This window comes from Pseudomonas sp. G11, assembly GCF_029457515.1.
GTDB lineage: Bacteria > Pseudomonadota > Gammaproteobacteria > Pseudomonadales > Pseudomonadaceae > Aquipseudomonas > Aquipseudomonas gorinensis.
In genome coordinates, this window is record NZ_CP120377.1 from 4,799,070 (window position 1) to 4,912,974 (window position 113,905).

Genomic DNA, 113,905 nt, shown 5'->3' on the forward strand with positions numbered 1-113,905 from the left:
GTCCTGTTCAAAAGCACGGTAATTTAGTCGCCCGCACAGTTCAACGCTGAACCCTACATCTGGAGCCTTCCGTGGATAAACGCAACTGGATTGAGCTGTCCCAGGATGCCGATACCGGGATTGAATCGATTCGTGCCCATTTTCAGGGGCATGCCTACGATCCGCACTGGCATGACAGTTTTCTGGTGGGTGTCACCGAACAAGGGGTGCAGCAGTTCAATTGCCGACGCGTGCGCCATCTTAGTACGCCGGGCAAGGTATTCATGCTGGAGCCGGGGGAAATCCACGATGGGCATGCGCCGACCGAGGAAGGGTTTACCTATTCCATGCTCTACCTTGATCCGCACTGGCTTGAACGGGAGTTGCATGGGTTGTTCGAGCACGCGCCGGCCAACAGTCAACCGGGCTTTGCCGACACCCTGAGCCAGGAGCCGGGCTTGGCCACTGCCGTTTATCACGCCTTCCACGTGCTCCATGAGGGTGACTTGCGCATCGTGCGCCAGAGCGCCATCGATACCTTGTTGGGATCGCTCACTTGCCACCTTGATTGGCGCAAGCGGCGGGCCTTCGATCCGCGTCTGCCGTTGGTGGCCCAGGTCGCGCGTGACTATCTGCATGCCCATGTCTACGAGGACATTGGGCTGGATGATCTGGCTCAAGCCTGTGGGGTTGATCGCTTTCGCCTGACGCGGGCCTTCAAGGCAGCCTTTGGGCTGGCGCCTCATGCTTATCTGATCCAGCTGCGTCTGGCCAAGGCGCGGCAGCTGCTGGCGCGGGGCGAGTCGCCGGCGCAGGTGGCCAGTGCGCTCGGATTCTCCGATCAAAGCCATATGGGGCGCTGGTTCCGCCGTGCCTACCAGCTCACGCCAGCGGACTACCGTAAGCGCTGCTCAAACCTTCCAGACTGAATCCAGCCGACCCGCGACCATGGGCTCCTATCTGATCAAGGAGTCCATGCCATGTCTTTTCCGCTGTTCTTTTCTGCGTCTTCGATGCGTCCTCAGGGAGCCTGAGCCATGGAGTCGCTGCTGCCTTTCCTGCTGTTTGCGTTCGTGGCCTCGATCACCCCGGGGCCAACCAATATTCTGGTGCTGAGCCACAGTTCGCGGTGGGGGCTGGGCGCTACGCTGCCGATCATTTTTGGCGCATGCGTGGCGGCGGCGCTGATTGTGTTTGCAGTCGGGCTTGGCGTGGGCGAGACGCTGCTGCGGTTTCCCCGCGTGCAACAGACGATGGCCTGGGCCGGGGTGCTCTGGTTGAGTTGGCTGGCCTGGCAGATCTTTCAAAGCGCGCCGCCGTCCCTGAACCCGCCCCCGCGCGACGAGGGCCTCAGCGTGTTCGGTGCCGCCACCCTGCAATTGCTCAACCCCAAAGTCTGGATGATGGCGGTGGCGGTGACGAGCGTGTTTGCCGGTGGCGGCGACAAGACCATGCGGCTGGTGGTGTTGTCGCTGGTGTTTCTGTCGGTATCCTTGCCGTGCATGACCCTGTGGGCATTGCTCGGCGTAGGCAGTGCTCGGTTTTTTGGTTCACCACAGGCGTTCAAACGCGTGAACTATGCACTGGCTTTTTTGCTGCTGGTGTCGGCCTGGTTGACGGTGCTGGTGTAGGTCCAGAAATGGGGACGGATCTGTTTTCTCTCCTTGGCTGCCTTCTCGGGAGTGGCCGAACAATCATCGCCTGGCAACCCTCCTGAAGGTACAAAACGTTTGGAGCGGATAGAGAAAGCGCTGTATTGACAGAATGCCCACACAGCCAGATATTTGATGACTTTTGAGCACCAATAAATCATGAGTTTCGACGGTCGCATGCTCGCTAACATCAGTGTTCTGGCTGCCATCGTGCATAGCGGCAGCTTTGCGCGGGCTGCCGAAGCTTTAGGCATGTCGCCCTCAGGGGTCAGCCGTGCGGTGACTCGCCTGGAATCGAGTATTGGCATTCGCTTGTTTGACCGGACGACGCGCTCAGTCACCCTGACAGATGAAGGTCGGCAGCTCTACGCGCAAATCAGCCCCCTGCTGGCTGGCATTGGTGATGCCGTCACGCTCGCGACCGGCGCATCCACGGCGGTGCAAGGGCGTTTGCGGGTCAATGTCGATGCATTCTTTGCAGGCCGAATGCTCGCGCCTCACATCGACAAGTTTTTGCAGCGCCATCCTAACCTTGAACTCGAACTCACCGTCCGCGATCAGCTCGGCGACCTGGTCGCCGAAGGTTTCGATATCGCGGTGCGGTTCGGTCAGCCACCTTCATCATCGTTGGTGGCCCGCAGGCTGCTCGACACGCGAACGGTCACCGTGGCCTCCCCTGACTACCTCAAGCGACGTGGCCGCCCAAATACACCTGGCGATCTGGCAGGACACTCATGTATCCAGATGAAAAGCGCCATGACGGGCCTGCCATTGGATTGGGAGTATGGGTCTGCGGGCGAGAAGATCACCCTGCGTACCAGCGGCCGCTTGCTGGTGAATGAGTCCAGCACACTTATCGCGGCCTGCGTTGGCGGTGCAGGCGTGGCGCGGGTCAAGGCCAGTGGGGTCAAAGACCTGCTGGCCGACAACAGCCTGGTTGAGATACTTCAAGATTGGCAGGGGGAGAGCTTTCACCTGTACGCGCTCTACCCCTCTCGCCACCTGCCTCCTGCAAAGGTCAGCGCATTCATCGATTTCGTGACAGAGGTATTGGATCTGTCCGAACCTGCGGCGCACAGCTATCGGGCTCGTTCTACAGCCCGAGTCAAGGCGGTTACAGACGTCGGTTGAGAATACGACGGCGAGCCCGCCAATTCATGACTTAAGGTCATCACTCAGTTGACTCGATGGCTATTCTGTCATCATGCAGGCTTCGATAATCTGCCCCCGTCAGATCGCTACTGCACATGGATGTACGTAGATGCAGTGGCGCATCCCCTTCGGACTCATTGATGGCAGGTCAATCATGTACGCAATCACTGGAATCACCGGCAAGGTCGGCGGCGCACTTGCCCGTGCTCTGCTGGAAAACAAGCAACCCGTTCGCGCCGTGATGCGCGACGCTCACAAAGCTGAATCGTGGGAAGCGTTCGGTTGCGAGATCGCCATTGCAGAAATGGACGACGCCGCCGCACTGACGCGGGCATTTGAAGGCGCCCAAGGTGTGTTCATCCTGCCACCGTCGGATTTTGATCCCGAACCGCACTTCCCCGAGGCCAAAGCGGTGATTGCGGCAGTGAGCGAGGCCATCGCAACGGCACAGCCACAGCGAGTCGTCTGTCTTTCGACCATCGGTGCCCAAGCCGTGAACACCAACCTGCTAACCCAACGCACGCTCATGGAACAAGCCCTTAGCAAGCTTGATGTTCCCGTGACGTTCCTGCGCCCTGGTTGGTTCATGGAGAATGCCTTGTGGGACGTGGCCACGGCACGAGATGAGGGGGTGATCCACAGCTTCCTGCAACCACTCGATAAAACAGTGCCCATGATCGCAACAGCGGACGTCGGCCGGACGGCCGCTGCACTCATCCAGCAATCCTGGCACGGCCAGCGCATTGTCGAACTGGAGGGGCAGCACGTGAGCCCTGAAGACATTGCCGCTACATTCAGCCTGATACTGGGCCGTTCTGTTCAAGCTCAGGCTGTGCCGAGAGAGACTTGGGACAACCTCTTTCGCGCACAAGGGATGCAGCACCCGCTGGCTCGAATCCGCATGCTCGATGGTTTCAATGAGGGGTGGATCTCGTTTGAGGGCGGCAATATCGAACGAATTCAGGGCACTGTTTCGCTAGTTGCCGTGTTGACCCAGCTGGTGAACCTTGGCACTTGACCGTGACACTTATCTGATATGGCGTGGCTTACGACCTCCTGGCATCAGGTGCTTTAAGGTCGAACAACAGCTCATGGGTTGCGCGATCAAAATGCTCGATAAGGAAATCCAGCAATACACGCACGCGGGGAACCCGGTAACGACTGCCGTGCAATAACGCGTAGACGCCGGCCTCTCGGACACAAAAGTCAGGCAACAGGACTTTCAGTCGTCCCGCACGGATATCGGCTGCGGCATCCCAAATGGTCTTACGTGCGATGCCATGCCCGGCCAATGCCCATGCGCGCGCGAGTGCGCCATCATTTGTTTCCCATGCCTGGCTCATGGGTACGGTGTGGTTCCATTCTTGCCCGTCCACCACAAAGTGAAAGGTGTTCAATGGGCCTGCGGAAGTCACCAGCACGATGAACTTGTGGTCAACCAAGTCAGCAGGGGTCTGGGGTTCACCGTAGCGCGCCAGATAGTCAGGCGAAGCGCACAGTACTCGCCAGTTGGGCGCCAACTGCCTGGCGATCATCGAGCTTTCATGGGGCTGTCCAAACCGGATTGCCAGATCGACATCGTCCTGCACCAGGTTCGACACCGAATCCGACAACGTCAGCGCGATGTACAGTTCTGGGTGCAATGAACTGAATGCCTCAAGCCAGTCATTCAAAAGATTGCGGCCAAAATCGGCAGACGCGGATATCCGTACCTTGCCACGCACCTCTGTTTGACTGGCTTGAAGCCCCGCTTCCGCTTCATCGATAGCCCGCAATGCAACCCAGCACTGTTGCAAATAAAACCGACCTTCTTCCGTGAGGCGCAACTGACGCGTTGTGCGATCAAACAACTTGGTGCGCAGCGCCGCCTCAAGCTTGATAAGACGCGCGCTGGCCGCGGCTGGCGACAGCGCCAGCTTGCGTCCTGCGGCAGACAAGCTGCCGAGTGCCGCCGCCTCGACAAACAAACGCATATCACCCAATCGGTCAGTGGCCATATTCAATTCAAATTTGATAGTTCATCAAATGGTAGGCCAATTATCAAATCAGTGGCAATTCATCACACTCATGCCTCCCCTCCCGTTGAGCACAGGTCATGACTGGCAAATCACACTTTGAAAATGGCTCTTTCACGACTTCAGGTAATACCGAATACCTCACTACCGGGCGTCTCCCACTGGGGGCCCTGTTGGCGCTGACAATGGGTAGCTTTATCGCCACCGCCAACGAAACGGTACCAGCAGGACTGTTGCCGCAAATCGCCGAGGCATTTGGTGTGTCGCAAGCGTGGGCCGGTCAGATGGTGACACTCTGTGCACTGGGCTCAGGGTTGGCGGCTATTCCCTTGACGCTCGCGTTGCAGGGTTGGCGTCGGCGCTGGGTGCTATTACTGGCCGTCGGGGTGTTTTGCGCCTGTAATGCGGTGACCGCCCTGTCGCCCTGGTTTTCATTGACGCTGGCTGCTCGCTTCATGGTGGGTATTGCAACCGGTCTGGCCTGGAGCCTGCTGGCCGGCTACGCCAGACGGTTGGTTATCCCACAACTGCACGGTCGCGCTATGGCGCTGGCCATGCTCGGCATCCCTTTGGCTCTTGCCCTGGGCGTACCGCTGGGTGCCTGGCTCGGCAAACTGCTGGGATGGCGTTGCGTATTCGGCACGCTCTCAGGACTCAGCCTTTTGCTGATGGCCTGGATATATCTGAAAGTGCCTGATTATCCCGGACAACGCTCCGATCAACGCCTGCCGCTACGCAAGGTCTTGCAAACCCCGGGCGTGCGGCCCGTGCTGGCGGTGGTCATGCTCTGGATCCTGGCCCATTACACCCTCTATACCTATATTGCTGCGTTCCTGGCTTCTGTTGGATTGGCCGATCAGGTAGATCGAGGCCTCCTTTTATTCGGTATGGCGGCCTTGTTCGGTCTATGGATGATCGGCACGCTGATTGATGGCAGGCTTCGGAGCCTGGTATTGCTCAGCCTGACAGCATTCACCCTGGTTGCGTTTACCCTTGGGTTGGGTGGCCTGCCCGCGAGTGCGATCTATATCAGCATCGTCTTATGGGGGATGAGCTTCGGTGGTGCGCCAACCTTATTGCAAACTGCCTTGGCCGATGTTGCCGGTGACGGCGCGGATATTGCGCAATCAATGCTGGTCACCGTCTTTAACCTGGCGTTTGCAGGCAGTGGTGTGATCGGCGGCGTTCTCTTGGAAACCTGGGGAGCAAGCGCTATTCCCTGGGTAACGTTGGCGTTGCTGCTGCCGGGGCTGCTGATTGTCTCGATAGCCAAGAGGCATGCTTTCAGGCGTTAACCATTGCTGAAGCGTTGAGGATTTACCCAGGTAGGCAGAGATGGCCATTGAGGTTTCATTTGATTTGGCCTCGATGCTCACCTTGGTTTGAGGGCGATCCCTTCAATGAACTCCCGCGCTTACCCTCGTGATGACTGCACGTGAACGGTTTCTGCCGATTAAGGCGGTTAACCATGGGTCGATTTCTGCACGCTGTGAAAGGCTGCCTTCCGGCCAAGAGCTGCCACTCAGCTCGCCGTTCAGACCGTTCTACACGTTAACCAGGCCCCCCAGAACAGACTGCTGAAAAAACGGGTAGCGTCCCCAAAACCTGCATCATGCAAAAGCTTCTGAACAGCCGCCTCAGAATGTGGAGGGTCAGCGCCTTGGAGAATTTTCCCAAGTTTGACTTTCACTTCATCCGGACTGGCTCCGTGCTGCCGCCAACGTTGCCCCCAGGCGGCGAGGAGCAACGGCTGGCTGGCATAGGCATATTGATTGCCGGCGACAATCAGCGGAGCCCCCGGTTTCAGACGAGCCCGAATGGATCGCAGAATGTCTCCCTTGGCATCATCCCCATCGAGATGATGGAGTACACCGATCAACGTGGCTGCGTCGTAGGACTCATCTGCGACCAAGTCTTCAACGTGCCCAAGGTGCACGTCCGTTCTTTCAAGCATGTTGTTGACGGCTAACTGCTGTTTCGCGGTTTCCAGCATCGATTCAGATGGATCAACGGCGGTGAAGCGCCAGCCTGGCTCAAGCCTGGCCATCGCGATGATCTCCTGCGCCGTACCGCCAGCGCCGACTACCAGTATTTTTGCCGAGCGCCTATTTCCAAGGCTTGCCGCGAGCATGCACGCCACCAGGTCCTGACAGGCGTCATAACCTGCCAGCGCGATACGGCTCTGTCGTCCGTATTCACTAGCCCGAACATGATCAAACTTTTCAACTGAGTTAATGGGTGATTTCAAGGCGGTTCTCCCTGTCCTTGAATCAACTTAGGTCATAAAGAACGATAATAAAAATTCATTAATTTTATGAGCTACATTCCCACAAGGAATGCCAGCGCGCTCAGGTATCGTCCAAGCGGCGGTCAGCCAAGGGGCGGAGCAGTCGTTCGCGACAGGTAACAATCGGCCAAAAGCGGTCATCACGGCCCTACAAAAACTGGAACGACTCGCTGCACCGAACACTGTTCTTAGAAATAGAGAAATTCGAGAGCGGAGAATGGGGCGTGCAGCGGGTGATCCTCGCCCGGAATTTGCCGGGAACTCTGCGCAATCGGGAGCTGGCGCAGCCAGCCAGGGAGATTGCCATCGAAACCGGCCTGGAGCACCGCCCGAAGTCGGATGGGCTGCGCGTGGCCGGCATCTACTGGCGTCGCGTCATGCTCGGCCAGTAGGCGTGGGGTTCTCGCTGGTGTGGTGGAAGCCGGCGATCGGGCAACGGTTAGGGCAGCAGCTCGCCGAGACGGTGCGCGGCAGCAGAGTTTCATCGAAAATCGGACGCCAGCGGGGACCATCAGTGAGATGGCTTTCCATCCTTTGAGAGCAGTTCTCTTGCCATTTCGATTGCCTGCTCACGTGAAGCAGCAAGAAGCAGAGGGTAACCCCAGAACTTGGCAAAAACGACCGCAAATGCCTTGTAACCAAGACGTTTTGCGGAGTGGGTTTCAACCAGGATCATTGCCAGAACCAACTTTCGCAATTCAACCTTGTGCTTTTTCATCCAGAGCGCGGTGCGCTTCTTTTCTTCCGGCGAGTGCTCATGGTCTTCTGCAGGTACGGTATCGGTCAAAAGTACGAAGGGTTCCCCGCGCTGCAAATTGGCCTCGAATTCGTCGAAGTCCTTCTGGTGATCATGTCCGGGTTCTTGCGTAAGGTTCATCCAGACCAATGGGAAGTCAGAACTATTCATCGACATGGCCGTTTCCTTTGCTTTTGATGCAACGCCAGGTGGCCGCAATGGCGAATACACCGGGTAACGTAATGAAGAACGCTGCCGAAAAGGCAACGTGCCAACCGTCGCGCAACCCGTCGGAGATTCCCCCGAGGGTATTCAGGACGACAAGCAGACTGCCGAGGACCAGGGCAACCCCCTGAGCCTTACGCGTTCCGATCAGTGCGAGAAGCACCGTCACGATCCAAGACCCATAGAATGCCGAAAACATCCAAAGCACATCGGGCTCAAAAGTAATCGCCGGTGTCGCTCCGTGCGCTCTCACAAAGTCGTTTACGTAGAAAAATAACTGGAAGGTGACAAAAAGTACGGCACCAGCGGCTGTCGTCAACCAGAACAAGGCCACTTTATTTGGGTTGTTGGCCGGGTCTTGGGCGGGTTGTAGAGTAGATTGAAGGGACATAGGAGCTCTCTCGATAATCAATGGCTGTTGTATGTCTGGGGATTTCTAACGGCTGAAACGTTTGCCTGCGGTAAATCAGTACCTATAGTCCAGCGTCACCATCAAGTTGCGCGGTGCGCCGTAACCTACGGTGTCAAAATCGCCCTTCTGCAACGCGTACTTCTTATCGAACACGTTGTTGACGTTGACTGCCGCGGTGATCTTCTTCGTGATGGCGTAGCGCCCTAAAAGTGATACCAGGGCATATGAACCCTGTTCCCCGCCCAGCGAACTGGTGCCGGTGTTGGGTGCCTGGTAGAAGCGGCTTTGCCATTTGACGCCTGCGCCTAGCGTCAACTTGCTCCACCCTCCGGGCAATTGGTAGGTGCTGAAGAGCTGGGCCGTGGTGCGCGGTATTTGTGAATTCAAGCGGACGCCATTGCCATCTTGCGCAGTGAAATGGGCGATACCCGCATAGATGTTCCAACCACGCGCCAGCTCGCCCTGCAAGTCCAACTCGATCCCGCGCGACTTCGTCCCATCCGCGCCTATGTAGGCTTGCGCACCACCTGGTGTATAGGTACCTGCGACCATCTGTGCAGCGTTATCCAGCTCGGTATGGAACAAGGCTACCGACGCATTCAGACGCCCGTCCATGTAGGCGCCTTTAAGGCCGATTTCCTTGGTTTTTCCCTTTGACGGGGTGAGCACGTTGCCCTTGCTGTCGCGATAGTCGGTTTGCGGATTGAATATGCCCGTGTAGCTCACGTAGGCTGAATAGGTCTTGTCGATGTCGTAGATCAAGCCGGCATACGCGGTGAATTCACTGCTCTTCTTGTAGTGCAACGACGAGCCACCGACGACATCGTCGATTTCGTAGTTGCTGAAGCGGCCGCCGACAATGAGTTTCAGAGGCTCGGCCAGCGAGAACCGGGCTGCGCTATAGACACCACTCTGCTTGATTCGAGTGCGGGTCGGTATCGAAGGCATGGCATCGAAGTTGGGGCGGGGATAGGCTGGGCTCAGTTCATAGACATTGACCGGCGTAAAGCCTGGATAAAACGGAGCGATATCCTCCTGGCTGGCGGTGCGGCGCGAACTCGTCGCCCCCACCACCAGGTCATGCTGACGGCCAAGCAGTTCGAAGGGGCCGCTCGCCATCACGTCGAAGGTGTTTTGACGGCTGCGACCTTCGGACGCCAGTGCCACCGGAAGAGCCCCGTTGGGAAAGGTGCCCAGTCCCGTGGCGCGATCGGGGCGGCCGACCAGGCCGAGCAGTTCGGCATCGAATTCCGTGCGGTATTGATTAGCGACGGCCCGGAGATTCCAGCCGTTGTCAAAGCGGTGCTCGATCTCGGCAAACGCCGTCTTAAGGGTGTTGTCCCAATGGCTCCAGTTCTGCGCGTAGTTTTTGGAGCGTGAATACTCCGCCTGCGTGCCGTCGCTGAACCATAGCGGTAAACCACCCCAGGTCGAGCCCTTCGGCGTGATGTCCTGGTAGTCATAGCCCAGGCTCACCGTCGTGTCGGGTGTCAGATCTGCCTCGATGATGCCGTAGAACGCCTTCCTCTGTGGCTTGTACCCATCGATGTACGAGTTTCCTTCCTGGGACGTCCCGACCATGCGGGCGCGGATACGGCCATCCTCGGTCAACGGAGTCGATACGTCGGCCATTTCCCGGTGGGTATCCCAGCTCCCCGCTCCGAGCGAGGCGGACGCCGAGAATTCACGGGTCGGTCGTTTGCGCACCAGGTTGATGGCGGCCGAGGGATTGCCGGTGCCGGTCAGCAATCCGGAGCCGCCCCGCACTACCTCGATACGATCATAGAACGCGGTATCGATAGAACCGATGCCGCTTCCATTGACGATGTTGCCGAGGATGGTGGGTATGCCGTCGTACTGGACGTTGTTGATCAAGAAACCACGCGAGTAGAAACTCGTCCGCTCGCTGTCGGACTGGTATGAAGAGACGCCCGTGGTGTTCTCCAACACGCCCTGAACCGAATTCAATTGCTGGTCGTCCATGCGCTGGCGGGTGATCACCGTCACCGACTGCGGTGTTTCCCGCAGCGACAGCGGCAGGTGCGTCGCCGCCGACGTCTGGCCCGTGGTGTAGGAGCCAGTACCTTCGGTGGTCGCCGTATCCATGGGGCCCGTTATGGTGATGGCCGGCAAGGCTATCTCTTCTTGAGACGTCCCCCCTGCCCGGGTTTGAATCTGCCGTGGCTCGGCGGCAAATGCGCCCTGCGCGCTAATGAGAACTGCCGCCGCAACTGCCGAGCCCAGCACGGTGCAGGGCGCGCTCCTGATTGCGCCCTTGTACGAACCATCCAGATGAGGATGGCCAGCGGGCTCTGCGCGCCTATCAATTGGCCAACGGGACTTCCCAACAGTTGCAATGATGAACATCAACAATACTCATTTGTATTTAGATGTTTCATTTAACAATAGGCACAGAGGGGAGTGATGGCGAAACCAGGCCAGATTGTTATTCAGTTAGGCCAAGCGTGATTTCATTTTGGCGTGCGGATGGTTTTCATTGAAGACCGGGGGTTGCGTGAGCACCTACAGTCGCTGGCATCCGAGGAGGGTTTTGTTCTCGACGAGGAGTTAGCTTTCACCATCACCACGACGTTGCAAAATGTCGGCAACTCCGCAAGGAAGGACCATCGGCGACGGAAGGCGGCCGGTGGTCCCGAGTCAAGAGTCTGATGCATCAGGGAGAGATTTCATTGGGGAGCATGATGCCGGGCACGGAAGCGAGCTCTGCGCCGCCGATGCGATCCGATAGGTATCGTGCCGGAGGTTTGCCCACGGCCTTGCGGAACATGGTTACGAACCCGCTGGCGTTTTCGTACCCCAGCTCTATTGCCACCGTTTGCACGCTTTCACCCTTGGTCAAACGTTGAAGCGCAAGGATCACATGCAGTTGCCGACGCCAGCGCCCAAAGCTCATTCCAATTTCATGCAGCAAAAGACGGCTCATGCTTCGCTCGCTCATACCAATTCGAGTAGCCCAGTCGGCCTTCGACGTCTTGTCCGTGGGGTCGGCCAGCATCATTTCCACGAGGCGGCGTAATCGGGAATCACGCGGCATGGGCAGATGCAAGTCTTCCACGGGGGCCGCCACCAACTCATCGAGCAATGCGGCAATTAACCGGTCTTCTCGCCCCCCCTGCGCATATAACTCAGGAAAACCGGCCACCTTCAGTAGCAACTCACGTAGCAATGGCGATACCGAAATCGTGCAACAGGTTTTCGGAAGGTCCGGTGCTGCGTCTGGCTCAACGAACAGGCAATAGCATTCCGTTTCACCCGCCCCCCGCGCCGCGTGAGGCAAGTCTCCCGGTATCCATATGGCGCACTGCGGCGGCACGATCCAGACACCGTCTTCAATTTCGCAGTTGAGGATGCCGCGTAGGGAATAGATCAGCTGCGCCTTGCGGTGCTGATGCCTCGCATTTTCCCAGTCCTTTGTTACCGATGTGGCACTCAAGGCCACGACGGGGCGCGAAATGCTGTCGACGTCCCAAGGCACAGTTAGATCGGTGATCGCAATGCTAGACATGTTGTCTTGTAGAGCCCTAATGGAAGATGTGGATTTGGCCTAAACGGAAAATACTATGACCAACTTGCTCAATCACATCTAGCATTTCTTCCGCTTGGGGGCTTGGCTCCTCTTGGAATATGTTCGCGGGGCCTGAAAGAGTTTCAGCGACAGTGACGGTCTATTGAAGGTGCTTAACCCGTTGCTGCTTTGTCAGTGGGTTGATTTGAGGTTTTTTGCTTGAGGCAGGCGCGCCTATCCTGTGGCGGGTGGCCCTTGAGGTGTATGTTTGGCCATGTGGTCTTCACGATTGAACGAATAAAACAGCCTATCCTGCCCACTCCATAACTCTCCCATCATGCTGCGTACTCTCCCGCTGGCCGATGGGCAGATTTTGTCTCAGACCAATCAGGAGAGCTACTTTTGCAAAAGGACAGTTCAACCTCGGCCTGATGTAAAAAGCAATTCGCCGAGAGAAGTTTCGTGTGCCTTGATTCCCGAATGTGGATGAAGAAGACTCCATCCATTATCTGATGGTCGAACCAACGACCGAAGTTGTCGAAGTGGGATTACGTTTGAGCATGGGGCCGACGATGCAGGGAAAAACGTTCGAAATAGTGCGAATAGATCAAATCCACGAAATTGTTTCGCCAACCGTAGAGTCACTTTTACAGCCGTTAGGGTTCGAAGTTCAGGGCCCGCTGTCCTGGCTGCGTAGCGTCAATGCTCCCATTCGCCAACTCTTTCGCCTTGAGCAGCGCAAAGGCGGCGCGCTGGCGCCGTCATGGGCTCTGTCACTGGACTTCGTTCCCCATCTTTCCGGCAATGAAATCAAATGGCACAGGACGTCAAAATCAGCACGACCTGATCTGACTTTCGATGTGCGAGATCGAGCGTTTGATATCTCATACAGCTACGGACTTGATGTCATAGCAACCAGCGCTCCCAATATCCTCCGGGCTGCCATTCCAAAAGCTGAATCGTTTTGGAACGAGGCTCGTTCGATAGCCGACCTGCCTGGTGCTTTCGAGCGGGTCAAGCAGCATTTGTCGACGGGTGGCCTGGGTTTCTACAACTACATACAACATCCTCTTGCATACGCGTTTGTATTGGCCATGAACGGCAAGCCCGACACTGCCGAAGAAGAGTTTCAACGCTATTCACAGCGTCTTTCAGAGGCGGCTCGAAAAAAACTCCGCAAGCTATTCATTGATGCAGGCGGTCACCTTGGCTAAGCGAGTACGACTTTTTCAACAGCATCGGCCAAAAGCAGTCGGTCGAGGAGGATACAGAAAAGCCAGTTGCTCAAGCGTGTCGTTCGCCAGCGTGGACCCGCTTAGGCGCTGCGAGCCTAGCTAAAATATGCCCGCCGGCCGAAAACTGCGAAAGGTCGACGAACGTGTCTACAACTGTTCGCAGGCCCATTTTTAACAACTCGAGAGTTGAACCGTTAACGGGTTTGAATCTTTCATATAAGCCCCCTCTTTAGCGCTTGAGTCGTAAAGATATCGACAGACGCGCCGATACTTCAAAAGGACTCTCGGTCACTGCACACTGTTTTGGCGATGAGCAAGGAACACAACACATGTCTATTCGTCAGAACGCACTCAAAGCATCAGACGTGACCCTTTGCGGTATGGTGCTCCTGGCTGGGGTGGCCATTACGTTCTTGGTGCTGATACTGTTCTTAGGATCAGAGCAGCGTACAGTTAGCGTCGCTTTTCAACTTGAAATCGACGAAAGATTCAGTCGACTGCAGCGACGCTTTAATACTCAGGAATTGAAACTGGACGTGGTGAGGCGCTTCTTTGTCAACGCCGACGATGTCACTGAAAAGGAATTTATTGGGTTCGTTACGCCTCTCGTTGGAGAGGACGAAGCCTATAGCTGGGTACCCCGGATTCTTGAGAAGGATCTCCAGGCGTTTCGCGCTAAAGCGCTTCTCAACGGCACCAGTGACTTTTCATATCATGAAATCAATCCCGTCACCGGCGAAAGAGTCCCCCTCACCCGTCGGCCGGAACACTGGATATTGCTCTATTTATTGAAGCGCGATGACGTAACGATCATACCTGGCATGGACGTCATGAGTCGTCCGGGGCGCCAGGCCTTGATGAGCAAGGCACGAGAAACACGTCAAATAGTGGTGTCGGAACCGTTGAAAATGACCAATGGACAGGCGGGAATTTTCTTTGTCGCACCTGTATTCCAGGGGTCCTCTGAGGTTCCATTGAACGATGATGATTTGCAGGGTTTCGTGGTCTCCACCGTACGCCTGGCTTCTTTGATGGAACAAGGGATTCCGTTGCCAAGTCTGCAACGACTGAACGTGACGCTTTCATTAATCGACCCGCAGCATCAAGGGGAAATCATCTATCAGAGTGAGGTCACCGCTGCCCCTTCAGCGCTTTATGCGCAGCGGCTGCTGAAAGTTGCCGACCAAAATTACTTAGTCCAGTTCAGACCCAGCTCAACCTTTCTAGTCGCCAACAGCTACACACTGTCTATCAGCCTGTTTTTTGTGTTCGGAATGGGGTTGACGCTGCTATTGACCTTGATGGTGTACTTACTGATTACGCAGCGCGCCCGTGCGCTCTCGCTGGTTGATGAGCGCACGCGCGACTTGCATTTATTGAACATTACCGATCACCTGACCGGTGTCTACAACCGCCGACACTTCGAAGAGTTGATGGAGCGCCTGCTCGTCGAGGCTATCGCGCAACACCGTCCTCTGTCGCTGATCACGTTTGACGTCGATCACTTCAAACAAATTAACGACCGCTGGGGCCATCAGTGTGGTGATAACGTTCTGAAGTCGTTATGCACACAAATATGTTCAGCTACGCGCAAAACCGATCTGCTGTGCAGAACTGGCGGAGAAGAATTTGCTCTGATTTGCCCGGATACTGAGCTGAACGATACAAGGCTGCTCGCAGAAAAGCTTCGCACCCTGATAAGTACCGTGCCATTTGAAGATATTGGACAGGTGACTTGTAGCTTCGGTGTTGCAACATGGATTCCATTAGAATCGTTTGACTCCTTCATTCGGCGGGCCGATACCGCGATGTACAGTGCTAAATCAAATGGTAGAGATCAAGTCCAACTTGCAGATATGAATTAGATGGGCTACCCGGATGTCACTGCGCAAAAGCCGAAACTCAGCAGAAAAGGAACGGTGTTGTTTGGTCATCTGACACCTCGATCTGGCGAGCATTTTCGCCTAAATGGGTGTCCGGTTTTATTAGACCACTACCGTCGACGGGCGGCCTGGGTTTCTACAATTACATACAACATCCTCTTGCATACGCGTTTGTATTGGCCATGAACGGCAAGCCCGACACAGCCGAAGAAGAGTTTCAACGCTATTCACAGCGTCCTTCAGAGGCGGCTCGAAAAAAACTCCGCAAGCTATTCATTGATGCAGGCGGTCACCTTGGCTAAGCGAGTACAACTTTTTCAACAGCATCAGCGGACATTCGTCTTCAGCATCTCGACGCCAGAATTAAAATGTTTGCCCGAGCCAAGTGCGACTTCCTCAGGAGTCATAAACCTATACCGCGTGACGCGATCCTTTCGACTATCTACACTGCCGCAGACATCAAAACCTTTGGCGCGACCGGGGCGGCACGCATGGACCTTCAACATCGCAACAACGTAAAAGTAATGGGCGATGGTCCTTCAACGCTGATCTTTTCCCATGGTTTCGGCTGCGATCAGTCCATGTGGCGTTATCTCGCCGAAGGTTTCACCGATCGCTTTACAGTTGTCCTGTATGACCTCGTCGGAGCGGGTGAGTCGGACCTCGAAGCCTATGATCGGGAAAAGTACAACTCACTGGCCGGGTACGCCCGGGACCTGAATGAAATCATCGACCATTACGCCCGTGGGCCGGTGATCGTTGTCGGCCATTCCGTCAGCAGCATGATCGGTACCCTGGCTGACCGCCAAGCGCCCGGAAGCATTGCTGCCCATATAAGGATCGGCCCTTCACCCTGCTATATCGACACCGACGACTATGTCGGTGGTTTCAAGCTGGAGGACATCCACTCGCTGCTCGACATACTCGACAGCAACTACCTTGGCTGGTCCAGCACCATGGCCCCGGTGATCATGGGCACACCAGGGCAACCGGCACTGAGCGAAGAGCTGATGAACAGTTTTTGCCGCACCGAGCCCGATATCGCCAAGCAATTTGCACGAGTGACGTTCATGTCCGACAACCGCCAGGACATCGTCGGGCTGGCGACACCCACGCTGATCCTGCAATCCACCGACGACCTGATCGCCCCCCTCGCCGTGGGTGACTACCTGCACGCTGTGCTGCCCAACAGTACGCTCTGCCTGGTGGCCAACGTCGGCCATTGCCCACACATGAGCTCGCCCAGTGCATGCTCCGAAGCTATGGAGAACTTCCTGTCACCCTGGATAGGCGAACATGTCAACTGACCAGCCGTTGCTACCCGATAATCAGATGCTGTTCGATGAAGCCCCCTGCGGGTTGGTGGTAACGAAGGAAGACGGCACGATTCTTCGCAGCAACCAGACGTTTAGCCATTCGATCGGCCTGGACGCCCAGGCACTCATCGGGCGGCGTTTTCAGGACCTGCTGACCATGGGCGGGCGCATCTTCCATCAAACGCATTGGTCGCCGCTGATGCAGATGCAAGGATCCGTCGCCGAAGTAAAACTCGATCTGGTTCACCATGACAAACACATCGTGACCATGTTGCTCAACGGCGTCCGACGCGAGCACGCCAGCGGTGCGTTTTATGAGCTGGCGCTCTTTGGCACCAAAGATCGCGACAAGTACGAGCGCGAGTTGCTCAACGCACGAAAAGTCGCCGAAGACCTGCTGCGCGAAAAAACCGCCGCCGAATCGGCCCTCAGGCAGGCCCAAGCCGAGCTTAAAAGCGCCTATGAAGAGGCACAGCTTCGCGCCTCGTTCGCCGAACAAATGGTGGCCATCGTCAGTCACGATCTGAAAAATCCGCTGACGGCTATCAAAATGGCCTCTGGCATCCTTGCCCGAGAAGAACGCACCACTCGAGAAAGCAAAATGCTGGGCCACATCAGCCAGTCGGTAAACCGTGCCGAACGCATGATTGCCGACCTGCTGGACCTGGCATTGGCCAGGGTTGGGCAAGGCATCACGCTTAGCCCTTCAACCGTGGATTTGCACGCCTTCGTTGGCGCCAGCGTCGATGAATTACGTATGACATTCCCCGAAGCCACGTTGGTGCATCAGACTGTGGGGACAGGCAACGCCTGTCTGGATGCGGACCGGGTGCAGCAAATCATTGGCAATCTGGTGGCTAACAGCGTGGCTTATGGTGATTTACAACAGCCGATCACGATCACTTCACGCGTTGAACAGGATCACGCCGTTGTATCGGTAAAAAACCAGGGGCCGGTTATTCCCGACTCGTTGATGGACGTTTTGTTTGAGCCAATGATTCGGGGTGCAAAGACCGACACCGATTCGCGCAGCGTGGGGCTTGGACTCTTTATCGTTCGAGAGATCGTCAGGGCGCATAACGGTGTCGTATCGGTGAATTCAACGCCAGAGAGTGGCACCACCTTTACCGCGACATTTCCGATGGTTTGATACAGCTCATCCGCCTCAATTTCTTCTCGTATCGCCGTTACCTTTAACGGGTGGTTTTCTGCACGTAGCGACGGGCAGAAAACGGCCGATTCTGTTGAAAAAGTCGGATTTTCAGTTCGCCTGAACTCAGGCACGGCTCCCCCCGGAGAACCTACTCACCACATTGAGTGGTTTCTCGGCCCTTCGTTGACCTTTGCTGCTCTGTTATTGGGTTAATTTGAGGTTTTTTGCTTCGTGCAGGCGCACCTATCCCGTGGCAGGTGGCCCTTGAGATGTGAGTTTGGCCAGTCGACGCAGGTTCTGTACCGCAGCCGCCAGCGTGAACTCATCGGTCGCGCCACTCATGCCACGTAGCCGCAAGCGATCCAATTTCAGGATGCGCTTGAGGTGGGCAAACAACATTTCGACCTTTTTACGTTCGTGGCGAGAGCGCTGATACGCCGGCGTTGCTGCAATGCGCCGAGCCACATCACGAGCGGCTTCATGGACGCTGCGAGCGATCTTGCGGAACGCCGTGTTCGGGCAGCACTTGGCTTTCATCGGACAGGAAACGCAGTCGGTCTGCCGGGATCGGAAGATGATGGTGTTGGCTTTGGTGACGTGCGAACGCTCATTCTTGAAGGCACGCCATTCGCTGCGCAAGGCATTGCCGGCTGGGCAGCGGTATTCCTCAGTCTCCTCATTCCAGTGGAAATCGTTGCTCGATAAACTGTCGTTCTTGCGCTCGGTTTTGTCCCATACCGGCACATGCGGCTCTATGTCTTTTTCCTCCACCATCCAGGCCAGCATCGGCGCGGTTCCGTAAGCGGTGTCGCCAATAAGGCGTTCCGGCTTGATGTCGAACTGCGCCTCGACCCGGTCGATCATGATCTTGGTGCTCTCGACCTCGGCCGTGCGATGAGCCGGTGTGGGTTCCACATCCACGATGACACCGTGCTCGGTATCGATCAGATAATTCGTGGAGTAAGCGTAGAACGCTGGGCCACCTGGAGCTGCGGTCCAGCGGGCTTGAGGATCAGTCAGCGATAGGCGCTTCGGTAGCGTTTCGGCCAGAGCCTCTTCATCGAGTGCCTCAAGATACTCACGCACGGCGCGGGTGCTCAGGGCCGGATCGCTCCAGTTGACCTGTTCATCGCCCGGTACACCGCGCTGCCGGCTGGCATCCGCTTTGATAATGCTGGCGTCCACGGCAAAGCCTTCGCCTTTGACCAACCCTGCATCCATGCAGCGACGCAGTACTTCATTGAACAACCAGCGGAACAGATCACTGTCCCGAAAACGGCCGTGTCGATTTTTGGAAAACGTCGAGTGATTGGGTACTTCATCTTCAAGGCTCAACCGGCAGAACCAGCGATACGCCAGGTTCAAATGGGCCTCTTCGCACAACCGCCGCTCGGAGCGGATGCCATAGCAGTAGCCCACGACCAGCATGCGGATCATCAGTTCAGGATCAATTGAAGGGCGCCCAATCGGGCTATAGAAATCAGCGAGGTAATGGCGCAGGTCGCTCAGATCGAGACACCGATCAATGCTGCGCAGAAGGTGATTGGCTGGGATGTGATCTTCAAGGTTGAAGGAGTAAAACAGTCGCTCCTGCCCACTCGATAACTGTCCCATCATGCTGTGTGATCCCCCTCCGGCCAATGAAGAGATTTTGCCGGAGGTCGGCCAGGGGAGCTACTTTTTCAACAGAATCGGCCAGAAGCTGCCACTCAAAGCGACTCGATAACTCCCACCCAAGCGTGCATCATCATGCTCACCACGATCCCGCCCTGGCAGCGAAGCCGTAGGTGCAGAACCTGCCCGCTCACAAAAACAAGCATTTTGAAATGGAAGTCATCTCATGTTCGAACGTAACAAACTGGTTCCGGAGTTAATGGTCACCAACCTGGATAGCAGCCTGGCTTTTTGGGTTTCTCTTCTGGGGTTCAAAGTAGCTTATCAACGTTCGGATGACGGATTTGCGTACCTTGATTTGAATGGTGCTCAAGTAATGCTTGAGCAGATTGATCCGGACGCGGGTCAATGGCTGACTGCGCCATTGACCAAACCGTTTGGAAGAGGCATCAACCTACAGATTGATGTTGAGGCTGTCGCACCCATCATCCAAAAACTTGTTCAGGCTGGATTTCCACTCTATCGAGAATGCAAAGACACCTGGTATCGGGCTGACAAAATAGAAGTAGGTCAGCGCGAATTCATCGTCCAGGATCCCGATGGTTATCTCGTAAGGTTGGTAGAGCGGTTGGGTGAGAGACCGGCTTGCTCAATCTGAACCTAAGCCAAGCCGACCGTCAGCTTTGGGTCTTTTTCAGCCGGTCGCGACAGGCAAAAATCGGCCAGGAGCAGACATTCGAGACAGGCTAGCTATGGGCTATTTTCGGAGTTTGTTGATGGGGCTGGGGGGCTCCCTTGTCTCATTCTCCAAGGTCCCTCTCTAGGAGCCCTCCAACGCCAGTCGTCGCTTCGGCGTAGCTAGGCTGGCTGATAACGCCCTTTTTTCAGCGCAAAAGGGCCAGCGTGAAAGTGGCTGCACAAACAGCGGCCATCCTATACCAGGCCCGGTCGGCTTATTGCCCAGCCTGGCTGACAGGGGTAACGCTGCGGGTGTGATAATCGCCCGACGAGTCCTGGATGCAGTAATTCGGGGACATCGGTTTTTCCTCGCCGGCTTTCAACTCAACCACCTCATTGCGGCACGTTGTCTGGAATGTTTGCGACTGGAATGCCTGCCGGACTTCATAGTCGGCGCCTGCGCGTGGCACGAAACTGACGGGTGCTGATGAGCAACTGGACCCGGATGTGACGAACGCCACAAACACGATCAGCGGCTGCCCGGCCGGGACCACACGTTCATCGAAGTACCTGCGCGTCTCATCGATCTTCGCGCTGACCGGGGAGGCCGGCATGCCGATGACATTGTTCTGGTAGTCGGAAGGCCACATGCCGAAGATATCCATGCTCTGACCGCTGGGCTCGATACGCGAAGGATTCCATCCTTGCGGCCGCTCGCGGGCGGCCAGCGCTTTTCTGTAAGTGTCGTTGAAATACTGTTCGCAACTTTGGCCGGATACGAAACCTGCGTATGCCCCTTGCCCGCTGATCAGGCGGATGCGCGCCGTACTGGCGGGGTCGTACTTGGCCATCTCGGCCGGGTTCTGGACATCGGTTTTCTTGAAGGTGCAGCCGCCGACAGCCAACGGCACGATGAGCAACAGCCCCAGGCGTGCGATGACAGTGCCCAAGCCGGTATGAATTGATGAGCGCTTGCTGGCGTCCTGCTTCATTATTTTCTCCCTGTTAGTGGCGCAACCTTGGTGATGGCGGGGTTTGGGCAGGCGTTTGCTTTCAAAGTTCGCGGGTTCGCATTGGATTGGGGCAAAGAAAGCATGGCGGCGGCCCTCTCTCTCCCGAAGTGTCGCGCGTACAGTCTACCCTGTTATGCTGATTCAGCAATCCGGCGTATAGATAAGATGCTATACGGCATTAAGTGACAGGAATGTCGGCTAATTGATAGTTAGGGAAAACTGAGTATGCGTCGCTTAATAGCCAATGGGTTTGTGTTTTTCAGCACTGCGATACTCTGTTCCGGCTGCACATCTTATTCGTCCCAGCCGACAATCAACGAACCCGCTGAACCCGAAACACAAGGCGGTTGCAGAAGCTGAGTGCAACACGGTTATTGATTTGAAGCTGGAGCATGATGCCGCATAGCCATGGCTTCCTGCATCACCTCGCCCATGACTTCGATCGGGCACTTGAAATCGAAGCGTTTACGGGGGCGCATATTCAGCTCCAAGGCGATGGCATTCAATTGCTCTTGACTGTGTACCGACAAGTCAGTCCCCTTGGGCAGGTACTGGCGGATCAGGCCGTTGATGTTTTCGTTGCTACCGCGCTGCCAGGGGCTGTGCGGGTCGCAGAAGTAAATAGCGACCCCTGTCTGCTGGGTGATTTCAGCATGCCGCGCCATCTCCCGGCCCTGGTCGTAGGTCATGCTCTTGCGCATCGCCAGCGGCATGCTGTTGAGCGCTGCACTGAAGCCCTCCATCGCCGAGGTCGCCGTTGCGTCGTTCATCTTCATCAGCATCAGGTAGCCACTGGTGCGCTCCACCAACGTGCCTACCGACGAGGCGTTGGCCTTACCCTTGATCAGGTCGCCCTCCCAATGCCCCGGCATCAGCCGGTCTTCGATCTCTGGCGGGCGAACATGAATGCTGACCATCTCAGGGATCTGGCCGCGCCGATCCACGCCACCAGAGCGCGGCCGGCGCGTCGTCTTGCCTTGGCGCAGGCAGACGATCAGCTCCTTGCGCAACTCGCCGACCGGCAAGGCATAGATCGCGTTATAGATCGTCTCACGACAGACGTAGGCATCTCTGAGGTTGGGTATGGTCATGCTGCGCAGCTTGCCGGCAATCTGCTCGGGAGACAAACGCTTACGCAGCATGTGGGCCACCAGTTCGAAGCGCTCGCTGCCCGGCACAAGCTTGCGCTTGGGGCGACAAACCTGGCGCCGAATGTTCATCTGTTGCTGGGCGCAGCGGGCCGAGTAAGCACCACTACTGCCTCGATTGCGCTTCAGCTCTCGGCTGATGGTCGAGGGCGACCTGTCAATCAGGCGAGCAATGCCGCGCAGGCTGAAGCCTTGAGCTTGACTGAGTTGAATGATGGCGCGCTCTTCGACGCTGAGTTCGGAATAGGACATAGGGGCAGCACCGTACCGGAAAGGTCAGGTGTTGCACTCAGTTTTCGCGGCCGCCCAAGAAATCATCTCCAGCTTCAGTTACGCAATAAACTCCCCATGGAAAGACAGTCGCTTCGGCAAGGACGCATACTCAGCGACACTCAAAGTTATTCCCGATGCACAGGATACGGGCCCCAGCCTTGCCGCCCCGACCCTGCCGGAATTAGAAATAAAGATCTCGGAGTTCTCATCTGGCGGCGCTTGCGGACAAGATTACTTGGCGGGCCTGAGTCTGGGTTTGATCCCCAGTTGGTGTACGCGGACAAACCTTTTCAAGTTCAATTTTATATTGAATAAGGATCAGCGCTTTTGCAGGCAGAAAACCTACTCGATAAACGCCACGTCGTTTTCACATCTCACGATGATTCCGTTTGCACTATTCAATACGGACAATCAGCCATTGACGCTCTATCAGGCGGCGCTTAAAGATTTTCTTCGGATAGGTCAATGTGCGACGCGTTGAGATGCATGTTAACAGGCTTTGTTTTGCGGCTACGAGGGACTCATTCCAGGCGTTGGGACGTTCAAAATTTATCTCTGGTGAGCGGCAGCGTTTGGCCGATCTCTGCCTGTCGCAAGGGCCGTAATAGAGAGCGGGTGCCCAGACATTCAAACCATACGAGTAGATAATCGACTGCTACTTCAGCCATTTCCAGTGCGTATGAACAACGAATCTTCCCAACGCGAATCTACCGGCAGTGCAGCATATAACCTTGCGCAGGCCCACGGTGCCCGGCCCATGTCCGTTGATGGTTATCATCAAACGGTAGAACTGTGCGGTCGCGTCGCCTGCGGCTGGCTGTTCCGCTACAGGATCATTTGCAGCCTGGACATCCCAGCGCATGACCAAGAGTCATTCGCTGGCGCTGTAGGTTGCTTGGTTGCTGACGACGGAGAGATATGTGATCTCTCAGGTCCGATGTTCATGGACATGCTTCATATGCTGGCATAGCTCGCGGAACCACCTTGACCGAACTCTGACGTTCACTATGTATGGGTGGGAGTCGACCCAGAGCTGCCGGTGGCGACAGGCAGTCATCGGCCGATTCTGTTGAAAAAGTCGGCTTTTTCAGAACACAGCAGGATGGGCCCGTGAAAGCGCCTCTTCAGCACGTTTCTACGTGAAATCTCAGCCTGAAAGCTCTGCGGACATTCAAGATTTCAAACTCCGACGCGTACTTTGATGCCTCAAAAACTGCCGCCGACTTTTTCAACAGAATCGGCCAAAAGCAGTCACTCCGAATGCCTACGAAGTCAGGGGCGATTCAGGTGCCGCCGAAACATAAAAACTGTATGCCCGATAGTCACATCCCCCATGGAACCTTCCCAAAAAATGATGTCAATTTGATAGCTCGTTACAACAACAAGATCATCTTGGATCAGTCAGCGTCAGGCTATTTCCTGACACCTTATGGAGAGAGTGATGAGAGCTATCATTGCGATGTTATTGATGTTGAGTACCTACGCCCATGCTGGTTGCGGCAACATCAATGACAGCGATCAACGCGCTTATTGCGAAGCCAGAACCAATGGCCAAAGCTGCGGCAATATTCGCGACAACGACCTTCGGGCCAGTTGCTCGGCGGAAATGAACGGTCAAAGCTGCGGCAACATCCGTGACAGCGATCTACGCGCTTATTGCGAGGCCAAAACCAATGGCCAAAGCTGCGGCAATATTCGCGACAACGACCTTCGGGCCAGTTGCTCGGCGGAAATGAACGGTCAAAGCTGCGGCAACATCCGTGATAGCGATCAACGCGCTTATTGCGAGGCCAAAACCAATGGCCAAAGCTGCGGCAACATTAAAGACAGCAACTTGCGTAACGAGTGTGATGCCATAAAGCGTTGATCTCCGAGTCACGCGGGACCAGCCGCTCTTCATCGACGCTGGACCCGCGCACTTGAACTCGTTAGTTGTTAAAGCGCCTGACGATTTCTTATCCTCGTGGCCACCTCTGCCCAATCGATACCGAAGTTCAGATGTACCTCACCACCTGTACGCCTTGGGTCCAGGTTGTGTGAAAACGGGCTGGATGCAGTTAACTGAACGCTATGCAAACAGATTCCATCTCTACCAACGCATTTTCACAAGCACCTACGAGATCTCGCACGCAGTAAAGTCTCCATCCCTTACCCGATCCCCACTTGGCAGCGACTGTTTCAAGCAGAAACTCTTCCTCCTGCGTTGGCCGAGCCCAATCATCGTGCCCGATCTCAGCGATCAGTTGCGCTTGGTAGCCCCGTAAAAATGGAAGCAAGCTTTTCGCTTGTTCGACATCTATGAGGACAAAGTCTGCTGTATCGAGTTGCTGTTTAACATTCTCGACCAGTTCGTAAGCCTGCAATGGGAGTGCATCTAACACTGCCTCCAAGGCTGATCCCGATTTGTCGGCACTTTGGAACGTACCGCAAATGATGTTCCCTCCCGCCATATCCTTTTCCCTGTCGTGACTTCGAAGCCTAGATTAGGCATCTCGCGATAAAGTTTCTATCGTCAATGCCTTTGGCCGAAAGCGTTTCCGGAGGATAAAAATTGGGGTCACACCACGATTTTTAAGTGTATGTAAGTGTGGTCTGCCCCCTGATTCACTGAGGGGACGGGACGTTTCAATCTTTTCTTACCTGTTTGAGCCAGTTCCAGAAAGGGTCACTGGATTCATGCGCGTCCATGCTTGTTGTGCTTGGGATGAGATCTGATGCGCGTGCTGGGACGCTGAGGCCAAGCGTGTGTTCCACGTAGTCACGCAATGCCTTGGGTGGTGCTGGGTAGTCATCATCTGTGTATTGCTGCTCCCGCAGCTCGGCGGGCGTTCTCGTAAACTCCTCTGGCCAGCAGTGCTCGTTGTAACCGATAGCCAGTAAGCGAATCAGGTCTTCCGTACCATTGGTCAAGACGCAGAGCATGTCTGATCCCGAGCCCGAGCCAAGATGGACGATTCGCTGCTGATCGTGGTCGTCCAGCCACAACCCTGCCCACGATCCATCGCCCCCCGTCCTGAGGAATATTGAGAGCCGCTCGTTTACTCTGGGATCTTCGCAGGCCGTCCATCGAGCAGTATCGGCAGAGTCCGGAACGTGAAAGGCGGTGATAGCGCTGTTGTTGTATTCAGGTTCGGGATGCAAGGTCATGTAGCGGCCCCCGGTCCTATAGTGACGGACGCAGCCGAGTGCTTCCAGAAACTCCATGGTCTGTCGCAATACCGGAGGTACCGGATTCCTTGCCGGGAAGGCGGCTACCAATTCGTCGATGAAGTTCATGTCTTTCCTAATCATTGTCTTTAACGAGCATCGTAAATGAAGCAGGATTGGCTCACGTTTCGTAAGCAATGACGTAGCGGTTACCGCAGCGCTTGATATGAGCAAAGCCAAGCGAGCCCAAGTGCATGCCAGCAACCATCAAGTTGTCTGAACTGGCAACATCCAGCACTCTCGTTCGCGTGGCCGCCGATAGCAGCGGGTCCTGGTCGAATGCAATCGTGACATCGGGGCGGGCAATCTGAATCTGAGGAAAGTGAACGATATCGCCCCACACCAGCAGGTTCCCCACCCCCGACTCGAAGCAGTATCCGCAGTGCCCGACGGTATGCCCAGGCAACGGCATCGCGCTGATGCCTGGCAATACGTCATTGACGGTGAACGGGCGCAGATTTTTCCGGTACCGCTCGAACACCCTTCGTGCAAACAGGAAGTTACCACGGGCGCGTTCACTGGCCTGGCCAAGATGGCCATCGTCCTCCCAGAACATTAGCTCTCGCTCGTGCACAACCAACTCAGCATTGACGAACGCCATCTCTCCCACTGCGTTCAACAAGCCACCGATGTGGTCGGGGTGCGCGTGGGTCAGCAGAATCGTGTCTATTTCGCCGGGCTTCACGCCAGCCACTGCAAGATTGGCCAGTAACTCGCCGCCCCATTGTTTGAAGCCTCCGGCCCCGGCGTCGATCAGAATCGTACGACCACGCCCACGCACCAGATAACAATTGATATGGATTGAGGCTGGATTGCTGATCCCGGCGGCTAACTGAAGCCGGGCCGCTTCCGTAGGTGTGATGTTGGCTAGAAAATCCAGGCTGGCACCCAGGTAGCCGTCGCTGATGGCTGTGATTGAATAATCGCCAATTTGCTGGCTGGGGAGTCTCCCACGAGGTAGGTCCACGTGACTCATGGCTGTAACTGCGCAGTTATTGCACGATAGACATTCAGTCCCGGCAGATCGATGGCCCTGGCCTGAGCGCAATCCAGTTTGGCCAGCCAGCGGTGTGCAGGGGTACCGTCCAAAGCAACGGCGTGTAGCGCTATAGGTGTAAGGCCTGACTCAATCAATACTTGAGGACCTTGTTCACTGACCAACAGGAATTCGTCCGCGCCCACGGCAACTGCCCGGTCCAGGCCGGCGTAGAGGTTGCGCCTCCAATCAGTGATGTGCGACTGCCAACGGGAAAAGTTGCCGCCCCCTTTTTGGCGGTACTCATCGCTCTGCAATACGGCCAGCGTGTCGACTGAATGCAGGGCCAAGTAGGCCGGACAATCGCCGCTCAAGGCTTTGAATCGCTGTGAGGAGCTAAAACCACTCACCGAGATCAACGCGGGCAGTTTTTCCAGGCTGTAAAACGCATTCCACTCGGCTTCGCTGGCGGGATCGGCGTAGTTGCATTCGACTGTGTAAATCATCATGGCACTTCATTGATTGATGTTTCATCATGCTAGCGGCACGCCAATCAGCCATAAAACGACTTTTCGGCACCCATCAGTGACTAAACATCAAGGTCGGTGCTTTGACTTGAACCAGGAAAGCCCATGCGTCGAAAGCTCCCGAGTAACGCTGCCTTGATAGCCTTTGAAACAGCAGCTCGCCATGGCAGTTTTGCCCGTGCCGCAAACGAGTTGGCCCTGACCGAAGGTGCCATCAGTCGGCAGATAGGCCGCCTGGAAGCCTTTCTCGGCGTCACCCTATTCGAGCGCGTTGGCAACCGCGTACGGCTCTTACCTAATGGTGAGCGCTACGCTGCCCAAGTGCGCGAACTCCTCGACCGACTCGACAGGGACAGCCAGTACTTGATGGGACAGCCCAGCGACGGCGCAAGCCTTGATATCGCCGTCAGCCCAACGTTTGCCCTGCGCTGGCTAATTCCCAGGCTGTCTGGCTTTTGCGCGCAACACCCGAATATCTGCGTGCACCTGTCGGAACGCATGGAGCCATTCGTACTTGCCGGGAGTGGCTTTGATGCCGCCATCCATTTTGAGCATCCAGCCTGGACAGGCATGCACACGCATCGCCTGTTGAACGAAGTATTAATTCCGGTTTGTCACCCTGCTCTCCTGAATCCCGGTGAGCAGGCAACGGCTCTGGATTCACTGCCGCGATTACACCGACGACAGAACCCGGATGCGTGGCAGCGCTATGCCCAGGAAACCGGGATTGTCCTGAGCAACCCAGCGATGGGCGCGCGCTACGATTTGCACGCGATGTTGATCGAGGCTGCACTGGCGGGACTCGGCGTGGCACTCGTACCGCGCCTGTACGTGGAAGCAGAGTTGGCGCAAGGCCGGCTGGTTGCACCATGGCCCCAGGAGAAGAACATCGCCAAGACGTTTTGCCTCGTGTTACCCGACCCCCTTGAGCTAAGCCGCGCTCCCATCCAGGCCTTTGCGCATTGGCTGTTGGAGCAAGCGCAGGTGAAATAGAGGCATACACATATCGAGTTCGAAAGCGGTCTTGTCTGGCGACTGCGCTTGCTTGCCGATCCGGTCGCCAAGGTGACGATTACCAATCGATAACTTTCGCAAGCAAGCGCAAGGCCTTACCAGTTGTAGCTCAACGACCCGGTCACATTTCGGCGATACCCGTATTTGCAGCTGTCGCCGGTGTAGCCACACTGAGAAACATAGGTTTCGTCGGTCAGGTTGGACGCATTGAGTGCGAGCTTCGCCCCTGCATAGGATGAAGACAGCTTGCCCAGATCGTAGCTTAGGCTGGCGTCAAACAGCGTGTAGTGAGGAATGCCTTCGCTGTTTTGCGAGTCGATATAGCTGGGGCCGACATAGCGTACCCCTCCTCCTATCGCCAAGCCCGATAGCGCACCACTCTGAACGGTGTATTGCGACCACAGCGAGGCCAGTTGTTCAGGGGTATTGCCAGGTTGATTGCCTTTTTCATCGGCCGTATTGCTGCGGGTAATTTCAAGGTGTGAATAGCTGTAGTTGGCCATCAACTCCAGAGCATCGGACAACTGCGCCTTGCTTTCCAGTTCGATACCACGCGACTGGATTTCTCCGGTCGCCACCGAGAAACGATTGTTGGCGGGATCGGCAGTCAGCACGTTTTGCCGCGTCAGGTCGAACAGCGAGACGGTCACATAGCTGTCACTCCCCTTGGGCTGGAATTTGATCCCGACTTCGTACTGGCGACCGGTTTCGGGTTCGAAGGCACTGCCGTCACGCGCCACCGCCGTGATGTTAGGGAAAAACGACTCGGAATAGCTCGCATAGGGCGCCACGCCGTTGTCTGCCAGGTACATCACCCCGGTCCGCCACGTGAAGGCGTGATCGCGCTGCTTGAGGTCTGCCGCCGTATCGGTGGCGTAATGGATCGTTTTCGAGCGTGCCCAGTCTTGACGACCACCGAGATTGAAGACCCAGTGGTCGTCAAATTTGAGCTGTTCCGAGAGATACACACCCACCTGGTCAAGCTGGCGACGCTGGTTGATGTCGTAGAAGGCGTCCAGGTCGCTGTAGTCCTGGTGATAGACCGGCGCATAGATATCCAGTGGATCAACCACGTTGCCGCCCCCCAACTGGTTGGTGCTGGCGTGCTGCAAATCGATCCCGACCAAGGTTGTATGTTCGAAACGGCCGACGTTCCACTGGGCTTGGAAGTGGTTATCGAGCAGCGCATTCTTCACCTCTTCGTGGCCCAGATAACCGAAGCGGCCCACTGTGCGCTGGTCGTCATCCAGGCCATATTGGTAAATCGTGCGCTGTTCCTGATAGGAACGGCTGTAACGGGCGTTTTGGCGGAATGTCCAGATATCATTGAGGTGATGCTCAAACTGATACCCCAGTGACCACTGTTCTACGTCATATTTGTCGAAGTCAGGGTCGCCGACAAAACGATCCGTGGCGATCCGTCCGTAACGCGAGCTGTCGAGGGTGCCTACCCGTGGCAAGGCGTAGTAGCCCAACACATTGCGGTCTTTTTGAAATGACGCCAGAACCGTCAGCGAGGTGTCTTCCGAGGGCCGCCAACTGATTGCCGGGGCGATGAATTGACGGTCATCACGGGCGTAGTCGATTTGCGTACCGCTCTCTCGCCACAGCCCGGTGAGGCGATAACTCAAGACGCCATCATCGCTAAGCGGCCCGCCGAAGTCCGCCGCCAATTGCTTGCGATCAAAACTGCCTGCCTGCACCACCAGTTCATGAAGCGGCTCATCGGTGGGACGCTTGCTGATCACGTTGACCATGCCGCCCGGTGAGCTTTGACCGTAGAGCACCGACGATGGCCCGCGCAGGACTTCCACTCGCTCCAGTCCATAGACTTCACCCACGGCACGGCTCTGGTTGGCAAAGCTGTACTGGCGCAGGCCATCACGATAGATACCCCCGCCAGTCGTCGCGTCAAAGCCACGAATACTGATCGTGTCGCGCCGGGTATCGACGCCGTTGGCTTCACCATTGACCCCCGCCGTGTAGCGCAGCACCTGCCCGATGCTTTGTGGCTGCTGAGCATCGATCTGCTTACGGGTGACCACACTGATCGATTGAGGCGTTTCCATGATCGACGTATCGGTCTTGTTGGCACTCATGGTTCGGCTGGCGACCAGGCCATCGTTGCGGCCCAGCGAGGTGTCGTACGCAGTGCCACTGATTGCGGTCGGCGCCAACTCCAGCACGTCGCTGCTGCTCGGTACCAGCAGCAGGCTACCGTCATCCTGGCGCTGATAGGTCAGCCCCGAGCCGAGCAAGAGCTGCGTCAAGCCGGCCTCAGTACTGAAATCGCCTTGCAGCCCCTGGGTATTCTTACCAGCCGTCAGCGTTGAGCTGCCCGCCATGGTGATCCCCGCCTGTGCGCCAAACCGTGACAGCGCGGCATCCAGGGGGCCTGCGTCGATGCTGTAATGCTGCGAACTACCGGCGGCAAAGACAGGAAGGCTGCAAAGCGGTTGCACGCTGAGCAACAACAGTCCAAGCGTACGGGCACGCAGGGCGCGGGAAGGTGAAGTCATACGGGGCTCCTAAGGGGTTAAGACCCACCTCTGGCGGGTGGGTGATCCCTATAGGCCAAGCGAGTTTGAAAAAACTATCGCGCAGCGGAAAAAATAATTCAGGCGGGTACGATCGAAACCCAATACCGGGTCATGCGCTCGATACGCACCGGCAGCGTGCGAGCGACCAGCGTCAATGCTGCATCGGTGTCATCCAGCGAAAAACTGCCGGTGAGGCGTAACCCTGACACCTGCTCATGGCAACGTAAAACACCGGGACGGTAACGCGAGAGTTCCGCCACCAGGGCATCCAGGCGCAGGCGATCCGCCGGCAGCACTCCGCGCAACCAAGCCTGGGAGACCAGTAGATCGGCGCGGTTTGGCACGCCAATCCCGAAGCGGTCCACGCGTGCCTGCCATCCAGCCTCGAACGAGGATGGCGCTTGTTGGCCTCGTGAGTGCACCTGCACCTGGCCTTCCAGTACCGTCACCTGCGTGCCCTGCCGATCATGGCGCACCTGCAAATACGCGTCGCGACTCTGCAGGATCGCGTCCGGTGTGATCAGTTGCAGCGAGCGCGACTCTGCCCGAACACGCAAGGCCAACTCACCCTCGATCATCTGGATGCGCCGCACTTGGTCAGTAAAATCCAGGTTCACGGCGCTGGCCGTGTTCAGCCACAGCGAGCTGCCATCAACCAGGGTCCACTGGTGACGCTCGCCCGTTCCTGTGCGGTAGTTCGCCAGTGCAGCGCGCACCGGCGTGGAGCCCGCGCCTTGCCAGGCAACCCCGCCAACCGCACCCAGGATCAACAGGCGCTTGAGTACCTGCCGACGTTTCTGCATGTCCGGCCCGGCCGATTCCAGTGCCCTACGCGCGGTGGCATCGCGCAAAAGATGTGCGCCAGGCTGCTGCAACAACGGCAAGCTGGCGACACGTTGCCAGGCATGTTCATGCTCATCGCTCGCCTCGCGCCAACACCGCAATGCCTCCAGATCAGGCGCATTCATCAGCCCGGACTGCATCCTGACAAGCCAATCAATGGCGGTATCGCGCACCTGCGGACTAATGTCGGACCTCATTCGAAACGGCTCGCATAGCAAACGCTGAAGGCTTTTCCCATGGCCCTTTGCACTTGAGCCACGGTCAGCCCCAACTGCGCAGCGATCTGTGGATACGTCAGGCCGTCGAGCTGAGACATGAAGAAAACCTGTCGTATGCGCGCAGGCAGGCCAATCAGCAACGAGTCGAGTTGCAACAAGGTTTCGATCACCAGATAGCGGGCTTCGGGTGACGATTCCACCCCTTCGGGTCGAGCAGCCAACGCTTCAAGATAAGCCCGCTCAATCTCCTGGCGGCGCCAGCGATTGATCAGCAGTCCATTGGCAATTGCTGCGAGAAACGCCATGGGCTGGCGCAACTCGCGCACCTGCTGAGGCGCGCGCAGCACGCGGATGAACGTGTCGTGGGCCAGGTCCTCGGCATCGGCACTCTGCCCCAATCGCCGGTTCAGCCAGCCCTGCAGCCAGCCGTGATGATTCTCGTACAACTGTTCGACGGACGATATTGGGCTGGCATCCTGCATGTGCGGCTCGCGAGGCGTGAATGATAACGCTTCTCATCTTATTGGTCCGGCGGAGGGTTGTACAGCGTTTACACATGTTTCGCGGTGGAATTCTCCGCCAATCAAACTACGACCCAGTGACCTTGCGGTGCGTGTGGGCAGGAAATTCCGTGTCGTTTCGCTGACTCCCCAGCCTCAACACCACCGCGGGCGGCTCGAAACTGTCCAGTTCGAATTGATCAACCGGGGCCCCGCCTCAGTTGTCCGAATTTGATTATATCTTGGCAGCATACTCAATATCGGCAAGCCCCAGCAGTCCCTACCATCCTCATCAAGGCCATTGCCGACGGCGAGACTCAACCGATCATGCGGCGCTGGCTGGACGGGAAACGCGGATATCCGCACCCGTTTCAGTTCAAACAACCAGGGTGAGATGAAATGAAGCAACTTCTTATTTGGGCGCTTTTCGGCACGATCGTGTCGACTCCACTGGCCGCGCAGGCATCGGATGGGGCAGATGCGCTGGTGCGCTGGCATGAGCAATTCAAGCAAGAGCAAAAAAAGCTCACTGAGCGCCAGGAGTGATCATGGCTCCGGTTCCAAGCCGGCAGTTCTCAGCCATCCGGCTTGATCTATGTGCCGGGAGCTGTCGTTCAGGCGGCAACTATATGGCCATGGCCGGCACCGCGCACGTCGGTGAGTCCGCTGGTCTATACACTTGAGCAAGTACGGCTAGGCGCAGGCATGTGGGTATAGTCGATCCTATCGTCCAGCGCACATCCCGGAGTTTCCAACCCGTGTCTGACTTGCCAGGCAACGCCGCCTACACAAAACGCTTCGACGCCGTACTCGCCTATATCGACGCGAATCTTGAAGGCGACTTGTCGGTGAAGACGCTGAGCCAAGTGGCGTATTTTTCGGCGTTTCACTTCCATCGGCAGTTCACCGCGTTTGTGGGCATGCCTGTTGCGCGCTATGTGCAGCTGATGCGTCTACGACGCGCGGCGCATGACTTGTCTTCCCGCGCTGACTATTCGGTGCTGGAGGCCGCATCGGGGGCGGGCTTTGAAAGCCCAGAAGCCTTTTCCAGGGCGTTCAGGCGAGCGTTCGGCATGGCGCCGAGCGCATTCAGAAAGCGGCCGAATTGGCAGGTCTGGCGTGGGGTGTTCAGCGTCCCTCATTTTTCCAGGAGCATCATCATGCAGGTACGAATAGTTGAGTTTCATTCCGTCAGGGTTGCTGCATTAGAGCACCTCGGCGACCCAGAGCGCGTGGATGAAAGCGTGCAGTCATTCATCGCCTGGCGCATGCAGAGCGGGCAATCGCCGGTAGCTTCCAGTCGCAGCTTCGGTATTCCTTTCGGCAATCCTGATACCACCCCGGCCGATGAGTTCCGGTTTGCCATTTGCGGCGAGATCCACGCGCCGCTGGCAGCAAATGCGTTCGGCGTCACTGAACGCGTCATCCCGGGTGGCCGCTGTGTGGTGGTGCGTCATGTGGGTTCGCCGGATCACATCGCAGAGTCGATCTATCCGATCTATCGTGACTGGCTCCCTGGCAGCGGCGAAGAGCTTCGAGACCAGCCGTTGTTTTTCGAGTACCTGAGCATCTTCCCCGAAACACCGCAGGATCAATGGCAGACCGATATTTATGTGCCATTGCAATAGCAGCGCTTTACCGCCGGTAGAGTGAAGAATGCCCATCCAAGGCCGCGATGGCGGTGTTATTGGTGCACCGCTATGATGTGGCCTTTCGCTAAACGCCTCAGGAAAGACCATGCCCGCCCTCACCTTCCGCAACGCCCTGCCCGCCGACGCCGCCCGTTGCTTTGATATCGAAATCAGCGCCTATGAGGGCGACGAAGCCGCGACGCTGGAGAAGATCGCCACGCGTATTGCGCAATACCCGCAAGGTTTTTTGATCCTGGAGGCCGCTGGCGAGGTGGTGGGTTTTATCAATTGTGGCTGCGCCCATCAGGTGGTGATGTCGGACGAGGCGTTCAAGGAGCTGGTGGGCCATTCGCCCGAAGCGCCGAATGTGGTGATCATGTCGGTGGTGGTCGACCCGGCGCATCAGGGCAAGGGCTATTCCACGCTGCTGATGACCGAATTTGTGCAACGTATGCGGGCCATGGGCAAGCAGACCATTCACCTGATGTGCAAGGAGCGCCATGTGTCGTTGTACACGCGCATGGGCTACCGCTATGTGCAACCTTCGCCCTCGGATCACGGCGGGATGGCGTGGCATGAGATGGTGATGGCTTTTTAATGGAGCCCCGTGAAACCAATCCCGTTTGCAGCCTCCAGCCAGGCACCACGAGTTGACTCGGAATGCCTTGATGTCCAGGACTCGGATTAGCAGCCGGGTGTTTCTGTCTAAAGCGCTGTGATCGTCAGGGCTTTACCGAACAACCGGTTCTCATGGGTTTCGCCCTGGAAGGTATACGTCGGCGAACCGAGCAGCTCGTACCCGCGCCGAGGGTAGACCCCCAGCGCCCGCTCATTACCCACCCACACCGTCGCCCACACTAACGTCGCGCCCCCCAGCCGCCCAAGGCTGGGTAGTAAGGTTTTTACGGGTTAGAGATTAACGTCCCCGTACCGGCAGGCGGGTAGATGATTTCCTGGGTATCCAGGTTCCGGATGCTGGAATAGGTGTGGTACTGGGTACTGTAGTTGGGCCCGACCCCCTGGGTGCTTGCACTCAGGCGGTAGGTCACCACATAACGCTGCCCGGCCTTGAACTCCACGTCGTCGGCGCCTTCATTACAGAACGCACCGCCAGTGCCCAGGGCATTCATCGACACGTTGCACCAGCGCAGCGAATGTTTGCCAGGGCTGAGCTTCAGCGCCTGTTCGCCGGTCACGTTGAGGATCGAGTGACGGCCAGCGCCGGGCAAGGGCACACCATCGACTTCGAACGCCAAGGCCAGGCGGTGAAATGGCACGCCCAGTTCACGTTCGCGCCAGGTATCGAAGTACACCAGCGCGGGGTTGGGGGCGCCGTTGGACAGGTCGACGGGGTGGAGTTTTTCCGGGGCCCAGTCGCCCTGGTAGTTTTTGTAGTGGTAGTCGGAGCAGGCGCCGAGCAGTGGCAAGGTCAATACGGCGGCAAGTTTCAGCAGTTTCATCGGGTAACGGTCCTTGTGGGCGATGAGATCCTATCGACAGCACTTTTGTTTTCTTGAATAACCATCGCGCCCAAACACTGACAACCATGGCGGTGCCTCGCCGGGCTGTGTAATCATCGCCTCTCGATCTCTCGAGGGATGGAGCCACCGCCATGTCGCTGAACACCACCACCCACCCGGCGCAAGCACCGCGCTTCTGGCGTGACGAGCGTCTGCCGTTCATCGAAGCGCGGACCATTGCCGACGGGCGCAAGGTCACCTACACCCGCCACTCCCACGAGCATTTTTCCATCGGTGCGATCACCACCGGGCGCAGCTATTACCACTATGGCGCGCAGACCTTCCAGATCAGCGCCGGCACCGTGGTATTGATGAACCCCGGCGATGTGCACGCGTGCAACCCGATCCATGACCAGCCCTGGTCGTATCACATGCTCTACCTCGACACCCCGTGGCTGACCGACCTGCAATACCAACTGGGGTTCAGTACCGACCAGGGGTATCGCCCGTTCAGTGCGCCGCACACCCGCGACCCGGTGCTGTACAAGGGCCTGATCGAGCTGTACCAGGTGCTGCTGGATGAGCAGGCCGAATTGCTGCACAAACAGAGCGTGCTGGTGAGTTACTTCACGGAAGTGCAACAGCGCCTGAACCCTTCGCCGGCCCCCGTGCGGGAGGTCAACCACAAGCTGGAGCGTGCCGCCGAGTACATCCGCACGCACTGCACCGAGGCCTTGAAACTGGAAGACATCTGCCTGGCCGCCGAGCTGTCGCCGTCTTATCTGATCCGCGCGTTCAAGCAGTATTACGGGCTGACGCCCCATGCCTTCCTGGTGAACCGGCGCATCCAGTTTGCCCGTACCCAATTGCGCAAGGGTGAGTTGATCGCCGATGTGGCCTTGGCTGCCGGCTTTGCCGACCAGGCGCATTTCCAGCGCACCTTCAAACAGCATTTCGCGGCCACGCCCGGGCAGTACCGCGACTTGCTCAAGCCATCAGCAAATAACCCACACTGGCCACCAGCAACGCGGCCATTGAGCGGTTGAACAGGCGCACGCCGTGCGGGTTGCCGAGGTAGCGGCGCAAGAACGTACCGGCATAGGCCCAGCACGCTACCGACAGGTAGCAGATCACCAGGTAGAGCCCGGCAAACAACCACACTTGCCGGGCGTCGCCATCGGCGACAAACAAGCCCATCCCCGCCACGCAGGCCAGCCAGGCTTTCGGGTTGAGCCACTGCATGATCGCGCCATAGAGCATTGAGGGCGCAGTGGCCGAGCCGTCGGCGTCCAGCCGGCCATCGTCCACCGCCAGCTTCCACGCCATGTACAACAGGAAGGCCACCCCGCCCCACTGGATCAACTGAGTCAGGATCGGCCAGCGCACCAGGACTTCATGCAGCCCCAGGCCGATCAGCACCAGTAGCAACGTAAAACCTGTGGCGGCGCCGAACACGTGTTTCTGGCTGGCGGCAAACCCGAAGCGCGCGCCTGAACTGAGCGCAACCACATTGACCGGGCCCGGGGTGATGGAGGTAGCCAGAGCGAAGGCCGCCATGGAAATGATCAAGCTCATTGCAGTTCCTTTTTGTCATGCCAAGCGAAGATGACTTCACGGTAAAGGGCCAGGCCAACGCGGTATTGAACAAAATGACCCTGGCGCCTCAAATGCACCCCGGTTGGGCTTCCTTGACGGTAAATAGACCCTGTACCCTGTCGCCGCGCCCCCACTGTGCGCCGACCGATCCCAGCCACGTCAGGATGCCAATGCCAAACCCGATTCCTCGCCGGCGCGATGCCGCCGTCACCCGCGACGCCATTTTGCTGTCTGCGCGCAAGGTGTTCGCCCGCTCGGGCTATGACGCCGCTACCGTGCACGACATCGCCGTCGGCGCGGGCCTGACCACGGCGCTGGTCGACCGCTACTTCAGTTCCAAGGAGCAGTTGTTCGCCGACGTTATCGCCGACACCCTGGCCCGCCCGCTTATTCCCGCCGACGGCCATCTGCGTGCGGACAACCTCGGGCGCACCCTGGCGACGGCACTGGTGAGCATCAGCGACGACAGCAGCGCGTCGCTGGAAGGTTGGCTGCTCCTGCTGCATTCGGCGTCGAGCCCACGCGTAGCGGCGATTGGCCGCGCGCAGCTGGAAAACAGTCAACAGCCGAGCATGGCCGCGACGCTCAAGGGCGCGCACGCGCAAGAACGCGCGGCGCTGGCGATGGCGCTGGTGGCGGGCTTTCAGGTGATGCGCCAGCAACTGGCGTTGTCGGCACTGGTCAAGGCTGACCCGCAGGTGTTGATTGACTTGCTGACACCGCTCTTTCAGCAGTTGGTAGGCGCACCCTCGACGTGACGGACCTGCGGCCATTCAACTGGAGTGAGCATGGGGACCGGGCTGCACACTGGCTTACTCGCCGGTCATGCGCGCCAGGCTGTTGCTCAAATGCAGCAGCATCGCCGCGCGTGCCGCGTCAGGGTCCTGGCGGCGGATGGCGTTGAGGATCGCCTCATGTTCCAGGTTGGCCAACTGCCCCAGCTTCATCAAGTCCGCATCGCCGCGCTCCTGGGCATTGATGCGCGCACGCGGAATCACTGAATTGCCCAGGTGCTGGATCACGTCGGTGAAGTACGTGTTGCCGGTGGCCTGGGCGATCAATTGGTGAAAACGCACATCGGGCTCGACGCTGCTGCTGTCCTGGTTGCCGAGTGAGTCCTGGTAATCGTCGAGGGCCTGGCGCATCTGCTGCAATTGCGCGTCGCTGCGGCGCAAGGCGGCCAGGGCGGCGGCCTGGGTTTCCAGGCCCATGCGCAATTCGAGGATGCCGCGCACGCTGACGGCGGTGTCATGGGTCAGGTGCAGGCCCTGGCGCTCGTCGCGCGCCAGCACAAATGTGCCCACGCCATGCCGGGTTTCCACCAGCCCGGCCGCCTGCAGTTTCGACAATGCCTCGCGCACGACCGTGCGGCTGACGCCGTACTCGCCGACGATGGCGGATTCGGAGGGCAACCTCTCGCCCGGCAGCATTTGGCCAAGGAGGATGCGCTGGGTCAGCGCGGTGACGATGTCATGGGCCAGGCCCTGGGAGCGCTTGCGAGGGGGGTTGTTGAGCATCGATCATTCCATGCATGGGACTCGGCCAATACTAACACCCTCGATCGCCACCAACTTGTATGACAACAAACAAACTTATCCTTTGCGATGCTGCGTTTTTTTACCGGACCGACTTACCTGCGGGGAAAGTCCCGCAGCGCATACCTCCCGCAATATCGATGTTATTCGAGGGAAACCGGCTTCCACACAGCGTGCAGACAGCTGAAATTTACGTTGCCACACTGAAAATTCAAGTTGTATGATGTCTATCAAGTTGTCAGACCTCTCCGACAACCCCTGAACCCATCCCCGCACAACAATAATCAGTGGGAGTTCTACCTCGTGACCCCTTCCAGCCCTGCGACAGCTGCGCCTGCCCTCGACCCCGTCCTGGCCCGCGCGATCAAGAAAGTGAAGAGCCATGTGCTCCCACTGTTCGTGATCATGTTCATCGTCAACTACATCGATCGCGTCAATATCGGCTTCGTGCGCACCCACATGGAACACGACCTGGGCATCGGCGCGGCCGCCTATGGTTTCGGTGCCGGCTTGTTCTTTATCGGCTATGCCTTGTTCGAAGTCCCCTCCAACCTGCTGCTGCAAAAAGTCGGCGCGCGTATCTGGCTGACCCGCATCATGTTCACCTGGGGCATCACCGCAACCCTGATGGCCTTTATCCAGAACGAAACCCACTTCTACATCCTGCGTTTTCTGCTGGGGGTGGCCGAGGCCGGGTTCTTTCCGGGAGTGATCTACTACTTCACCCGCTGGTTGCCTGGGGTGGAGCGCGGCAAGGCGATTGCGATCTTCCTCAGCGGCTCGGCCCTGGCTTCGCTGATCTCCGGCCCGCTGTCCGGGGTGCTGCTGCAAATCACCGGGCTGGGCCTGCATGGCTGGCAATGGATGTACATCATCGAAGGCATGGCCTCGGTGCTGCTGTGCTTTTTCGTGTGGTTCTGGCTCGACTCCAAGCCCCACGACGCCAAGTGGCTCAGCCGTGAGGAACAGGACGCACTGGTGGGCGAAATCGAGCGCGAACAACGCGAGCGTGACGCCGCCACCACGGTCAAGCCGAGCCTGGGCAAGCTGCTCAAGGACCGCCAGATCATGCTGTTCTGCGCGCTGTATTTCTGCATCCAGCTGACCATCTACGCCGCCACCTTCTGGCTGCCGAGCATCATCAAGAAAATGGGCGACCTGAGTGATATCCAGGTGGGCTTCTACAACTCCATCCCCTGGCTGATCTCGATCATCGCCATGTACTCATTCGCGGCGCTGGCCGGCAAGTACAAGCACCAGCAGGCGTGGGTGGCCACGGCGCTGTTGATTGCAGCGGCGGGCATGTTTTTCTCCACCACCGGCGGACCGATCTTTGCGTTTGTCGCCATCTGTTTTGCGGCGATTGGCTTCAAGTCGGCGTCGTCACTGTTCTGGCCGATCCCCCAGGGTTACCTGGATGCACGCATCGCGGCGGCAGTGATTGCGTTGATCAACTCGATTGGCAACCTTGGCGGGTTTGTCGCGCCCACGACCTTCGGTTTCCTGGAACAGACCACCGGGTCGATCCAGGGCGGTTTATATGGGCTGGCCGGCACCTCGATCCTCGCCGCGATCCTGGTGTTTTTCGCCAAGACCCTACCCGCCGCCCACACCCCCAGCGTGCCGCACCCTGCCCCCGTCTTGAGCAAATAAGGAAGCGTTTTCATGAACACAGAACATCAGCACCACGCCCGCCACGCTCCGGTCGTCACCCACCTGGACGTGATCCCGGTGGCCGGCCATGACAGCATGCTGCTCAACCTCAGCGGCGCCCATGGGCCGTTTTTCACGCGCAACATCGTGATCCTCAAGGACAGCGCCGGGCATATCGGCGTGGGCGAAGTACCGGGGGGCGAACGCATCCGCGAAACCCTGGAAGACGCGCGCAGCCTGGTGATCGGCAAGCCGATCGGCCAGTACCAGGCCATCCTCAATGCCATGCGCCGCACCTTTGCCGCCCGCGACAGCGGTGGGCGCGGCCTGCAAACCTTTGACCTGCGCATCACCATCCATGCCGTCACCGCCATGGAAGCCGCACTGCTCGACCTGCTCGGCCAGTTCCTCGAAGTGCCGGTAGCGGCGTTGCTGGGCGAAGGCCAGCAACGCGATGCAGTGAAGATGCTCGGCTACCTGTTCTACATCGGCGACCGCCACCAGACCGACCTGGCCTACCGCAGCGAAGCCGACGCGGACGACTGGTTCCGCCTGCGTCACGAACCGGCCATGACCCCGGATGCCATCGTGCGCCTGGCCGAAGCCGCCCAGGCCCAGTACGGCTTCAACGACTTCAAGCTCAAGGGCGGCGTGCTGCGTGGCGCCGAAGAAATCGAAGCGGTCACCGCGCTGGCCGAGCGCTTCCCCGACGCACGCATCACCCTCGACCCGAATGGCGCCTGGTCCCTCAAGGAAGCCATCGCCCTGTGCCGCGACCAGCATCACGTGCTGGCCTATGCCGAAGACCCCTGCGGCGCGGAAAACGGCTACTCGGGGCGCGAAGTCATGGCCGAATTCCGCCGCGCCACCGGCCTGCCGACCGCCACCAATATGATCGCCACCGACTGGCGCGAGATGGGCCACGCGATCCAGCTGCAATCGGTGGACATCCCCCTCGCCGACCCGCACTTCTGGACGATGCAAGGCTCGGTGCGCGTGGCGCAGATGTGCCATGAATGGGGCCTGACCTGGGGCTCGCACTCCAACAATCACTTCGATATTTCCCTGGCGATGTTCACCCAGGTGGCCGCCGCCGCACCGGGCGATATCACCGCGATCGACACCCACTGGATCTGGCAGGACGGCCAACGACTGACCAAGGCGCCGCTACAGATTGTCGACGGCCATATCCAGGTGCCCGCCAAGCCGGGCCTGGGGGTGGAGATCGACATGGACGCCGTGGCCCACGCCCACGAACGCTACAAGGGCATGGGCCTGGGCGCGCGCAATGACAGCGTCGCCATGCAGTTCCTGATTCCCGGCTGGAGCTTCGATAACAAACGCCCCTGCCTGGTGCGCTGAGCCGATGCCCGCGAAAAGTGACAGCCCGAGTGGCGTCAACCGTTGATCAACGAGAAGTGCGCGCCCACCCCGGCGCGCACGCCCTCGGCCACCGCCAACGCCACGGAACCGGCGGCCAGTGACGCATCGCCACAGGCAAACACGCCGGCCACGGAGGTCTGGCGGGTTTCGTCAGTGTGCAGGTAAGGACCGGTGGGGCCGTCGACGCGCCCGCAGCCCAGTTGTTCGGCCAACGGGCTGAGCCGGGTCCGCGACATTGTGAACACCCCATCCAACTGCACGATTCGGCCGTCAGCCAGTTCCAGGTCGGCACGCTCACCGCTGATGCGCGTCACGGCTGCGCTTTCCACGCTGACACCGCGCCGGTCCAACTGCGCCTGTTGCTCGGCATTCGGTGTGAACACGCCATTGGTGAACAAGGTGGTGCTGCCCCAGTCCGGCAACATCAGGGCATGGTGCATCGCCAGCGGCGAGGTGGCCAACACGCCGATGCGCCCTTGGCCCAGCTCATAGCCATGGCAATAAGGGCAATGGAACACCCGCTTGCCCCAGCGCTCCTGCAAGCCGTCAATGCCGGGCAATTCATCCACCACCCCGGTGGCCAGGATCAGCCGCTTGGCCTGGAACTGCCCATTGCATTGGGTGCGCACGCTGAAACCGCCCTGCTCCGCCCCCGCCTGGACCACGCTGTCCTGCACCCAGGTGACCGTCGGGTACTCCATCAACTGGCTGCGACCTTCGGCGGCGATAATCCCGGGCGCCTGGCCGTCCTGGCCGAGAAAGCCGTGGGAGGTCGCCGCAAACCGATTGCGCCGCAGCCCCGCATCAATCACCAGCACCTTGCGCCGCGCCCGCGCCAGTTGCAGGCCCGCTGACAGGCCGGCGTAGCTGCCGCCCACGATAATGACGTCGTGCATCATGGAAGTGACCCCGTGTTGGCGCGCGCGGTGGTCCGTGCGCTTTCACGACACACCATAAGTTACGTAAAAATACCGCGTCAAGTGTCTCGCAACTTTTTAGGTTACGAACGATACTCCCGACCGAATCGACTTGAGGGTTTTTGATGAGAAATGACACCCGCCTCTCGCGCATGCTGCATGTGCTGATCCATATGGGCCGCCATGAAGCGCGCGCCACCTCGGAGACCATCGCGCAGATGCTCGGCACCAACCCGGTGGTGGTGCGACGCACGCTGGGGCTGCTCAAGGAAAAGGGCTATGTGCGTTCGGAAAAAGGCCATCAGGGTGGCTGGACCCTGGGCAAGCCCTTGAGTGAAATCACCTTGCTGGATATTCACAACGCGCTGGGCACGCCGTCGATCTTTGCCATCGGCCTATCCACCGATCACCCGCAATGCCTGGTGGAGCAGGCGGTAAACGCGGCGCTGACCGACGCGTTCGACCAGGCCCAGGCCTTGTTGCTGGCGCGCTTGGGCGATGTGACATTGGCGCAACTGGCAGATGACTTTGACGAGCGCTACCGCATCGCCATGGCGCCCTGATCGCGTTATAACCCGCGCTTGCGCAACCACTGCAGGAACCCCTTCTTCGCCGGCACCACCGGCGACTCCTGGGTCATGACCTGCGCAGCATGGATGCGGAAATCCAGCAGTGCTTTCATCGCTTCGCCGATGTCATGCCGCGCATCCAGGCACGGCTTGAGGTATTCCTTTTCGATACGGTACAGGGTGCAGAAGGTCTTGGCGGAGAAGTCCGCCGGGGTGGCCTCGTCGGACAAGATCCCGGCTTCGCCAATCACTTCCCCCGGCCCCATGCGCCCGGCCTCGAACTTGTGCCCGCCCTTGACCAGCATCACCGAGACCACGCCGGATTCCACGATAAACAAATGGTCGCTGACCTCCCCCGCCGGCAGGATCATTTCACCGGCACGGTAGCTGTGCAGGGTCATGTTCTGGCTGAAGGTGTCTTTCTCTTCCTGGCGCAACGTGGAGAAAATCGACGAGCGTTCCAGCAACGCCCGCGCACCGGACACCGCCGGCGGCGCGCTGCTTTCAGTGGCGGACAACAGCCCCACGCCCGCCGCCTGCAAATGCCGGAATGCCAGGTCATACAGCTGGTTGCGCACCTCGCGCTTGAGCGGCATGGCCGGCACGAACCCGCTGATTTCGTACTCCACGCCCCCACTGGCCGAGGTCTTGAACGCCACGCTCGGCGCGGGCTTGGCCAGCAGCGGCCGGCAACCTTGCATCGCGCGCTCCAGCGCCTCGATCACCGTTTGCGGGCGCGCATGGGGGCTGACTTGCAGGCATACCGACAAGCCGAACATATCCGCCGGGCGCGAAAAGTTGATGATCTTGGCCTTGGCCGCCAGGGAGTTGGGAATCACCGCCATGCTGCCCTGGGAGGTTTGCAGCCGCGTGGCGCGCCAATCGATGTCAGTGACACGGCCTTCGGTGCCGTCGATGGAGATCCAGTCATCCAGCTGGTAGGGCTTGGTGGTATTGAGCACGATCCCGGAAAACACATCACTCAAGGTGCTTTGCAAGGCCAGGCCGACAATGATCGCCACCGCGCCGGAAGTCGCCAGCACGCCCTTGACCGGGAGGTCGAGCACATAGGCCATGGCGGCGATGATCGCGATCAAGAAGATCACCGCGCCCATCAAGTCCTGCAACAACCGCCCGGTATGCCCGACGCGCTGCATCATCAAGGTGCCGAGCAACACCGTGAGGGTCCGCGCGGCGAACAGCCACCAGCCGATCTGCAACGCGGTGGCCGCCAGGTGCAAGGCCGTGTTGTCGGCATAAGGCGCCAACTGCATGGGGTTCATGCCGTCGTTGAACAGCACGGCGCTGAATACCGCGAAGATCACCAGCCGCGCCGCCAGCTTCCAGTTGGCCAGGTTGGCGGAAATCAGGCGCCATACGGCGATGTCGATAAAGATCAGCGCCAGCGCGCATAACATCGGGTGATCAGCGATAAATGAGGGCATCCAGGCGACTCCAGGGTGAATGACGGGAAGATCGCATGAAATGGGGATGCGGGGTATAGCGCAGAACAAAATGTGGGGGCGAGCACGCTCGCTCCCACATCAGGTTTGGCGTCACCTTTCAGTGCTACATCCGCCCGAACTTGCCCGATTGGAAATCGGCAAACGCCTGGTGAATCTCCTGCTCGGTGTTCATCACAAAGGGACCATGCCCAACGATCGGCTCGTCGATGGGTTCGCCACTGAGCAGCAGCACCTTGGCGTCGTCATTGGCCTCCAGAGTCAGTTGGGTACCGTCACGCTCGAACACTGCCAATTGCCCCTGGCGCGCAAGCTCTTGGCCATTGACCAGCACCGTACCGCGCAGGATCACCAGGGCGGTATTGCGTCCGGCATGCAGGTCCAGGCTGACCGCCTTGCCAGCATGCAGGCGCAGGTCCCACACATCGATGGGCGTGAAAGTGCGCGCCGGGCCTTGGGTGCCCGCGAACTCACCGGCGATCAGGCGCAATTGCCCGGCCTGGTTGGCCAACGGCAACAGCGGAATATCACCGTCGAGAATCGTCTGGTAGCCGGCGTCGGCCATCTTGTCCTTGGCTGGCAGGTTGACCCACAGTTGCACCATCTCCAGTGCCCCGCCGCTGCGGGCGAAGGCTTCAGAGTGGAATTCCTCGTGGAGGATGCCCTTGGCGGCGGTCATCCATTGCACGTCGCCCGGGCCGATCTTGCCGCCGGCACCGGTGGAATCACGGTGTTCGACTTCGCCGTCATACACGATGGTCACGGTTTCAAAACCGCGATGCGGGTGTTGGCCGACGCCGCGACGTTGCTCAGTGGGGGTGAAATCGGCCGGGCCGGCGTGGTCCAGTAACAGGAATGGGCTGATGTGTTTGCCCAGGGTGTCGTAGGAAAACAACGTGCGCACCGGAAAGCCATCGCCGACCCAATGGGTGCGGGGGCTGGTATAGATGCCGATCAGTTTCTTCATGGTGGTCCTCCAAAGTGCCTACACCATAAGTCGGCATAAGCTGGAGTACTAGCCGGTGAAAGCAGCTTGGTTCGTTCTACGTATAGGACAATCCGCTGACCCGGCGCTCACGTGCCAATGGGGAAGCCCTATACGCCGCCAACACCTGGCACGCTTGGCCCCGCCCAATCGGCGCGCTACTGCCGTCACGTAAATAGCTCAACGACAAGCCGCCAAACCCCATCCCCCTCTTAGCCAACCGTTGGCATTGTCACGCTCATCACCACAATCCGCCGCGTGATATTGCGCAGGGCTCAGGTGAAACCGACGGTCTGCATCGCGCGTCGGGAAGGCGCCGGGGCATCCGACAGGGAAATAGTCCGAGGGCTGGTCATCCCTGGCCTATGTGCTGATTGGCGGAGTCCTGGTGGGCACCGTGTTGACCCTGTTGTTTTTGCCGGCGCTGTGCAGCCTGGTGCTGGGGCGGGAGAAGCAGATAAGTGTCGAAACCTCCCACTTGACGGCCGGATAGCCTTCCGGGACACCGCTCTCCAAGGCTATACCGCCCCCCTGTGGCGAGCGAGCTTGCTCGCGTTGGGCCGCGAAGCGGCCCCAGTCCAGGCGATGGGGATGTTCAGGTCAATCGCGTTGTTTGCTTCAGGGCTGCTGCGCAGCCCAACGCAAGCAAGCTCACTCGCCACAAAGGGAGATGCGATCATCGGCTAAGAGGGGCTCACCCACACTGAACGGATGAGCGCCTATCCCGGTCAGCGCTTTGAAAGCTCCATGATCATCCGGCTCAGCAAGTAGACCCGCGGCGCGACACTTTCCACTTCCGCATATTCTTCAGGCGTATGAATGTTGCCGCCGACAATCCCAAAGCCATCCAACGTCGGTGTCCCGACCCCGGCCGACAAACTCGCATCCGCCGCGCCACCACTGCCTTCAATCGTCAACTGTTTGCCCAATTCCGCATAAATGCCTTGGGCAATCGCCACCAACTTGTCTGACTCCGGTGTCTGCGGCATCGGTGGCAAGCCGCGTTGCAAACTGGTCTTCACTTGCGTCTCGGGAATCAACTTGTTGGCCGATACCCGCGCCAGATCTTTTTCGATCCGATCGAACTCTTCGGGTAACGCCGCACGCACGTCGGCCTTGGCGATGGCTTGATCGGGGATGACATTAGTGCGATCCCCGGCCTTGATCACAGTGAAGTTGATGGTGGTTTTCTTCTCTTCATCCCCCAGCTTGCCCAGTTGCAGGATCTGGTGCGCGGCTTCCATGGCGGCGTTGCGCCCCAGTTCCGGAGCGACGCCGGCGTGGGCGGCCTTGCCTTTGACTTCGACCACCGCGGTGGCGCTGCCTTTGCGCCATACCACCAGGCCGTCCGCCGGCCGGCCGGGCTCCAGGTTCAGGGTGACGTCGTGGGCCTTGGCGGTATTGCGGATCAGCTCGGAGGCGGCGTCGGAGCCGGTTTCTTCGCTGGCGTCGAGCAGGAAGGTGATTTGCGCATAGTCCTTGAAGCCTTGGTTTTTCAGGACCTTGAGTGCGTAGATACCGGCGACGATGCCGCCCTTGTCATCCATCACGCCGGGGCCATAAGCGCGGCCGTCCTTGATGTGGAACGGGCGCTCGGCAGCGGAGCCTTCCTTGAATACGGTGTCCATGTGGGCCATCAGCAGGATCCTGGCCTTGCCGGTGCCCTTGAGGGTGGCAATCACATGGCTGCTGTTGGCGGCCGCATCCGGCACGCGCTCGATACTGAAGCCCAACTGCTGGAGTTCATCGACGGCAATGTCACTGACCTGGGTCAGGCCCGGCCCGTAGCCGGAGCCCGAGTCGATATTCACCAGGCGCTCGAGCAGTTTCAGGGCGTCGGCCTTGTACTGTTCGGCGTCTGCCTGGATCTGTTTATGGGGTTCGGCGCTGTAGGCCGGGAGCGTGAAGGACAAGGCCAGGGTCGCGGCCAGAAGGGTACGGGGGAAGGTAAAAAGCATGCAACGGTCCTTGTTTTTATAGGGAGATCACGCCACACCCTACCCCACTAGACCGACCGCAACCAAGCCCCCTGCACCGCACTGACGCAGTTGCGCCCGCTGCTCTTGGCTTCGTACAACGCCAGGTCAGCGTCATTGAGCCAACTGGTGGAGTCGGCATGCGTGAGTTGATAAGGGGCCAGGCCGATGCTCAAGCTGGCGCGCAAGGTCGGGTCCTGGGCGTAGGCCAGCGCGTTGAAGCGATCACGCAGGGCGTCCATCACTTCGGTGGCACGGTTGAGCGGCATGCCCGGCAGAATCACGCAGAACTCATCACCGCCGTAGCGCCCGGCCAGGTCGGCGACACGCAGGTTCTGGCGCAGCACCTTGCTGAGCTGGCGCAGGACGATATCGCCAGTGACATGGCCGTAGGTGTCGTTGATCACCTTGAAATGATCGATGTCGATCAACGCAATGGCCGCGCCCTGCTGCTCGCGCCGGCAGCGCTGAAACTCGATTTCCAGATGGTCCTTCCAGGCGCCGTGGTTGAGCAGGCCAGACAGGCTGTCGGTGCGGCTCAGGGCCAGCAGTTCGCGCTTATGCCGTGCAAGGTTCAAGGCCTGGCGGTAGCAGACCCAGCCCAGGGCCAGCGGGTAAAGCATGAGGATCGGCAGGCACGCATAGAGCTGTGCCGGCGTGGTCAAGGCAATGAACGCGGGCGTGAATATCAGCAGTGATACGCCAACCCCCAGCCCCTGTGCCACCCAGCCCATCAGCATGAAACGCGGGCCGCCGATGGCGACGTTGTTCATGGTCATCATCGACAGGGTGGTGACGCTGGGCAGCGGGTTGAAGTGCATGGCACCAACCCAGAAGCCGCCGCAAAAGGAGTCGAACAGAAGGTTGCGGCGTTCACTGCGCAGGGCCTGGGGCGCGCGCAATGTAGACTGAAAGGCCAGGTGCGGCCATACGAAGGCGTTGAGGATCATCCAGACCCACACCCATAGGGGCGGGTTCACTGGATACATGCCAAACGCCACGCACACAAAGCCGAGCGTCAGCCCCAGGGTGCGGGATTTATACAAGCGTGTAGCGAGCGGAAATCCCTTTCCTCCGGCGGCCGGCATGCTCTGATGATCCTATATGAATGCCTGGAGTCTATCAGGGCGGCGGCAATACGCCACTACCGCTTATAAGCTTACAGCCCTTCCGGGGAAAAACCCCGCGCCAGCATCAACGCCACCCCCAGCAACAGCGCGGCCGTGACCCGTTGTAACAGCACCCGCCGCCGGGGGTTTTCCAGCACGTGCCGGATACGCTGGCCGAAATAGCAGTACAGGCAACCGCTGGCACATTGCAGCAGCAGGAAGGTCAGCCCGAGGATGGCGATGTCCGTCGTCGAGCGGTGCCCCCCTGCCCCGGCGAATTGTGGGAACACGGCGCTGAACATAATGAGGGTCTTGGGGTTGGAAAACCCCGTCAGCAAGCCCTTGCCGAACAGGCCGCGCGCGCCCTCGACACTGCCGGCGGTGTCGATTGGCAGGCCGCTGCTGGTCCACTGCTTGTAGGCCAGGTAGAGGATATAGGCCACACCGACAATCTGGATGCCCTGGGTAATCGCCAGGTTGCCCTTGATCAGTTCGGAAAACCCCACGGCAAAGATCAGGATCGAGATCAGGTACGACACGCTGGCACCGACCTGCGCCGGGATCGAATTGCGCAACCCGCCCTTCAAGCCCAGGCTCAGCAGCAACAGGGTCATGGGGCCTGGGCTGAACGTCAGGGTGGTGCAAAACAGCAGAAAGTAGAGAAACGAAGATAGCGTCAATGCGCTCGTCATGGCCCTGGCTCCTGGGATCAGACAGCCGCAGATGGGCCGGATGCCGCGCAGTCTAGGACAGCGGCATTGCGCAAGGCAGGTAAAGTAATGCCTAATTCGCCCAAACTTCACCGGTAAAATGACCGGCAAAGACAAGGAAGCCTTATGTTGGTAACCCCCATCGCTTTTGTCGACGGCACCCCCAAGGTGCAGCAGATTGTCGACGCGTTCAGCCAGTCCATCGAGCAAGGCGAATGGGCACCCGGCAGCAAATTGCCGTCGGTACGTGAGTTGACCGAGACCCTGGGCGTCAGCAAATTCACCCTCAACGAAGCGCTGGATCGCCTGCGCGGGCGCAACCTGCTGACGTCCAGCCAAGGCCGCGGTTTCTTCGTGGCGATGGACACCGCCCGCCCCGCCTCGGCGGCCTGGGTCGACCTGCTGCCCCAGGACCTGCTCAGTGTGTTGCGACGGCCCTTGGTCAGCGCCGGCAGCGACCTGCGCCCCGGCAGCGGCCACTTACCGGAAAGCTGGCTGGACAGCGAGGCGATTCGCCAGGCGATGCGCAGCGTCGTACGTGCGCCATCGCTGCGTATCGCCGGGCTGGGCACGCCGGCCGGGCTGTTGCCGTTGCGCCAGGCGCTGCAACATAAGCTGCACGGCGAGGGCTTGTCGGTACCGGTGGAGCAAATCATCACCACCCCCAACACCGTGCAAGGCCTGGACATGCTGATGCGCCTGCTCGCGCGCCCCGGCGACACGGTGCTGCTGGACGCACCGTGCTACTTCAACTTCCACGCCAACCTGGCCCTGCACGGGGTCAAGGTGTTGACGATCCAACGTCGTCCCGACGGTTTCGACTTCGCCGCCCTCGAACAGCTGCTGGCCGAGCACCGCCCCAGCCTGTACCTGACCACCAGCGTGCTGCACAACCCCACCGGGCATTCCTTCAGCCCTGGCCAGGCGTTTCGCCTGCTGCAACTGACCCAGCGCTACCACTGCCATATCATCGAGGATGACCTCTACGGCGACCTTCACCCCAACCCGCCGCCCCGCCTGGCCGCCCTCGCCGGGCTCGACCAGGTCACCTACCTGTCAGGCTTCTCCAAGATCCTCAGCGCCAACACCCGCGTCAGCTACGTGGTGGCGGCGCCACAATTGGCGGCGAACCTGACCCACATGAAGTTGATGAGCGGCGGCGTGACCTCCGAGCTGTTCGAGCAGATCGTCTACCGCATGCTCAGCGAAGGCAGCTACGCCAAACATCGCAAGCGCATGGTGCAGCGCCTGACGGAGGCCGGTGGGCGGGTGGAGCAATGGCTCAAGCGGTGTGGCTGTGAACTGCCGATGGGGTATGAAGGCGGGATGTTCATCTGGGCGCGCCTGCCCGCCGGTGTGGACGGCGAGCGCTTGGCCCAGGTCGCATTGAAGCAAGGCATGGTGCTGGCGCCCGGCGCACTATTCGGCTACGACCCGGCCCATCGCGACTCGATGCGCTTCAATGTCGCCCACAGTGACGAAGCGCAGGTGCGGCAGCTGTTCGAGGCGCTGCTGCTCAAGGCGTGACGCGCCCCAACCGTGCCAGGTGCAGCCGGATGCAACGCCCTGGCTTCCTCCAACAGCGTCTGGATCACCTGCTCCTGCTCGTCATAACGGCCCTCTCCCCAATGGCTGTAGCGCCTTTTGCCGGTGGCGTCGAAGAAGTAATGGGCCGGCCAGGCCTGGTTGTCGAACGCCTGCCAGATCCTGAAGTCGTTATCGATAGCCACCGGGTACCCGATCCCCAGTTTCGTCACCTGCTGACGCACGTTATCCAGCACTTTTTCGTGGTCGTACTCGGGGGTGTGCACGCCGATCACCACCAGGCCGTCCTTGGCGTACTTGTTCGCCCACTGGTTCACGTACGGCAAGCTGCGCTGGCAGTTGATGCAGTCGTAGGTCCAGAAATCCACCAACACCACTTTGCCCTTCAGCGCGGCCGCATCAAGCGGCGCTGAGTTGAGCCAGGCCACGGCACCGTCCAGGGACGGCATGGTCGGGTTGGACTGGCTGAAAGGCTCGGCGTCGACGGCTTTGGGCAGCAAGTAACATAAGGCAGCGGCCAGGGCCAGGCTCGCGAATAAACAGCAGATGGTCCGGGTCTTCATCACAGCGTCCTCGGCAGGTGTTCGATGACGTCCATTGAGCCTGCGCAAGGTATCCGGATTGTGTCGAAAAAAGCCCGCAGTATCGGTATTTTAGCCTCACCGTGTATCTGCTTATCGCCAGATACACTGGCATACAAAGGGCACAAGGCAAGGCACCGGGCAGTGACTAGACTGCGCAGCAATAATGACTGCTTGAGGAAAACTGCATGGACCACGTCGATCACATCCTGATCGTGGATGACGACCGGGAGATCCGCGAACTGCTCGGTCATTACCTGAAGAAAAACGGCATGCGCACCAGCGTGGTCGGCGACGGTCGCCAGATGCGCAGCTTCCTCGACACCACCCCGGTGGACCTGATCGTGCTGGATATCATGATGCCCGGCGACGATGGCTTGCAGCTGTGCCGGGAACTGCGGGTCGGCAAGCACAAGGGCACGCCGGTGCTGATGCTCACCGCGCGCAACGATGAAACCGACCGCATCATCGGCCTGGAAATGGGCGCGGATGATTACCTGGTCAAACCCTTCGCCGCACGCGAGCTGCTGGCCCGGATCAACGCGGTGCTGCGCCGCACGCGCATGCTGCCGCCGAACCTGGTGGTCAGCGAAACCGGGCGCCTGATCCGTTTCGGGCGCTGGCGCCTGGACACCACCGCGCGCCATCTGCTCGATACCGACGACACCCAGGTGGCCCTGAGCGGCGCGGAATATCGCCTGCTGCGCGTGTTCCTGGATCACCCGCAACGGGTACTCAGCCGCGACCAGTTGCTCAACCTGACCCAGGGTCGCGACGCGGACCTATACGACCGCTCCATCGACCTGCTGGTCAGCCGCCTGCGCCAGCGCCTGCTGGATGATGCCCGCGAACCGGCCTATATCAAGACCGTGCGCAGCGAGGGTTATGTATTCTCCCTGCCGGTGGAAATCCTCGGGGCCGGACAATGAAGTGGCGCCTCGGCTGGCCACGCACGCTGGCGTCGCAGTTGTCGCTGATCTTTCTGGTCAGCCTGGTGTGTGCCCATGGCCTGTCCTTCAGTGCGCAGTTCTACGAGCGCTATATCAGCGCGCGCACCACGATGCTGGATAACCTGGAAAACGATGTGGCCACCTCGGTGGCAATCCTCGACCGCCTGCCCGCCAATGAGCGCGCCAGCTGGCTGCCGCGCCTGGACCGGCAGAACTATCGCTACCTGCTCAATGCCGGCGAAAGCGGCGAGCCGATGAACAGTGATGACATACCAATGGCGGCCGCGTCGATCAGGCATGCCCTGGGCGAGCATTACCCCCTGACCTTTCGCACGATCCCCGGCCTACAGAAACACTTTCAGGCGCACCTGACGCTGGCTGATGGCAACCCGATCACCCTCGACGTACGCCCCGCCGCCCCGCCCGTTGCACACTGGTTGCCGGTGGTGCTGGTCCTGCAACTGGCGCTGCTGCTCGGCTGTACCTGGGCGGCCGTGCGCCTGGCCATCCGCCCGCTGACCCGTCTGGCCCGCGCCGTGGAAACCCTCGACCCGAACGCCCACCCGACGCCCCTGGACGAAACCGGCCCCACCGAAGTCGCCCACGCCGCGGTCGCGTTCAATGCCATGCAGCAACGCATTGCCGAGTACCTCAAGGAACGCATGCAGATCCTTGCGGCGATTTCCCACGACCTGCAAACCCCCATCACCCGCATGAAACTGCGCGCCGAACTCATGGAAGACTCCACCGACCGCGACAAACTGTGGAGCGACCTCGGCGAAATGGAGCATCTGGTGCGCGAAGGCGTGGCCTACGCGCGCAGCGTGCACGGCGCCAGCGAGGCCAGTGCACGTATCAACCTCGACGCATTCCTCGACAGCCTGGTGTTTGACTATCAGGACATGAACAAGCGCGTCAGCCTGTCTGGCAGAAGCGCTCGGGTCTTCGACACCCGCCCCCACGCACTGCGCCGCGTGCTGGTCAACCTGGTGGACAACGCGCTGAAATTTGCCGGCAGCGCCGAGCTGGAAGTGGGCGCTACGGCGACGGGCGAACTGTCGATCAAGGTGCTGGACCGCGGCCCCGGGATTGCCGAGGGTGAACTGACGCAAGTGCTGCAGCCGTTTTACCGGGTGGAAAACTCACGCAATCGTGGCACCGGCGGCACGGGGCTGGGGTTGGCAATTGCGCAACAACTGGTGGTGGCGATTGGCGGGACGCTGACCTTGAGCAATCGTCTGGGCGGCGGGTTGTGTGCCGAGATTCGCCTGGGTCGGCCAGTCAGTCGGCCGCGCAAAGACTTATAGTGCGAAGGGGCTTGGTCGACACCTCACGATCCTCCACATATGACAAATACTAAACTGCCATCACGGACAAAGACCGCTTCACCTAAATTACTTATCACGCATTAAAAAACTGCACTAGCATATGTCTACAGCTGCACAAATACCCTCGCAACACCCCCCGCTCACCGCGTTCACTCCTATAGAATAAACGGACGAATGTTAAAATTTGTCACGTTTTGCCGTAATCAATTCGATTAGTATCTAAACGCTAGCAGCGATTGAACTGTCGGCCTTGCATGCCGGAAAAGGGAGTAGGTGATGCATTTTTCCAACGTCCTCGCTATTGCACGGACTCCGTCTAAAACCGAGGATTTTAGAGCGCTTATAGTTCGCACTGTACCGAATGATTTAAAAGTCGATACACGTAGCTACGGCCAACTAGTTGACTCACTGGATGACCCCGTCAATTACCGCGCCATCATTATAGAAATCGATACGCCCTCTGCCAGCCATCAAACTCTGGACATCATAAAGAAGACACGAACCCAACATCCGGGTTGCATCATATGTGTCGTGGTGACATTTGCGTCCACCCAGAGCAAGACCAAATACTATTTGGCCGGCGCCGATTACTGCATCAAAGTAGTCGAAACTTCCCCCGAGAAAAAACTCGATTTAGTCGATGCGTTTCTGAATGAAACGTATCGGTCGGATTCTTGCGAACTGATCCTCGACCAGGACCGCATGTGCATTTACGGCGGCGGCCAAAAGTTAGAGATCTCCTTCGTTGAAATGAAGGTACTCGAAGCACTGATTCATAAGCGACTGCTCAGTCATGACGAAATCGCCGCGGTCATGGGGCTCAATACCAAGTTCTACGATTCCCGCGCCCTGGAAAAATCCATCAGCCGCCTGCGCAGCAAGATCAAGGCGCAATATGGCGAAAACATCATTCAGAATATTCGAGGCTACGGCTATAAATTAAGCCGCGGGATTATTTCTGCCAACCATCTGCACCCTGTCAAGGAGAGGTCGAATCGTGAATAGCGAGAAAATATCACCTGCAGGCATTGCCGAGTTCAAGTTCCTGAGGCAGGCGATAGTTGAACGAAACTGCACGCTATGGGGAAGTGAAACTCGCGTCGACAGCACGACCAACTTGCTCACTCATGCGCATGAGCTGCATCCGATGTGCCGCGAACAACTGCAATGTGCCTATCGTGAGGCCCTGCAACTGTTGACGCCACGTTCAACGAACGCAACCCGAAAACTACCAGCGGCTTCGCGTTACCCGGCCATGCATAAGTTCCTGCGCATTGACCAATCGGCACTGATGTGCCCAGACATGCTCAAGCAGTTAATCCAAACTTCCGATACGTTGGAGCAGTACAAACAGCAACTCGTCATCAGCGTAGAAAACCCCTTGGACGCATTGCCAAGTCCAGTGGAGCGCAGGGCCATGGTGCGCCAGCTTTATACCCTGAAAGACCGCAGCGGTATCAAACTTGCCTACAACAACTACAAACTCGATACAAAGCCGGCTGACCTGCTGATAGAACTCAAGCTCTATGACTATATAAAAATGCCCTTTCCGGACACGGCCATCCGCTTGAGCCTAAATACGCACTCCGACCTGTTCAATCGGCTCTACGACCGTATGCTAGAGCTGATAAGCGTCACGCGAGTGTCATTTATCGCGGACCAGGTTGAATTTTCCGACAGTGCCATGCTCGCCAAACACCTGCCTTTTAATTACTTTCAGGGCGGTTATTACTCGCCCGCTGAAAGTTTATAGTTTTCTCCCCCCACTGATAACGGTGAACACGATGAGCTCACTCAAAAAGCACGCCTTCTCGCCCGCACCTGTGCCTATTGCGCTTCAGGATTTTGCACCCAACGTCGAGTTGACCTATCGCGACCACACTTATACTTTACGGGACAATACCGTGAGGGCCACGCTAACGTCTGCGGTGATCGACACTCCGTTGCATCACAACCACTACTTCACCCCACCGACAAGTCACTACATTGTCATTGATAAACTCAACTTCTCAACTACCCCGTCAACACCGTGTCTGCAGGCTGCTGCACAACCGTCCAGTGACAGCCACTTAAAATCTCAACTTACCAATACTAAGACACATCGCAATCTCCAGGAAAACAACGCTGACTTCACCGCGCTGCACACGCCGGACTTTTGGTTACTGACACAACAGGATCGGATACTGGTTAAAGGTGGCCTGCGTATTTCATTAACCACGATTGAATCGGCGCTGATCAAGAAGATGCTCCACCATGAAGAACGGGTGGTCAGCAAAGAGGAACTGATCCGCAACATCGGGCGCGAACCTGAACTGTATCGCGGTCTGGAAATGTGCCTTAGCCGCCTCCAGGAAAAATTCAAACGGGTTAACGACGGCGAGCGCTTGTTTCGTTCAGTGCGAAATCGAGGCTATTGTTTGACGCAGAAGATAAAAAAATCACTGGAGCTCACCACGCAACGCCACTAAAACAAAAATAATACACTTACACAATAATCACCCTGCCACCCACCACCCTATTAAAACTGCCTTTTTATAACAACCCCCTCCTCGTCATACAGCTACTAGATACTGCCATGACCCTGTTATAAGTCGTCAGCTATTGCTCCCTACCGTTGATTACTATCCCTTTGTGCGCCTCTGCGCGCCTGTCGTTTGGTGGTTATTAACGCCACGTGTCGCTTAACTCTGCCACCACGAGTGGTCACCACTGGGAGCAGTAGCATGCTGAATAACCAAAGAATGCATCGTCATCTAACACCTAAGGAAACTCTGAAAAAGACTTCCAAATCTGGTGAGATACGGCTGTCCCACGAACTGAACGGTTGAGCCCCGATGAAGCAAATGTCTTTCGCTGATGCCGAGTACGCAGGCAAACGTAAGCAGACCCGCCGTGAGCGTTTCCTGATTGAGATGGATCAGGTCGTGCCCTGGAAAGGCCTGATTGCGTTGATCGAGCCGCATTATCCGAAGGGTGAAGGCGGTCGTCCGGCGTATCCGTTGATGGCCATGCTGCGGGTTCATCTGATGCAAAACTGGTTCGGCTACAGCGATCCGGCGATGGAAGAGTCCCTCTACGAAACCACGATTCTGCGCCAGTTTGCCGGGCTGCATTTGGATCGGATTCCGGATGAAACCACGATCCTCAACTTCCGCCGGCTGTTGGAAAAACATGAGCTGGCCGGTGGGATTTTGCAGGTCATCAACGGCTATTTGGGCGACCGAGGTTTGCTGCTGCGTCAGGGAACTGTGGTCGATGCGACGATCATTCATGCGCCCAGTTCGACCAAGAACAAGGACGGTAAACGCGACCCCGAAATGCACCAGACAAAGAAAGGAAATCAGTACTATTTCGGGATGAAATCGCACATCGGTGTCGATGTTGAATCCGGTCTGGTACATAGCGTGGTGGGCACGGCGGCGAATGTGGCGGACGTGACTCAGGTCGATCAGTTGCTGCATGGCGAGGAAACTTACGTCTCTGGCGATGCCGGTTACACCGGCGTGGAGAAGCGTGCGGAGCATCAACATCGCCAGATGATCTGGTCGATCGCAGCGCGCCCCAGCAGCTATAAGAAGCATGCAAAAAAGAGCCTGATCGGTCGCATGCGCCGCAAAATCGAATACGCGAAAGCTCAAGTCCGGGCCAAGGTTGAGCATCCATTCAGGGTGATCAAGCGCCAGTTTGGTTATACGAAAGTCCGCTTCCGAGGCTTGGTGAAAAACACCGCGCAGCAGACCACACTGTTTGCCTTATCGAACCTGTGGATGATGCGAAAACGACTGTTGAATGCAGGCGAGGTGCGCCTGTGATGTGGACAATGAGCCCTGAAAAGGTGCTATTCCGCAAAAAACAGTGAACTGACAGGAGGAAAGGTCTGATTTTCGATTAAGTCGGTGTTTTTTGAACCTCAGACAGCGAGGCCGTTAAAAACGGCTGCTTACTTCAGACCTTCCCTAAAGGCTTGACCTTCTGGGGGCAATGGACACTGGCCTCCAGCCTGGTCGTGGCATTACTATTTGCATTGGTTGTTTTAAAGACCGGCCAACTTGACTATTACTATCGGGCATTGGCCGCTTTTACGATACTTGCCTCTCTACCGGCGTATATGTTGTGCGATGTGTACAGCAAGAAAGATGATTATGGCGTGGGCCTGGGGCGGCTCTTCATGGGCTGGCTGCTAACACTGATTATTTTATTAGCCGTGGGCATCGCCTGTAATGCCGGGGCACTGTTCCCCCTGGAGATCCTGTTACTGTGGGCCGCCACCAGCTACGCGCTACTAGCATTATGCTATATCCCTATTCATAGTCTTTCCCGTTATTACCACAACCAACTTCACGAGCGGCATAAATCGCTGATCGTCGGTACAGGCAAGCTCGCCGCAGACCTGGCCACCACCCTGTCCCGGCGTAAACGCTCGCCCCTGGTTGGCTTGGTCGGCGCCCGCGACACCGCTGCGCCGCAGCTGCAGTCGCAGATACTCGGCGAGCTGCCGGACCTGCCGCAGTTGATTCGCCAGCACGGTATCCGTCGGCTCTACATCACCCATTCACTGCAGGAAGCCACGCATATCGAGGCGTTGTACATCAACCTGTTGGACATCAGCGTGGATGTGATCTGGGTGCCCGACCTCAATAACATGCTGCTGCTCAACCACTGCGTCGCCGAGGTGGATGGCTTGCCGGCGATTTTCCTCAATGAAAGCCCACTGACCAGCCGCCCGACCGCGGCCCTGAGCAAGTCGCTGCTGGACAAGAGCCTGGCATTGCTGGCGATCATCCTGCTAAGCCCGTTGTTGTTACTGTTCGCCGTGCTGATCAAGCTCACCTCTCCCGGCCCGGTGATTTTCAAACAGGACCGGCACGGCTGGAACGGCCAGGTGATCAAGGTGTGGAAATTCCGCTCGATGCGTGTGCATGACGACAAGGAAGTGCGCCAGGCCAGTCGCAACGATTCGCGCATCACCCCGGTGGGCCGCTTCATTCGCCGCACCTCCATCGATGAACTGCCGCAATTGTTCAACGTATTGCAGGGGCACATGGCGTTGGTCGGCCCACGCCCCCATGCGGTGGCGCACAACGACTACTACTCCGGGAAGATTCACGCGTACATGGCACGCCATCGCATCAAGCCCGGTATCACCGGCCTGGCACAGATCAATGGTTGCCGCGGGGAAACGGAGACCCTGGAGAAGATGCAAAAACGCGTCGATATCGACCTGCGCTACATCAACAACTGGTCACTGTGGCTGGACATCAAGATCCTGCTGAAAACGCCGTTTACGCTGCTGTCCAAAGACATCTACTAGATCACTGTGGCGAGCGGGCTTGCCCGTTAAGGCTTTTTGTAGGAGCGAGCTTGCTCGCGAAGAACTCAGAGGCGCTGCGTTCATTCAGGAAGCACGCGTTATCGTTAACGTTTTTCGCGAGCAAGCTCGCTCCTACAGAAGCCGATTAGGGCTTGCCCTCATGCCATTCAGTTAAAGCTTTTTTGTAGGAGCGAGCTTGCTCGCGAAGAACTCACAGGCGCCGCGTTCATTCAGGAAACACGCGTTATCGTTGACGTTTTTCGCGAGCAAGCTCGCTCCTACAGAAGCCGATTAGGGCTTGCCCTCATGCCGTTCAGTTAAGGCTTTTTTGTAGGAGCGAGCTTGCTCGCGAAGAACTCACAGGCGCCGCGTTCATTCAGGAAGCACGCGTTATCGTTGACGTTTTTCGCGAGCAAGCTCGCTCCTACAGAAGCCGATTAGGGCTTGCCCTCATGCCATTCAGTTAAAGCTTTTTTGTAGGAGCGAGCTTGCTCGCGAAGAACTCACAGGCACCGCGTTCATTCAGGAAGCACGCGTTATCGTTAACGTTTTTCGCGAGCAAGCTCGCTCCTACAGAAGGCGATTAGGGCTTGCCCTCATGCCGTTCAGTTAAGGCTTTTTTGTAGGAGCGAGCTTGCTCGCGAAGAACTCACAGGCGCCGCGTTCATTCAGGAAGCACGCGTTATCGTTAACGTTTTTCGCGAGCAAGCTCGCTCCTACAGAAGGCGATGTACGCTTGCCTGAACGGCATGAGGGCAAGCCCGCTCGCCACAAGGGCTACTGCCTACTCAGTGATCTTCTCGAAGTTCTTGTAGAACAGGTCACTGTCACGCCCATCGGTCATCGAATGCAGTGAGTACGCGCGGTTGAGTCGCGCACCGCCATCACGCGTCAGCGGTGCCCACACCAGGTTGGCGCGGCGCAGGGTCGACAGGCTCATCAACTCATCGAAGGGAATCGACAGGTACAGGCCCTTGTCGAAACTGCCTTCACCGTAGGCTTCCTTGGAGGCCGTGGTCCGCGTGACCCACGCGCCAATACGCACGCCATTGTTGAATTGCCGCGACAGGTCAAGGGTCGCGCCCCAATCCCGCGCCAGGTAGCGGCCGACACTCAGTGCGCCCTGGGTGTTGAACGGCAAGTCGGTGTAGCCGGTGATATGGCCGGTGAGCGTGCGGTAGTCGCGCAGGCTGAAGTCCTGCTCGAACCCGCGCTGGCGCACATAGTTCAGGTCAGCCCCCAGCGCCCAGCGCTGGCCCATCGGCCGGTACAGCACTTCACTGCCGACACCGGCATACATCGACTCCAGCAAACCACCGTAGACCATGCCGTAGAGGTCCTGGTCCAACTGCACCGCACGGTTGAGCTGAAAGGTCGGCAAGGTCACATCGGACGTGGTCATGTACTTGCGCAGATCGGTACGTACCCGTGGCAAGCCACTGGGCGCGTCGTAGGTGAAGCCATCGTAGTTGTTCAGCAGGTTGACGCTGAGCAAGCCGCTCCACCAGGTGTTGCGGGTGAAACGGTACTCGGCGTCGAGGTCGGCGGAAACCTGGTAGAGCAAGCCATCCGGGCCGCCGACGTTCTGCTTGTAGCCCAGCCCGGCGCCGTAGCTCAGGGGGTTGGCGGATTGGGTGTAGAGCACCGTCTGGTTGTGCGCGCTGGCACGATTGACTTCGGTCTGGCGGTGCAGGTCCTGCAAGTCCTCGCGGTTGGCGACCACCTCACGAAACGTCTCGCGAGGCACGCTGGTTTCTTCGATCGGCATCGCGTACCGCTCGCTGACCAGGGTGAACCAGCTGATCTGGTCATTGACACTGTTGTCGAGGATACGACTGGCGCGGCCCACGGCCTTGGCGCCATGGAAATAGCGCTGTTGCTCGCCATACACCAGCAACTCCGGCCCGCGCTGGGCGATGCGTTGGACGCTATAGCCGGCATTGTCCTGCAAGCGCTTGGACACTGCCGCCCAATCCACCTGGTCCATGGACGTGGTCGGTGCCTGCGCGGGCAGTGGCGGCGGCGGTGGGTCATACGTCTTGACCGGTGCCTTGCGGCTGACGAAGTTGGTGTGCAGGGTAATCCCGAACATGGCGGTGTTGCCCCGCTCCCAGGCGGCACTCAGGTCGATGGAGTCGGCGACCTTGAAGACCAGGCCAAGGTTGATCGGCGAGTCCTGGCGCTGGTTGTTATCGCGCGGCTCGTGCTGGTAGTCATTGCCCTCGTATTCAAGCTTGAGGCTCAGCGGCGCCCAGGGTGTCTGGTAGGCGACGCCTCCAAACAGCGCCGGCCGGCCGCGAAAATATCCGTTGGAAAAACTGCCGGAGCCTTCGGCCGTGGGTCGCTGGTTGAAACGATCATCCAGCGCGCCCAACGGGTTGCCCAAATCGCCACGGCTGCCCATGTAGCCCCAGGCAATACCGGCACTGAAATCCACATCGCCATAGCGCTTGTTGGCCACCAGGTACTCGCTGGAAAACAGCCCCGTACCGCCCAAGTCCATCATCCCCAACGCGACCTGAGGCAGCCAGTGGCTCTCCTCATACAGGCGCACTTTGGCATCGACGGCCTTGTCCTTGTAGCTCTGGCCGCCACTGAACGACTCAGGGCCATAGGGGCGGTTGGTGATCGCGGTGTAGCGGAAGGTGCCTTCAAGCCAGTCCAGCGGCTGCGCCGAAAAACTGTAGCGGCTGTAGGGGTCGGTGCGGCTGGCATTCACGCTGAGTTCGCCAACCGGGGCCATGCGTGCGGTGGGGGTTTGCAGCAGCCCGACGCCGCCGAAGTCATTCTGGGTGTAACGGGGTTCGCCATGCGCGACGCCACAGGGCACCAGCAGCACGGCCGCAATACATAATTTCAAGGCGTGACCTCGGCCAGGGGTTGGGTGGCGAGAAACTCGGCCAGTTGCTGGTTCAACTCGGGGGTGGGCGGCTCCAGGTCGTCGCTGCGCAACGGCACCAGCACGGTGCTGCCCGGTGCCGGCGCGGCGCCCTCCTCGCGGTTCCATGGGGCAATGCCCAGGCGGGTGACGTGGCCGTCGGGCTGGATCAGCCACAGGTAGTCGCGATCGGCGCCCGCCACGGGCGGGCATTCATCCAGGTAATCACGGGCCTGGCGCTGCGCCTGGAAGGCCACCGTGCATGACGCCGCGACGGCGCCGAGGATGCGCACGCTTGCGGGCCTGGGTGGATAGATCAACTGGTCGCCATCGTTGACGCGCGGGTTGGGCGCAAAGCCGACTTCCACCGCCACCGGGTCCAGCACCGCGACTTGCCGGCCGGTCACCGGCAGTGCCTGCACCTGCTGATAAAGGCGCGCCGCCTGAACGGCGCGGTTCTCGCGCCCGGCGTCCAACGCGGCGTTGCGCAATGTCTGAAGGTCAAACAGCACACCGGCCTTGAGGCGTGCCTGGCGTTCCAGCAACGGCCGGCGCAGCCAGGCCGCACCCAGCCAGTAGCCCTCGGCATCCGGCTGCGACGCGATGATCACGTCGAGCAAGCGGGCCTCGGGAGCCAAGGGGATCGGCCCCGGATGAAGCACTTGACCGCTGACGGTCATGGCGGCCTGGCACGCGCCGGCACAGCTCCACGCCAGCGCCAGCACCCAGCGTCTACGGCAGCTCATCGGGCCTCCTTGCGTGCGGGTTGCAATTGGGTGATTTTCAAGGTGAGGCGCGGGCTGAGGTGTTGTTCGCTTTGCACGATAAAACCGTCACGGGGGTCGACCCAGTAACGGTTGCGCGCCCGAAAGCCCAGGGCGGCGGCTTCGATGTCTTCATCCACGCGCAGCAAGGTGTAGGGTTTGTCGAGGATATCGACGGTCTCCAGGCCCTCGCGGGTCAGGCGGCTGGTGACGCTGATGCCGACGCGATAACCGTCCACCAGGTCGATCCGCCGCGTACTGCGATAGCCATCCGGCACGCGGTGCAGGCCCTGTTGGAAGGGCGACGGGCCGTCCCAGTGCGTGCCGTCCAGGTCAGTGCCCAGGCCTACGGTGCGCACCACCAGGCCGTCGCGCAGCAACAGCACCTGCTTGCCGGACGCGACCCAGAATTGCAGGTCGCCGCGCTGGCGAATCATCGCCATCACCCCTTCGCTGGACACCGTCTTCACCAGGATCTGGGGAAACGGCACGGCGTCCACCTGGGCCTGGGTCAGCTCCAGGGGCGAAGGCCCCGAGACCGCCGCCTTGAAGGTGTCGAGCGAGGCCTGCATCAGCGGATTGCAGCCACACAATAGCCACGTCAGGCCCACGTAAATACCGATCTTCAGACTGTTCACGCAGGTTCCACCCTTATCGGCTGCTGGCTTCGCTCAGGTTGTTCTGGGCGGAAGCGCCGATGCCGATGATCGAGGCGGACGGCACCAACTGGCTGATAAAGCGGTTCCAGCGCGTGATATTGGCCGGGCCCACAAACACCACGTCCTGGGGCTGCACATCAAAGCGCGTGGCCAGGGCCATGGCTGAGGGTGAGGCGGCTTCCAGCTGGAACACCTTGGCCGGCTCCACATCCAGGTTCTGCGCGCCACGGATCACGTAGATGGCATCGGCGTTGGAGGTGTTCTGGTTGACCCCGCCCACCGAACCCAGCACGTCGGAGAGGTTCATGCTGCGTGTCTTGAAGCTCAGCGCACGGGGCTGCATGACTTCGCCCATCACATAGATGCGCTTGCGATCGTTGAACGCCAGGTACAACTGGTCGCCGTCCTTGAGGTAGATATCGTTCAAGCGCGACTGTTGCAGGTTGAGCGTATCCAGGTCGAGGGTGTAGCGCTCGCTGCCACGGGTGAGCGTAAGGTTCGACAGATCGGCATTGATCGGGTCGATACCCGCGGCGCCGATGGCCTCCATGACGTTCATCGAGGTGGTGGTGATCGGCACCGGGCCGGCCTTGATTACGGCGCCAGTGATCACCACTTTCTGGCTGGCAAAGCGCAGCACACTGATGTCCACCTGTGGGCTGTCGATGTATTGACGCAGCTTGTTGGTGATTTCCGTACGCAAGGATTCGAGGGTTCGCCCCTTGGCAACCACTTCGCCCACATAGGGGTAAAACAGCTTGCCGTCGGGGTTGACCAGCCGGCCGTTGGCATCGATCTGCTGTTGCGGGCCGGACGGCGCGGTGAGTTCCGGGTGATCCCACACGGTGATATACAACACATCATTGGCGCCGATCAGATACGGCCCGGGTTTATAACTGAGCAGTGCGTCGGGAACCGAATAAGACACTTGCGTCGCCGCGTCCATGGCCAATAACTTCGGGGTAATCGGGATCAACTCCACCCGACTGTTTTCAGCTGCACCGTCCTGGGTCATGGACTCGGTATCCATATATTGACCGGGCGCAAACATACAGCCTTGCAACAAAGCGGCCGCCACAGCCGCCACAGAAAAAATACGCATCATAGTGCTAATACACTCACGATAAACGACAAGAAAAAAAGACCACTTGGGCGGGGAGTCCAAGCGGTCTCAAAAAGCGGAAGGTGGTGTATCAGTTACCAGTACCGGTGGTACCGGTGGTGCCCGTGGTACCGGTGGTGGTACCGCCGTTGGAGCTGCCGCCACTGTTGGAGGCGGCCGCAACGCCCGCCACCAGCGCAGTACCGATCAGCAGGGTTTCACCCACCGTCACAGACCCCGCCACCGTCGTGCTGAGACCTAGAGGCAACTCGGCAGCCAGGGTGGAAGTACTCAAGACACTGAGTACGATAATGGCCAGTCGTTTTCTCATATCAGACTCCTTATCGATAGTGAGTATTCAGCAAACATGCGTGTCCCACTGAAGTACGCTTGGATAGTGCCATTCAACTAAACAGTGCACCAGCCATACAACTACCGGTTAATTAACCGTTGTTTGACTGTGGTTTATTTGAAAATAACGTTTTTCAGTTAAGGCGCCCGTAGATCAAGACGTTGAGACGAACACACTAAACGTCGACACGTTTTATAACCGGCGCAAATGTTATTAATTGTCAGACAGCATCACGCCCTGCCGTACTTGTCTTCAAAGCGCACGATATCGTCCTCTCCCAGATAGGAGCCCGATTGCACCTCGATCAACTCCAACGCGATCACCCCTGGGTTTTCCAGCGCATGCACCTGGCCGATAGGGATATAAGTCGATTGGTTCTCCGAGACCAGATAGGTCTGTTCGCCGTTGGTGACCTTGGCCGTGCCACTGACCACGATCCAGTGTTCGGCGCGGTGATGATGCATCTGCACCGACAGCTTGGCGCCAGGCTTCACGGTGATGCGCTTGACCTGGTAGCGGTGGCCGTTGTCGATCGAGTCGTACATGCCCCAGGGCCGGTAAACCTCGCGATGGTTGAGGTGTTCATGACGCCCGTCGCACTTGAGCTGGTCGACGATGGCCTTGACCTGCTGGACCTGATCCTTGTGCGCCACCAGCACCGCGTCCTTGGTCTCGACGATGATCAAGTCCTGCACCCCCACGGTGGCCACCAGGCGGCTGTCGGCGTTCACATAGGTGTTGTGGCTATCCAGTTGCAGCACGTCGCCTTGCAGTACATTGCCGGCCTCGGTTTTCTCGCAGGCGTCCCACAATGCCGACCAGGAACCGATATCACTCCAACCGGCCTGCAAGGGCACCATGATCGCGTCGCGGGTTTTTTCCATCACCGCGTAATCGATGGAGTCATCCGGGCAGGCCGCAAATGCTGCGGCATCGACCCGCGTGAACAGTTGATCCTGGCTGCCACCGGCCAGCGCCGCACGGCACGCGGCGAGCATCACCGGCTGGAACTGCGCCAACACGTCCAGATAGCGACTGGCGCGGAACATGAACATGCCGCTGTTCCAGCAATAGTCACCGCGCGCCAGGTAGTCGGCGGCGGTGGCCGCATCGGGTTTCTCGACAAAGCGCTTGACCGCAAAACCGCCCGCGCCCACCGGCTCACCCTGTTCGATATAGCCATAGCCGGTGTGCGCACACGTCGGCGTGATGCCAAAGGTCACCAGCTTGCCCGCCTCGGCCAGGGGCAGCGCCACCGCAAGGCTGGCATGAAACGCCGGCACATCATCGATCAGATGATCCGCCGCCAGCACCAGCAGGATCGGGTCACCATCGGCTTGCAGCGCCTTGCACGCCGCCAGGGCGATGGCCGGTGCGGTGTTGCGCCCCACGGGTTCGAGCAGGATGGTCGCCTGTTCCAGATCCAACTGGCGCAATTGCTCGGCCACCAGGAAGCGGTGCTGCTCATTGCAGATCACTTGGGGCGTGGCGACATCCACGCCGTCCAGGCGGCCGATGGTCTGCTGCAACATCGACAGGCTTTTATCGGTCAGGCGCAGGAACTGCTTGGGGTTCATTTGCCGTGAGAGCGGCCACAGGCGCGAGCCCGAACCGCCCGCCAAGATCACCGGTATTAACATGAAGGCGTCCTTTGATAGAGGGTCAGAAATAGGCACGGGTGTTTTCATGCACACGTGGACTGATGCGCAACTCATCCAGCGGCCACCAACGGTAGTGCTGATGCTGCGCGGTGGGCGGGTGCAGGTCGTCGTCGCCGGCCAGGGTCAGGCAATAACTGAGCACCACATAATGGGTGTTCGGCCCGGCGCCGGCGTTACCAAATACGCTGTCGTCGTAGAAGTGTTCGAACACCCCGAGAAGACGCGCGGTGGCGCGTTCAAACGTGCGCCCCAGCTCTTCCTGGGTCAGGCGCCGGAAGGCGCTGTCCAGGCTTTCGTTCTTCTGCACTCGCCCACCGGGCACGAACCAGAAGCCATAGGCCGGGCGGTTGACCCGCAGGCCCAGCAACGTCTCACCACCCGGTTTCATCACGACCAAGTCGATCGCCACCAGCGGCGTCGACGCCACGACCGTGTTGAAGGTCGGTAAATCAAGCCACATATGCGTCAAACCTGTGCCAGAAAACGTTGAAGAATGCGTTCTTTATCGAGAAATTCGCCGGCGTAGTTCAGCGCCACGGTGTTGCGCACCGGCAACCGCAGGACCTGCTCGATCCCCTCGTTCAATGCCGTGACCGATTCAGGCTCGATCAACACGGCAATCCCTTGATGGGCTTCGCACAACCGGCCAAGGGTGGTCTCGGGGTCGGCGGTGATGATCGCGTTGCCGCCGACCGCCAGGATATTGGTGAGCTTGGACGGCAACACCGAGTCCGCCGCGCCGCGCTTCTGGATCACCAGGTGCGCGGTCGCCGAAGCGAGCAGCGCCGGCAGGTCTTCGTAGGCCTGTAACGGGGCGAAAACCACGTTGTGGATGCCCTCGCGCTGTACCCGCTCCAGCAAGCGGGCCTGGCCCGCGCCCTGCCCCACGATCAGGAACACCAGCTCCGGACGCTGGGCATAGGCCTGGGCGGCGTCAAGGATCAACTCAAGGCCCTGCTTCTCACCGATATTGCCCGAGTACAACAGCACCTGTTTGCCCGCCGGCACGCCCAGGCGTTGCAGCAGCGCGGGGTCGGCCGGCACATCGAGGAAACGTTCGGTTTCCGACCAGTTGGGAAAGAACAGCAGGCGCTGGGCCTCGACACCTTTGGCGGCAGCCTTGTCCAGCATGCCGCTGGAAATCGTCGAGACCCGGTCAAAGCGGCGCAACACCCAGCGTTCAATGCCCCAGGCCAGGCGTTTGAGCCAGGGGCTGCCGCCCATGCCCAGGCCAAACATGGCGTCGACTTCGAAATCCTGGATGTGCAGCACCGACTTGGCGCCACTCAGCTTGGCCAACAGCAGGGCCTGGGGCGCGCAAAACAGCGTGGGCACCACCAGGATCACCAGGTCTGGCCGCCAGCGCAGTTGCCCCAGCACCGCCAAGCACGAACTGGCGGAAAAACTCATCAAGTGCAGCAGACGCTTCAGCGCCGTGGGCTTGCTCGGCACATACAACGGGCAACGCAGCACCGTGACGCCATCGACCCGCTCACGGCGAAAACGCCACGGTGAGTACCCTTCGCCGACCTGCCAGTGCGGGTAATACGGCGGCGCCGTCACCACCCGCACGTCGTGCCCCTGGCTCGCCAGCCAGCGCGCCTGTTCACCGCTGTACTTGCCGATACCGGTGAGCTCCGGGCTGTAGTTGATGCCGTACAAAAGGATCTTCATCACTGACCCCGAGGCTGCTCGAGGGCGGCCAGATACGCGTTGTAGGCATCGCGCAGGCCCTCCTCCAGCGGCACGTAGGCCTCCCAACCCAGCGCGTTGATACGGCTCACATCGAGCAACTTGCGCGGTGCACCGTCGGGCTTGCTGGTATCGAAACGCAGGCGCCCGTTGAAGCCGGTGACCCGGGCCAGCGTCTCAGCCAGTTCGCGAATGGTGCAGTCCACGCCAGTGCCGACGTTGACATGGGAACGCATCGGCTCGGTGTGCTCGCGGTAGTGCTCATGGCTGAGCTCCATCACATGCACGCTGGCGGCCGCCATGTCATCCACGTGGAGGAACTCGCGACGGGGCGCGCCGCTGCCCCAGATCACCACCTCGGCATCGCCGTGCTGCACCGCTTCATGGAAGCGGCGCAGCAAGCCGGCGATCACATGGCTGTTTTGCGGATGGTAGTTATCGCCAGGACCGTACAGGTTGGTCGGCATCACGCTGCGGTAATCCCGGCCGTGCTGGCGGTTGTAGCTTTCGCACAGCTTGATCCCGGCGATCTTGGCCACGGCGTAGGGTTCGTTGGTGGGTTCCAGCGCACCCGAGAGCAGCGCCTGCTCGGTGATGGGCTGGGCCGCCAGCACCGGGTAGATGCATGACGAGCCGAGGAACAACAGCTTGAACACCCCATGGGTGTGGGCCGCGTGGATCACATTGGCCTGGATCATCAGGTTCTGGTAGATGAAGTCCGCCGGGTACGTGGCGTTGGCATGTATCCCGCCGACCCTCGCCGCCGCCAGGTACACCTGGTCGATGCGCTGCTCGGCGAAATACGCCTGCACCGCCAGCGGGTCCAGCAGGTCCAGTTCATCGCGGCGTGCGGTGAGAATCTGCGTATAGCCCAAGGCCCAGAGGCGACGCACGATGGCCGAGCCGACCATGCCGCGATGGCCAGCGACAAAAATTCGCGCATTCAGATCACGTGCCATGCTTAGTTCTCCACGGCAATCGGCGCATCGTGGCCGTGCAGGCGCAGCAACGCATGGCGCTGGGCGATCTTGAGGTCTTCACGAACCATCTCCGCACACATTTCCTGCGCGCTGATCTCCGGCACCCAGCCCAGTTTCTGCTTGGCCTTGGACGGGTCGCCCAACAGCGTCTCGACTTCCGCCGGGCGGAAATAGCGGGGGTCGACGCGCACGATCACGTCCCCCACCAGGATGCCCGGCGCCAGGTCGCCGTCGATGTGCTCGACCACCGCCACCTCTTCCACGCCCTCGCCGACAAAGCGCAGGCGCAGGCCCAGTTCCGCCGCCGACCAGCGAATAAAGTCGCGCACCGAATACTGCACGCCGGTGGCGATCACGAAGTCCTCGGGGTGCTCCTGTTGCAGCATCATCCACTGCATGCGCACGTAGTCCCTGGCATGGCCCCAGTCGCGCAAGGCGTCCATGTTGCCCATGTACAGGCATTGCTCCAGGCCCAGGGCGATGTTGGTCAGCGCCCGGGTGATCTTGCGGGTCACGAAGGTTTCGCCGCGCCGCGGCGACTCGTGGTTGAACAGGATGCCGTTGCAGGCATACAGCCCGTAAGCCTCACGGAAATTCACGGTGATCCAGTAGGCGTAGAGCTTGGCGACCGCATAGGGCGAGCGCGGGTAGAACGGCGTGGTTTCCTTTTGCGGGGTTTCCTGCACCAGCCCGTACAGCTCGGAGGTGGACGCCTGGTAGAAGCGGGTCTTCTTTTCCAGGCCCAGCAGGCGGATGGCCTCAAGGATGCGCAAGGTGCCCAGGGCATCGACATCGGCGGTGTATTCCGGCGAATCGAAGCTCACGGCCACGTGGGACTGGGCGCCCAGGTTGTAGATTTCGTCGGGCTGGATCTGCTGGATGATACGCGTCAGGTTGGACGAGTCCGCCAGGTCGCCATAGTGCAGGATCAGGTTTTTATGCAGGGCTTGCGGGTCTTGGTAAATATGGTCGATACGCTGGGTATTGAACGACGAAGAGCGGCGTTTCAAGCCATGCACCACATAGCCTTTCTCCAGCAGCAGTTCCGCCAGGTACGAGCCATCCTGCCCGGTAACACCGGTAATCAGCGCAACTTTTTTCATGTCTATCTCCCAATTAATAGGCGAGCGAAGGCCGACACCCGAACTTGGGTGTTTGTTAAAAACGCTCAGTTACTGCTGTGTGGGCAGCGTCAAGTTATGTCCGGTCAACTTTGAAAGTTCGCGGATAATCGCTTCCTTATCGTTTAAATGCGCAATCGCGGTTTCCAGTTCGAGCACCTTGGCGCCCACCAGGAATCGGTACCAATAGCCCTGGAGCAAGTGATAAACCAGGCCGCTGCGACCATCGAGAAAGCCCAGCTGAATGAGGTAGCGCCAGAGGAAATACGCCGTTGAACTCAAGGTAAACGGCACGCGGTTATATAAGCGGTTCTTCACCACGCGCTTGAGCCGGGCCTGGAATGAACTCTGCCCTTCATTCAACTCATGACGCACCGCAAACAAGGCCAGGCGCGAGTTGATCACCTCGATGGCTTCACGGGTCGCGTACTGGTTGTGCTTGTGGGTGAAGAACGTCAGGTCATGCAGGTTATGGTCGGCAAAACCGCCTTCCAAGGTGATGGTGCGGCCCTGGGCCACGGAGATGTGCTCGTCCATCCAGCGGTCTTCGATGCGCCCCTGCCCCGTGCGCCACAACCGCAGCATCTTCAACGGGTAACGGCCGCCGTGGCGCACCCAGCGGCCCATGAAAATATGCTTGCGCTTGAAGTTGATGCCGGTGATCTGCGGGTCCAGTGTCGGCAGTTGCGTATTGATCTGCTCAGCCAGGTCGGCCTCGATGATTTCGTCGGCATCCAGGCGCATCGTCCAATTGCCAGTGATCGGCAAGTTGTCCAGCGCCCACTGGAACTGCTTGGCCTGGTTGACGAACGCATGCTGGACCACCAGGGCGCCGTGGCGCCGGGCGATCTCGCAGGTGTCGTCGCTGGAGAACGAGTCGACCACCAGCACTTCGTCACTGAAGGCGCGCACCGACTCGATCGCGCGGGCGATATGCAGGCTTTCGTTGTAGGTGAGGATGATCACACTGACCGTTTCACGTTTCATCTCAGCCACCGTGCAGTTGCAGGATTTCAGTGGTCAGGCGGCGTGGCGAACGCGCCGCGCGGAAGTGGCTTTCCAGGGGTTTGCCCACAGCGATCATCATGATCAGCCGCTCGCTGGCTTCGATGCCGCCCACGTCGCGGATTTTCTTTTCCACCGTATTCAGGATCGCCAGGTTCAGCGGGCAAGCCCCCAGGCCATTGGCGTGGCATGCCAGCAGCAGGCCCATGGAAAACAGCGCGCCGTCGACGTACAGCTGGTTACGCTGGCCGGCGCCTCCCCAGGCGGTCACTTCCGAGGTGACCACGAACAGGTTGTCCACCGACTGCGCAAAACCGCGCGAGCCGCCTTGCAACTCGAGCAATTGCGCAATCACCGCGCGGTCCTGGTAGACGTGTACCCGCGACGACTGGCGATTGCATTGCGACGGCGCCGACTGCGCCAGCTCCACCAACGAGGTGAGCAAGCGGCTGTCGAGCTTGCCGGGCTGGAACATCCGGCAACTGGAACGCGATTGCAGGAACGCCTTGGCGTCCATCCCATCATTGCCCAGCCATGGCGTGGCGCGCTTGATACCGCCATTGCCCAGGGTGCCGTCGCGCTTGAGGTGCTCGACATAGGCATCCAGGTAAAACAGGAAGTCATCGCTCACACCCAGGGCGCGATGCAGGTCGAGGTAACCCTGGAAGGCGCCCAGGGCCATTTGCAGCGGCAGCGCCGAGTAGGTGCGGTCGTACTCGTTGAGCATATGAATGATGCCGTTGATCTTCTCCTTGCCGAACAGCGGCTTGGGCTCCTTGAGCGACAAGCCTTTCTCGACGGTATGGGTCTCGATCAGGATCTTGTAGAACAGCTTCTTGTTGTGGCTCGCCAACGGCGAATAGCCGTTGTGGCGAAGAAACGTGAACATGTCGCGAAAGAATTCACTGAAGAAAAACATCAACTTCCATGTCTTATCCATCATGCGCTTTACCTGTTTCATTGTGCGATGTCTCTCGGTTTGATGGGGCGGCAGGGAGCACCGACGCAAATCATCCAGGCCGGCAAGTCGCTGGTGACCACCGAGCGCGCGCCTACCACACAGCCCTCGCCTACCACACAACCGGGATGAATGAATGACTCGGCGGCAACCCACACGTGGTCCTTGATCACGATCTCGCGTGTCACCAGCGGGCGCAGCAAACTGCGGGTGTCGTGGGTACCTGTGCACAAAAAACTGCGCTGGCTGATCGCGACTTTCGAGCCGATGGTGATCCGCGCCATGGCGTACACATCCACCCCATCGGCGATGGCGGTGAAGTCACCGATCTCCAGGTTCCACGGTGCCCAGATGCTGCACGTGGGTGCGATGCGACAACCGACACCGACCTTGGCGCCGAAGCAGCGCAGCAGCACGCGCCGCCAGCCATGCAGCATCCAGCGTGGCGTGGGCCGAAACAGCAACTGGTACACCACGCCCCATAGCAGGCGCCGGGCCTTGCTGCTGCGGGGCAAGGTGTCGACGTACTTCAGGCGTTCGAAGCCGCTCATGGCTTGAGCGCCGCCAGTTGCTCGAGCAAGTAGCGTTCGCCCACCAACTGCAACGCCTGGCGCCGGGCGCGCACCGCCACCCAGTCAATCGGCGCGGCGATCAAGCTGTGCAACTGGTCCACGTTGTCGGCCGGCAAAAAGCGCTGGGACAGTTCCAGCTTCTCCAGCAGGTTGCGCACGCGGGCGTTGAGCGATGCCTTGCTGCCCGGCAGGCCCACGGCGATAAAGGGTTTTTCGAAGATGATCGCGAACACCGTGGCATGGAACGAGTTGGTCACCACATAGGCCGACTCTTTCAACAGCTTGAGCCAGTCCTGTGGCCCGACCTGCACGGTTTCACCGATCTGGCGCCAGCGCCGGTGCGCGTTGTAGGGCGAGACGATCGGCCCGTCGACATGCCGCGACAACGCCTGGGCCACGTCCCTGACACCCACGCCGGTGCGCAACGCATAGCAGAACACATGGCCGCTGCGGGTCTGGGTCGAGGTGGCCAATAACGCCGAGTAGTCGCGGTGCAGCAACGTCGGGTCGGGCACACACTGCGCCGCCAGCCCACAGACCTGCTGGACGATCGCCACCCCGCTCTCCTCGCGCACACTCACCGCCGACAGTTGCTTGAGCAGTTGCTCGGCTTCGGCATGGTATTCGGGCTCCAGGTATTCCTTGCCAAAACTGGCCGCGTACGAGATCCGCCGAATCGCCTTGTCGCAATCGAAAGCGAGAAAGTACGCCGGGTCCAGGCCGGTCTGGCCCGAGGGGTTCCAGATCTGGTCACTGCCGGCCACCAACAACTGCCGGCCGGCCACCGCCTGCTTGAGCTGGTCGGCGTGGACATAGCGCGGCCCCTCGATATTCAGGAAGCGCGTCTTGAACGCCTCGAACTGGCGCGACTGCGCATTGGGCCCCAGCACACGGGTTTTCAAGGCCAGGGTCTTCAAGTACAGGGCCTTGAGATTGGCCTTGAAGTTGCGCGGGTTGAGCAGTTGCTTGAGCTCGCTGCCGTCCTCCACGTAGGCCGGGTGGTAGTTGATCAGGTTGACCTGCAGGCCCTGTTGTTGCAGCCAACGCTGCAACGCATAGGCTTGCAGCACCGCGCCGAAGTTCTCGCTGAAATGGTACGTCAGTATCCCGGCCCTGATCGGGCGTGCAGGTGCGTTCATGATCCAGCCTGTCTTAATAAGGTGTGTGTAGGAAGCGCAGGCAGGGACACCGCCTGGCGTACTGGCGCGGCTTTGTTGAGCAGGCCGATGAACATCGACCACACCAGCAAGTAGCTGCCATCAAAGGTGGTGAAGAACTGGTAACTGGTCTTGAACGAGAAAATCAGCAGGATCGCGCCCACCGACAGCGACACCGGGTTACGCGGCAACGCACTGAACAGCAGGCCGAACAGCACGACACCGACCACGCCGAGCTTGGCGAGTACGCCCCAATAGCCGTTCTCGATATCGAACTTGGAGTTCTCGAACCAGCGCTCGTCATTGGTCGGCACGCCGGGCGTCAATTGCTTGGCCAGGCCGTTGCCGAGAAACACCGTGGCCGGGTTCTCCAGGAAGGACGCCTTGGCATGGGAGATCTCGAAGGCACGCGTCACATCCTCGCCCTTCTCCTCGAACAGATAGGTGGCAAAGCGCGATACCGCCAGGGGGCTGGCGTAAAACGTCAGCGTCCCGAGGGCGCCGATGGCCACCACCAGCACCGCCAGGGACTTGAGCTTGCGCTGGGTGATGGCCGACAACAGGATCATCACCGCCATCGCCGCCAGGATGGTCTTGGAGCCGGCCGCCAGCAGCGTCACCGCCAGGATCAGCATCAAGGCGATCTTGCGCTGGCAACAGGCGTAGAAAAACAGCAGCACCGCCGAGCTGGTGGGGAACAGCATGATCCGGCCCACCTCATCGCTGGACTTGGAGGCGGCGTTGGTCAGGTCGATGCCGACCCCATACAGGCTCACTTGCAGCAACTGGCCCAGGGCAAAAATGTAGATCGCCCGTTCGATGATGCGGCGATAGTTGAAGCTGTGGGCACGGGCGATTTTCTCCACGTTGGCCAGCGCATAGCTGTAGCCGGCCAACAGCAGCACAAAATAGAAAAACGGAATGCCGGAACGCAGGAACTGGTACAGGGAAATTTTCGAACCACTGGAGACCAGCACCTGCAACACACTGGAGGCCACCACCAGCGCCAGCAACGCCGCAGCCCGGGTAAAGCCGCGCGCCGCGTACACCACGAAGGGCATCAGCAACAGCAATGCCAAGGGCTGCGACAGGTTGTTGCTCAGGGCCAGGGGCAAGGCGAAAAACGTCAGCGGCAGGTACAGGGTCAGGCGTGCCTGGGACAACATCATGGTTGCACCTCCCCGGCGAACTGCACTTTGCTGATCAGCCGCAGGTACACCAGCACCACCAGCTCCGGCAGGGCCAGCAACAACGCGGCGCCCAGCAACGGGTCGATGCGCGCCTGGCACAGCATCCACAGCAGCAACGCCGCCAGGCTGCTCAGGGCGTAGATCACCGAGGTGCGGGTATGGCGGTTGGTGGAGATCAGCATCGCCGCCAGGATGAACCAGGCCACGTTCAAGATCGTGTGGGCACCGATCAGCGCCAATGACAGCCGGTCAACCTGCACCAGGCCGTGGCTCCACAGGCTGATCACCTGGGGTCCGGCCCAGATGCCGGCGCCGTATACCAGCACGCACACGCCCAGTACCAGGGAGCTGGCACGCTGGGTGAACCGTCGCGCTTCGTCAAATTGGCCACGCCCGGCCAGCCGCGAGATTTCCGGGGTCAGGGCATTGCTGCAGGTGATGCCCAACTGGATGATCAAGCGCATCAACGTACGCGCCATGGTGTAGCCGACCACCACCGCCGGACCGGCGATCTGGTTGAGCAGTTGCAGGCCGCCTTGCAGGGTAATCAACTGCGCCAAGGGGATCGCCGCACTGCCCACCGCGGGCTTCCAGATGCCGCGAAACTCGCCCCACGAGGCGCACCCCAGGCCCAGCAGCGGCCACGGCGAAATGCGCCGCACAAACACGGTCACCAGCACCAGGAACAGCACCTGGCTGAAGAACATGCCCTGGGCCAATTGCAGTTCGGAACCGCCCAGCATCAGGATCACGATCGACAGCACGATATCCAGGGTCCTGCGGTTGGCCATGATAAAAACCCCGCCGACAGTCTTGTCGATCACCCGGAACCACGCCTCGATCGGCCCGCCGAGCAAGCGCGTACACAGGTAGCCGGACATGAACAGCACCACCAGGCTCGCCTGGCCGGGGTCAAGGCTCTTGAGCTTGAGCAGCCCGACCCAGTCGATCCACTGACCGAGGGTCAAGGCAAACACCAGCACCAGCCCGACCACCGCCAAGGTGAACGCCAATGCGGTCTGCACACTGCGGCGCGCGCCGGGCACGTCGCCCTGGCTGGCCAGCAAGGTGGCGCGGGTAGCCGAGGCCTGGGCGACCCCCAGGTCCAGCAGGCTGAGCATCGACGGAATACCGGTGAGCACCAGCCAGTCGGCATACCGCCCGGTGCCCCAGGCGTGCAGGAAGAACGGCACCAGCACCAGTTGCGCCGCCAGCGTCACCAGTTGCGTGTAGCCATAGCTCAAGACGTTGAGGCGAAACCGGTTCGACAATGAACGCGGTACCCGCATCGGTTTTTCCAGAACCTTGCTCATGGTCGTCAGGCTTTGTCGGACTGGTAGGCGTAGTGGTAGTAGCCGTAATCGCCGTAGCCGTAACTGGCGGAACGACGTTTCTCCACGCCATTGAAGATCGCGCCCTTGAGCTCGATACCGTTCTGATGAAAGCGGCGCAGCGTCAGCTCGACTTCCTTGGCCGAGTTCACCCCAAAACGGGTCACCAGCAGGCTCGTACCGGATTGACGGCCGACGATAGCCGCATCGGTCACGGCCAGCAGCGGCGGTGTATCGATGATCACCAGGTCATAGCGCTCGCTGACTTCGGCCAGCAACGCGGCAAAATTGGGGTGCATCAGCAATTCGGAGGGGTTGGGCGGGATCTGCCCACGGCCGATGAAATCGAATTGCGCCACATCGGTGGTTTTAATCGCCTCCTGCAACTCACAACGCTTGACCAGCAGGTCGGACAAACCGATCTCCACTGACTTGCCGAGCATCTTGTGCAAATAGCCCTTGCGCATATCCGCATCGATCAGCAACACGCGCTGCCCGGACTGGGCAACCACCGCTGCCAGGTTGGCCGAAACAAAGGTCTTGCCCACTTCCGGGCTGGGGCCGGAAATCATCAAGCGGTTGTTCTTGGCCTCCAGCATCGCGAAATGCAGGCTGGTACGCAGACTGCGCATGGCCTCCATGACCAGGTCATGGGGATGATTGACGGCCAACAGCGAGGGCGCGACTGAGCGGCTCTTGGCGGCGTGGGTTTCCTCGGCCTTTTGCAGGGGGCTGAACGGGATCGAGGCATACACCGGCAAGCCGAGTTTCTCGATGTCATCCGGGTTTTCCAGGCCACGGTTAAGCAGGCTGCGGACCAGCACCAGGCCAACCGAAAGCATGCCGCCGAGCAACATGGCCAGCAGCACCACGATCACCTTGCGCGGCTCCACGGGTTTGCTGATGTTGGCGTCGGCGCTGTCGATCAGGCGCACGTTGCCCACGGTGCCGGCGCGCATCACGTCCAGTTCCTGGGAGCGATTGAGCAACTGGGTATAGATCTCGGTGCCCACCTGCACGTCACGGGTCAGGCTCAACAGTTCCTGCTGGGTGCTGGGCAGGCCTTCAACACGCTTGGTCAATTGCGCCTGCTTGCCGTTGAGCTCGTCGAGCTTGGCCAGCAACGCACGGTAAGCCGGGTGCTGACGGGTGAACTTGCGGTCCATTTCCGCCTGCTGCAACTTGAGCTCGGAGATGCCGGTGTCCAGGGCCACCACCTGATCGAGCACGGCCTTGGCTTCGAGGCTGATGTCGATGGATTTGCTGCGGGTCTGGAAGCGGTTCAGGGCGTTCTCGGCCTTCTCCAGGTCGCGGCGTACCTGGGGCAATTGGTCATTGAGGAACGACAGGCTCTGCGCCGCCTCGGCCGAGGTGCGGTCGACGTTCTGGCGCACATACAGGTTGGAGATTTCATTCAGCGTGCGGACCGCCAGCGCCGGGTGGGTGCTCTCCAGCGTCAGGCTGATGATCCCCGACTCCTTGCCCCGCTCCACCACATTGAGCAGGTCCTGGTAATCGGCCACCGCGTCCAGGCGCGGCTTGCGCACAATCTTGAACCGCGCGCCGGGGTTGGCCCGCAACGTTTCGACCAGCACCTCCACGTCGCCCGAGGCAAACGGCTCGCCGACGCGGCCAGCGGCGATCTGCTGGTCATCCTCGTCAAACAGTTGGTAGCCCTGGTTTTCGCCAGCCACCAGCACGAGGGTAGTACCGAGCAACCCGGCCGGCAGCTTCAGCTTCGCCAGGCTCAGGCGCTCGCCGCCGGCACTGTAGCGACTGATACCGAACAGCGGCGGCGCGACATCGCCCGGGGTGTCGGGCACATAACGCCGGGCCATGAAGCCACCGATCAACGGGAAATGTTGGGGGGTAATGGTGATGTCCAGCTTCAGGGTGTCGACGGTCTTGCCGATGATGGTGCGCGACTTGATCAGTTCGATCTCGGTCACCGCCGGCGATTCCTTGCCCAACAGGCTGCTCACATCGGAGAAACCGAGCATGTCGTTTTTCTTCGGTTCCACCTGGATCAAGGCGTTGGCCTGGTACACCGGCGTTGCCAGAATGGCGTAGGCCGCGCCGATCAACATGCAGGTGCCGGTGATCCCGGCAATCAGCCATTTGTGATCGATCAGGGTGCCCAACATGCCGAGTACATCGATCTCGTCACGGTGCGGGCTGTCAGCGGAGGCGTTCTGGGGTGAATACATAAATCGAGTCTTCGTCCTTGCAATCATAAAAGGAGGCGCTAGCGCGCCAGGCGCTGTGCCCAGGCCTGTGCGGCTTGCTCGATCAGGGCATAGGCCTGCACGAAGGCGGCCTTGCCCTGTCGATAGGGGTCCTTGATCTCGCGTTCGTGCTGCCATTTGCCCAGCAGGAACACCTTGCCCCGGGCCTCGGGAGCGAGGCTGAGCACACCGTCGATGTGTCGTTGCTCCATCACCAGGATCAGGTCCGCCTCGCTCACGGCCTCGACACTGAGCTGGCGCGCCTTGTGCGCCAGGGGAACATGCCCGTGTTCCTGCAGGACCTGGCCTGCAGTGGGCTCCAGCGGATGGTCACGCAAGGCCGCCAGGCCCGCCGAACTCACTTGTATCCCGGAGGACTCAAGTGCGGCGCCCAGCAGTTGTTGCGCAGTAGGGCTACGGCAAATGTTGCCGATGCACACGATCAAAATCTTTTTAAACAAGGCAACCTCCCACGCACCGCACAGTAATTAATCGGCAAAGGGATGACCTTATTTCCATCTTTAAATAACAAGCAACTTGCGACCGTGTAATTATGATCACAGCTGACAGAGTGCGACCATCTATCGAGCAGGACAATAAATAACACCCACGGCAATAACCGACTAAAAATAACATTCCCTTACTTTTGCGCATCTTCATAATAAAGTGCCACTTGAACACAGCAGCGAGGGACGGCCATGAAAAGTTCAAAGTTACTGGTAGAGCGTATTGGCCTATTCCCTTCTTCGGGAGATATTCATGTCGACGTCAATAATCCGAGCACCGTTGTCGAGCGCATGCAAGTGTTGTACGCCAGCAACTCTTTAGATGTCGACGAAAGCGGTTCCGGATTGTCGATGGTATTTGCCGATTGGCGTTTCAAGTTGCAAGTCAATAACGCCTTGTCGGTGTGCCTGTGCGTGGAAAGTCGCGGTGACAGTCACTTCATGCAAGCCAAGACCGCCGAATTACTGGCGAATATTTCCGGCACCGAGGAGCGCCCATGAACCCGTACGTTCATTTAAGGCGTGCCTATGCGCTGAAAAAGCTGACCCAGGTATTCGAAACATTTGTCGGCATCGCCCTGACCGAGCCGCTGGGAGCGGGACAACGCTCGCGTAATACGCAGACGATTTCCCATTGGCTGGACCAACTGCAGGGCAGCCCGCCGCAGGCGGTAACCCATACGCTGTTCAAGCAAATGAACGGTGCCCGGCGCCAGGGCAATCAGCGACGTTTCAACTCGCAGACGGTGTTGTTGCAGTTGCTGGTGGAAAGCAACCTGGCGCTGGATCTGGCGGCCTATTCGGCCTTTATGTGCCGGGAGACGGTGCGCCAGGCCGGCTCCTGATGCGCCTGCTGCGCCCCCGAGACCGTCACGGCGACGTGGTTGAGCAAAGTCTCGGCGTTGTACTTAGGCACCAGCGCACATAACGAAAGGAAGACTAACCCACCACCGATCAGCGACGGCGATACATTGACGCGCACAACGTCTATTCGCCATAGAAAAGCGACCGCAGCGATAGCCCCCAATAAGGCACCGGCCAGTGCTTCGTTCAGCGGGTGAATATAAGGCGCGACACAATAAGCACTGAACCCAACGGTCAGGCTCAATCCGACCAGCGTCGCTGGCCAGCGCCAGGCATAGTTGAACTGGCGTGCAATCAAACTTAATGCCACCGTCACCATCAGGCACGTATTCATCGCATGCCCACTGAGCACGGCGATGTCGAGGGTTTGAAACGAGACACCCCAGCCCTTGAACAGTAACTTGCTGAAGGCCACGATTGAATACGTGGAGGCCACCGTGATTATCCACCACTTGAACGCCTGGGGTGCCGAATACCATAACCAGACAGCGATCATCAGTGCAGCCGGAATCATGACGGTAATACCGCCATAGTGTGCAAGTTGTTCCCGCATGAATAGCTGACCTATACCATCATATTTCCCGCGCCCATCAGACCTGAGGTGCGGAAAAATGACAACGTTATCTTGGGTCGGACTAAAGCGCTTATGGATGGAAAATCTCTGGGGCACCCATAAAAAAATGCAAATTACTGATAAACCATGCAATTTATGATTCTATTTTTTAATAATTAGGTTAGAACCAATCGGCATTTTACAGGCCCCGCCCCTGCCCCTACCTTGGACGCGAATAACCGACCCCCTGCCCGGTGGAGGTGTTAACCCCGTACTCGACAAGGACAGACCATGAGCATTGAATTCATCGGCTATATCGGTGGCCATCACGCATCTGAGATCCACCCGCGCAGCGGCCCGACCCTGCAACCGGACTACGTGGAGACCGTGGCCCGGGCCCACGAAGAGGCCGGCTTCGACCGCGCCCTGGTGGCCTTCCACTCCAACAGCCCGGACAGCACGCTGATCGCCTCCCATGCGGCCAGCGTGACGAAAAAACTGCAATTCCTGATTGCCCACCGCCCCGGCTTTGCCCAACCGACCCTGGCAGCGCGCCAGTTCGCCACCCTGGATGTGTTCAACGGCGGGCGTACCGCCGTGCATATCATCACCGGGGGTGACGACCGCGAACTGCGCGCCGACGGCAGCCATATCGGCAAGGACGAACGCTACGCGCGCACGGACGAATACCTGAGCGTGGTGCGCCAGGAATGGACCAGCGAACAGCCCTTCGACTTCGCCGGCACTTACTACCAGGTGGAGGGCGCGCACTCTGCGGTGAAGTCACCGCAACAGCCGCATATCCCACTGTACTTTGGCGGCTCCTCCAAGGCCGCGATTGAAGTGGCAGGCAAACATGCCGATGTGTACGCGCTGTGGGGCGAGACCTATGAGCAAGTGCGCGAAATCGTGACCCAGGTGCGGGCTGAAGCGGCCAGGCACGGGCGCACGATTCGCTTCAGCCTGTCGTTGCGGCCGATCCTCGCCGAGACCGAGGAACTGGCGTGGGCGCGGGCCGAGAGCATCTTGCAGCAGGCGACGGCGCTGGCGCAGAAGAACGGTTTTGTGCGGCGTGAACCGCCAAACGAAGGTTCACGCCGCTTGCTCGCGGCGGCGGCGCAGGGGGCGCGACTGGATAAGCGTTTGTGGACTGGGATTGCCGGGTTGCTGGGCGCACAAGGTAACTCCACCTCGTTGGTGGGCACCGCTGAGCAAGTTGCGGAGGCCTTGGTAGATTATTACGACCTCGGTATCACCACCTTCCTGATTCGTGGGTTTGATCCGCTCAACGATGCGATCGACTATGGCAAGCGGTTGATCCCCCTCACCCGCCAGCTGATTGCTGAACGCGAGCAGAAAGTCGCCTGACAACCACTACAAAACCAAGGTGGGAGGGGCGGTGCGACGATTCGACTTGCCCCCGATGGCGGTGTATCAGTCAGCTCATCTGTCACTGACCCACTGCTATCGGGGGGCAAATCGAATCGTCGCACCGCCCCTCCCACACTTTGATCTTCACCGAGCTCCGGATCAGTTCTTATAGTCGGTATCGTTGCGCTCCAACTGCCGAATCAGCGCATTCCAATGCCGCGCCACACCCGGCCCCTCGCCGCTGGCAAACGCCTTGGCCTGTTGCTCGACCTTCGCCACCACTTCAGCCGGCGGGAAGATCAACTCCGCATTCCCCGCTGCCTGCGCCGCGACCTGGATATTGCACGCACGCTCCAGCTGTTGCAGCTGTTGAAACGCATGTTCAACGCTGACACCCGCGGTCAGCAGCCCATGGTTACGCAGGATCATCACGCTCTTGTCGCCCAGGTCGGCCACCAGGCGCTCACGTTCGTCGAGGTCGAGGGCCACGCCTTCGTAACCGTGGTAAGCCACACGCCCCGAGAAGCCGATGGAGTGCTGAGAGATCGGCAACAAGCCGTCCTTCTGCGCCGACACCGCAATGCCGTCGCGGGTGTGGGTATGCAACACAGCGTGCAGGTCGTGGCGTGCGCCATGGATGGCACTGTGGATCACGTAGCCGGCGTAGTTGATGCCCAAGCCGGTAGGGTCGTCGACGATGGTACCGTCGAGGTCGACCTTGACCAGGTTGGAGGCACTGATTTCATCGAACAATAGCCCGAAGGCGTTGATCAGGAAGTGCTCGTGCGGCCCCGGTACACGGGCGGAGAAGTGGGTGTAGATGTGGTCGGTCCACTTATACACGGCCGCCAGCCGGTAAGCGGCGGCCAGTTTGACGCGCACGTCCCATTCTTCGGGAGTGACACGCTGGCGAACATGGTTGGAAACGCTGGAAATCGGGGTGACGCTGCTCATGGCAAAACTTCCTGGATGGCCTTAAGGACTTCCAAGCAAGCCTAGGGGATGGAAAAAAATAAGAAAAAGCACATTTTAATCTAAGCTAATTATTATTTTTTTTCATAACACCCACACCACCAACACAAAGCAAATGTGGGAGGGGCTTGCCCCCGACGGCAGTGGGTCAGCGACAGACGAGCTGGCTGATACACCGCAATCAGGGGCAAGCCCCCTCCCACATGGATCAGGCTGCGTTGCGGATCTTATGCAGGGACGCCGCCACCAGTTTGCCAAACGCGTCCACCGGCCCCTGCAAGTTACCGAGGAAGTGTGGGTAGATCAGCCACAAATCCATCACCGGCTTGAAATCCTTGAGCGGCATCACCGCCAGTTGCTCGCGGTGGGCACTGCGCTCCAGCAAAGGCCGCGGCACCAAGCCCAGGCCCAACCCGTCGGCCACCAGGCCCAGTTGCAGCTCGGTGCCGAACGTCTCCAGGTTGACCCGCAGGGCCAGGCCTTGATCGGACAAGGTGCGCTGCAAACCGGCGCGGAAACCGCAGCCATCCGGGTTGAGGATCCAACCGTTCTGGTACACGTCCGCCAGCTTGCAGGGCTTCTTCGGCAGTTGGGCCTTGGCGCAGACCACCACCAGTTCCATCTTGCCGATGGACTCGCCGACCACGTTGTCGGGGAAAACCTTGCCCGCCGGAAACAGGGCCGCCGCCGCGTCCAACTCACCGCGCTCGATCTTGCCCACCAGTTGGCTGCCCCAGCCAGTGGCGACCTGGGCCCGCAAGTCGGGGTATTCGCTGCGCAGGTGCTTGAGTGCATCGAGCAGCACCACGTCACCAATGGTCTGCGGCACGCCCAGGCGTAACAGGCCGGTGGGCGGTGCGTCGGTGGCGACCAATTCGCGCAGGGCGTCCATCTCGCGCAGGATCAACCGGCACTGTTCATAGACGCGGGTGCCGATCAACGTAGGCTTGAGCGGCTTGGTGTTGCGGTCGAACAACTCCACGCCCAGCGCCTGCTCGAAGTTCTGCACGCGGCGGGTGATGGCCGGCTGGGTCAGTTGCAACGACTCGGCGGCATGGCTGATGGACTGGCAACGAATCACTTCGACAAAGGCATCGATATCGTCAATTTTCATTTGGGCCGCACATAGAGAACAGTCATTAAGATGTGTGCAAAGCATAGTTGCAGGACGATTATCTGGATAGCCCAGCGTGTGATCGATAACGTCTAACGCTATTCAGACCGGTTCTAAATTACCTGCAGCTATAAGCTAATCATTAAAAAATAGCATATTAACTATAAACATTATGCTTATATAAACCCATCAACCCATTCCTATCAAACGTATCCGATGGAATTGTCATGACCCAAGCCAAGCACCCCGAGAGACTCAGAGCCTTCATAGGCGCCCTGGCGGAATTGATCGACGGCAATCCACGCGAAGGCGACCTGTTGCACCGTGGCGGCAAGCTGCTGGCGCAACTGGTCAGCCATGACGACTGGCTCCCCGATGAATTCGCCCAACCCGACCCCGAGCGCTATCAGCAATTTTTGCTGCACGCCGATTCGCGCCAGCGGTTCAGCATCGTCAGTTTTGTGTGGGGGCCGGGGCAAAGCACGCCGATTCATGACCATCGGGTGTGGGGGCTGATCGGCATGTTGCGCGGTGCGGAGTTTTCCCAGGGCTTCGAGCGCGCGCCCGACGGGCGCCTGGTCGCCGAAGGCAAGCCGGTCCAGTTGGTGCCGGGCCAGGTCGAGGCGGTATCGCCCAAGATCGGCGACATCCATCAAGTCAGCAATGCCCACAGCGACCAAGTGTCGATCAGCATTCATGTGTACGGCGCCAATATCGGTGCCGTGCGCCGCGCGGTGTACCAGCCCGACGGCAGCGAGAAACTGTTTATCTCCGGCTATTCCAATGCCTTCCTCCCGAATATCTGGGATTTGTCCAAAGAAAAGAGCCCCGCCCTATGAGCACCGTATCCACCCGCAGCTACGCCCAGATTCGCCAGGCCCTGTTGGACCGTGAAGAAGTCGCCCTGGTAGACGTGCGCGAAGAAGCACCGTTTGCCGAATCCCACCCCCTGTTCGCCGCGAATATCCCGCTGTCGAAGCTGGAGCTTGAGGTGTACTCGCGCATTCCGCGCCGGGATACCCAGGTCACCGTCTACGACAACGGTGAAGGGCTGGCCGCCCGCGCGGCCGAACGTTTGCTCGCGCTGGGCTATACCCAGGTCAGCCTGCTCGAGGGTGGGCTCGACGGTTGGCGCAAGGCCGGTGGCGAGCTGTTTATCGACGTCAACGTGCCGAGCAAGGCGTTTGGCGAGCTGGTCGAAAGTGAGCGTCACACGCCGTCCCTGGCCGCTGAAGACGTGCAGGCGCTGCTCGACAGCCAAGCCGATGTGGTGGTGCTCGACGCGCGCCGTTTTGATGAATACCAGACCATGAGCATCCCCACCGGCATCAGCGTGCCGGGTGCCGAACTGGTGTTGCGCGTCCGTGAGCTGGCGCCGGACCCGGCCACCCGCATCATCGTCAACTGCGCCGGACGCACCCGCAGCATTATCGGCACGCAGTCACTGATCAACGCCGGCGTGGCCAACCCGGTCTCGGCCCTGCGCAACGGCACCATCGGCTGGACGTTGGCCGGGCAGAAGCTCGCCCATGGTCAGTCGCGACGCTTTGCCCCGACCTCGGAAGCCCACCGCCAGGTCGCCGCCGCGGATGCGCGGCGTGTGGCTGACAAGGCCCGCGTCGGCCGCGCCACCCTCGCCGACCTGCAGCGCTGGCAACAGCAGGCGTCCCGTACCACCTACCTGTTCGATGTGCGCACCCCGGAGGAATTCGAAGCCGGCCACCTGCGCGGCGCGCGCTCGACCCCGGGTGGGCAGTTGGTGCAGGAAACCGATCACGTTGCCAGCGTGCGCGGTGCACGCCTGGTACTGGTCGATGATGACGGTGTGCGCGCCAATATGTCGGCTTCATGGCTGGCCCAACTGGGCTGGGAAGTGCATGTGCTGGACGGCCTGCAAGCCGCAGATTTCAGCGAGCATGGCGCCTGGGTCGCGCCGGTGCCCGCACCGCCCCAGGCCGAACTGATCAGCCCGCACACCCTCGCCGAGTGGCTGGCCCATGGCGACACGGCGGTACTGGATTTCACCGCCAGCGCCAACTACGTCAAGCGCCATATCCCCGGTGCCTGGTGGGTGTTGCGCGCGCAACTGGCCCAGGCGCTGGCCAAGGTGCCGGCCGCCCAGCGCTACGTGCTGACCTGCGGCAGCAGCCAACTGGCGCGCCTGGCCGTGGCCGAAGTCGAGGCCATCACCGGCAAGCAAGTGTTCTTGCTGCAAGACGGCACCGCTGGCTGGATCAACGCGCAACTGCCGCTGGAAGAAGGTGAAACCCACCTGGCCTCACCGCGTATCGACCGCTACCGCCGCCCTTACGAAGGCACGGACAACCCCAAGGAAGCCATGCAGGCCTACCTGGACTGGGAGTTCGGTTTAGTCGACCAACTGGCCCGCGACGGCACCCATGGGTTCTATGTGATCTGATCACTTTTCCATACCCGGCACAGATCCCTGTGGGAGGAAGCAAGTCGAATCGTCGCACCGCCTCTCCCACATGGACCGCATCCACCTCAGGGTTAATCCATGCAATTTTAGAATAATCAATAAACACATAATCAGTTATTTTAATAATTAACATATAACCAAAAAGAACTTCACAGTATGTTTTTATGAGCATAACGTGAACTCCTCACCGACCCCTTCTCCAGGCGGAGGTAGCCAAACCTTTTTTCTGATCTGCCTGGAGCCTGCATCCCATGGTCTTTACTACCCCATTCAAGCGCCTGCTCCTGAGCACCGCCCTGGCCCTTGGCCTGGCCACCAGCGCCCACGCCGCCGACCTGCAACCGCTGCGGGTGGCCAACCAGAAATCGACGATCAAGACGCTGCTGGAAGTCTCGGGCGAGGCGAAAAACGTGCCTTATGAAATCCAGTGGTCGGAGTTCCCGTCCGCTTCGCCCCTGGGCGAAGCCTTGAATGCCGGGGCCGTGGATATCGGCGCCTTGGGTGACGCACCCTACGTGTTTGCCTTGGGGGCCGGAGCGTCGCTCAAGGTGGTCAGTATCATCCACGCCGAAGGGCGTAACACCACCGCCCTGCTGGTGCCCAAGGATTCGCCGATCAAGACAGTGGCCGACCTCAAGGGCAAGAAAATCGTGACCGGACGCGGGTCCATCGGCCACTACCTGGTGATCAAGGCCCTGGCCACGGCCGGCCTGACCACCAAGGATGTGCAGTTCATTTTCCTGTTGCCCAGCGAGTCGCGCCTGGTGCTGGATAACGGCACCGTCGACGCCTGGTCGACCTGGGACCCTTACACCACGGTGGTCACCTCACAAAGCCAGGCGCGGATCGTGGCCAGCGGCAACACGCTGTTGAGCAACCACCTGTACCTTGCCGCCACCAGCCAGGCGATCGCCGACAAGCGCACGCAGTTGGACGACTTTGTCGCCCGCGTCGACCGCGCCTACGCCTGGGCCAATACCCACCCCAACGAGTACGCCGCCGCCCAGGCCAAAATCACCGGGCTGCCGCTGGCCGTGCATGTGGCCGTGGCCAAGGAGACCCGCCTGAGCCCGGTGCTGATCGACGACAGCGTGATCAGTGGCCTGCAAGCCACCGCCGACACCTACCAACAAGAAGGCCTGCTGACCAGGCACATCGACGTGTCCCAGGGCTTCGACAAGAGCTTTAACGCCAAGCGTGCCCCCAACAATCAAGCCTCGCGCTAAGGAGCAGAAAACATGAGCAAGCCACGTCAATTGAAATTGGGGGCCATGGTCCACGGTGTCGGCCACGGTTGGGGCGAATGGCGCCACCCGCAGGCGCAACCCAACGCCAGCACGAATTTCGGCTTCTACAAGCAGCAGACCGAGCTCGCCGAAGCGGCCAAGTTCGACTTCGTGTTCATCGCCGACAGCCTTCACATCCACGCCAAGTCCAGCCCGCATTACCTCAACCGTTTCGAGCCGCTGACCATCCTCTCGGCCCTCGCGGCACTGACCACGCACATCGGCCTGGTCGCCACCGTGACCGTCAGCTACACCGAGCCCTATCAGGTCGCGCGCCAGTTCGCGTCGCTGGACCATATCAGCGGCGGTCGTGCCGGTTGGAACGTGGTCACCTCGTGGCTCAGCGGCACCGCCGACAACTTCGGCAAGGTAGAGCACCCGCCGCACGCCGTGCGCTATCGCATCGCCAAGGAACACCTCAACGTGGTCAAGGGCCTGTGGGATTCCTGGGAAGACGACGCCTTTGCCTACAACAAGCAAAGCGGCGAATTCTTTACGCCGAGCAAGCTGCATGCGCTGAACCACAAGGGCGAGTTTTTCTCGGTAAAAGGCCCGCTGAACATTGCGCGCTCACGCCAGGGCCAACCGGTGATTTTCCAGGCGGGCACGTCCGAAGATGGGCGTAACTTTGCGGCGCAGAACGCCGACGCCATCTTTGTGCACGTGGAGAGCATCGAAGAAGGCCTGGCCTACACCCAGGACCTCAAACGCCGCGCCAAAGGCTTTGGCCGCGACGCCGACAGCCTGTCTATCCTGCCGGGCATCCGCCCGATTGTCGGCCGCGACGAGGCCGAAGTGGAAAGCCGCTATCAGCAGGCCGTGGACCTGGTCACCGTGGAAGATGCGATCGTCGCCCTGGGCCGCCCGTTCAATGACCATGACTTCAGCCAGTACCCCCTGGACGCCCCCTTCCCGGAACTCGGCGACCTGGGCTCCAACAGCCAGAAAGGCGGCTCGGACCGCATCAAGCAACTGGCCAGGGACGAAGGGTTGACCCTGCGCGAAGTGGCCCTGCGGTTCTCACGGCCCAAGCGTGATTTCGTCGGCACCCCGGAGCAGGTCGCCGATGCGATCCAGACCTGGTTCGAGACTGGCGCCAGCGATGGTTTTATCGTCAATTCGGTACTGCCGGATGGCTTGCAGTACTTCACCGAGCTGGTGGTGCCGGTGCTCCAACAGCGCGGCCTGTTCCGCACCGAGTACAGCGGCCAGACCCTGCGCGACAATCTCGGCCTGGACGTACCGGCCAATCGCTATAGCGTGATCGACGCCCCCGAAAAGGCCCTGGCCTGAGTACATTCTTATGACCCAACCGTCTCTACGCTCCGTGGAAGTCGCCCACTTCGATGCCCTGCTCGAACGCCTCGGCGCCGAGCTGGCCAGCACCGCGCACCTGTACGACGAAAGCGGTGCCTTCCCCCACGACAATTTCACGTTGCTGCATGAACACGGCCTGCTCGCCCTCACCGTGCCCAAGGCCCTCGGTGGCGGCGGTGCCAGCCTGCCCCAGGCGCGCAAGGCGATCAGCGCGATTGCCAAGGGTGAACCGTCCACTGCACTGATCCTGGTCATGCAGTACCTGCAACACACCCGCCTGCAAGACAGCAAGACCTGGCCCCGGCACCTGCGCGTGCGAGTCGCCGAAGAGGCGGTACGCAACGGCGCGCTGATCAATGCCCTGCGCGTCGAACCCGACCTCGGCACCCCGGCCCGCGGGGGCCTGCCGGCGACCACGGCGGTGCGCACCGTTGATGGCTGGCGCATCAGCGGGCGCAAGATCTACTCCACCGGCAGCCATGGCCTGAGCTGGTTCAGCGTATGGGCACGCAGCGATGACCCAGACCCACTGGTGGGCATCTGGCTGGTGCCCAAGGACAGCCCCGGCGTGAGCATCATCGACACCTGGGACCACTTGGGCATGCGCGCCACTTGCAGCCATGAAGTGGTGCTCGACAACGTGCTGGTACCGCTGGATCACGCCGTCAGCGTCAGCCCCTGGAGCGCGCCAAAGCCCGAGCTGGATAGCGAGGATTTCCTATGGATGTCGGTGTTGTTGTCCTCGGTGTATGACGCCGTGGCCCAGGCCGCGCGGGACTGGCTGGTGAATTGGCTGGAAGAACGCACGCCGTCCAACCTCGGCGCGGCGCTGTCCACCCTGCCGCGTTTCCAGGAAACCGTTGGGCATATCGACACCCTGTTGTTTGCCAACCGCAGCCTGTTGGACACTGCCGCCGAAGGCCACACCCCGGCAGCCAATGCGGCTCAATTGAAGTACCTGGTGACCGGTAACGCCATCCGTGCGGTGGAGCTGGCCATTGAGGCTTCCGGCAACCCCGGCCTGTCGCGACACAGCCCGCTGCAACGGCATTACCGCGACGTGCTGTGCAGCCGCGTGCATACCCCACAGAACGACGCCGTGCTGCAAGGCGTCGGCAAAGCCGTCTTCGCCCAACGCCAGAAGGAACGCACATGAGTCAGGTGATTATTGCCAGCCAACTGGGCGAAGACTACAACGACGTGATCCGCGCGCGCGTCACTGCGATCCACCCTCAAGCCCAGGTGATCGGCGTGCCGGTGGGCGTGCCAGGCGACCTGCCGCCCCAGGCGAATATCCTGCTGCTGCGCCCGATCAACGTGCACGGCTACACGGCCCCGGACACCCCACCGCCGGGCTGGCCCTATGGTGCGCAATGGGTGCACCTGGTCTCATCGGGTATCGACTTCTACCCGCAATGGCTGTTCAACGGCCCACCGGTGACCACCTCCCGGGGCAGCGCCGCCGACAACCTGGCCGAGTTCGCCCTGGCGGCGATCTTTGCCGCCTCCAAGCATTTGCCGGACATCTGGGTGAAGGACTCGCAATGGAACTTCACCGCCCTGCGTCCGCTCAAGGGCACTACCCTGGGCATCCTCGGCTTCGGCGCAATTGGCCAAAGCCTGGCGCACAAAGCCCTGGGCCTGGGCATCAAGGTGGTCGCGCTGCGCCACCGTTCGACGCCGTTGGGTGTTGACGGTGTGCAGGCGGCGGCGGATATCCATGACCTGTTCGCCCGCGCCGACCACTTGGTGGTGGCAGCGCCGCTGACGGAGGCCACGCGGCATATCATCAACCGTGATGTGCTGGGCAGCGCCAAGCCGGGGCTGCACCTGATCAACATCGCACGCGGTGGGTTGCTGGATCAGGAGGCGTTGTTGGAGGCGTTGGATAACGGCCAAATCGGCCTGGCATCGCTTGACGTGACTGAGCCGGAGCCGCTGCCGGATGGGCACCCGCTGTACAGCCACCCACGGGTGCGGTTATCGCCCCACACCTCGGCGATCTCGACCAATAGCCGCAACGAGATTGCCGATACGTTCCTGGCGAATCTGGAACGCTACGTTTCAGGTAGCGAACTATCGAATCTAGCTAACGCCTGACGCCGTTCAACCATGTGGGAGAGGGCTTGCTGTGGTGATCGGGCTTGTTGTGGCGAGCGTGCTTGTTGTGGCGAGCGTGCTTGTTGTGGCGAGCGTGCTTGTTGTGGCGAGCGGGCTTGCCCCGCGTTGGGGCGCGAAGCGGCCCCATCACAGGCGATGTGTTTTTAACTGACACACCGCGCTGCCTGGTTTTGGGGCCGCTTCGCAGCCCAACGCGGGGCAAGCCCGCTCGCCACAACAAGTCCGCCCGCCACAGTTACAGTGTTCCTAATTAGGGCTTGCCACCCCTCCCACAGGGGGCCTGTGTCCATTGGAAAATCTTATTTGATGCGGTAGTGGAAGGTGTTGCGCACCGCTGGTACGGCCACGGCCTTGCCTTCGACGATCCGCGGCTGGTAACGGAAAGTATTCGCCGCCGCCAATGAAGGCCGGATAAACAAGGGGTGGCAGCCGTCCAGCACCTTGGGGTTTTCTACCCGGCCCTGGGGGTTGACGGTGTATTCCACCGAGCAGTCGCCTTCGATGTGCTTGTCCAGGGCGCGTTCGGGATAGTCCGGTGCCTCCTTGCTCAGGGGTTGGTATTGGCGGCTGTCGAAGGCCGCCGCCGGGGCTGGGGTAGCAGCTCGGGCTTTTTCAGCGGCCAGGCGTTGCTGATCGAGGCGCTGTTGTTCCAGCTCACGATGGCGTTGTTCGGTGGCCAGGCGTTCCTGCTGCTGCTCGATTTTCTTGTCTTCGACGCGTTTACGCGCCAAGGCGGCTTTCTCGAGTTTTTGCGCCTGGATCTGCGGGTCGACCGTGGGCTTTGCCGGGGCCGGCACCGGTACCACCAGCGGCTCCGACGGTGCGGGCGCGGCCACCACCGGTTCAGGCTCGGGCGCTGGCGCCGGTGGCAGCATGACCAACTGCGTGTGCATCACCCGAGGGGCATCCACCACAGGCTTCTCCGTCGACCAGCCCAGCATCAACGCGGCCAGCACGCCCACGTGCAGCGCCACCGCCAGGCTGGCGGCGAGGCTGTTTCTGCAAAAACCCGAAGCATCCCGGGGCGCCATCGGCAGGGTCGGACTGTGCATGATCATCGCCGTCATTGCGGGGCCTCGGTCACCAGCCCCAGGTTGCTGACCCCGCCCTTCTGCAACACCGCCATGGCCGCGACCACACGGCCGTAACCGGCGTTGTCGTCGGCGCGGATGTAGACCTGGGTGTCGCTGCGCGCGGCCACCACCTGCATGACCTTGGCGCCCATTTCCTCCAGGCTCACGGCGCTGTCGGTCTGGTGTTGGGTATCGAGTTCGCCGCCGAGGTTCCAGTAATAGCCACCGTCGGCCTTTACCGACAGCGTGAGGATCTGCTGGCGGGTGTCGGTGGCCAACGCCTCGGCGGCGACCTTGGGCAGTTCGATCTTCACGCCCTGGGTCAACATCGGCGCGGTCACCATGAAGATCACCAGCAGCACCAGCATCACATCGATATACGGCACCACGTTCATCTCGGCCTTGGGCCCGTGCTTGCGTTGCGGCCTTACTAACATGGGAGCGCTCCTGTTCAGGCGGCCACGGCCAGGTTGATCGCGGCACCGCGCAGGCTGCGGTGCAGGCGCACTTGCAGCTCATTGCCAAACGCGTAGTAACGGGTGAGCAGAGTCTGGCCGCGCGCCGCGAAACGGTTATAGGCGATCACCGCCGGGATGGCGGCAAACAGGCCGATGGCCGTGGCGATCAAGGCTTCGGCGATGCCCGGCGCTACGGTGGATAACGTGGCCTGCTGCACCTGGGAAAGGCCGATAAAGGAATTCATGATGCCCCACACCGTGCCGAACAGACCGATGTACGGGCTGACCGACCCCACGGTGGCGAGAAATTGCAGGCCCTTTTCCAGCTCGATTTCCTGCTCGGTGATCGCTACCTGCAAGGCCCGCTCGACGCCTTCGAGCACCTGCGGATCATGGCTGTGCAGGTGCTGGTATTCCTGGACCCCGGCAATAAAGATCGGCGCCACGCCGCCCTCGCCCGCCTGCAACGTGTCGCGGTACAGCGCCTGCAAGTCCGGCGCGGCGCGAAAGCGTTGCACAAAACCGTTCAACTGCCGTTCCAGGCGGCGCAGCACACTGCCGCGCTGGATAATCAGGTACCAGCTGAGCAAGGACGCCAACAGCAAGGTGACCATGACCGCCTTGACCAACAGGCTGGCGTCGCTGATCAAACCCCAGATCGTCATATGTTCCATCGTCGCGTGCATAGTGAATCTCCCATTCGATTAAAAAGTGATGACCGGTTGATGACGGTTCACGGCAATTTCAATGCGCGGGTGACCTCGGCCCAGGGCACGAACTTGAAGTTCTGGGTTTGCTCGGGCATACGCTTGCGCCCGTCCTGCACCACCAGCATGCCCTGGCTCCACGGCCCGCCGAGGTTGATGGCGGTGACTTCCAGGCCATCGGTTTCCGAAGCGCCGTCGATCCCGGCAGCGGCGTTCAAGCCGACGCGGAAGCCGCCATGCACGGCAAACGGCGGCTCGGCATCCACCACCAGGTAGCTGTCATTGCCTTGGCTTGAGATCACCAGGTAGTCATGCTTATCGCTCTGGTACAGCGCCAGGCCTTCGACATCCGCATGCAACTGTGGGCCGACCTTGATCACGCTGGTCAAGGTCGCCGGTTGATCGGCGCGCGCATCCACCGCCCACACGCCCACATCTTCTTCACCGATAAACAGGCGCTGGCGCTGGTCGTCGGCCACACAGCCTTCGGGTTGGCTGTCGACCTTGAACTGGCGCACCAGCTCGCCCTGCACCCGGCCGTCCGGCGCGCTGAGGCGGTATTGCAGGAAGGTGCCGTCCTTGCCGTTGGCGATTGCGTAGATCTCGCCGCTGGCTGGCTGGAACAGGCAAATGCCGTAGATTTCCTTGAGCGGCGTGGGCACTTCACCGGCTTCACGCAGCTCGCCGCTCTGACGGTCGATGCTGAACAGGCTCAGGCTGTTGTGATCGCGGTTGCTCGCCACGGCCAGGTCGACCGTTTGCTGGCCGAGCTTGAAGCGGGGGCGTACATCGACGTTATTCAGGCGGCCCACCGCCAGTTCCTGCAACAGCTTGCCGTCGAGGTCGTAGGCGAGCAGGCCTTGCTTTTTGTTGGTGCCGAGCACACGGCTTTTGCCCGGTGTTTCGGGGTGAATCCAGATCGCCGGGTCATCCGCCGCATCGCCCTGACGGCCAACCGGGTCGCTCTGGCGCAAGGCCGCGACCTCCGGCAGCCACGGCGCCACCGCGACGGGCTTGGCCTGCCAGTCGAGCCTGGCCTGGTAGAGCGCGCCGCTGTCGTCATCGCGCACCAGCAGTTGGCGGCCATTGATCGCCAGTTGTTCCGGCTCTTTCAGGCCCGGCAGGCCCAGGCTCGATTGCTCCACCCAGCGCTCGCCGGTTTGCTGGAACAGGTGCAACTTGGCGGTCTTTGGGTCCAGCGCGACCACGCCACCGGGTACCAGCGCCATGGCCCCGGCTTCGCGTTTGGGGTTGTCGAACAGCGCCACCGGGGTGCGTTTCACATCGGCTTCCGGGTGCGCCGGGTAGGCCCACCAGCCGACACTCTCTTCATTCACCACCAATTGCTGGGTGGCGTCGTCCACCTGGCAGAACTGCGCCGACGGCGGCAGCGGCAAACCGCGTACGCGCTGGGGTTCAGCGAGCAACGTCGAGCCGTTGCCCACCAGCCATTGCTCGCCCTTGCCCTCCTCGCCCACCAGGAACACAAACAGGTTGGCCGCTGCGTCGCGGTACAGGCACAGGCCATTCACCGGGTAGTCGCGGGTCGGCAGGTAGACCGGCGTGCCCCAGGTTTTGCTGGCGCTGTCCAGGTTGATCAGCAGCGCCTGCTGGCGGTCGTTGTCGAGGCTGGCGACCAGCACGTGGGGGCCTGCGGCGCGGGTGTCGAGGCTGCTGAAGTTGCCTTTGAAACGCGCCAGTTCGGCGCCTTTGCTGTCGAGCAGTTGCAGGCCGTCACGGGTGCTGGCGGCCACGCGCTCGCTGGCGTTGGGCAGGAAGGCCACGGCTTCGGCCTTCAGGCTAGGTGCCCAAGGGGTCAGCGCCAGGTCGGCGGCGAATGCATTGCCGCCGGTGGCCAGGGCGATCAGCAGGTATAGCTTGGAAAGTCTCATGAACAAACAAAATCCTTGTCTTGTAGGAGCGAGCTTGCTCGCGAAGAACGTCAACGATGTCGCGGGCTGTCTGGATGCACGCGGTGTTCCGGGCTTTTTCGCGAGCAAGCTCGCTCCTACAGTGGGGTATGGGGTGGGTTAGAAATGGGTGAAGGTCAGGCCCACTTTGTAGGTCGGGCCGTACTCTTCGTATTGGCCGTTGTAGCTGCGGTTGCCGGTGTAGACGAAGTACGACTCGTCGGTGAGGTTCTGGGCCTCGAAGCTGACTTGCAGGTTCTTGGTCAGCGAGTAACGCGCGCTGAAATCGACGAAGGTCTGCGCGTCGACGTGCCGGTCGTGGGCCTTGTCGTTGATCGACGCCAGTTCATACAGGTAGGCCGACTTGTAGTTGGCCGACAGGCGCAGGCTGAGCGTGTCGTCTTCCCAACCGAGCATCAGGTTGCCGACGGTGTCCGACTGGTTGGGCAGGCTGATAGTGCGCTTGCGGTTCGTGCGACTGGCGGCGTCGAAGCCTTCGATATCCGCGCTGGACCGGCTGAAGGTGCTGTTGGCGCCGATCAGCAAACCGTTCCACGGTGCGGGCAGCCAGTCGAACTTCTGTGAGTAGGCCAGTTCCAGGCCGTAGAGCTTGGCGCCGTCGCCGTTGGCGTAGGTATGGGCCTCGGCGAAGTTGGCCCAGGCGCCGGTGCCGGCGAGGTCGGTGTTGTAGACGAAATGCTTGATGTCCTTGTAGAACACGAACGCCGACACAGTTCCGGCGCGGCCCATGAAATGCTCGATGCCCAGGTCCAGGTTGCTCGACTCCAGCGGCTTGAGGTCCGGGTTGCCGAAGGTGGCTTCGTCATCGTCGATCACAAAGCCCGGTGCCAGCTGGCCAAAGGTCGGGCGCACCACCGATTTGGTCCAGGCCGCGCGCACCTGGGTGTTCTTGTCGATCTGGTAGCGCGCATGCAGGCCCGGCAGCCAGTGGTGATAACGGCGCTTGGTCTCGGTGGCGGTGAACTGGCCGTCGGTGGCGCCGGTCCCCTTGGCTTCGAACTCGGTGCCTTCGTAACGCAGGCCGGCGATAAAACGCCAGTCGTCGATGTCGATGGTGTTCATCAGGTAGCCGGCGTTGATGTCTTCGCGGAGGGTGAAGTCGTTGACCCGCGATTCGGTCTCGTCGTAGAAATCCGCCGGGTTGAGGCTGCCAATCAGCTGCTTGATGGCGCCGGGGCTGATGCCTGGGCCGTAGTTGCCGAGGCGATAGTCGACGCTGCCCTTCTGGAACTGGGTGAGGTTGAGCTGGTCGGCGCTGTAGCCCAGGGTGTCGAAGTCTTTATAGACCCAGGCTTCGAGGTCGTTGTCCTTGTTCCGTCGACTGACCTTGCCGCCGAACTTGACCTGGGAGGCGTAACCGCTCAGGTCATAGTCGCGGGCCAGGTCCAGGCGCAGGTTTTTCTCGGTGTCCTGGGTGTTCTGCTTTTCCCAGTCGACCTTGTCGAGGGTGAAGTTGCTGGCGTCGTAGAAGCCGCTGCCGATGATCGGGCGGGGCTTGTCCTTGTCGTAGAAACCGCTGTTGGCAAAGTCGCCGCCGTCGAAGGTGGCGCCTGCGATATGCGCCGGGCTGTCTTCGCTGGACTGGCTGTAACCGGCCTGGCCGCTCAAGGTCCAAAGGCCCAGCATGCGTTCGCCGCCGAACACGTAGGACTGGATTTCCTGGGTTTCTTCACGGTTCTTCAGCTTGCGCTTGCCCTCGGCATCGCCCAGTTCGCCAGGGACCTGGGGGTCGGCAAATTCAATGCTGGTGGAGTTGCGGGTTTCGCTGTCTTTGTAGCGGCTGTAGAGGGTGCGCAGGTAGTAGCTGCTGAGGTCGTCGGGCTTGTAGTCGAAGTTCAGGCCACCGCCGGCGCGTTCGCGGCTGATGTCGTAGTCGCGCTGTTCGAACTCGTTAAGCCGCGCGCCCCGGCTGAAGTCCCAGGCGCCGCCGGTTTCGACGTTGTCCGAGCCGAAGTCGCGCTTTTGCCAGCTCAGCGCCGCCGCCACGCCGAAGTTGTCGATGCCGTCGCCGAGGCTGAAACGGTTACTGGCGGCGCCGGAGAATTTCGGGCTGGTCTGCCCGGTATTCTTGTCGTAGCTGGCTTCGGTGCTGCCGGTGTAGAACAGGCCGTTGTGGTCGAAGGCCGAGAGACTCTTCACGTCGACGGTACCGCCCAGGGAGTTGGCGTCCATGTCTGGGGTCAGGGTCTTGATCACCGACAGCGACTGCACCAGTTCCGAGGGCAGCACATCAAGGGCCACGGCGCGCCGCTTGCTCTCGGGCGATGGCACCAGGGTACCGTTGATGGTCACGCTGTTAAGGTCCGGGCCCAGGCCACGCACGCTGACAAAGCGCCCTTCGCCCTGGTCACGCTCGACGCTGATCCCCGGCAGGCGCTGCGCCGCTTCGGCAACGTTTTCGTCGGGCAACTGCGCCACACCGTCGGCATGCACCACGCTCTTGATGCTGTCGGAGGAACGCTGCTCCTTGAGGGCCTTGTCGATGGCCGCGGCCTGGCCGACCACTTCAACGTGTTCGGTGGTGGCCGCTTCCGCCGCGTTGAGCCGTTCACTGGCGATGGCCAGGGCCAAGGCAGTAAGCGTAAAGCTGACGAGCCCGGTGCGCTTGTACATGAAATCCTCCCCAAGAGTCCGTTGGCGCCAGGCAAGTGGCCCGGCAACTGGGAGGGCAAGCTAGGGGTGGGGGATGACGGTTCTGTGACAGGGATCGGCGCGAAGCCCCGTAAACCGGGGGTTTTGCCCGATTCTGGATGTGGAATGAGCTGATATGACCTGTGAAGATCCCCTGTGGGAGGGGGCTTGCTGTGGCGAGTGGGCTTGCCCTAATGCTTTTTTTGTAGGAGCGAGCTTGCTCGCGAAAAACGTCAACGATAACGCGTGTTTCCTGAATCAACGCGTCGCCTGTGAGTTTTTCGCGAGCAAGCTCGCTCCTACAGAAGGCGATGTACGCTTAACTAAACGGCATTAGGGCAAGCCCCCTCCCACATTTTTTGATCTCCAGTGTGTTTGAGATGAGCTGATTCGACCCTCCCCCACCGTCATCCAACGGTCACATCCATCTGCTGTGCTGACCTCCTCGCTCACTTGTCCAAGGACCCGCGGCCATGTTTTCCGTGCTCAAGCCCCACCGCTGGAAACTCTCGTTGCTGCTGATCGCCGCCAACCTCGGGCTGATCCTGCACCTGGCCTGTGGCGAGTTGAAAAGCGTCAGTGAGTGGGTATGGCTGGATATCTTCGGCGAAGGCGGTTCCGCCCTGCTCGCCCTGGTGTGGCTGGGCCTGGTGCTGAAAAGCCGCCCCGCCGGCCGCGTCACCAACTACCTGGCGCTGGGCCTGTCGTGCATCTTTTTCTCCTGGTGGATCGACAGCCTCGACGAATTCATCCGCCTGCCCGACAGCATCACCTGGGACCACTGGCTGGAGTCCGGGCCGATGCCGGTGGGCATGATCCTGCTGACCATCGGCATCTACCATTGGCACCGCGAACAACTGGCGATCAGCGCGCAGATGGAGAAACGCGAACGGCTGTTTCGCGAACATCGCCTGTTCGACAAACTCACGCCGCTGGCCGGCGCCGATTACCTCAAGCGTCAGTTGGCCGACAGCCTGCAAGACAGCCGCGAGCAACAACAACCGCTGTCGTTGCTGGCCCTGGACCTGGACAATTTCGCCGCCATCAACCAGGCCTACGGCCACGCCGAGGGCGATGCAGTGTTGCAGGCGTTGAGCCATTTGCTCCTGCTCAACCTGCGCCGCCAGGACTTGCTGTGCCGCCTGGCCGGTGACCGCTTTGTCGTGCTGCTGCCCAATACCGGCGAACGCCAGGCCAAGGAGCTGGCGCTGGAGTTGCAGCAAGCGGTGCGCGGCCTGGCCCACAAGACCCGGCAACAGGGCGAACGCCTGCAACTGGCCGCGACCACCGCCGTGGTGATGGCGCTTGAAGAACCGCCCCAGGACTTGCTCAAGCGCCTGAACCTGGCGTTGGCCAGGGCCAAGCAACCGCTTGCGAAAAGTGCCTGAGATGGCCGTGAAAACCAGCTGGTATGAAGCCGACAGCCGCTTCATCCCCGGCCATTACCAACCCGCCACGCTGATCGACCTGGCGCTGTCCCGCGACATCGACAGCCACCGCCTGCTGCGCGGCACCGGGCTGTTTCATGAGGACATCCTGGCGGGTACCGCACGCCTGAGCCCACAGCAGTTTCTCGGCTTGATCGGCAACAGCCGCAAGCTGTTGGACGCCGACGACAGCAGCTTTTTGTTGGGGCAGCGGCTATTGCCCGGTTACTACGGCGCGGCCAGTCACGCTCTGGGCCATGCGCAACACCTGCACCAGGCGCTGGAGATCCTGATCCAGCAACAGGTGCTGCTCAGCCCATTGGCCACGCTGCAACTGGAGCTGGATGAACACCACGCCTACCTGTACTGGCGGGACAGTTGCGGCGCCGGCGAGCATTGGCGCTTCCTGCTGGAAGCGAGCATGACCTCGCTGGTTGCCATGAGCCAATGGCTCAGCGGCCAGCGCCTGCCGTGGGCGTGCAGTTTCAGCCACGGCGAGCCGCGCTATGTCGAACAGTACTGGGTCAACCTGGGCGAACACACGCGCTTCGAGCGCCCGCTGGACATGATGAGCATCCCGCGCGAATACCTCACCCGTACCTGGCCGGGCGCCTCGGCCACCGCAGGCCAGGTCGCCCGCCAGCAAGCGCGCGAGCAGATCGAACAATTGGGTTTTGCCTGCAGCTTTCTCGACTGCCTGTACGACTACCTGCACGACCAGGTGCGCCAGCCGCCGAGCCTGGAACAGGCAGCCCAGGCCTTCGCCATGAGCCCGGCGACCCTCAAGCGCAAGCTGCACAAACACGACACCGGCTTCCAGGAGCAGGTGGATCGGGTGCGCAAGCAAGTCGCGTTGCACCTGTATCAGGTGAAGGGCTACAGCAATGATGAGGTGGCGGCGTACCTGAACTTCAACGACGCGGCGAACTTCCGGCGCTCGTTCAAGCGCTGGACCGGCAGCACGCCGAGCCTGATCCGCCAGCTATTCAACAGCCACTAGCCAGGCGCTCGCGCAGGAACTCCACCAGCGCCTGCACCGGCCGTGAGCTTTGCCGATGCTGGGGATACACCGCCGACAAGGTCAGGTCTTCGGGGGCGAAGTCGTCCAGTACGCTCACCAGGCGCCCGTCCTTCAAGGCATCGCCGACGATAAAGGTCGGCAAGTAGGTCACACCCAGCCCTGCGATGGCGGTGTCGCGCAGCAGGTCGCCGTTATTCACACGCATGCGGCCACTGACCTGCAGTGCCTGCACCTTGCCTTTGAAGCGCCACTGCACCTGGCGGCCATGGCCATAGGGCAGGCAGTCGTGGTCGGCGAGGTCCTCGGGTTTTTGCGGGGTACCGCGCAGGGCCAGGTAGTCGGGACTGGCGCAATACACCCGCGGGATGCTGGCGATACGGCGGGCGATCAGGGTGGAGTCTTCCAGGGTGCCGATGCGCAGGACCAGGTCGTAGCCTTCGCCGATCAGGTCCACAGGGCGGTCGCTGAGGTCGACCTCCACCGACACCTGGGGGTGGCGCTGCAAGAACTGCGGCAGCAGGCACCCCAGGTGCGCCATGGCAAACGACAGCGGCGCGCTCAGGCGCAGGGTGCCGCGCGGTTCGCTGTTCTGGCCGGCGATGCCCTGCTCCACTTGCTCGACATCGTTGAGCAGGCGCAAGGCGGATTCGTAGTAACTTTGCCCCAGGGGCGTGACATCCAGGCGACGGGTGGAGCGGTTGAGCAGGCGCACGCCGAGGCGGTCTTCGAGCTGGATCAGGCGGCGGCTGACAAATTGCTTGGACAGGCCGAGTTGCTCGGCGGCGGCAGTAAAGCTGCCGGACTCCATGACCTGGCAGAACAGGCGCATGTCTTCGAAGGGGTTCATTGTCGCTTCTCGGTGGACATTTGGCTGTTTTATAACTGGATAGTCGCATCACCACAATTTAAATGTGGGAGGGGGCTTGCCCCCGATAGCGGTGCATCAGTCAACAATACTGAGACTGACACACCGCAATCGGGGGCAAGCCCCCTCCCACAGGGGATTACCGACAGGCTTGAAAACCGGTTACTTGGCAGTGAACGCCGAGTAGCTGTTCATCAGGTTGCGGTAGTTCGGGATGCGCGGCGACAGCAGGTTGGCCAGGCCTTCCATGTCGTTACGCCAGTCCACTTGCAGCTCGCAGGCCACGGCGAACCAGTTCACCAGTTGCGCACCGGCGGCGGTCATACGCGCCCAGGCGGCTTGTTGCACGGTTTCGTTGAAGGTGCCGGAGGCGTCGGTGACCACGAATACCTCGAAGCCTTCTTCCAGGGCGCACAGGGTCGGGAACGCTACGCACACATCCGTTACCACCCCGGCAATGATGATCTGCTTGCGGCCGGTGGCCTTGACGGCCTTGACGAAATCTTCGTTGTCCCAGGCGTTGATCTGGCCAGGACGGGCGATATACGGCGCGTCCGGGAACAGTTCCTTCAGCTCGGGTACCAGTGGGCCGTTAGGACCGCCTTCAAAACTGGTGGTGAGGATGGTCGGCAGGTTGAAGAACTTCGCCACGTCGGCCAGGGCCAGTACGTTGTTCTTGAACTCATTGGGGGAGAAATCCTGCACCAGGGAGATCAGGCCGGTCTGGTGATCCACCAACAGCACCACGGCATCATCTTTATTCAGGCGTTTGTAAGTCATGGGAGTTGCTCCTGTTTGTCGAAAGAGGCGAGTTGATTAAAAGGCAAAGCAAGAACAGCCAAACGCCCCCCAGAAACCCTGGAAGTCGCTGACCGGCACGCTGGAAAGGCGCGCCTTTTCGTGGCTATGGGAATGCACGCCACAGGGGCCGCTGCACTGGTGGACCTGAGCTTGCAACGGCGAAGACGGACGCCAGTGCCCTGGCACCTTGACCACCGGCGACCAGTCCGGCAGCACCGGTACACGCGGTGGCGCGAAACCTTCGAAGTCGCCGGCGCCGTACACCACCTTGCCGCCGACCACGGTGAGCACCGATTCGATCCATTTGATGGCTTCTTCATCGACGCTGAAAAAATCCGCCGACAGCGCGGCGACGTCCGCCAACTGGCCGACCTTGATCTGGCCCTTCTTGCCCTGCTCCGACGAGAACCAGGCGCTGCCGTGGGTGAACAGCTCCAGCGCGGTCAGGCGTGGCAAGCCTTCGGCATGCAGCTCCAGGCCGCCGACGGTACGCCCGCTGACCATCCAGTACAGCGAGGTCCACGGGTTATAGCTCGACACCCGCGTGGCATCGGTGCCCGCGCCCACCGGCACGCCTTCGGCCAGCATGCGTTTGATCGGCGGCGTGGCTTCGGCGGCCTTGGCGCCGTAGCGCTCGACAAAGTACTCACCCTGGAACGCCATGCGGTCCTGGATCGCAATGCCGCCACCCAGGGCGCGTACGCGCTCGATGTTTTTCGGGGTGATGGTTTCGGCATGGTCGAAGAACCATGGCAGGCCATTGAACGGAATATCGCGGTTGACCTTCTCGAACACGTCGAGCATGCGCGAGATCGATTCGTCATAGGTGGCGTGCAGGCGGAACGGCCAGCGCTGCTCCACCAAGTGACGCACCACCGGTTCCAACTCCTGCTCCATGGTCAGCGGCAGGTCCGGGCGCGGTTCGAGGAAGTCTTCGAAATCCGCCGCGGAGAACACCAGCATCTCGCCAGCGCCGTTGTGGCGCAGGTAGTCGTCGCCCTGGTGCAGGGTGACGCTGCCGGTCCAGTTCTTGAAATCGCTGAGCTCTTCCTTGGGCTTCTGGGTGAACAGGTTGTAGGCGATGCGCACCGTCAGCTGTTCATCCTTGGCCAGTTGCTCGATCACCGCGTAGTCATCGGGGTAGTTCTGGAAACCGCCACCGGCGTCGATCGCACTGGTGAGGCCCAGGCGATTGAGTTCACGCATGAACTGGCGGGTCGAGTTGACCTGGTATTCCAGGGGCAGTTTCGGGCCCTTGGCCAGGGTCGAATACAGAATCATCGCGTTGGGCCGCGCCACCAGCATGCCGGTGGGGTTGCCTTGGCTGTCACGCACAATCTCGCCACCCGGCGGGTTCGGCGTGTCCTTGGTGTAGCCGGCCACGCGCAGGGCGGCGCGGTTGAGCAAGGCGCGGTCATACAGGTGCAGCACGAACACCGGGGTGTCCGGCGCGGCCTGGTTGAGCTCTTCCAGGGTCGGCATGCGCTTTTCGGCGAACTGGAATTCGTTCCAGCCACCGACCACGCGCACCCATTGTGGCGTGGGGGTGCGGTCGGCCTGCTCCTTGAGCATGCGCAGGGCATCGGCCAGGGATGGCACGCCTTCCCAGCGCAGTTCGAGGTTATAGTTCAGCCCGCCCCGGATCAGGTGCAGGTGCGAGTCGTTAAGGCCGGGGATCACGGTACGCCCCTTGAGGTCGATGACCTGGGTACCGCTGCCGCGCAGGGCCATGGCCTCACCGTCAGTGCCGACGGCGACGAAGCGCCCCTCGCGAATGGCGACGGCGGTTGCGCGCGGGTTTTCACGGTCCACGGTGTGGAACTGGCCATTGAACAGAATCAGATCGGCGTTCATAGGGTTTCCTTTACAGAGGCTTCAAGCCAGGGAGCGAACAGGCGGGTAGCCGCCGGCATCAGCAGGTAGACCACCAACAGGACGATGGTCAGGGTGACCAGGAAGGTGGAGACCACGTAGTTGGACAGGAACGGGTGCAGACGCAGGATCGGCCCCCAGATAAACGGCAACAGCAAGGTCTGCGGCAAAATCACACACAGGCTGACCACCGCCTGCTTCCAGCGCGGCGGCTTGGCGGCGCTGTCGGCCAGGGGCGTGAACCAGAACTCGTTGGCCGCGCCGATTTCAGTCTGGTCGCCGTCGGCCAGCATCGGCGCAGCTTCAGCGATCAGCTGTTTGCGTTGGGGGGAGTCGAGCCACTGCTCCAGCGCAGCGGTGGTGCCATAGCGCAGTACGCAGGTGAACAGCGCCAGGCCGCCCTGCTTGCTGCGCACCACGTCTACACCGAGGTGGCCGGGGCGCTCGCCGGCGATGCGCACGATACGCCGCAGCCAGGCTTCGTAGTCGGCTTCAAGGCCTGGCTTGATGCGGTGTTTGACGACCAGGGTGACGACTTCGTCAGGGCTGGTCTTGGGTGTCGGGTCCATGGTGTCTTCCCCCCTGGAACGTTGAGCGATGGGGGAAGTGTGGCGCTATCGCGCAGGGGAAAATTGCATGTACGTGCTGTCTATGCGGCGGCCCTGGGACCGCCCTCGTCACACCGACAGGTAGCGACTGATGGTCGCCTCGTCCACTCGATCACGGGTCTCTTCGATCACAAAGCGGCCCTTCTCGATCACCAGGAAACGGTCGGCGATCTCCAGGGTGAAGGACAGCACCTGCTCCGACACCACGATGGTCAGGTCGCGCAGGTTGCGGATTTCCTTCAGCGTGCGTGCAATGTCCTTGATGATCGACGGCTGGATGCCCTCGGTCGGTTCATCCAGCAGCAACACCTTGGGGTTGGTCGCCAAGGCCCGCGCGATCGCCAACTGCTGTTGCTGCCCGCCCGACAGGTTGCCGCCCTTGCGCGACTGCATGTCGTAGAGCACCGGGAACAGCGCATACAAGTCCTCCGGCACCTTGCCTCGGGCCGAGGCCGGCAGGCCGGTCTGGATGTTTTCCAGCACGCTCATGCTGGGGAAAATCATGCGGCCCTGGGGCACATAGGCGATGCCCCGCGCTACCCGCTCATGGGTTTCCAGCGCCGACACCTCATGGCCGTCCACACTGACCTGGCCCTGCCACTGCGGCAGGATGCCCATCAGGCTCTTGAACAGGGTGGTCTTGCCCATGCCGTTGCGGCCCATCACCGCGACGATCTCGCGCTTGGCCACGTGCAGGTCCAGGTCGTGGAGGATCTGGCTCTGCCCGTAGCCGCAGGACAACTGGTCGATCTTGAACATGCGCGGCTCCTCAGTGGCCCAGATACACTTCGATGACTTTCGGATTGCTTTGCACCGACTCCATGCTGCCCTCGGCCAGGACCTTGCCCTGGTGCAGCACCGTGACCTTGTGGGCAATGCTCTTGACGAATTCCATGTCGTGCTCGATCACCAGCACCGAACGGCCCTGGCTGATGCGGTTGAGCAGCTCGGCGGTCTGCGCGCGCTCGTTGACGCTCATGCCCGCCACCGGTTCATCGAGCATCAGCAGCTCGGGGTCTTGCATCAGCAGCATGCCGATCTCCAACCACTGCTTTTGCCCGTGGGACAGCAGGTCGGCCTGTTGTTGCAACAGGTCGCCGAGGAAGATCTCCCGCGCTACCTCTTGCACCCGTGCGATCACCTGGGCGTTGCGCTTGAAGAACAGCGCGCCCCACACCTTGCGCCCGGCCGGGTAGGACATCTCGAGGTTTTCGAAGACGGTGAGGTTTTCGTAGATCGACGGGTTCTGGAACTTGCGCCCCACGCCTGCGCGCACGATGTTGTACTCGCGCATCTTGGTCAGTTCCTGGCCATCGAACTGGATGCTGCCACTGGTGGCGCGGGTCTTGCCGCAGATCAGGTCCAGTACCGTGGTCTTGCCCGCGCCATTGGGGCCGATCACCACGCGCACTTCGTTGCGGTCGATATACAGGTTGAGGTTGTCGACCGCCTTGAAGCCGTCGAAGGACACCGTCAGGCCCTCGATGGCCAGCACCGGTTTGTTCATTTCAAAGCCAACGGCGGTCATGGTTGGGTCTCCAGGATCTTGCTTTCAGCCTTGGGTCTGGCCTTGGGGGCCACGGCTTTCATCGGCGGTGGGCGGCGCAGCAGCTTGGCCAGCGCCTGGCGCCCGTGGCTGTCCCACAACCCGGCCAGGCCATTGGGGAAGTACATGACCACGGCGATAAACAACCCGCCCATCAGGTACAGCCACAACTCGGGGAAGGACTCGGAGAAATAGGTCTTGCCGTAGTTCACCAGCAGCGCGCCATACACCGCGCCGAGCAGCGACATGCGCCCGCCCACCGCCGCGAAGATCACCATCTCGATCGACGGCACGATGCCGACGAACGACGGCGACATAAAGCCTACCTGCAAGGCAAACATCGCCCCGCCGATGGCCGAGAACGCCGCCGCCACACAGAACACGAAAATCTTGAAGCTGGCCACGTCATAACCGGAGAAACGCACGCGCTCTTCCTTGTCGCGCATCGCCATCAACAGCCGGCCCAGCTTGGAGGCGAGGATAAAGCGGCCAATGAAGATGCAACCGAACAGCAAGCCGGCGTTGATGAAGTACAGCAGCATTTTTGCGCTGTCGGTGCGCAGGTCCCAGCCGAGCAGGGTCTTGAGGTCGGTGATGCCGTTGACGCCACCGGTCAGGCCTTGCTGGCCGACGATCAGCACCGTGAGGATCAGCGCAATCGCCTGGGTGACGATGGAAAAGTACACATCGCCCACGCGCCGCTTGAACAGCGCCATGCCGATGATAAAGGCCAGCAGCACCGGCACCGCGATCACCGCCACCAGGGTGAAACTGAAGCTGTGGAACGGCTGCCACAGCCAGGGCAATTCGGTGATCTGGTTCCAGTCCATAAAGTCCGGAATGCCGGGGGTGGACTGAATCTTGGTGCTCTGCGGGTCGGAGGCCTCCAGCTTGAGGAACATCGCCATGCAATAGCCGCCAACGCCAAAGAACACGCCCTGCCCCAGGCTGAGAATGCCGCCATAGCCCCAGCACAGCACCAGCCCCACCGCGACGAACGCGTAGGTCAGGTACTTGCCGACCATGTTCAGCCGGAATGCATCCAGGGTCAGGGGAAACACCACCAGGATCAACAGCGCCAACAGCACGATGCCTATCAGGTTTTGCTGGCCGCCCAGCAGCTTGTCTAAAGCCTTCATCTGCTCGCCTCTACTTGCGCACTTTGATGGAGAACAACCCTTGCGGGCGCAGCATCAGGATCAGAATCACCGACGACAAGGTCAGTACCTTGGCCATCGAGCCACTCAGGAAAAACTCCGACAGCGATTGGGTCTGGGCGATCACGAACGCCGAGGCAATCGTGCCGAACAGGCTTTGCGCGCCTCCGAACACCACCACCAGGAAGGTGTCGACGATGTACTGCGAGCCCGCCGTGGGGCCAGTGGAGCCGATGGTGGTGAACGCCGCACCGGCCACCCCGGCCACGCCACAGCCGAGGGCGAAAGTCATGCGGTCGACCTTGCGTGTGTTGATCCCCACCGCGCGGCTCATCAAGCGGTTCTGCACCGTGGCGCGCACCTGCAGGCCCCAGCGCGAGCGGTACAGCATCAGGAAGATCGCACCGGTCAGCAGCAGGGTCAGGCCCATCATGAACAGGCCGTTGCGCGGGATCTCGATGGCGTCGGTGAAGTTCACCGAACCCATCAACCAGGCCGGTGGTTCAGCGCTGACCTCACGGGCGCCGAACACCGAGCGGAAGGTTTGCTGCATCACCAGGGACAGGCCCCAGGTCGCCAGCAAGGTGTCCAGCGGGCGCTTGTACAAGCGGCTGATCATCGCCCATTCCACCAGCCAGCCAACGGCGCCGGCAACGAGGAATGACAGGGCGATGGCGAAGAAGAAGTAATAGGGCTGGAAACTCGGCGCAAAGTGCGCGGTGAGGCTGGAACATACGTAGGTGGTGTAGGCACCGATCGTCAGGAATTCACCATGGGCCATGTTGATCACGCCCATCTGCCCGAAAATGATCGCCAGCCCCAATGCCATCAACAGCAGCACGCAGAACACGGACAAGCCGTTGAACCCCTGCATCGCCGCGATGGCTCCAAATTCCGATAGCCATTCCATGATGATGGTCTCCTGAGCGGGAGGTGATAGTTGGAATGCGATGTGCTTTTGCTCTATGTGGGAGGGGGCTTGCCCCCGATAGCGGTGGTTCAGTTATAGAAATGTCGACTGACACTCCGCCATCGGGGGCAAGTCGAATCGTCGCACCGCCCCTCCCACATTTAGATCTCTTTATGCCTGAGGGTTATTGGTAACCCTTTGGAAACGGGTTCGGCTCGATCAGATCCGATTCGTAGATCACCTTGAACTGCCCGTTCGGCTGCACTTCACCGATGCGCGACTTGCTCCACAGGTGATGGTTTTCGTGGATCTTCACGTAGCCTTCCGGCGCGGTTTTCAGCTCGATGCCCGGGGAGGCGGCGACGACTTTGTCCACGTCGAAACTGCCGGCCTTCTCCACCGCCGCTTTCCACAGCCAAGGGCCGAGGTAGGCCGCCTGGGTCACGTCGCCGATCACCGCGTCCTTGCCGTACTTGGCCTTGAAAGCTTCGACGAAGGCTTTGTTGTTGGGGTTGTCCAGGCTCTGGAAGTACTTCATCGAGGCATAGAAGCCGGCCATGTTTTCGCCGCCGATGCCGAGCAGTTCGTCTTCGGTGACCGACAGGGTCAGCAGGGTTTGCTTGGACGCGTTCACACCCGCCGCGTTGAGCTGTTTGTAGAACGCCACGTTGGAACCGCCCACCACCGCGGCAAAGACCACATCCGGTTTTTTCAGCTTGACCTTGTTGATCAGCGAGCCGAACTGGGTGTTGCCCAGCGGGTAGTAGTCTTCGCCGACCACGGTACCGTGCAGCACATTTTCAATGTGCTTGCGCGCGATCTTCATCGACGTGCGCGGCCAGATGTAGTCGGAGCCGACCAGGTAGAACGTTTTGGCGCCCTTGGTCTTGGCGATCCAGTCGAGGCTGGCGAGGATTTGCTGGGTGGCTTCCTGCCCGGTGTAGATCACGTTTTTCGACTGTTCCAGGCCCTCGTAGAAGGTCGGGTAGTAGAGCAGGCCATTTTCTTTCTCGAAGATCGGCAGCACCGCTTTACGCGAGGCCGAGGTCCAGCAACCGAACACCGCAGCCACCTTGTCGTTGACCAGCAGTTTCTTGGCTTTTTCAGCGAAGGTCGGCCAGTCGGACGCGCCGTCTTCCTGGATCACTTTGATCTGCCGTCCCAGAATCCCGCCCGAGGCGTTGATCTGCTCGATGGCCAGGCGCTCGGCCTGGATCGAGCCAGTCTCGGAAATCGCCATGGTGCCGGTGGCCGAGTGCAACTGGCCGACAGTGACTTCGGTAGGCGTCACGGCCAAGCCTTCGTTATCGGCCAGCACGCCCTGGCTGAACAGCGCGGCCGCCAGCAATGACAGGGCCAACAGCGGTTTGGAGCGGATCAATCGTGGTTCCATGGGGCGACTCCTCTGCAATGAGGGCTCCAGCATGGCGGCAGCCGACCCACGCGGGTATACGCAGCCTGACGTAACGGGATACGTCATTTGACGTATGCCACTGCGCACCAATGCAGGGCAGGATCGCATCCGCCCAGCCACCGCTGACCAATGTGGGAGGGGGCTTGCCCCCGATAGCGCCGGGTCAGCGAACAAATAAGTGACTGACACTCCCTCATCGGGGGCAAGCCCCCTCCCACATTTGACTCGCAGCGCCCGCGAGGGCATGAAACTTGCTCACTCCCTTCGTCCACCCTGCGGAGCCTCCCCACCGTGCAATCCCCTCCCGGCACCCAGCGCATCGTCAAGATCCGCCGCGACTACAACACCTGGGTCGCCGACGAGACCATGGAAGACTATGCCCTGCGCTACACGCCCAAATCCTTTCGCAAATGGTCGGAGCTGCGCATTGCCAACACCGCCCTGGGCGCGGTGTCGTTCCTCGCATTGGAAGCCATCGGTGGTGTATTGGCCCTGAGCTACGGCTTCACCAACACTTTCTGGGCGATCCTTGCCATCAGCCTGGTGGTCTTCCTGACCGGCCTGCCCATCAGCTACTACGCGGCGCGCTACGGCGTGGACATGGACCTGCTGACCCGTGGAGCCGGCTTCGGTTATATCGGCTCGACCATCACCTCCCTGATCTACGCCAGCTTCACCTTCCTGTTCTTCGCCCTGGAAGCGGCGATCATGGCCCTGGCCCTGGAGTTGTATTTCCATATACCGCTGGCCTTTGCCTATGTGATCTGCTCGTTGCTGGTGATCCCGCTGGTGGCCTACGGCGTGACCCTGATCAGCCGCCTGCAACTGTGGACGCAACCGTTGTGGCTGCTGTTGCTGGTGCTGCCGTACGGCTTCGTGTGGTGGAAAAACCCCGATGCCTTCAGCGACTGGACCAGTTTTGTCGGGCGCAGCGGCGATGGCGGCGGTTTCAACCTGTTGGCGTTCTGCGCCGCCTGTACCGTGGCGCTGTCGCTGGTGACGCAGATCGGCGAACAGGTGGACTACCTGCGCTTCCTGCCGGAAAAAACCGCGGCCAACCGCAAGCGCTGGTGGGCCGCCCTGCTCTGCTCCGGCCCCGGCTGGATTATCCCGGGCGCGTTGAAGATGTTTGGCGGGGCGTTCCTGGCCTTTCTCGCCCTGCAACATGAAATCCCCATGGAGCGCGCCGCCGAGCCGACCCAGATGTACCTGGTCGCCTTCCGCTATGTGTTCAGCTCGCCGGAATGGGCCCTCGGCGCAATGGTGCTGTTCGTGTTCATTTCACAGATGAAGATCAACCTGACCAACGCCTACGCCGGCTCCCTGGCCTGGTCGAATTTCTTCGCCCGCGTGACCCACAGCCACCCTGGGCGCGTGGTGTGGCTGGTGTTCAACGTGGCGATCGCGCTGATGCTGATGGAGCTGGGCGTGTTCGATGTGATCGACCAGGTGCTGGGCTTGTACGCCAATATTGCGATTGCCTGGATCGGCACGTTGGTGGCCGACCTGGTGATCAATAAACCCTTGGGGCTGTCACCCAAACATATCGAGTTCAAGCGCGCGCATCTGTACGACATCAACCCGGTGGGCGTCGGCTCGATGCTGATTGCCTCGCTGCTGTCGATCCTCGCCCACTTCGGCCTGTTTGGCGCCCTGGCACAGGCGGCGCCGCCCTTCGTGGCGCTGGGCACGGCATTGATCATGGCGCCCCTGTTGGCCTGGCTGACGAAGGGCAAGTACTACATCGCGCGCAGCAGCGACGTGCGCTTGATTCACCCGGTTGCACCGGCGACCCATGCCGTGTGCGGGCTGTGCAGTAACCCGTTCGAGACCGCCGACATGGCGTTCTGCCCGGCCTACAGCACGCCGATCTGCTCGTTGTGTTGCTCGCTGGATGCGCGCTGTGGCGACCGCTGCAAACCCCATGCGCGATTGGTCAGCCAGTTCGAAGGCGTGTTGCGCGGGTTGCTGCCCAACACGCTGATGCCGCGCCTGCATACGCGGCTGGCCCATTACCTGGGGCTGCTGTTGGTCCTGGTGTTGCTGCTCGCCGGCGCCTTGGCCTTGATCTACGTGCAGGCCGCCCAAGGGTTGCCGCATTCGGAGACGTTGTACCAGGCGTTCTTCAAGGCGTTCCTCACCCTCTCGGTGCTGGCCGCCGTGCTCGCCTGGTGGGTGGTGCTGACCCGCGAAAGCCGCCGCGTCGCCCAGCAGGAATCCGACCGCCAGACCCTGTTGCTGATGCAGGAAATCGACGCCCACAGCCTCACCGACCAGGCCTTGCAACAGGCCAAGGAAGCCTCGGAAGCGGCCAACGCCGCCAAAAGCCGCTACGTCACCGGCTTGTCCCACGAACTGCGCACGCCGCTCAACAGCATCCTCGGTTTCACCCAGATCCTGCAGCGTGACAGCGCCATGCCCGAGCAGCACCAGGACGCGCTGGCGACCATCCTGCGCAGTGGCTCGCACTTGCTGTCGCTGATCGATGGCCTGCTCGATGTGGCGAAGATCGAGGCCGGCAAGCTGCGCCTGGAGCTGACGGAAATCCCCTTCCCCGAACTGATCCACGACCTGGAGCAGATGTTCACCCCCCAGGCCCAGGACAAGGGCCTGCGCTTTCGCCTGGACTGCGTGGGCAAGATCCCGGCGGTGGTGCGCGGCGATGAAAAACGCGTGCGCCAGATCCTGATCAACCTGCTGGGCAACGCGGTGAATTTCACCGACAGCGGCGAAGTGTGCCTGCGGGTCAGCTACATGCGCGAGACGGCCAATTTTGAAATCATCGACACCGGTATCGGTATTGATCCGGGGCAGATCGAGCGGATTTTCCAGCCGTTCGAGCGCGGCGACCTGATGCGCCAGGACAACGGCGTGGGCCTGGGGCTGACCATTACGCGCATGCTCACTGCCTTGATGGGCGGCGAATTGCGCGTGACCAGCGAGCTGGACAAGGGCACCTGCTTCCAGGTGCGGCTGTTCCTGTCGCAAGTGCGCGCGCCGCAAGCGGTGGTGCATGTGGAACACGACATCATCGGCTATCAAGGCGAGCGCCGACGCATCCTGGTGGTGGATGACCATGTGGACCACCGCAAGGTGCTCAGCGGCATGCTCACGCCGTTGGGCTTCGAGGTGATCCAGGCGAGCAACGGCCAGGACGCCATTCGCCAGGTGGCGTTGCTGGCGCCGGACCTGATCCTGATGGACCTGTCGATGCCGACCCTGGACGGCTGGGAGACCAGCCGGCTGATCCGGCGCAATGCGCTGTCCACCGCGCCGATCATCGTGATTTCGGCCAACGCGTTTACCGACGATCGCGAACGCAGCATCGCCGCCGCCTGCAACGACTACCTGGCCAAGCCAGTGCGTACCCCGGAGCTGCTCGGGTGCCTGCAACAGCACCTGGGCTTGCAGTGGGTACGGCGCACCAAGAGCCTGGTCCCGCCGCCGCCACCCAGCGTGCTGCCCAGCGCCGACGACCTCGCGGTACTCGCCGAACTCAGCGCCATTGGCTATGTGCGTGGCCTGCACGAAAAACTCGACACGATCCTTGCCCAGCGCCCCGACGTAGAGCCGTTCATCACTCAAGTCCGCGGGCTGCTCAAGGGTTTTCGCCTGGATGAACTCAACCGAACCCTCAAGGAGGCCGAAGATGAATGCTCTCACCCGCAGCACTGAACCTGGCGTGGTGCTGATCGTCGACGACACGCCGGACAACCTGGCGATGCTCTCCGACGCCCTCGACGACGCCGGCTACATGGTGCTGGTGGCCCTCGATGGCCTCAGCGCGCTGAACCGCGTGCAACGCCGGCGCCCCGATCTGATCCTGCTGGACGCGATGATGCCGGGCCTGGACGGTTTCGAAACCTGCCGCCGGCTCAAGGCAATGCCGGCCAGCGCGGATATCCCGGTGGTGTTCATGACCGGGCTGACCGACAGCAAGCATGTTGTGCAAGGCTTCGAGGTCGGTGGCAGCGACTACGTGACCAAGCCGATCCAGACCGACGAAGTACTGGCGCGGGTGGCGGCGCACTTGCGCACCTCACGCATCCTGATGTCTGCACGGGCGGCGACGCAACCGAGTGCGTTGACCCTGGAGGATGAGCCGGCGCACCGGCTGTTGTCCGCCAGGTTCCAACTGACCGAGCGTGAGGTGGAGGTGTTGCGCTGGGTCGCGTGCGGCAAGACCAACCGGGATATCGGCGATATCCTGGGGTTGAGCCCGCGCACGGTGAACAAGCACCTGGAGCATGTGTATGTGAAGTTGGGAGTGGAGACCCGCACCGCCGCGACGTCAGTGGCGTTAGCGGCAATCTGATGTGGAAGGTCCCGCCAAATCTGCGGCCCCCCTGTGGCTGTGGCGAGCGGGCTTGCCCCGCGTTGGGGCGCGAAGCGGCCCCAATAAGGCCGCCGCATTCCTTCTGGTAGAACCGGGAGCCTGGTTTCAGGGCCGCTTCGCGCCCCAACGCGGG

General features: G+C 60.3%; 102 protein-coding genes and 3 pseudogenes. 43 read left to right on the top strand and 62 right to left on the bottom strand.

The window, feature by feature from the left end; translation table 11 throughout:
• Positions 1-71 precede the first annotated feature (71 nt).
• The 4 genes from P2T68_RS21995 (at position 72) to P2T68_RS22010 (ending at position 3,801) form a co-directional block, all read left to right on the top strand.
• On the top strand, positions 72-908 hold the full coding sequence (locus P2T68_RS21995) for an AraC family transcriptional regulator (protein ID WP_069076395.1): 837 nt from the start codon (positions 72-74) through the stop codon (positions 906-908).
• A 108-nt stretch (positions 909-1,016) separates the two neighbouring features.
• The gene (locus P2T68_RS22000) at positions 1,017-1,610 is read left to right on the top strand and encodes a LysE family translocator (RefSeq protein ID WP_277378273.1); all 594 of its coding nucleotides are present in this window, start codon (positions 1,017-1,019) and stop codon (positions 1,608-1,610) included.
• Positions 1,611-1,790: 180 nt separating this feature from the next.
• Positions 1,791-2,762 carry a LysR family transcriptional regulator gene (locus P2T68_RS22005; protein ID WP_193690538.1) on the top strand — a complete coding sequence of 324 codons (972 nt, stop codon included), beginning with the start codon at positions 1,791-1,793 and terminating at the stop codon, positions 2,760-2,762.
• Between the two features lie 175 nt (positions 2,763-2,937).
• A complete protein-coding gene (locus P2T68_RS22010) occupies positions 2,938-3,801 on the top strand; it encodes an NmrA family NAD(P)-binding protein (protein WP_168233639.1) in 864 nt (287 codons plus the stop codon).
• Between the two features lie 28 nt (positions 3,802-3,829).
• Here P2T68_RS22010 and P2T68_RS22015 read toward each other — a convergent pair whose 3' ends face one another.
• On the bottom strand, positions 3,830-4,780 hold the full coding sequence (locus P2T68_RS22015; protein ID WP_069076396.1) for a LysR family transcriptional regulator: 951 nt from the start codon (positions 4,778-4,780) through the stop codon (positions 3,830-3,832).
• Between the two features lie 98 nt (positions 4,781-4,878).
• Here P2T68_RS22015 and P2T68_RS22020 point away from each other — a divergent pair, with 98 nt between their 5' ends.
• Complete coding sequence (locus P2T68_RS22020) at positions 4,879-6,093, top strand: MFS transporter (protein WP_069076397.1); 1,215 nt, start codon at positions 4,879-4,881, stop codon at positions 6,091-6,093.
• A 239-nt stretch (positions 6,094-6,332) separates the two neighbouring features.
• Here P2T68_RS22020 and P2T68_RS22025 read toward each other — a convergent pair whose 3' ends face one another.
• The gene (locus tag P2T68_RS22025; protein WP_069076402.1) at positions 6,333-7,046 is read right to left on the bottom strand and encodes a class I SAM-dependent methyltransferase; all 714 of its coding nucleotides are present in this window, start codon (positions 7,044-7,046) and stop codon (positions 6,333-6,335) included.
• A gap of 266 nt (positions 7,047-7,312) precedes the next feature.
• Between P2T68_RS22025 and P2T68_RS22030 the strand changes: the two are divergent.
• Positions 7,313-7,623 (top strand): annotated as a pseudogene (locus tag P2T68_RS22030) (DUF3363 domain-containing protein); the annotation flags it as partial.
• On the opposite strand, the gene P2T68_RS22035 reads toward P2T68_RS22030, so the two are convergent.
• The 4 genes from P2T68_RS22035 to P2T68_RS22050 form a co-directional block, all read right to left on the bottom strand.
• Positions 7,597-7,998, bottom strand: a complete 402-nt coding sequence (locus P2T68_RS22035) for a hypothetical protein (protein ID WP_024074966.1) — start codon at positions 7,996-7,998, stop codon at positions 7,597-7,599. The pseudogene P2T68_RS22030 and the gene P2T68_RS22035 sit on opposite strands and share 27 nt — an antisense overlap.
• Positions 7,985-8,437: a hypothetical protein gene (locus P2T68_RS22040; RefSeq protein WP_277378274.1), complete on the bottom strand. Its 453-nt coding sequence runs from the start codon at positions 8,435-8,437 to the stop codon at positions 7,985-7,987. The genes P2T68_RS22035 and P2T68_RS22040 overlap by 14 nt, the downstream gene beginning before the upstream one ends.
• A gap of 75 nt (positions 8,438-8,512) precedes the next feature.
• Complete coding sequence (locus P2T68_RS22045; RefSeq protein ID WP_277378275.1) at positions 8,513-10,825, bottom strand: TonB-dependent siderophore receptor; 2,313 nt, start codon at positions 10,823-10,825, stop codon at positions 8,513-8,515.
• A gap of 307 nt (positions 10,826-11,132) precedes the next feature.
• Positions 11,133-11,984 (bottom strand): helix-turn-helix transcriptional regulator, encoded by an 852-nt coding sequence (locus tag P2T68_RS22050; RefSeq protein ID WP_024074962.1) that lies wholly within the window; start codon positions 11,982-11,984, stop codon positions 11,133-11,135.
• A 482-nt stretch (positions 11,985-12,466) separates the two neighbouring features.
• On the opposite strand from P2T68_RS22050, the gene P2T68_RS22055 reads away from it, so the two are divergent.
• From P2T68_RS22055 to P2T68_RS22070, 4 genes are all read left to right on the top strand, one after another.
• Positions 12,467-13,198, top strand: a complete 732-nt coding sequence (locus P2T68_RS22055) for a hypothetical protein (protein ID WP_227496865.1) — start codon at positions 12,467-12,469, stop codon at positions 13,196-13,198.
• Positions 13,199-13,548: 350 nt separating this feature from the next.
• Complete coding sequence (locus tag P2T68_RS22060) at positions 13,549-15,084, top strand: diguanylate cyclase (protein ID WP_069076403.1); 1,536 nt, start codon at positions 13,549-13,551, stop codon at positions 15,082-15,084.
• A gap of 509 nt (positions 15,085-15,593) precedes the next feature.
• On the top strand, positions 15,594-16,409 hold the full coding sequence (locus P2T68_RS22065) for an alpha/beta hydrolase (RefSeq protein WP_277378276.1): 816 nt from the start codon (positions 15,594-15,596) through the stop codon (positions 16,407-16,409).
• Positions 16,399-17,568 (top strand): PAS domain-containing sensor histidine kinase, encoded by a 1,170-nt coding sequence (locus P2T68_RS22070; protein ID WP_277378277.1) that lies wholly within the window; start codon positions 16,399-16,401, stop codon positions 17,566-17,568. The genes P2T68_RS22065 and P2T68_RS22070 overlap by 11 nt, the downstream gene beginning before the upstream one ends.
• A 246-nt stretch (positions 17,569-17,814) precedes the next feature.
• Here P2T68_RS22070 and P2T68_RS22075 read toward each other — a convergent pair whose 3' ends face one another.
• Positions 17,815-19,188 (bottom strand): IS1182 family transposase, encoded by a 1,374-nt coding sequence (locus P2T68_RS22075; RefSeq protein ID WP_042910153.1) that lies wholly within the window; start codon positions 19,186-19,188, stop codon positions 17,815-17,817.
• Positions 19,189-19,411: 223 nt separating this feature from the next.
• On the opposite strand from P2T68_RS22075, the gene P2T68_RS22080 reads away from it, so the two are divergent.
• Positions 19,412-19,843 (top strand): VOC family protein, encoded by a 432-nt coding sequence (locus P2T68_RS22080; RefSeq protein ID WP_032885277.1) that lies wholly within the window; start codon positions 19,412-19,414, stop codon positions 19,841-19,843.
• A gap of 295 nt (positions 19,844-20,138) precedes the next feature.
• On the opposite strand, the gene P2T68_RS22085 is transcribed toward P2T68_RS22080, so the two are convergent.
• Positions 20,139-20,855: a hypothetical protein gene (locus P2T68_RS22085; protein WP_069076405.1), complete on the bottom strand. Its 717-nt coding sequence runs from the start codon at positions 20,853-20,855 to the stop codon at positions 20,139-20,141.
• Positions 20,856-21,247: 392 nt separating this feature from the next.
• The gene (locus P2T68_RS22090; RefSeq protein ID WP_019818564.1) at positions 21,248-22,276 is read right to left on the bottom strand and encodes an IS30 family transposase; all 1,029 of its coding nucleotides are present in this window, start codon (positions 22,274-22,276) and stop codon (positions 21,248-21,250) included.
• A 28-nt stretch (positions 22,277-22,304) separates the two neighbouring features.
• Between P2T68_RS22090 and P2T68_RS22095 the strand changes: the two genes are divergently transcribed.
• Both P2T68_RS22095 and P2T68_RS22100 read left to right on the top strand, forming a co-directional pair.
• Entirely contained in the window at positions 22,305-22,778 is a 474-nt protein-coding gene (locus P2T68_RS22095; protein ID WP_277378278.1) for a hypothetical protein, read from the top strand.
• A gap of 960 nt (positions 22,779-23,738) precedes the next feature.
• The gene (locus P2T68_RS22100) at positions 23,739-24,164 is read left to right on the top strand and encodes a hypothetical protein (protein ID WP_277378279.1); all 426 of its coding nucleotides are present in this window, start codon (positions 23,739-23,741) and stop codon (positions 24,162-24,164) included.
• Positions 24,165-24,354: 190 nt separating this feature from the next.
• On the opposite strand, the gene P2T68_RS22105 is transcribed toward P2T68_RS22100, so the two are convergent.
• The 4 genes from P2T68_RS22105 to P2T68_RS22120 all read right to left on the bottom strand — a co-directional run bounded on the left by P2T68_RS22105 (position 24,355) and on the right by P2T68_RS22120 (position 26,986).
• Positions 24,355-24,747: a hypothetical protein gene (locus P2T68_RS22105; RefSeq protein ID WP_168233542.1), complete on the bottom strand. Its 393-nt coding sequence runs from the start codon at positions 24,745-24,747 to the stop codon at positions 24,355-24,357.
• A gap of 175 nt (positions 24,748-24,922) precedes the next feature.
• A complete protein-coding gene (locus P2T68_RS22110; RefSeq protein WP_168233543.1) occupies positions 24,923-25,573 on the bottom strand; it encodes a hypothetical protein in 651 nt (216 codons plus the stop codon).
• A 52-nt stretch (positions 25,574-25,625) separates the two neighbouring features.
• Positions 25,626-26,480, bottom strand: coding sequence for an MBL fold metallo-hydrolase (locus P2T68_RS22115; protein ID WP_024074949.1), 855 nt, complete (start codon positions 26,478-26,480; stop codon positions 25,626-25,628).
• Positions 26,477-26,986: a sugar ABC transporter gene (locus P2T68_RS22120; RefSeq protein WP_346772501.1), complete on the bottom strand. Its 510-nt coding sequence runs from the start codon at positions 26,984-26,986 to the stop codon at positions 26,477-26,479. Before P2T68_RS22120 ends, P2T68_RS22115 begins: the two co-directional genes overlap by 4 nt.
• A gap of 126 nt (positions 26,987-27,112) precedes the next feature.
• Here P2T68_RS22120 and P2T68_RS22125 point away from each other — a divergent pair, with 126 nt between their 5' ends.
• On the top strand, positions 27,113-28,000 hold the full coding sequence (locus P2T68_RS22125) for a LysR substrate-binding domain-containing protein (protein ID WP_024074947.1): 888 nt from the start codon (positions 27,113-27,115) through the stop codon (positions 27,998-28,000).
• A gap of 116 nt (positions 28,001-28,116) precedes the next feature.
• On the opposite strand, the gene P2T68_RS22130 is transcribed toward P2T68_RS22125, so the two are convergent.
• From P2T68_RS22130 to P2T68_RS22140, 3 genes are all read right to left on the bottom strand, one after another.
• Positions 28,117-30,540: a TonB-dependent siderophore receptor gene (locus P2T68_RS22130; protein ID WP_069076411.1), complete on the bottom strand. Its 2,424-nt coding sequence runs from the start codon at positions 30,538-30,540 to the stop codon at positions 28,117-28,119.
• A gap of 98 nt (positions 30,541-30,638) precedes the next feature.
• Positions 30,639-31,601 carry a FecR domain-containing protein gene (locus P2T68_RS22135; RefSeq protein ID WP_193690528.1) on the bottom strand — a complete coding sequence of 321 codons (963 nt, stop codon included), beginning with the start codon at positions 31,599-31,601 and terminating at the stop codon, positions 30,639-30,641.
• Positions 31,598-32,104, bottom strand: a complete 507-nt coding sequence (locus tag P2T68_RS22140; protein WP_024074944.1) for a sigma-70 family RNA polymerase sigma factor — start codon at positions 32,102-32,104, stop codon at positions 31,598-31,600. The genes P2T68_RS22135 and P2T68_RS22140 overlap by 4 nt, the downstream gene beginning before the upstream one ends.
• Positions 32,105-32,521: 417 nt before the next feature.
• On the opposite strand from P2T68_RS22140, the gene P2T68_RS22145 reads away from it, so the two are divergent.
• The 3 genes from P2T68_RS22145 (at position 32,522) to P2T68_RS22155 (ending at position 34,351) form a co-directional block, all read left to right on the top strand.
• A complete protein-coding gene (locus P2T68_RS22145) occupies positions 32,522-32,668 on the top strand; it encodes a hypothetical protein (RefSeq protein ID WP_024074943.1) in 147 nt (48 codons plus the stop codon).
• A gap of 212 nt (positions 32,669-32,880) precedes the next feature.
• Complete coding sequence (locus P2T68_RS22150) at positions 32,881-33,750, top strand: AraC family transcriptional regulator (protein ID WP_069076414.1); 870 nt, start codon at positions 32,881-32,883, stop codon at positions 33,748-33,750.
• Between the two features lie 109 nt (positions 33,751-33,859).
• Complete coding sequence (locus tag P2T68_RS22155; RefSeq protein ID WP_069076415.1) at positions 33,860-34,351, top strand: GNAT family N-acetyltransferase; 492 nt, start codon at positions 33,860-33,862, stop codon at positions 34,349-34,351.
• Between the two features lie 107 nt (positions 34,352-34,458).
• Here P2T68_RS22155 and P2T68_RS22160 read toward each other — a convergent pair.
• Together P2T68_RS22160 and P2T68_RS22165 are read right to left on the bottom strand one after the other, a co-directional pair.
• A pseudogene (locus P2T68_RS22160) lies at positions 34,459-34,626 on the bottom strand (GNAT family N-acetyltransferase); the annotation flags it as partial.
• A 29-nt stretch (positions 34,627-34,655) separates the two neighbouring features.
• Positions 34,656-35,213 (bottom strand): hypothetical protein, encoded by a 558-nt coding sequence (locus P2T68_RS22165; protein WP_069076416.1) that lies wholly within the window; start codon positions 35,211-35,213, stop codon positions 34,656-34,658.
• Positions 35,214-35,365: 152 nt separating this feature from the next.
• Between P2T68_RS22165 and P2T68_RS22170 the strand changes: the two genes are divergently transcribed.
• Positions 35,366-36,259 (top strand): AraC family transcriptional regulator, encoded by an 894-nt coding sequence (locus P2T68_RS22170; protein ID WP_024074938.1) that lies wholly within the window; start codon positions 35,366-35,368, stop codon positions 36,257-36,259.
• Here P2T68_RS22170 and P2T68_RS22175 read toward each other — a convergent pair.
• Complete coding sequence (locus P2T68_RS22175; protein ID WP_024074937.1) at positions 36,201-36,788, bottom strand: LysE family translocator; 588 nt, start codon at positions 36,786-36,788, stop codon at positions 36,201-36,203. The genes P2T68_RS22170 and P2T68_RS22175 overlap by 59 nt on opposite strands.
• A gap of 191 nt (positions 36,789-36,979) precedes the next feature.
• Here P2T68_RS22175 and P2T68_RS22180 point away from each other — a divergent pair, with 191 nt between their 5' ends.
• Positions 36,980-37,567, top strand: a complete 588-nt coding sequence (locus P2T68_RS22180) for a TetR/AcrR family transcriptional regulator (RefSeq protein WP_240968895.1) — start codon at positions 36,980-36,982, stop codon at positions 37,565-37,567.
• Between the two features lie 54 nt (positions 37,568-37,621).
• On the opposite strand, the gene P2T68_RS22185 is transcribed toward P2T68_RS22180, so the two are convergent.
• Positions 37,622-38,326, bottom strand: coding sequence for a FadR/GntR family transcriptional regulator (locus P2T68_RS22185; RefSeq protein WP_024074935.1), 705 nt, complete (start codon positions 38,324-38,326; stop codon positions 37,622-37,624).
• Positions 38,327-38,647: 321 nt separating this feature from the next.
• Between P2T68_RS22185 and P2T68_RS22190 the strand changes: the two genes are divergently transcribed.
• Together P2T68_RS22190 and gudD are read left to right on the top strand one after the other, a co-directional pair.
• Positions 38,648-39,997: an MFS transporter gene (locus P2T68_RS22190; RefSeq protein ID WP_277378281.1), complete on the top strand. Its 1,350-nt coding sequence runs from the start codon at positions 38,648-38,650 to the stop codon at positions 39,995-39,997.
• A 12-nt stretch (positions 39,998-40,009) separates the two neighbouring features.
• The gene (gene gudD, locus P2T68_RS22195; RefSeq protein ID WP_069076418.1) at positions 40,010-41,359 is read left to right on the top strand and encodes a glucarate dehydratase; all 1,350 of its coding nucleotides are present in this window, start codon (positions 40,010-40,012) and stop codon (positions 41,357-41,359) included.
• 35 nt (positions 41,360-41,394) lie between these two features.
• Here the strand turns inward: gudD and P2T68_RS22200 are convergent, their stop codons facing one another.
• Positions 41,395-42,279, bottom strand: coding sequence for an NAD(P)/FAD-dependent oxidoreductase (locus P2T68_RS22200; RefSeq protein ID WP_277378282.1), 885 nt, complete (start codon positions 42,277-42,279; stop codon positions 41,395-41,397).
• Between the two features lie 143 nt (positions 42,280-42,422).
• On the opposite strand from P2T68_RS22200, the gene P2T68_RS22205 reads away from it, so the two are divergent.
• A complete protein-coding gene (locus tag P2T68_RS22205; RefSeq protein WP_024074931.1) occupies positions 42,423-42,860 on the top strand; it encodes an Rrf2 family transcriptional regulator in 438 nt (145 codons plus the stop codon).
• Positions 42,861-42,865: 5 nt separating this feature from the next.
• On the opposite strand, the gene P2T68_RS22210 is transcribed toward P2T68_RS22205, so the two are convergent.
• The 5 genes from P2T68_RS22210 to P2T68_RS22230 all read right to left on the bottom strand — a co-directional run bounded on the left by P2T68_RS22210 (position 42,866) and on the right by P2T68_RS22230 (position 49,091).
• Complete coding sequence (locus P2T68_RS22210) at positions 42,866-44,311, bottom strand: mechanosensitive ion channel family protein (RefSeq protein ID WP_024074930.1); 1,446 nt, start codon at positions 44,309-44,311, stop codon at positions 42,866-42,868.
• A gap of 124 nt (positions 44,312-44,435) precedes the next feature.
• On the bottom strand, positions 44,436-45,296 hold the full coding sequence (locus P2T68_RS22215) for a pirin family protein (RefSeq protein WP_168233551.1): 861 nt from the start codon (positions 45,294-45,296) through the stop codon (positions 44,436-44,438).
• A gap of 746 nt (positions 45,297-46,042) precedes the next feature.
• Positions 46,043-47,272 carry a M20/M25/M40 family metallo-hydrolase gene (locus P2T68_RS22220; RefSeq protein ID WP_024074927.1) on the bottom strand — a complete coding sequence of 410 codons (1,230 nt, stop codon included), beginning with the start codon at positions 47,270-47,272 and terminating at the stop codon, positions 46,043-46,045.
• A gap of 47 nt (positions 47,273-47,319) precedes the next feature.
• Entirely contained in the window at positions 47,320-48,378 is a 1,059-nt protein-coding gene (locus P2T68_RS22225) for a diguanylate cyclase (RefSeq protein WP_277378283.1), read from the bottom strand.
• Positions 48,379-48,449: 71 nt separating this feature from the next.
• Positions 48,450-49,091 (bottom strand): LysE family translocator, encoded by a 642-nt coding sequence (locus tag P2T68_RS22230; RefSeq protein WP_277378284.1) that lies wholly within the window; start codon positions 49,089-49,091, stop codon positions 48,450-48,452.
• A 144-nt stretch (positions 49,092-49,235) separates the two neighbouring features.
• Here P2T68_RS22230 and P2T68_RS22235 point away from each other — a divergent pair, with 144 nt between their 5' ends.
• Positions 49,236-50,636, top strand: a complete 1,401-nt coding sequence (locus tag P2T68_RS22235) for a PLP-dependent aminotransferase family protein (protein WP_069076423.1) — start codon at positions 49,236-49,238, stop codon at positions 50,634-50,636.
• Between the two features lie 20 nt (positions 50,637-50,656).
• Here P2T68_RS22235 and P2T68_RS22240 read toward each other — a convergent pair.
• Positions 50,657-51,103 (bottom strand): annotated as a pseudogene (locus P2T68_RS22240) (thioredoxin family protein); the annotation flags it as partial.
• 320 nt (positions 51,104-51,423) lie between these two features.
• Between P2T68_RS22240 and P2T68_RS22245 the strand changes: the two are divergent.
• From P2T68_RS22245 to P2T68_RS22275, 7 genes are all read left to right on the top strand, one after another.
• Positions 51,424-52,164: a response regulator gene (locus P2T68_RS22245; RefSeq protein ID WP_069076425.1), complete on the top strand. Its 741-nt coding sequence runs from the start codon at positions 51,424-51,426 to the stop codon at positions 52,162-52,164.
• Positions 52,161-53,492, top strand: coding sequence for a HAMP domain-containing sensor histidine kinase (locus P2T68_RS22250; protein ID WP_102624859.1), 1,332 nt, complete (start codon positions 52,161-52,163; stop codon positions 53,490-53,492). Before P2T68_RS22245 ends, P2T68_RS22250 begins: the two co-directional genes overlap by 4 nt.
• A 297-nt stretch (positions 53,493-53,789) precedes the next feature.
• A complete protein-coding gene (locus P2T68_RS22255) occupies positions 53,790-54,518 on the top strand; it encodes a winged helix-turn-helix domain-containing protein (RefSeq protein ID WP_024074920.1) in 729 nt (242 codons plus the stop codon).
• Positions 54,511-55,266 (top strand): hypothetical protein, encoded by a 756-nt coding sequence (locus tag P2T68_RS22260; protein ID WP_069076427.1) that lies wholly within the window; start codon positions 54,511-54,513, stop codon positions 55,264-55,266. Before P2T68_RS22255 ends, P2T68_RS22260 begins: the two co-directional genes overlap by 8 nt.
• Before the next feature lie 31 nt (positions 55,267-55,297).
• Complete coding sequence (locus tag P2T68_RS22265; protein ID WP_024074918.1) at positions 55,298-55,981, top strand: winged helix-turn-helix domain-containing protein; 684 nt, start codon at positions 55,298-55,300, stop codon at positions 55,979-55,981.
• A 366-nt stretch (positions 55,982-56,347) separates the two neighbouring features.
• Complete coding sequence (locus tag P2T68_RS22270) at positions 56,348-57,325, top strand: IS5 family transposase (protein WP_033902000.1); 978 nt, start codon at positions 56,348-56,350, stop codon at positions 57,323-57,325.
• A gap of 152 nt (positions 57,326-57,477) precedes the next feature.
• Positions 57,478-58,824, top strand: a complete 1,347-nt coding sequence (locus P2T68_RS22275; protein ID WP_024074917.1) for an undecaprenyl-phosphate glucose phosphotransferase — start codon at positions 57,478-57,480, stop codon at positions 58,822-58,824.
• A 784-nt stretch (positions 58,825-59,608) separates the two neighbouring features.
• Here P2T68_RS22275 and P2T68_RS22280 read toward each other — a convergent pair.
• From P2T68_RS22280 to P2T68_RS22365, 18 genes are all read right to left on the bottom strand, one after another.
• Positions 59,609-61,684, bottom strand: coding sequence for a YjbH domain-containing protein (locus tag P2T68_RS22280; protein ID WP_277378286.1), 2,076 nt, complete (start codon positions 61,682-61,684; stop codon positions 59,609-59,611).
• Entirely contained in the window at positions 61,681-62,448 is a 768-nt protein-coding gene (locus tag P2T68_RS22285) for a capsule biosynthesis GfcC family protein (RefSeq protein ID WP_024074915.1), read from the bottom strand. The genes P2T68_RS22280 and P2T68_RS22285 overlap by 4 nt, the downstream gene beginning before the upstream one ends.
• A complete protein-coding gene (locus P2T68_RS22290; protein WP_277378287.1) occupies positions 62,445-63,104 on the bottom strand; it encodes a YjbF family lipoprotein in 660 nt (219 codons plus the stop codon). Before P2T68_RS22290 ends, P2T68_RS22285 begins: the two co-directional genes overlap by 4 nt.
• Positions 63,105-63,117: 13 nt before the next feature.
• On the bottom strand, positions 63,118-64,230 hold the full coding sequence (locus P2T68_RS22295) for a polysaccharide biosynthesis/export family protein (RefSeq protein WP_069076455.1): 1,113 nt from the start codon (positions 64,228-64,230) through the stop codon (positions 63,118-63,120).
• A gap of 88 nt (positions 64,231-64,318) precedes the next feature.
• A complete protein-coding gene (locus P2T68_RS22300) occupies positions 64,319-64,558 on the bottom strand; it encodes a hypothetical protein (RefSeq protein WP_069076454.1) in 240 nt (79 codons plus the stop codon).
• A gap of 251 nt (positions 64,559-64,809) precedes the next feature.
• Positions 64,810-66,219 carry a mannose-1-phosphate guanylyltransferase/mannose-6-phosphate isomerase gene (locus P2T68_RS22305; protein WP_277378288.1) on the bottom strand — a complete coding sequence of 470 codons (1,410 nt, stop codon included), beginning with the start codon at positions 66,217-66,219 and terminating at the stop codon, positions 64,810-64,812.
• Between the two features lie 22 nt (positions 66,220-66,241).
• On the bottom strand, positions 66,242-66,700 hold the full coding sequence (locus P2T68_RS22310; RefSeq protein WP_069076452.1) for a GDP-mannose mannosyl hydrolase: 459 nt from the start codon (positions 66,698-66,700) through the stop codon (positions 66,242-66,244).
• A 5-nt stretch (positions 66,701-66,705) separates the two neighbouring features.
• A complete protein-coding gene (locus P2T68_RS22315) occupies positions 66,706-67,914 on the bottom strand; it encodes a glycosyltransferase WbuB (RefSeq protein ID WP_069076451.1) in 1,209 nt (402 codons plus the stop codon).
• On the bottom strand, positions 67,914-68,891 hold the full coding sequence (locus P2T68_RS22320; RefSeq protein ID WP_193690519.1) for a GDP-L-fucose synthase: 978 nt from the start codon (positions 68,889-68,891) through the stop codon (positions 67,914-67,916). The genes P2T68_RS22315 and P2T68_RS22320 overlap by 1 nt, the downstream gene beginning before the upstream one ends.
• Positions 68,892-68,893: 2 nt before the next feature.
• Positions 68,894-70,015 (bottom strand): GDP-mannose 4,6-dehydratase, encoded by a 1,122-nt coding sequence (gmd, locus tag P2T68_RS22325; RefSeq protein WP_069076449.1) that lies wholly within the window; start codon positions 70,013-70,015, stop codon positions 68,894-68,896.
• A 69-nt stretch (positions 70,016-70,084) separates the two neighbouring features.
• Positions 70,085-71,020, bottom strand: coding sequence for a glycosyltransferase family 2 protein (locus P2T68_RS22330; RefSeq protein WP_069076448.1), 936 nt, complete (start codon positions 71,018-71,020; stop codon positions 70,085-70,087).
• A gap of 1 nt (position 71,021) precedes the next feature.
• Complete coding sequence (locus tag P2T68_RS22335) at positions 71,022-71,981, bottom strand: nitroreductase family protein (protein ID WP_277378289.1); 960 nt, start codon at positions 71,979-71,981, stop codon at positions 71,022-71,024.
• Positions 71,982-71,995: 14 nt separating this feature from the next.
• Positions 71,996-72,547, bottom strand: coding sequence for a putative colanic acid biosynthesis acetyltransferase (locus P2T68_RS22340; RefSeq protein ID WP_277378290.1), 552 nt, complete (start codon positions 72,545-72,547; stop codon positions 71,996-71,998).
• Entirely contained in the window at positions 72,544-73,707 is a 1,164-nt protein-coding gene (locus P2T68_RS22345; protein ID WP_069076445.1) for a polysaccharide pyruvyl transferase family protein, read from the bottom strand. The genes P2T68_RS22340 and P2T68_RS22345 overlap by 4 nt, the downstream gene beginning before the upstream one ends.
• Positions 73,704-74,894 (bottom strand): O-antigen ligase family protein, encoded by a 1,191-nt coding sequence (locus P2T68_RS22350; RefSeq protein ID WP_277378291.1) that lies wholly within the window; start codon positions 74,892-74,894, stop codon positions 73,704-73,706. Before P2T68_RS22350 ends, P2T68_RS22345 begins: the two co-directional genes overlap by 4 nt.
• Positions 74,891-76,228, bottom strand: coding sequence for a hypothetical protein (locus P2T68_RS22355; RefSeq protein ID WP_168233559.1), 1,338 nt, complete (start codon positions 76,226-76,228; stop codon positions 74,891-74,893). The genes P2T68_RS22350 and P2T68_RS22355 overlap by 4 nt, the downstream gene beginning before the upstream one ends.
• Before the next feature lie 5 nt (positions 76,229-76,233).
• Entirely contained in the window at positions 76,234-78,453 is a 2,220-nt protein-coding gene (locus P2T68_RS22360; protein ID WP_069076442.1) for a polysaccharide biosynthesis tyrosine autokinase, read from the bottom strand.
• A 38-nt stretch (positions 78,454-78,491) separates the two neighbouring features.
• Positions 78,492-78,932, bottom strand: a complete 441-nt coding sequence (locus P2T68_RS22365; RefSeq protein WP_069076441.1) for a low molecular weight protein-tyrosine-phosphatase — start codon at positions 78,930-78,932, stop codon at positions 78,492-78,494.
• Between the two features lie 237 nt (positions 78,933-79,169).
• On the opposite strand from P2T68_RS22365, the gene P2T68_RS22370 reads away from it, so the two are divergent.
• A complete protein-coding gene (locus tag P2T68_RS22370; protein WP_227496863.1) occupies positions 79,170-79,478 on the top strand; it encodes a phosphomannomutase in 309 nt (102 codons plus the stop codon).
• Positions 79,475-79,822 (top strand): hypothetical protein, encoded by a 348-nt coding sequence (locus P2T68_RS22375; RefSeq protein WP_168233560.1) that lies wholly within the window; start codon positions 79,475-79,477, stop codon positions 79,820-79,822. The genes P2T68_RS22370 and P2T68_RS22375 overlap by 4 nt, the downstream gene beginning before the upstream one ends.
• Here the strand turns inward: P2T68_RS22375 and P2T68_RS22380 are convergent.
• The gene (locus P2T68_RS22380) at positions 79,774-80,394 is read right to left on the bottom strand and encodes a hypothetical protein (RefSeq protein WP_277378292.1); all 621 of its coding nucleotides are present in this window, start codon (positions 80,392-80,394) and stop codon (positions 79,774-79,776) included. The genes P2T68_RS22375 and P2T68_RS22380 overlap by 49 nt on opposite strands.
• A gap of 291 nt (positions 80,395-80,685) precedes the next feature.
• Here P2T68_RS22380 and P2T68_RS22385 point away from each other — a divergent pair, with 291 nt between their 5' ends.
• The gene (locus P2T68_RS22385; RefSeq protein WP_069076437.1) at positions 80,686-81,762 is read left to right on the top strand and encodes an LLM class flavin-dependent oxidoreductase; all 1,077 of its coding nucleotides are present in this window, start codon (positions 80,686-80,688) and stop codon (positions 81,760-81,762) included.
• 162 nt (positions 81,763-81,924) lie between these two features.
• Here P2T68_RS22385 and P2T68_RS22390 read toward each other — a convergent pair whose 3' ends face one another.
• Together P2T68_RS22390 and P2T68_RS22395 are read right to left on the bottom strand one after the other, a co-directional pair.
• Positions 81,925-82,719, bottom strand: a complete 795-nt coding sequence (locus tag P2T68_RS22390) for a class II aldolase/adducin family protein (RefSeq protein ID WP_024074890.1) — start codon at positions 82,717-82,719, stop codon at positions 81,925-81,927.
• A 226-nt stretch (positions 82,720-82,945) separates the two neighbouring features.
• Positions 82,946-83,851: a LysR family transcriptional regulator gene (locus tag P2T68_RS22395; protein ID WP_069076435.1), complete on the bottom strand. Its 906-nt coding sequence runs from the start codon at positions 83,849-83,851 to the stop codon at positions 82,946-82,948.
• A 227-nt stretch (positions 83,852-84,078) separates the two neighbouring features.
• On the opposite strand from P2T68_RS22395, the gene P2T68_RS22400 reads away from it, so the two are divergent.
• The 6 genes from P2T68_RS22400 (at position 84,079) to P2T68_RS22425 (ending at position 90,994) form a co-directional block, all read left to right on the top strand.
• Positions 84,079-84,690: a cysteine dioxygenase gene (locus P2T68_RS22400; protein ID WP_102625725.1), complete on the top strand. Its 612-nt coding sequence runs from the start codon at positions 84,079-84,081 to the stop codon at positions 84,688-84,690.
• Positions 84,687-86,270, top strand: coding sequence for a rhodanese-related sulfurtransferase (locus tag P2T68_RS22405; RefSeq protein WP_277378293.1), 1,584 nt, complete (start codon positions 84,687-84,689; stop codon positions 86,268-86,270). Before P2T68_RS22400 ends, P2T68_RS22405 begins: the two co-directional genes overlap by 4 nt.
• Positions 86,271-86,542: 272 nt before the next feature.
• Entirely contained in the window at positions 86,543-87,517 is a 975-nt protein-coding gene (locus tag P2T68_RS22410; RefSeq protein WP_024074885.1) for an ABC transporter substrate-binding protein, read from the top strand.
• Between the two features lie 12 nt (positions 87,518-87,529).
• Positions 87,530-88,870, top strand: coding sequence for an LLM class flavin-dependent oxidoreductase (locus tag P2T68_RS22415; protein WP_024074884.1), 1,341 nt, complete (start codon positions 87,530-87,532; stop codon positions 88,868-88,870).
• A gap of 10 nt (positions 88,871-88,880) precedes the next feature.
• Positions 88,881-90,050 carry an acyl-CoA dehydrogenase family protein gene (locus P2T68_RS22420; protein WP_168233324.1) on the top strand — a complete coding sequence of 390 codons (1,170 nt, stop codon included), beginning with the start codon at positions 88,881-88,883 and terminating at the stop codon, positions 90,048-90,050.
• Positions 90,047-90,994: a D-isomer specific 2-hydroxyacid dehydrogenase family protein gene (locus tag P2T68_RS22425; RefSeq protein ID WP_277378294.1), complete on the top strand. Its 948-nt coding sequence runs from the start codon at positions 90,047-90,049 to the stop codon at positions 90,992-90,994. Before P2T68_RS22420 ends, P2T68_RS22425 begins: the two co-directional genes overlap by 4 nt.
• 320 nt (positions 90,995-91,314) lie before the next feature.
• On the opposite strand, the gene P2T68_RS22430 is transcribed toward P2T68_RS22425, so the two are convergent.
• From P2T68_RS22430 to P2T68_RS22450, 5 genes are all read right to left on the bottom strand, one after another.
• Positions 91,315-92,082: an energy transducer TonB gene (locus P2T68_RS22430; RefSeq protein ID WP_024074881.1), complete on the bottom strand. Its 768-nt coding sequence runs from the start codon at positions 92,080-92,082 to the stop codon at positions 91,315-91,317.
• Positions 92,079-92,525 carry a protein TolR gene (gene tolR / locus P2T68_RS22435; RefSeq protein ID WP_024074880.1) on the bottom strand — a complete coding sequence of 149 codons (447 nt, stop codon included), beginning with the start codon at positions 92,523-92,525 and terminating at the stop codon, positions 92,079-92,081. Before tolR ends, P2T68_RS22430 begins: the two co-directional genes overlap by 4 nt.
• Positions 92,526-92,539: 14 nt before the next feature.
• Positions 92,540-93,232, bottom strand: a complete 693-nt coding sequence (gene tolQ / locus P2T68_RS22440; protein WP_024074879.1) for a protein TolQ — start codon at positions 93,230-93,232, stop codon at positions 92,540-92,542.
• Between the two features lie 47 nt (positions 93,233-93,279).
• A complete protein-coding gene (locus tag P2T68_RS22445) occupies positions 93,280-95,145 on the bottom strand; it encodes a phytase (protein WP_277378295.1) in 1,866 nt (621 codons plus the stop codon).
• Between the two features lie 138 nt (positions 95,146-95,283).
• On the bottom strand, positions 95,284-97,797 hold the full coding sequence (locus P2T68_RS22450) for a TonB-dependent receptor (protein WP_277378297.1): 2,514 nt from the start codon (positions 97,795-97,797) through the stop codon (positions 95,284-95,286).
• A 491-nt stretch (positions 97,798-98,288) separates the two neighbouring features.
• On the opposite strand from P2T68_RS22450, the gene P2T68_RS22455 reads away from it, so the two are divergent.
• Together P2T68_RS22455 and P2T68_RS22460 are read left to right on the top strand one after the other, a co-directional pair.
• Positions 98,289-99,203: a GGDEF domain-containing protein gene (locus P2T68_RS22455; RefSeq protein WP_024074876.1), complete on the top strand. Its 915-nt coding sequence runs from the start codon at positions 98,289-98,291 to the stop codon at positions 99,201-99,203.
• A gap of 1 nt (position 99,204) precedes the next feature.
• Positions 99,205-100,242 carry an AraC family transcriptional regulator gene (locus P2T68_RS22460; RefSeq protein ID WP_277378299.1) on the top strand — a complete coding sequence of 346 codons (1,038 nt, stop codon included), beginning with the start codon at positions 99,205-99,207 and terminating at the stop codon, positions 100,240-100,242.
• Here P2T68_RS22460 and P2T68_RS22465 read toward each other — a convergent pair.
• From P2T68_RS22465 to urtA, 9 genes are all read right to left on the bottom strand, one after another.
• The gene (locus P2T68_RS22465) at positions 100,229-101,110 is read right to left on the bottom strand and encodes a LysR family transcriptional regulator (RefSeq protein ID WP_102625384.1); all 882 of its coding nucleotides are present in this window, start codon (positions 101,108-101,110) and stop codon (positions 100,229-100,231) included. The genes P2T68_RS22460 and P2T68_RS22465 overlap by 14 nt on opposite strands.
• A 180-nt stretch (positions 101,111-101,290) precedes the next feature.
• Positions 101,291-101,908 (bottom strand): isochorismate family cysteine hydrolase YcaC, encoded by a 618-nt coding sequence (gene ycaC, locus P2T68_RS22470; protein ID WP_024074873.1) that lies wholly within the window; start codon positions 101,906-101,908, stop codon positions 101,291-101,293.
• Positions 101,909-101,944: 36 nt separating this feature from the next.
• A complete protein-coding gene (locus P2T68_RS22475) occupies positions 101,945-103,783 on the bottom strand; it encodes an amidohydrolase (protein ID WP_024074872.1) in 1,839 nt (612 codons plus the stop codon).
• The gene (locus tag P2T68_RS22480; RefSeq protein ID WP_024074871.1) at positions 103,780-104,370 is read right to left on the bottom strand and encodes an antibiotic biosynthesis monooxygenase; all 591 of its coding nucleotides are present in this window, start codon (positions 104,368-104,370) and stop codon (positions 103,780-103,782) included. The genes P2T68_RS22475 and P2T68_RS22480 overlap by 4 nt, the downstream gene beginning before the upstream one ends.
• Positions 104,371-104,478: 108 nt before the next feature.
• Positions 104,479-105,168: an urea ABC transporter ATP-binding subunit UrtE gene (gene urtE / locus P2T68_RS22485; protein WP_024074870.1), complete on the bottom strand. Its 690-nt coding sequence runs from the start codon at positions 105,166-105,168 to the stop codon at positions 104,479-104,481.
• A 10-nt stretch (positions 105,169-105,178) separates the two neighbouring features.
• Positions 105,179-105,937 (bottom strand): urea ABC transporter ATP-binding protein UrtD, encoded by a 759-nt coding sequence (urtD, locus tag P2T68_RS22490; protein WP_024074869.1) that lies wholly within the window; start codon positions 105,935-105,937, stop codon positions 105,179-105,181.
• Complete coding sequence (gene urtC, locus P2T68_RS22495) at positions 105,934-107,094, bottom strand: urea ABC transporter permease subunit UrtC (RefSeq protein WP_024074868.1); 1,161 nt, start codon at positions 107,092-107,094, stop codon at positions 105,934-105,936. The genes urtD and urtC overlap by 4 nt, the downstream gene beginning before the upstream one ends.
• A gap of 10 nt (positions 107,095-107,104) precedes the next feature.
• Positions 107,105-108,022: an urea ABC transporter permease subunit UrtB gene (gene urtB / locus P2T68_RS22500; RefSeq protein WP_024074867.1), complete on the bottom strand. Its 918-nt coding sequence runs from the start codon at positions 108,020-108,022 to the stop codon at positions 107,105-107,107.
• Between the two features lie 184 nt (positions 108,023-108,206).
• Entirely contained in the window at positions 108,207-109,415 is a 1,209-nt protein-coding gene (gene urtA, locus P2T68_RS22505; RefSeq protein ID WP_024074866.1) for an urea ABC transporter substrate-binding protein, read from the bottom strand.
• A gap of 312 nt (positions 109,416-109,727) precedes the next feature.
• Between urtA and P2T68_RS22510 the strand changes: the two genes are divergently transcribed.
• Together P2T68_RS22510 and P2T68_RS22515 are read left to right on the top strand one after the other, a co-directional pair.
• Positions 109,728-113,111 carry an ATP-binding protein gene (locus P2T68_RS22510; protein ID WP_102625387.1) on the top strand — a complete coding sequence of 1,128 codons (3,384 nt, stop codon included), beginning with the start codon at positions 109,728-109,730 and terminating at the stop codon, positions 113,109-113,111.
• Positions 113,086-113,751: a response regulator gene (locus P2T68_RS22515; RefSeq protein ID WP_024074864.1), complete on the top strand. Its 666-nt coding sequence runs from the start codon at positions 113,086-113,088 to the stop codon at positions 113,749-113,751. Before P2T68_RS22510 ends, P2T68_RS22515 begins: the two co-directional genes overlap by 26 nt.
• Positions 113,752-113,905 lie beyond the last annotated feature (154 nt).

What these genes read in the sequence shown, in the direction of transcription:
- P2T68_RS22220 (WP_024074927.1), bottom strand. Translation starts at nt 47,272, where the DNA reads ATGCTTTTTACCTTCCCCCGTACCCTTCTGGCCGCGACCCTGGCCTTG.
- P2T68_RS22100 (WP_277378279.1), top strand. Translation starts at nt 23,739, where the DNA reads ATGAGAGCTATCATTGCGATGTTATTGATGTTGAGTACCTACGCCCAT.
- P2T68_RS22455 (WP_024074876.1), top strand. Translation starts at nt 98,289, where the DNA reads ATGTTTTCCGTGCTCAAGCCCCACCGCTGGAAACTCTCGTTGCTGCTG.
- P2T68_RS22050 (WP_024074962.1), bottom strand. Translation starts at nt 11,984, where the DNA reads ATGTCTAGCATTGCGATCACCGATCTAACTGTGCCTTGGGACGTCGAC.
- P2T68_RS22315 (WP_069076451.1), bottom strand. Translation starts at nt 67,914, where the DNA reads ATGAAGATCCTTTTGTACGGCATCAACTACAGCCCGGAGCTCACCGGT.
- P2T68_RS22000 (WP_277378273.1), top strand. Translation starts at nt 1,017, where the DNA reads ATGGAGTCGCTGCTGCCTTTCCTGCTGTTTGCGTTCGTGGCCTCGATC.
- P2T68_RS22400 (WP_102625725.1), top strand. Translation starts at nt 84,079, where the DNA reads ATGACCCAAGCCAAGCACCCCGAGAGACTCAGAGCCTTCATAGGCGCC.
- urtD (WP_024074869.1), bottom strand. Translation starts at nt 105,937, where the DNA reads ATGACCGCCGTTGGCTTTGAAATGAACAAACCGGTGCTGGCCATCGAG.
- gmd (WP_069076449.1), bottom strand. Translation starts at nt 70,015, where the DNA reads ATGAAAAAAGTTGCGCTGATTACCGGTGTTACCGGGCAGGATGGCTCG.
- P2T68_RS22040 (WP_277378274.1), bottom strand. Translation starts at nt 8,437, where the DNA reads ATGTCCCTTCAATCTACTCTACAACCCGCCCAAGACCCGGCCAACAAC.
- P2T68_RS22170 (WP_024074938.1), top strand. Translation starts at nt 35,366, where the DNA reads ATGTCGCTGAACACCACCACCCACCCGGCGCAAGCACCGCGCTTCTGG.
- P2T68_RS22375 (WP_168233560.1), top strand. Translation starts at nt 79,475, where the DNA reads ATGAACCCGTACGTTCATTTAAGGCGTGCCTATGCGCTGAAAAAGCTG.
- P2T68_RS22135 (WP_193690528.1), bottom strand. Translation starts at nt 31,601, where the DNA reads ATGAGGTCCGACATTAGTCCGCAGGTGCGCGATACCGCCATTGATTGG.
- P2T68_RS22480 (WP_024074871.1), bottom strand. Translation starts at nt 104,370, where the DNA reads ATGGACCCGACACCCAAGACCAGCCCTGACGAAGTCGTCACCCTGGTC.
- urtB (WP_024074867.1), bottom strand. Translation starts at nt 108,022, where the DNA reads ATGGAATGGCTATCGGAATTTGGAGCCATCGCGGCGATGCAGGGGTTC.
- P2T68_RS22300 (WP_069076454.1), bottom strand. Translation starts at nt 64,558, where the DNA reads ATGAGAAAACGACTGGCCATTATCGTACTCAGTGTCTTGAGTACTTCC.
- P2T68_RS22335 (WP_277378289.1), bottom strand. Translation starts at nt 71,981, where the DNA reads ATGATGGATAAGACATGGAAGTTGATGTTTTTCTTCAGTGAATTCTTT.
- P2T68_RS22060 (WP_069076403.1), top strand. Translation starts at nt 13,549, where the DNA reads ATGTCTATTCGTCAGAACGCACTCAAAGCATCAGACGTGACCCTTTGC.
- P2T68_RS22225 (WP_277378283.1), bottom strand. Translation starts at nt 48,378, where the DNA reads ATGCCGGCCGCCGGAGGAAAGGGATTTCCGCTCGCTACACGCTTGTAT.
- P2T68_RS22075 (WP_042910153.1), bottom strand. Translation starts at nt 19,188, where the DNA reads ATGATGGGACAGTTATCGAGTGGGCAGGAGCGACTGTTTTACTCCTTC.
- P2T68_RS22350 (WP_277378291.1), bottom strand. Translation starts at nt 74,894, where the DNA reads ATGATGTTGTCCCAGGCACGCCTGACCCTGTACCTGCCGCTGACGTTT.
- P2T68_RS22015 (WP_069076396.1), bottom strand. Translation starts at nt 4,780, where the DNA reads ATGGCCACTGACCGATTGGGTGATATGCGTTTGTTTGTCGAGGCGGCG.
- P2T68_RS22245 (WP_069076425.1), top strand. Translation starts at nt 51,424, where the DNA reads ATGGACCACGTCGATCACATCCTGATCGTGGATGACGACCGGGAGATC.
- P2T68_RS22230 (WP_277378284.1), bottom strand. Translation starts at nt 49,091, where the DNA reads ATGACGAGCGCATTGACGCTATCTTCGTTTCTCTACTTTCTGCTGTTT.
- P2T68_RS22045 (WP_277378275.1), bottom strand. Translation starts at nt 10,825, where the DNA reads ATGTTCATCATTGCAACTGTTGGGAAGTCCCGTTGGCCAATTGATAGG.
- urtC (WP_024074868.1), bottom strand. Translation starts at nt 107,094, where the DNA reads ATGAAGGCTTTAGACAAGCTGCTGGGCGGCCAGCAAAACCTGATAGGC.
- P2T68_RS22385 (WP_069076437.1), top strand. Translation starts at nt 80,686, where the DNA reads ATGAGCATTGAATTCATCGGCTATATCGGTGGCCATCACGCATCTGAG.
- ycaC (WP_024074873.1), bottom strand. Translation starts at nt 101,908, where the DNA reads ATGACTTACAAACGCCTGAATAAAGATGATGCCGTGGTGCTGTTGGTG.
- P2T68_RS22310 (WP_069076452.1), bottom strand. Translation starts at nt 66,700, where the DNA reads ATGTGGCTTGATTTACCGACCTTCAACACGGTCGTGGCGTCGACGCCG.
- P2T68_RS22120 (WP_346772501.1), bottom strand. Translation starts at nt 26,986, where the DNA reads ATGATTTACACAGTCGAATGCAACTACGCCGATCCCGCCAGCGAAGCC.
- P2T68_RS22395 (WP_069076435.1), bottom strand. Translation starts at nt 83,851, where the DNA reads ATGAAAATTGACGATATCGATGCCTTTGTCGAAGTGATTCGTTGCCAG.
- P2T68_RS22390 (WP_024074890.1), bottom strand. Translation starts at nt 82,719, where the DNA reads ATGAGCAGCGTCACCCCGATTTCCAGCGTTTCCAACCATGTTCGCCAG.
- P2T68_RS22210 (WP_024074930.1), bottom strand. Translation starts at nt 44,311, where the DNA reads ATGCCCTCATTTATCGCTGATCACCCGATGTTATGCGCGCTGGCGCTG.
- P2T68_RS22410 (WP_024074885.1), top strand. Translation starts at nt 86,543, where the DNA reads ATGGTCTTTACTACCCCATTCAAGCGCCTGCTCCTGAGCACCGCCCTG.
- P2T68_RS22155 (WP_069076415.1), top strand. Translation starts at nt 33,860, where the DNA reads ATGCCCGCCCTCACCTTCCGCAACGCCCTGCCCGCCGACGCCGCCCGT.
- P2T68_RS22415 (WP_024074884.1), top strand. Translation starts at nt 87,530, where the DNA reads ATGAGCAAGCCACGTCAATTGAAATTGGGGGCCATGGTCCACGGTGTC.
- P2T68_RS22010 (WP_168233639.1), top strand. Translation starts at nt 2,938, where the DNA reads ATGTACGCAATCACTGGAATCACCGGCAAGGTCGGCGGCGCACTTGCC.
- P2T68_RS22085 (WP_069076405.1), bottom strand. Translation starts at nt 20,855, where the DNA reads ATGAAGCAGGACGCCAGCAAGCGCTCATCAATTCATACCGGCTTGGGC.
- urtA (WP_024074866.1), bottom strand. Translation starts at nt 109,415, where the DNA reads ATGGAACCACGATTGATCCGCTCCAAACCGCTGTTGGCCCTGTCATTG.
- P2T68_RS22145 (WP_024074943.1), top strand. Translation starts at nt 32,522, where the DNA reads ATGAAGCAACTTCTTATTTGGGCGCTTTTCGGCACGATCGTGTCGACT.
- P2T68_RS22250 (WP_102624859.1), top strand. Translation starts at nt 52,161, where the DNA reads ATGAAGTGGCGCCTCGGCTGGCCACGCACGCTGGCGTCGCAGTTGTCG.
- P2T68_RS22380 (WP_277378292.1), bottom strand. Translation starts at nt 80,394, where the DNA reads ATGCGGGAACAACTTGCACACTATGGCGGTATTACCGTCATGATTCCG.
- P2T68_RS22115 (WP_024074949.1), bottom strand. Translation starts at nt 26,480, where the DNA reads ATGAGTCACGTGGACCTACCTCGTGGGAGACTCCCCAGCCAGCAAATT.
- P2T68_RS22205 (WP_024074931.1), top strand. Translation starts at nt 42,423, where the DNA reads ATGAGAAATGACACCCGCCTCTCGCGCATGCTGCATGTGCTGATCCAT.
- P2T68_RS22125 (WP_024074947.1), top strand. Translation starts at nt 27,113, where the DNA reads ATGCGTCGAAAGCTCCCGAGTAACGCTGCCTTGATAGCCTTTGAAACA.
- P2T68_RS22430 (WP_024074881.1), bottom strand. Translation starts at nt 92,082, where the DNA reads ATGACGGCGATGATCATGCACAGTCCGACCCTGCCGATGGCGCCCCGG.
- P2T68_RS22105 (WP_168233542.1), bottom strand. Translation starts at nt 24,747, where the DNA reads ATGGCGGGAGGGAACATCATTTGCGGTACGTTCCAAAGTGCCGACAAA.
- P2T68_RS22070 (WP_277378277.1), top strand. Translation starts at nt 16,399, where the DNA reads ATGTCAACTGACCAGCCGTTGCTACCCGATAATCAGATGCTGTTCGAT.
- P2T68_RS22305 (WP_277378288.1), bottom strand. Translation starts at nt 66,219, where the DNA reads ATGTTAATACCGGTGATCTTGGCGGGCGGTTCGGGCTCGCGCCTGTGG.
- P2T68_RS22255 (WP_024074920.1), top strand. Translation starts at nt 53,790, where the DNA reads ATGCATTTTTCCAACGTCCTCGCTATTGCACGGACTCCGTCTAAAACC.
- P2T68_RS22515 (WP_024074864.1), top strand. Translation starts at nt 113,086, where the DNA reads ATGAATGCTCTCACCCGCAGCACTGAACCTGGCGTGGTGCTGATCGTC.
- tolR (WP_024074880.1), bottom strand. Translation starts at nt 92,525, where the DNA reads ATGTTAGTAAGGCCGCAACGCAAGCACGGGCCCAAGGCCGAGATGAAC.
- P2T68_RS22215 (WP_168233551.1), bottom strand. Translation starts at nt 45,296, where the DNA reads ATGAAGAAACTGATCGGCATCTATACCAGCCCCCGCACCCATTGGGTC.
- P2T68_RS22465 (WP_102625384.1), bottom strand. Translation starts at nt 101,110, where the DNA reads ATGAACCCCTTCGAAGACATGCGCCTGTTCTGCCAGGTCATGGAGTCC.
- P2T68_RS22340 (WP_277378290.1), bottom strand. Translation starts at nt 72,547, where the DNA reads ATGAGCGGCTTCGAACGCCTGAAGTACGTCGACACCTTGCCCCGCAGC.
- P2T68_RS22345 (WP_069076445.1), bottom strand. Translation starts at nt 73,707, where the DNA reads ATGAACGCACCTGCACGCCCGATCAGGGCCGGGATACTGACGTACCAT.
- P2T68_RS22180 (WP_240968895.1), top strand. Translation starts at nt 36,980, where the DNA reads ATGCCAAACCCGATTCCTCGCCGGCGCGATGCCGCCGTCACCCGCGAC.
- P2T68_RS22355 (WP_168233559.1), bottom strand. Translation starts at nt 76,228, where the DNA reads ATGAGCAAGGTTCTGGAAAAACCGATGCGGGTACCGCGTTCATTGTCG.
- P2T68_RS22330 (WP_069076448.1), bottom strand. Translation starts at nt 71,020, where the DNA reads ATGAAACGTGAAACGGTCAGTGTGATCATCCTCACCTACAACGAAAGC.
- P2T68_RS22445 (WP_277378295.1), bottom strand. Translation starts at nt 95,145, where the DNA reads ATGAGACTTTCCAAGCTATACCTGCTGATCGCCCTGGCCACCGGCGGC.
- urtE (WP_024074870.1), bottom strand. Translation starts at nt 105,168, where the DNA reads ATGTTCAAGATCGACCAGTTGTCCTGCGGCTACGGGCAGAGCCAGATC.
- P2T68_RS22285 (WP_024074915.1), bottom strand. Translation starts at nt 62,448, where the DNA reads ATGAGCTGCCGTAGACGCTGGGTGCTGGCGCTGGCGTGGAGCTGTGCC.
- P2T68_RS22475 (WP_024074872.1), bottom strand. Translation starts at nt 103,783, where the DNA reads ATGAACGCCGATCTGATTCTGTTCAATGGCCAGTTCCACACCGTGGAC.
- tolQ (WP_024074879.1), bottom strand. Translation starts at nt 93,232, where the DNA reads ATGCACGCGACGATGGAACATATGACGATCTGGGGTTTGATCAGCGAC.
- P2T68_RS22035 (WP_024074966.1), bottom strand. Translation starts at nt 7,998, where the DNA reads ATGTCGATGAATAGTTCTGACTTCCCATTGGTCTGGATGAACCTTACG.
- P2T68_RS22200 (WP_277378282.1), bottom strand. Translation starts at nt 42,279, where the DNA reads ATGATGCACGACGTCATTATCGTGGGCGGCAGCTACGCCGGCCTGTCA.
- P2T68_RS22110 (WP_168233543.1), bottom strand. Translation starts at nt 25,573, where the DNA reads ATGAACTTCATCGACGAATTGGTAGCCGCCTTCCCGGCAAGGAATCCG.
- P2T68_RS22020 (WP_069076397.1), top strand. Translation starts at nt 4,879, where the DNA reads ATGACTGGCAAATCACACTTTGAAAATGGCTCTTTCACGACTTCAGGT.
- P2T68_RS22065 (WP_277378276.1), top strand. Translation starts at nt 15,594, where the DNA reads ATGGACCTTCAACATCGCAACAACGTAAAAGTAATGGGCGATGGTCCT.
- P2T68_RS22185 (WP_024074935.1), bottom strand. Translation starts at nt 38,326, where the DNA reads ATGCTCAACAACCCCCCTCGCAAGCGCTCCCAGGGCCTGGCCCATGAC.
- P2T68_RS22090 (WP_019818564.1), bottom strand. Translation starts at nt 22,276, where the DNA reads ATGTCCTATTCCGAACTCAGCGTCGAAGAGCGCGCCATCATTCAACTC.
- gudD (WP_069076418.1), top strand. Translation starts at nt 40,010, where the DNA reads ATGAACACAGAACATCAGCACCACGCCCGCCACGCTCCGGTCGTCACC.
- P2T68_RS22295 (WP_069076455.1), bottom strand. Translation starts at nt 64,230, where the DNA reads ATGATGCGTATTTTTTCTGTGGCGGCTGTGGCGGCCGCTTTGTTGCAA.
- P2T68_RS22235 (WP_069076423.1), top strand. Translation starts at nt 49,236, where the DNA reads ATGTTGGTAACCCCCATCGCTTTTGTCGACGGCACCCCCAAGGTGCAG.
- P2T68_RS22165 (WP_069076416.1), bottom strand. Translation starts at nt 35,213, where the DNA reads ATGAAACTGCTGAAACTTGCCGCCGTATTGACCTTGCCACTGCTCGGC.
- P2T68_RS22175 (WP_024074937.1), bottom strand. Translation starts at nt 36,788, where the DNA reads ATGAGCTTGATCATTTCCATGGCGGCCTTCGCTCTGGCTACCTCCATC.
- P2T68_RS22265 (WP_024074918.1), top strand. Translation starts at nt 55,298, where the DNA reads ATGAGCTCACTCAAAAAGCACGCCTTCTCGCCCGCACCTGTGCCTATT.
- P2T68_RS22405 (WP_277378293.1), top strand. Translation starts at nt 84,687, where the DNA reads ATGAGCACCGTATCCACCCGCAGCTACGCCCAGATTCGCCAGGCCCTG.
- P2T68_RS22130 (WP_069076411.1), bottom strand. Translation starts at nt 30,540, where the DNA reads ATGACTTCACCTTCCCGCGCCCTGCGTGCCCGTACGCTTGGACTGTTG.
- P2T68_RS22005 (WP_193690538.1), top strand. Translation starts at nt 1,791, where the DNA reads ATGAGTTTCGACGGTCGCATGCTCGCTAACATCAGTGTTCTGGCTGCC.
- P2T68_RS22320 (WP_193690519.1), bottom strand. Translation starts at nt 68,891, where the DNA reads ATGGCACGTGATCTGAATGCGCGAATTTTTGTCGCTGGCCATCGCGGC.
- P2T68_RS22270 (WP_033902000.1), top strand. Translation starts at nt 56,348, where the DNA reads ATGAAGCAAATGTCTTTCGCTGATGCCGAGTACGCAGGCAAACGTAAG.
- P2T68_RS22460 (WP_277378299.1), top strand. Translation starts at nt 99,205, where the DNA reads ATGGCCGTGAAAACCAGCTGGTATGAAGCCGACAGCCGCTTCATCCCC.
- P2T68_RS22420 (WP_168233324.1), top strand. Translation starts at nt 88,881, where the DNA reads ATGACCCAACCGTCTCTACGCTCCGTGGAAGTCGCCCACTTCGATGCC.
- P2T68_RS22080 (WP_032885277.1), top strand. Translation starts at nt 19,412, where the DNA reads ATGTTCGAACGTAACAAACTGGTTCCGGAGTTAATGGTCACCAACCTG.
- P2T68_RS22140 (WP_024074944.1), bottom strand. Translation starts at nt 32,104, where the DNA reads ATGCAGGATGCCAGCCCAATATCGTCCGTCGAACAGTTGTACGAGAAT.
- P2T68_RS22370 (WP_227496863.1), top strand. Translation starts at nt 79,170, where the DNA reads ATGAAAAGTTCAAAGTTACTGGTAGAGCGTATTGGCCTATTCCCTTCT.
- P2T68_RS22450 (WP_277378297.1), bottom strand. Translation starts at nt 97,797, where the DNA reads ATGTACAAGCGCACCGGGCTCGTCAGCTTTACGCTTACTGCCTTGGCC.
- P2T68_RS22425 (WP_277378294.1), top strand. Translation starts at nt 90,047, where the DNA reads ATGAGTCAGGTGATTATTGCCAGCCAACTGGGCGAAGACTACAACGAC.
- P2T68_RS22360 (WP_069076442.1), bottom strand. Translation starts at nt 78,453, where the DNA reads ATGTATTCACCCCAGAACGCCTCCGCTGACAGCCCGCACCGTGACGAG.